At 49.1% G+C, this 115343-nt stretch carries 80 protein-coding genes and 1 pseudogene (2 of these 81 cut by a window edge); 33 read left to right on the top strand and 48 right to left on the bottom strand.

The annotated features are described in order from the left end of the window. The 6 genes from F0L74_RS26430 to F0L74_RS26455 form a co-directional block, all read right to left on the bottom strand. Positions 1–170, bottom strand: the beginning of a protein-coding gene (locus F0L74_RS26430) for a hypothetical protein (protein WP_149840909.1). 382 nt of this gene lie to the left of the window's left edge; only the first 170 of its 552 coding nucleotides appear in the window; its start codon is at positions 168–170; its stop codon lies beyond the left edge, outside the window. A 24-nt stretch (positions 171–194) separates the two neighbouring features. Beyond that, positions 195–1379 carry a DUF4221 family protein gene (locus tag F0L74_RS26435; protein ID WP_149840910.1) on the bottom strand — a complete coding sequence of 395 codons (1185 nt, stop codon included), beginning with the start codon at positions 1377–1379 and terminating at the stop codon, positions 195–197. A gap of 329 nt (positions 1380–1708) precedes the next feature. Then, positions 1709–2080 (bottom strand): hypothetical protein, encoded by a 372-nt coding sequence (locus F0L74_RS26440; protein ID WP_149840911.1) that lies wholly within the window; start codon positions 2078–2080, stop codon positions 1709–1711. A gap of 143 nt (positions 2081–2223) precedes the next feature. Continuing rightward, positions 2224–4785: a metallophosphoesterase gene (locus F0L74_RS26445; RefSeq protein WP_149840912.1), complete on the bottom strand. Its 2562-nt coding sequence runs from the start codon at positions 4783–4785 to the stop codon at positions 2224–2226. 281 nt (positions 4786–5066) lie between these two features. After that, positions 5067–6479, bottom strand: coding sequence for a RagB/SusD family nutrient uptake outer membrane protein (locus F0L74_RS26450; protein WP_149840913.1), 1413 nt, complete (start codon positions 6477–6479; stop codon positions 5067–5069). A 28-nt stretch (positions 6480–6507) separates the two neighbouring features. Next, the gene (locus F0L74_RS26455; RefSeq protein ID WP_149840914.1) at positions 6508–9885 is read right to left on the bottom strand and encodes a SusC/RagA family TonB-linked outer membrane protein; all 3378 of its coding nucleotides are present in this window, start codon (positions 9883–9885) and stop codon (positions 6508–6510) included. Between the two features lie 487 nt (positions 9886–10372). Here F0L74_RS26455 and F0L74_RS26460 point away from each other — a divergent pair, with 487 nt between their 5' ends. The 6 genes from F0L74_RS26460 (at position 10373) to F0L74_RS26485 (ending at position 17966) form a co-directional block, all read left to right on the top strand. Then, positions 10373–10915, top strand: a complete 543-nt coding sequence (locus F0L74_RS26460) for an RNA polymerase sigma factor (protein WP_149840915.1) — start codon at positions 10373–10375, stop codon at positions 10913–10915. Between the two features lie 35 nt (positions 10916–10950). Beyond that, the gene (locus F0L74_RS26465; protein ID WP_149840916.1) at positions 10951–12066 is read left to right on the top strand and encodes a FecR family protein; all 1116 of its coding nucleotides are present in this window, start codon (positions 10951–10953) and stop codon (positions 12064–12066) included. Between the two features lie 253 nt (positions 12067–12319). Beyond that, positions 12320–13315: a helix-turn-helix transcriptional regulator gene (locus tag F0L74_RS26470; protein ID WP_188316173.1), complete on the top strand. Its 996-nt coding sequence runs from the start codon at positions 12320–12322 to the stop codon at positions 13313–13315. Positions 13316–13397: 82 nt separating this feature from the next. Beyond that, complete coding sequence (locus F0L74_RS26475) at positions 13398–16010, top strand: glycoside hydrolase family 2 protein (protein ID WP_149840918.1); 2613 nt, start codon at positions 13398–13400, stop codon at positions 16008–16010. A gap of 152 nt (positions 16011–16162) precedes the next feature. Beyond that, positions 16163–16708: a hypothetical protein gene (locus F0L74_RS26480; RefSeq protein ID WP_149840919.1), complete on the top strand. Its 546-nt coding sequence runs from the start codon at positions 16163–16165 to the stop codon at positions 16706–16708. Between the two features lie 115 nt (positions 16709–16823). Beyond that, complete coding sequence (locus F0L74_RS26485; protein WP_149840920.1) at positions 16824–17966, top strand: FecR family protein; 1143 nt, start codon at positions 16824–16826, stop codon at positions 17964–17966. 7 nt (positions 17967–17973) lie between these two features. Here F0L74_RS26485 and F0L74_RS26490 read toward each other — a convergent pair whose 3' ends face one another. From F0L74_RS26490 to F0L74_RS26500, 3 genes are all read right to left on the bottom strand, one after another. After that, entirely contained in the window at positions 17974–21159 is a 3186-nt protein-coding gene (locus tag F0L74_RS26490) for a TonB-dependent receptor plug domain-containing protein (RefSeq protein WP_149840921.1), read from the bottom strand. A gap of 129 nt (positions 21160–21288) precedes the next feature. Then, positions 21289–23646, bottom strand: coding sequence for an alpha/beta hydrolase family protein (locus tag F0L74_RS26495; protein ID WP_188316174.1), 2358 nt, complete (start codon positions 23644–23646; stop codon positions 21289–21291). A gap of 95 nt (positions 23647–23741) precedes the next feature. Next, on the bottom strand, positions 23742–23978 hold the full coding sequence (locus tag F0L74_RS26500; RefSeq protein ID WP_149840923.1) for a hypothetical protein: 237 nt from the start codon (positions 23976–23978) through the stop codon (positions 23742–23744). A 420-nt stretch (positions 23979–24398) separates the two neighbouring features. On the opposite strand from F0L74_RS26500, the gene F0L74_RS26505 reads away from it, so the two are divergent. The 3 genes from F0L74_RS26505 to F0L74_RS26515 all read left to right on the top strand — a co-directional run bounded on the left by F0L74_RS26505 (position 24399) and on the right by F0L74_RS26515 (position 29475). Next, on the top strand, positions 24399–25532 hold the full coding sequence (locus F0L74_RS26505) for a FecR family protein (protein ID WP_149840924.1): 1134 nt from the start codon (positions 24399–24401) through the stop codon (positions 25530–25532). 447 nt (positions 25533–25979) lie between these two features. Then, entirely contained in the window at positions 25980–29147 is a 3168-nt protein-coding gene (locus tag F0L74_RS26510; RefSeq protein WP_149840925.1) for an NAD(P)/FAD-dependent oxidoreductase, read from the top strand. Positions 29148–29238: 91 nt separating this feature from the next. Then, a complete protein-coding gene (locus tag F0L74_RS26515) occupies positions 29239–29475 on the top strand; it encodes a hypothetical protein (protein WP_149840926.1) in 237 nt (78 codons plus the stop codon). Positions 29476–29519: 44 nt separating this feature from the next. Here the strand turns inward: F0L74_RS26515 and F0L74_RS26520 are convergent, their stop codons facing one another. From F0L74_RS26520 to F0L74_RS26535, 4 genes are read right to left on the bottom strand one after another with little or no spacing between them, the layout of a single operon-like run. Continuing rightward, entirely contained in the window at positions 29520–32195 is a 2676-nt protein-coding gene (locus F0L74_RS26520; RefSeq protein WP_188316175.1) for an alpha/beta hydrolase family protein, read from the bottom strand. A gap of 49 nt (positions 32196–32244) precedes the next feature. Beyond that, positions 32245–35283, bottom strand: coding sequence for a glycoside hydrolase family 2 TIM barrel-domain containing protein (locus tag F0L74_RS33935; protein ID WP_246197820.1), 3039 nt, complete (start codon positions 35281–35283; stop codon positions 32245–32247). Between the two features lie 23 nt (positions 35284–35306). Further along, positions 35307–36764, bottom strand: coding sequence for a RagB/SusD family nutrient uptake outer membrane protein (locus F0L74_RS26530; RefSeq protein WP_188316176.1), 1458 nt, complete (start codon positions 36762–36764; stop codon positions 35307–35309). A 20-nt stretch (positions 36765–36784) separates the two neighbouring features. Continuing rightward, the gene (locus F0L74_RS26535) at positions 36785–40156 is read right to left on the bottom strand and encodes a SusC/RagA family TonB-linked outer membrane protein (protein ID WP_149840929.1); all 3372 of its coding nucleotides are present in this window, start codon (positions 40154–40156) and stop codon (positions 36785–36787) included. 334 nt (positions 40157–40490) lie between these two features. On the opposite strand from F0L74_RS26535, the gene F0L74_RS26540 reads away from it, so the two are divergent. The 6 genes from F0L74_RS26540 to F0L74_RS26565 all read left to right on the top strand — a co-directional run bounded on the left by F0L74_RS26540 (position 40491) and on the right by F0L74_RS26565 (position 48249). Then, entirely contained in the window at positions 40491–41033 is a 543-nt protein-coding gene (locus F0L74_RS26540) for an RNA polymerase sigma factor (protein ID WP_149840930.1), read from the top strand. Between the two features lie 30 nt (positions 41034–41063). After that, positions 41064–42206 carry a FecR family protein gene (locus F0L74_RS26545; protein ID WP_149840931.1) on the top strand — a complete coding sequence of 381 codons (1143 nt, stop codon included), beginning with the start codon at positions 41064–41066 and terminating at the stop codon, positions 42204–42206. A 135-nt stretch (positions 42207–42341) separates the two neighbouring features. Continuing rightward, positions 42342–42809: a MauE/DoxX family redox-associated membrane protein gene (locus F0L74_RS26550; protein WP_149840932.1), complete on the top strand. Its 468-nt coding sequence runs from the start codon at positions 42342–42344 to the stop codon at positions 42807–42809. Between the two features lie 568 nt (positions 42810–43377). Continuing rightward, positions 43378–44349: a FecR family protein gene (locus F0L74_RS26555; RefSeq protein ID WP_149840933.1), complete on the top strand. Its 972-nt coding sequence runs from the start codon at positions 43378–43380 to the stop codon at positions 44347–44349. A gap of 48 nt (positions 44350–44397) precedes the next feature. Then, on the top strand, positions 44398–46371 hold the full coding sequence (locus tag F0L74_RS26560; protein WP_213087085.1) for a glycoside hydrolase family 97 protein: 1974 nt from the start codon (positions 44398–44400) through the stop codon (positions 46369–46371). A gap of 114 nt (positions 46372–46485) precedes the next feature. Next, entirely contained in the window at positions 46486–48249 is a 1764-nt protein-coding gene (locus F0L74_RS26565) for a DUF885 domain-containing protein (protein ID WP_149840934.1), read from the top strand. 248 nt (positions 48250–48497) lie between these two features. Here F0L74_RS26565 and F0L74_RS26570 read toward each other — a convergent pair whose 3' ends face one another. The 3 genes from F0L74_RS26570 to F0L74_RS26580 form a co-directional block, all read right to left on the bottom strand. Continuing rightward, positions 48498–49361, bottom strand: a complete 864-nt coding sequence (locus tag F0L74_RS26570; RefSeq protein WP_149840935.1) for a 3-keto-disaccharide hydrolase — start codon at positions 49359–49361, stop codon at positions 48498–48500. Between the two features lie 188 nt (positions 49362–49549). After that, entirely contained in the window at positions 49550–50383 is an 834-nt protein-coding gene (bla, locus tag F0L74_RS26575; RefSeq protein WP_149840936.1) for a subclass B1 metallo-beta-lactamase, read from the bottom strand. Between the two features lie 32 nt (positions 50384–50415). After that, on the bottom strand, positions 50416–50829 hold the full coding sequence (locus F0L74_RS26580) for a VOC family protein (RefSeq protein ID WP_149840937.1): 414 nt from the start codon (positions 50827–50829) through the stop codon (positions 50416–50418). 174 nt (positions 50830–51003) lie between these two features. Here F0L74_RS26580 and F0L74_RS26585 point away from each other — a divergent pair, with 174 nt between their 5' ends. After that, positions 51004–51729, top strand: a complete 726-nt coding sequence (locus tag F0L74_RS26585; RefSeq protein ID WP_188316177.1) for an SRPBCC family protein — start codon at positions 51004–51006, stop codon at positions 51727–51729. Between the two features lie 55 nt (positions 51730–51784). Then, positions 51785–52408, top strand: a complete 624-nt coding sequence (locus F0L74_RS26590; protein WP_149840939.1) for a hypothetical protein — start codon at positions 51785–51787, stop codon at positions 52406–52408. A gap of 85 nt (positions 52409–52493) precedes the next feature. On the opposite strand, the gene F0L74_RS26595 is transcribed toward F0L74_RS26590, so the two are convergent. The 6 genes from F0L74_RS26595 to F0L74_RS26620 all read right to left on the bottom strand — a co-directional run bounded on the left by F0L74_RS26595 (position 52494) and on the right by F0L74_RS26620 (position 58263). Then, positions 52494–53054, bottom strand: a complete 561-nt coding sequence (locus tag F0L74_RS26595; protein WP_149840940.1) for a hypothetical protein — start codon at positions 53052–53054, stop codon at positions 52494–52496. Between the two features lie 171 nt (positions 53055–53225). Further along, positions 53226–53531, bottom strand: coding sequence for a YtxH domain-containing protein (locus F0L74_RS26600; RefSeq protein WP_149840941.1), 306 nt, complete (start codon positions 53529–53531; stop codon positions 53226–53228). A 184-nt stretch (positions 53532–53715) separates the two neighbouring features. Further along, positions 53716–54966 carry a peroxiredoxin family protein gene (locus F0L74_RS26605; protein WP_149840942.1) on the bottom strand — a complete coding sequence of 417 codons (1251 nt, stop codon included), beginning with the start codon at positions 54964–54966 and terminating at the stop codon, positions 53716–53718. 324 nt (positions 54967–55290) lie between these two features. Then, positions 55291–55965 carry a YggS family pyridoxal phosphate-dependent enzyme gene (locus F0L74_RS26610; RefSeq protein ID WP_149840943.1) on the bottom strand — a complete coding sequence of 225 codons (675 nt, stop codon included), beginning with the start codon at positions 55963–55965 and terminating at the stop codon, positions 55291–55293. Positions 55966–55984: 19 nt separating this feature from the next. After that, on the bottom strand, positions 55985–57031 hold the full coding sequence (locus tag F0L74_RS26615) for a serine hydrolase domain-containing protein (protein WP_149840944.1): 1047 nt from the start codon (positions 57029–57031) through the stop codon (positions 55985–55987). A gap of 92 nt (positions 57032–57123) precedes the next feature. Next, complete coding sequence (locus tag F0L74_RS26620) at positions 57124–58263, bottom strand: acyl-CoA dehydrogenase (protein ID WP_149840945.1); 1140 nt, start codon at positions 58261–58263, stop codon at positions 57124–57126. A 286-nt stretch (positions 58264–58549) separates the two neighbouring features. Between F0L74_RS26620 and F0L74_RS26625 the strand changes: the two genes are divergently transcribed. Further along, positions 58550–59497 (top strand): arginase, encoded by a 948-nt coding sequence (locus F0L74_RS26625; protein WP_149840946.1) that lies wholly within the window; start codon positions 58550–58552, stop codon positions 59495–59497. Positions 59498–59501: 4 nt separating this feature from the next. On the opposite strand, the gene F0L74_RS26630 is transcribed toward F0L74_RS26625, so the two are convergent. Next, positions 59502–60584, bottom strand: coding sequence for a DUF3810 domain-containing protein (locus F0L74_RS26630; RefSeq protein ID WP_149840947.1), 1083 nt, complete (start codon positions 60582–60584; stop codon positions 59502–59504). A gap of 25 nt (positions 60585–60609) precedes the next feature. Here F0L74_RS26630 and F0L74_RS26635 point away from each other — a divergent pair, with 25 nt between their 5' ends. Then, positions 60610–61497, top strand: coding sequence for a fructosamine kinase family protein (locus F0L74_RS26635; protein WP_149840948.1), 888 nt, complete (start codon positions 60610–60612; stop codon positions 61495–61497). Here F0L74_RS26635 and F0L74_RS26640 read toward each other — a convergent pair whose 3' ends face one another. Then, entirely contained in the window at positions 61498–63516 is a 2019-nt protein-coding gene (locus F0L74_RS26640) for a response regulator (protein WP_188316179.1), read from the bottom strand. A gap of 298 nt (positions 63517–63814) precedes the next feature. Between F0L74_RS26640 and F0L74_RS26645 the strand changes: the two genes are divergently transcribed. The 3 genes from F0L74_RS26645 to plsX all read left to right on the top strand — a co-directional run bounded on the left by F0L74_RS26645 (position 63815) and on the right by plsX (position 65782). After that, positions 63815–64351: a YceD family protein gene (locus F0L74_RS26645; protein ID WP_149840950.1), complete on the top strand. Its 537-nt coding sequence runs from the start codon at positions 63815–63817 to the stop codon at positions 64349–64351. A gap of 75 nt (positions 64352–64426) precedes the next feature. Continuing rightward, positions 64427–64621 carry a 50S ribosomal protein L32 gene (gene rpmF, locus F0L74_RS26650; protein ID WP_149840951.1) on the top strand — a complete coding sequence of 65 codons (195 nt, stop codon included), beginning with the start codon at positions 64427–64429 and terminating at the stop codon, positions 64619–64621. Between the two features lie 213 nt (positions 64622–64834). Continuing rightward, on the top strand, positions 64835–65782 hold the full coding sequence (plsX, locus tag F0L74_RS26655) for a phosphate acyltransferase PlsX (protein WP_149840952.1): 948 nt from the start codon (positions 64835–64837) through the stop codon (positions 65780–65782). 120 nt (positions 65783–65902) lie between these two features. Here plsX and F0L74_RS26660 read toward each other — a convergent pair whose 3' ends face one another. Both F0L74_RS26660 and mazG read right to left on the bottom strand, forming a co-directional pair. Next, the gene (locus F0L74_RS26660; protein ID WP_149840953.1) at positions 65903–69682 is read right to left on the bottom strand and encodes a sensor histidine kinase; all 3780 of its coding nucleotides are present in this window, start codon (positions 69680–69682) and stop codon (positions 65903–65905) included. Positions 69683–69810: 128 nt separating this feature from the next. Beyond that, on the bottom strand, positions 69811–70584 hold the full coding sequence (gene mazG, locus F0L74_RS26665; protein WP_246197821.1) for a nucleoside triphosphate pyrophosphohydrolase: 774 nt from the start codon (positions 70582–70584) through the stop codon (positions 69811–69813). Positions 70585–70700: 116 nt separating this feature from the next. On the opposite strand from mazG, the gene F0L74_RS26670 reads away from it, so the two are divergent. Both F0L74_RS26670 and F0L74_RS26675 read left to right on the top strand, forming a co-directional pair. After that, complete coding sequence (locus F0L74_RS26670; RefSeq protein WP_149840954.1) at positions 70701–73070, top strand: ABC transporter permease; 2370 nt, start codon at positions 70701–70703, stop codon at positions 73068–73070. Between the two features lie 324 nt (positions 73071–73394). After that, positions 73395–75683: a Tex family protein gene (locus F0L74_RS26675; protein ID WP_149840955.1), complete on the top strand. Its 2289-nt coding sequence runs from the start codon at positions 73395–73397 to the stop codon at positions 75681–75683. Positions 75684–75747: 64 nt separating this feature from the next. Here F0L74_RS26675 and F0L74_RS26680 read toward each other — a convergent pair whose 3' ends face one another. From F0L74_RS26680 to F0L74_RS26720, 9 genes are all read right to left on the bottom strand, one after another. Then, the gene (locus F0L74_RS26680) at positions 75748–76335 is read right to left on the bottom strand and encodes a chemotaxis protein CheB (protein ID WP_149840956.1); all 588 of its coding nucleotides are present in this window, start codon (positions 76333–76335) and stop codon (positions 75748–75750) included. Next, complete coding sequence (locus tag F0L74_RS26685; protein ID WP_213087086.1) at positions 76317–77150, bottom strand: CheR family methyltransferase; 834 nt, start codon at positions 77148–77150, stop codon at positions 76317–76319. Before F0L74_RS26685 ends, F0L74_RS26680 begins: the two co-directional genes overlap by 19 nt. Further along, positions 77147–77512: a response regulator gene (locus tag F0L74_RS26690; protein WP_149840958.1), complete on the bottom strand. Its 366-nt coding sequence runs from the start codon at positions 77510–77512 to the stop codon at positions 77147–77149. Before F0L74_RS26690 ends, F0L74_RS26685 begins: the two co-directional genes overlap by 4 nt. Before the next feature lie 24 nt (positions 77513–77536). Continuing rightward, on the bottom strand, positions 77537–81145 hold the full coding sequence (locus F0L74_RS26695) for a response regulator (protein WP_149840959.1): 3609 nt from the start codon (positions 81143–81145) through the stop codon (positions 77537–77539). Positions 81146–81157: 12 nt separating this feature from the next. Continuing rightward, positions 81158–82357 carry a sensor histidine kinase gene (locus tag F0L74_RS26700; protein WP_149840960.1) on the bottom strand — a complete coding sequence of 400 codons (1200 nt, stop codon included), beginning with the start codon at positions 82355–82357 and terminating at the stop codon, positions 81158–81160. 17 nt (positions 82358–82374) lie between these two features. Then, entirely contained in the window at positions 82375–82827 is a 453-nt protein-coding gene (locus F0L74_RS26705; RefSeq protein ID WP_149840961.1) for a response regulator, read from the bottom strand. Positions 82828–82984: 157 nt separating this feature from the next. Then, positions 82985–83527 (bottom strand): Ivy family c-type lysozyme inhibitor, encoded by a 543-nt coding sequence (locus F0L74_RS26710; protein ID WP_149840962.1) that lies wholly within the window; start codon positions 83525–83527, stop codon positions 82985–82987. A 136-nt stretch (positions 83528–83663) separates the two neighbouring features. Beyond that, on the bottom strand, positions 83664–84443 hold the full coding sequence (locus tag F0L74_RS26715; RefSeq protein ID WP_149840963.1) for an enoyl-CoA hydratase-related protein: 780 nt from the start codon (positions 84441–84443) through the stop codon (positions 83664–83666). A gap of 8 nt (positions 84444–84451) precedes the next feature. Beyond that, positions 84452–85525, bottom strand: coding sequence for a DUF3667 domain-containing protein (locus F0L74_RS26720; protein WP_213087087.1), 1074 nt, complete (start codon positions 85523–85525; stop codon positions 84452–84454). A 125-nt stretch (positions 85526–85650) separates the two neighbouring features. Here F0L74_RS26720 and F0L74_RS26725 point away from each other — a divergent pair, with 125 nt between their 5' ends. Then, a complete protein-coding gene (locus F0L74_RS26725) occupies positions 85651–86523 on the top strand; it encodes an RHS repeat domain-containing protein (RefSeq protein WP_149840965.1) in 873 nt (290 codons plus the stop codon). A gap of 215 nt (positions 86524–86738) precedes the next feature. On the opposite strand, the gene F0L74_RS26730 is transcribed toward F0L74_RS26725, so the two are convergent. From F0L74_RS26730 to F0L74_RS26745, 4 genes are all read right to left on the bottom strand, one after another. After that, a complete protein-coding gene (locus tag F0L74_RS26730; protein WP_149840966.1) occupies positions 86739–89117 on the bottom strand; it encodes a glycosyl hydrolase family 8 in 2379 nt (792 codons plus the stop codon). 199 nt (positions 89118–89316) lie between these two features. Next, a complete protein-coding gene (locus F0L74_RS26735) occupies positions 89317–89589 on the bottom strand; it encodes a UBP-type zinc finger domain-containing protein (protein ID WP_149840967.1) in 273 nt (90 codons plus the stop codon). 9 nt (positions 89590–89598) lie between these two features. Next, entirely contained in the window at positions 89599–91263 is a 1665-nt protein-coding gene (locus F0L74_RS26740) for an NAD(P)/FAD-dependent oxidoreductase (protein WP_149840968.1), read from the bottom strand. A 77-nt stretch (positions 91264–91340) separates the two neighbouring features. Next, positions 91341–92756 carry a sensor histidine kinase gene (locus F0L74_RS26745; protein ID WP_246197822.1) on the bottom strand — a complete coding sequence of 472 codons (1416 nt, stop codon included), beginning with the start codon at positions 92754–92756 and terminating at the stop codon, positions 91341–91343. 73 nt (positions 92757–92829) lie between these two features. Here F0L74_RS26745 and F0L74_RS26750 point away from each other — a divergent pair, with 73 nt between their 5' ends. Continuing rightward, positions 92830–93759: a helix-turn-helix domain-containing protein gene (locus F0L74_RS26750; RefSeq protein ID WP_149840969.1), complete on the top strand. Its 930-nt coding sequence runs from the start codon at positions 92830–92832 to the stop codon at positions 93757–93759. Positions 93760–93761: 2 nt separating this feature from the next. Here the strand turns inward: F0L74_RS26750 and F0L74_RS26755 are convergent, their stop codons facing one another. After that, positions 93762–94142, bottom strand: a complete 381-nt coding sequence (locus tag F0L74_RS26755) for an iron chaperone (RefSeq protein ID WP_149840970.1) — start codon at positions 94140–94142, stop codon at positions 93762–93764. A gap of 360 nt (positions 94143–94502) precedes the next feature. On the opposite strand from F0L74_RS26755, the gene F0L74_RS26760 reads away from it, so the two are divergent. The 7 genes and pseudogenes from F0L74_RS26760 to F0L74_RS26790 all read left to right on the top strand — a co-directional run bounded on the left by F0L74_RS26760 (position 94503) and on the right by F0L74_RS26790 (position 101241). Beyond that, positions 94503–96263 (top strand): SGNH/GDSL hydrolase family protein, encoded by a 1761-nt coding sequence (locus F0L74_RS26760; protein ID WP_149840971.1) that lies wholly within the window; start codon positions 94503–94505, stop codon positions 96261–96263. Positions 96264–96654: 391 nt separating this feature from the next. Continuing rightward, a complete protein-coding gene (locus F0L74_RS26765; protein WP_149840972.1) occupies positions 96655–97704 on the top strand; it encodes a ligand-binding sensor domain-containing protein in 1050 nt (349 codons plus the stop codon). A 46-nt stretch (positions 97705–97750) separates the two neighbouring features. Continuing rightward, positions 97751–98398, top strand: a complete 648-nt coding sequence (locus F0L74_RS26770; RefSeq protein ID WP_149840973.1) for a YceI family protein — start codon at positions 97751–97753, stop codon at positions 98396–98398. 61 nt (positions 98399–98459) lie between these two features. Next, positions 98460–98585 (top strand): annotated as a pseudogene (locus F0L74_RS26775) (two-component regulator propeller domain-containing protein); the annotation flags it as partial. A gap of 200 nt (positions 98586–98785) precedes the next feature. Further along, positions 98786–99517 (top strand): SDR family oxidoreductase, encoded by a 732-nt coding sequence (locus F0L74_RS26780; protein WP_149840975.1) that lies wholly within the window; start codon positions 98786–98788, stop codon positions 99515–99517. Positions 99518–99527: 10 nt separating this feature from the next. Continuing rightward, complete coding sequence (locus tag F0L74_RS26785; RefSeq protein WP_149840976.1) at positions 99528–100361, top strand: helix-turn-helix domain-containing protein; 834 nt, start codon at positions 99528–99530, stop codon at positions 100359–100361. A 295-nt stretch (positions 100362–100656) separates the two neighbouring features. Then, positions 100657–101241 (top strand): outer membrane beta-barrel protein, encoded by a 585-nt coding sequence (locus F0L74_RS26790; protein WP_149840977.1) that lies wholly within the window; start codon positions 100657–100659, stop codon positions 101239–101241. A 116-nt stretch (positions 101242–101357) separates the two neighbouring features. Here F0L74_RS26790 and F0L74_RS26795 read toward each other — a convergent pair whose 3' ends face one another. The 8 genes in view from F0L74_RS26795 to F0L74_RS26830 are tightly spaced (at most 32 nt apart) and all read right to left on the bottom strand, a layout consistent with a single transcriptional unit that may run on beyond the window. Then, complete coding sequence (locus tag F0L74_RS26795; RefSeq protein WP_149840978.1) at positions 101358–104687, bottom strand: TonB-dependent receptor; 3330 nt, start codon at positions 104685–104687, stop codon at positions 101358–101360. Positions 104688–104719: 32 nt separating this feature from the next. After that, on the bottom strand, positions 104720–105718 hold the full coding sequence (locus tag F0L74_RS26800; RefSeq protein ID WP_188316182.1) for a fasciclin domain-containing protein: 999 nt from the start codon (positions 105716–105718) through the stop codon (positions 104720–104722). A 10-nt stretch (positions 105719–105728) separates the two neighbouring features. Next, a complete protein-coding gene (locus F0L74_RS26805) occupies positions 105729–106763 on the bottom strand; it encodes a fasciclin domain-containing protein (protein ID WP_188316183.1) in 1035 nt (344 codons plus the stop codon). Positions 106764–106773: 10 nt separating this feature from the next. Beyond that, positions 106774–108024: a fasciclin domain-containing protein gene (locus tag F0L74_RS26810; RefSeq protein WP_188316184.1), complete on the bottom strand. Its 1251-nt coding sequence runs from the start codon at positions 108022–108024 to the stop codon at positions 106774–106776. A 13-nt stretch (positions 108025–108037) separates the two neighbouring features. Beyond that, positions 108038–109123: a fasciclin domain-containing protein gene (locus F0L74_RS26815; RefSeq protein ID WP_188316185.1), complete on the bottom strand. Its 1086-nt coding sequence runs from the start codon at positions 109121–109123 to the stop codon at positions 108038–108040. A gap of 7 nt (positions 109124–109130) precedes the next feature. Further along, the gene (locus F0L74_RS26820) at positions 109131–110372 is read right to left on the bottom strand and encodes a hypothetical protein (RefSeq protein WP_149840983.1); all 1242 of its coding nucleotides are present in this window, start codon (positions 110370–110372) and stop codon (positions 109131–109133) included. 6 nt (positions 110373–110378) lie between these two features. After that, a complete protein-coding gene (locus F0L74_RS26825) occupies positions 110379–112181 on the bottom strand; it encodes a hypothetical protein (RefSeq protein ID WP_149840984.1) in 1803 nt (600 codons plus the stop codon). Positions 112182–112185: 4 nt separating this feature from the next. Next, a protein-coding gene (locus tag F0L74_RS26830; protein ID WP_149840985.1) for a TonB-dependent receptor crosses the window boundary here: on the bottom strand, positions 112186–115343 show its 3' portion. The gene runs 289 nt beyond the window's last position; only the last 3158 of its 3447 coding nucleotides appear in the window; its start codon lies beyond the right edge, outside the window — the gene reads right to left on this strand; its stop codon occupies positions 112186–112188.

Here is a 115343-nt window from a genome sequence, read left to right on the forward strand (position 1 = left end):
TCATTTCCATCAGAAGTAAGATTTGTCAGCCGCCGGAATAGTGTATCCTGTAAACTGTTCTCCGCTATTATCTTATTGAAAGATCCACTTTTCTTGCTTTCCTGCTTGCAAGACAAAAACAGGATAGTCATTCCAATAACAAGGAAACCGTTTATGTGTCGAGAAAACATTTTTATATATTTTTTTTAACTACATCAGTAACTCGCTAACTTATTGCTCTCTAATGAGTCACCATAATCTAATCGGATAAAATGCAGCGCCTTATCATCCTCTATCTTATAACGTGCATACATACTACCATCGTTTGTAAAGAACAAAGACGACAGTGCTATATCGCGATCTATCACAGATTCTCCGATAATTCTAAAATTCTCATCAAAAATGATCAAACTTTGTTCCTTTTTCCATCTCTTGTTGATAAAATCTGCCTTGCTCAATTTCCGCTCTGCAACCCTCAAATAGCGCCGACGATGAGAATCAAAATAAATGGCCCCATAAGCGTCATTCGACAACTCCCTTCGAATAACATCTTCTTTCGTATCAACTCTATCTGCTTCTGGAAATTCAATCTCTCCAGTTTGAAACTGACTTTTTCCATTATATGCGTAATTAAAATTCAAAAAGTCAGTTTCATAAATATTTGTGTCAGCAGGAAAGCTAAATACAAAATGCCCTTGGTTATTATAACAATAACTAGGATAATAGTATCCGTAATCGTATCCGTACTTTATGTATCCTTCAGGCAGGTGATAGAGCATTTTCGCCGTTTTATTTTGCAGATCAAATCGGTAAATAACTCTCCATTTCTTTCTATTCTTCCTATCAGCGATACTCATTCTAGGCCGAGCCTCCGCGTACAAGTTATTCTCCGTCAAAACTCCTGGATTCAAATTATCAAATGCTGACACTGCCATATATGGATCGGTTGGACATTCGATTGAATATCTAATCTGTCCCAAACTATCCAAAAAGTAAAGGTACCCATTGTTATTCACCCATATGGAATCCATATTCTTACAAAAAACCGTTGTCTTGTAAAAAGACATTTTGTGAAATGATTCCTTTAAAGAGATTCTCTTAATCAAATTTCTGTTATAGAAATCATATATATTTACTGATCTCGATTGCTTATCAAAAAATGAAATATAAGAGACACCATCCTGTATAAAATAGTTAAATGACTTAAGTACCGAAAATGTAGCAGAATCAAGTCTAAATTGAATATCATCGTCCGTCCTAACTATCTGTACGGCTGCATATGATGGTGTGAGAGATCTATATGTACTTTTAGAGCTTGACAAATCTAAGCAGCTTGACTGCAGCAATACAAAACAAATAAAAATTATTCTTGAGTTTCTCATCGGCAACATAGTAAACATTTTATTCCAAGTTTATCTTGACACAATATTGTGTGAAGCAACATTTTCCGTTTACCTTCACGACTCATAGTAATCTCTTCAATCTATCGCCTATACCCTTAGCAAATCTACATGTCGTTAATGCAAAAAAAATGCGCTAAGATTCCATGTTCTCCCTTATATCTAGTACTTTTCCCTTAGGGCAGGTCTCCAATCTCAAAAATCTACAACAATAAATATATCAGTCCACACTAAGTAGTTCTGGTGATTTGTCTAAACACCTGATCGAACAAACAAATAACAGAAATAACTTTCTGCACTGCAGTACAGAAAGTTATTGCTTTCAAAAATCAAGCAGTACATCCAGTCCCCTCGTGATCTACAGGAACTGTCTTAATTGATACCGTCGTACCATTTGTAGACTGCCCGATCGGGGTTGAATCGTTTCTATTATCAGGCAAGCCAGATGCAGAATTCCTTGCTGTTTTATCCCCAGCAAATGCATCCTGATGACCACCACCAACCTTGATGGAAACATCACAAGTAGGTGAATTGTCTTGATCAAACGTACATGTTACTGCCTGACCAGATCCGTCTGCCCTGCAACTACCTGTTTGAACTACAGCAGACTTCTTGGAGGGTAACATAGCCGCTGTCACTGCTGATGCAGTCATAAGCACAACACCCAATATGGATAGTTTTCTTACTGTCATTTTTTCCATGATTGAAAGGATTTAGTTATTAGAAATAGTAAACTATCAATTATTATGGCCACATAATTTGTTACGAAAATAAGAAGGAGTAATGCAAAAAAAATGCATCACCCCAAATGATATTCGACAAAGAAAACGTCCGTTCTATATCTTCACCTCACTACCATCCCGTCACTGATTAGTAGACGTCTTTCACCATGCCTATTCACTCGAAAAAACTCACCATTTTCAATAAGCAGTGCTTCGGATTTTCTCTTTGCGTGCTCTGTGTCGGTATTAATAACCCTCCCACCATAATAAACACCAATAGTCCCAGATTGATTGATTGTATGACCCGTAACAATTTTTCTAACCCCAAATTTTTTAAGCGTACTGTCTATCTGTTGTAAGGAAGCTTCATTCTCATTGTAATATCCCCTATACCAAAACGGCGAATATTTCTTATTATACAAAACATTCAGAACCCCTTCATTTCCTCCAATCTCATGCTCCCTATCATAATATTCACGGGCAGAGGCATTTATAGACTCCAATGAGATATCCAAGCCATTAACATTACTAGAAATACCACCATGACATACTAATAGATCACCAATTTTTTCAATTATATTTTTTGTCCTTAGCCATCTTCCAAGTTCACTATCCTTACCCCATAACGATTGGTAATCACTACCCAGTATCCGAGCATTGTTGTGATACTTCTGTTGTACATACCTAAGATCGCCATTCAAGTTCATTATCTCATGATTTCCCAGAACAAAGTGTACATATCCCCCCTTCTCCCTGGCTTTTTGCTCTAATAAATATATCAACCACAGTACCTCAGTCACTTGTTTACCTCTATCAAAAAAATCCCCCGCAAGTACCAAATGCCCATTTCCAAAGGTCCAGTTATAATCTTGATCAATAACCCCATTTGATTGCAATAACTCACGAAAAGCTTCAAAGTTCCCCTCAATGTCCGAAAGTACCATTAGGGATGACGGCATTTCAAATACAGTTGGCTCCGGTGTCAATTTTTGCTTTAGTTTCACCTTAAAACCCCTATCCTCCATATCAGTCATAACAGGAAGCAAGAGCTGCTCTTTTTGGCTTATATTGTATATCTCTTCCCTTACAATACTCTTTCCTCTATCGCTCCCCGTTACTGTTTTGCATACAATAGTGGAATCATCATATACTAAATAAGGTCCATCCATTATTTCCGCTACCTTCTGTTTGATCATTCGCCCAAGTATTTCCCCATTTTTTACCAACGGGCTTGGAGCCGGATAAAATGCGATTTTACCCTCAGCGTCTATTAAAAAAAATCGAGGGTAAGAAGAGACGTTATACGATTCCAGCACAGAATGGTTTCCACCTTCCCCCTCTGTATATAAATTTATTCCCTTCCCGGTGGTATATTTCCCGCGGTTAATACTTTCAATCCATCTTTTTTTATCCTCATCGATAGAAATACTTACAAATGCAACATTGGGATTGTCTTCAAACGCCTTTTCAATATTGGTTAGCGCAGGAACGATCTGGGTACATCCAGTGCAACCAGTAAACCAAAAGTCCATAAATACAACTTTCCCTTTTAAATCGGTCAATGAAAATTTCTTCCCATCCACATCGGTTAATGAAAAAAACGGAGCATATGCGCCTTCTTCCACTCGCAGAGATCCCTCAACATATTTCTTCACGTATTTTTTCTGTTTAAAATACCCCGGGATAGACATAAAGTCATCAACACATGATAAGTACTCAGGGTTCGTTCCTCCCTTTCTTAGCATGTATACTGTTAAAATGGTTGTTAGCATCTTAGCTCTTGCTAATCCAGAATAATTATTCCTTATAAAATAATATAATCCCACGTTTTGTTCGACAAGATCCTGATTAAAAAAAGAATCCTTAAATCCCTCAGTATACTGATATAAAATCCGACTAAATGGACTACAGTAAAAGTCGGCTAGCTGATTAAGCATAGTATTGTCATCCACCGGCAGTCGCACGACAGCAGATCTACCTATAGTCGTGTCATAAATCCTAACCAAATCAGCGTCAGACAGGCCAACTTTTTTTCTATTATAAACCAATATGCCAAACTTCTCGGCTCTATTTTGCTCGCCCAGACTAATCATATTTCCATTTAAATAAGTAAATGCAACTGCCGTCATCCCATCTTTATACTTATTCATTATTTTTTGTTTTTTCATGGCAATACTGTCACATTGCTGGGAGAAAAAAAGATAACGCTGCAAAAGAGAAAAGCCAATAGGCGGATCAGGTTTATAATGCACCTTGCTAATTTCACCCCAAACAATAAAGTTAGTAGCCCCCTTTCCCATATATCGAATATTGTCTGCATCATTAACAAGATGTAAAGAATCTCCAGGTTCCATGAAGCCAGATGCAAATCTGTTTATTGGCCCCCTCAATCGATTTATGCTATATGGATTCTGACAAAATATTTTCACTGCAACTGGCCTGTCGGTATAAACAACCTTTTTGAACCTCCCCTTTGTTAAGGGTATAGCCTCACTCTTATACTCTGTCTTCAGATCACTAAAATGATAATCGGCAAGATCATCGGGATTAAAATACTCTAATAGTACAGTATCTACTTTATATCCTGTTGTGAAATTTCCTTCAATAACAATCTTCCCTTTTTGAGCATTCACCAACAATGGACACAATAACATAGCTAGAAAAAATAGCACTTTTCTGATCATACATTAATATTTAACTTTAAAAAAACACTATAACTATAAATCCGCTTCCATTCTTATATCATTCAGTTCCCGCATTTTATCCCACAATTTGTTTAAATGCAATGATTAGAAAAGTCGCATCCTACCAACCACTATAATACATACTCTATACTATTTCTACCCATATTCGATAGCCACCACTGCCTATTAGAAAACATCTCAATCTTCATTCGTCTATCCAGAACTACTGGTGCTTCCCTCTTTGCCATCACAGCGATAATATATACAGTCCTGACGCTAATTTAGTACCCTGGGTTTTGCTGAAGGCCAGATGTTTGAATATCAAGCAGAGGAATTGGCGCTATAGCCTTATTACTTGGATATGGTAGATGACTCGATCCAGGTAAGGCATCTATCCTGTCAACTCCTTTCCCTAAACGCAAAAGATCAAATAGTCTAAAATCTTCAAAGCACAGTTCCTTCCTTCTTTCTTTATATATAGTATCTAATAAAGCTTTCCCTATAGCTAAACAATCTAAAGCTGTGCTATCAGCACGTTGACGTATTGCATCCAAAAAAAGACGAGCGCTGTCCTCTTGTCCTAACTGCGCATATGACTCCGCAGCAGTCAAATACATCTCAGAAGATCTAATAATTGGTAAATAATAGTCCAGCTCAGGTATTGGTGCTCCTGTTGCGGCAGTAGGAAATTTAGTTACTGTCCAGTTAGATCCAAAATGTGCAACCCATGACTTTCTGACATCATTGGGTCGCTCATTTAACAATATTGCAATATCACTCGTCGCGAACAATTGCGAAAGCAACCTAAAATAATACCCAGGATAGAGGGCAAGGAAACTTTTTTGCTCAGGAGGTAGTCGAAAAAGAGACTCTTTATCATTTTGTGTAAAAAGATCAGCCGGATAATTATACGAAGTCATAATTGGGACATCTCGGCTCACCTCCTTCGCCAGTATTTTCGCATTTGCAAAATCCCTTTTATACAAATAAATTCTAGCTAACAATCCCTTAGCTGCATTACGTGTTATTGTCAATTCGTTAACGGATTGCGTTCCATCTTTCAGCAATGGAATTGCTATTCTCAAATCAGCCACCATCTTTTCGTATACGTCAGCAACAGTCTGCCTGGTAACCGGACTCTGCCAATCGGAAGTAGTTATGTAAGGAATACCCATGTGCATTGCATCACCACTGAAAAAGTAAGGCTGAGCAAAAATATTTACCATTTGAAAATGTGCAAAGGCCCTTAAAAATAGCGCACTTCCTTTTATTTGTTTTGCCATTTCCATATCCTCCTTTTCAAATTTCCCTATCACCTCCAACAGAAAACTCGAATTACTTGCAACCGCATACCCATACAACCATAAACTATTCAAGTTAACCTGTGACGATGATGCGCCATCAACTATCATCGCCCATTTATATTTGGTAAGCAGCTCTTTGTCGGTTTCTGTTTCAAGTGGCCTAACATTATCAGCTGCAAGGTCTGCGTAGACACCATTTGAAGTGCTATACAGTTGGGTAAGGTTGCTAATTATTCCATTTAGAAATTCGGAAGCCGTTTTCATATCTGATATATACTGTTGTCTTACGACAACTGTCGATGGAGGTACATCCAAAAAATCCTTTCCACATGAAAAAAAGGTACTTAGGATAACCGCCAGCCCAACTCGCTTAAGGAAATAATGTTTCATATATATATGGAAGATTTATGATCAATAATCAAAAATTAATGTTGATGCCTGCTGAGAAAGAAGTCGCCTGGGGATATGTTAGTGATGCTAAGCCAGTAACGCCAACATTTTGCGGATCATTTCCACTATACATATTCCAAAGAATCAAGTTATTCCCTTGCAAATAAACTCTACAGGAGCTCAAATGAAAACGTCCAACAATCCGCGACGGCAAAGTATAAGCAAGCAAGATATTTTGTAACCGAATGTGATCACCATTAAATAAATACCGAGTCGACGTCTGAGTTCCCCCATCAGTGTTACCCAACACTCTGCGTGGATTACTTGCAACATCTCCTGGTTTACGCCACCTGTTCAAGGCCAATATTGATTGTTTACCATACGGCTCGATTCCATCATTTACGAGAAAACTGGCCATAGATGCGTCGTAGATTTTGTATCCATACTGGTAGTAGAACGCGGCTGACAACTCTATCCCCCTATAGAAAAGCAAAGTATTTATCCCTCCAAAGCCATCAGGCTGCGACTTCCCTACATTCACCTGATCCACTGGGTTATAGACACTAGTTATTTTACCTAGGGAATCTAACCATTGCGGTTTTCCGTCCGATGGGTTAACACCAGCCCATCTAACATAATACATTGAGCTCCAATCCCTACCTATTAGATACTTAGGAAACGACTCATACGCTTTAATTAGCTTATTCCCATTTGTACTCCAATTAAAACTTACATTCCAACGAAAATTTTTATTTTGTATAATGTCAGCGGAAAAAGAAATCTCAATGCCTTTATTTTCAATTTCACCAATATTATCAAAATATGCTCCCCGATATCCACTAAGTAATGGAGGGTAAATCGCGTATATCAGATTGGATGTTCTACGTTTGTATATATCTGCTGTTAGCTTAATTCTATCATTAAAAAGATTACTTTCCAATCCCAAGTCCGTATTAAAAGTCTCTTCCCATTTTATAGACTCATTCCCTGGGCTATTATCTGGCCGCACAGCCGGATTTCCGGCATAATTCGTAATAGCCAATTTATAAAATCGACTGATACTACTAATAGCGGCTGCATTCCCAGAAGTACCAATACTAGCCCTAATTTTCATATAGCTAAGCCAAGGGGAGCTTCCCTTCATAAATTTCTCATCAGTAACAATCCACCCACCGCCAAACGACCAGTAATTACCATATCGTTCTTTTATTCCAAATTTCGAAGAGCCATCTCTACGTAAGCTGCCAGAAATAAAGTATTTGTTTCGATAAGCATAGTTAACTTGGCTAAACCAGGAAAGCAAAGACTCCTTAGAACGGGATCCTTCTCCAGTACGAAAGCTGCCATTATCAACCTCATCCAAATAAGGAACCGAAAATCCTTGGCCTGTTGCAGTCAAAATTTTATTTATTGCCTCTTGTGATTCCTGGCCAACGAGAATGTTTAACAGATGATTCCCATCAAAATCTTCTACGTATCGCAAGGTATTGGTCGTTACAAGATTAGTTCTAGTAGTCTGCTGCTCCGCTACCAGACCCGAAGCGGCGTTATCCAACTCACCGAAGGGCAGACGCATATCAACTTTATTCTTCGCTTGCGACAACATAAAATCTGCCCCAAACAGTGATCTGAAGCTGAATTTCTTCAAAAACCTTATCTCTAAAAAGGCGTTTCCATTCTGCCGATACGAAGTAATACTATTAATATTATACTCTTGAGCAGCTACTGGGTTTGCCGTTTTTGTATCTCCATCTGAACTTAGCACTTTTAGATTGTAAGAACCATCAGATAACCTAACAGGGTCCAACGGAGACAGAGTAGAGGCCATACTAAATCCCCCAGAACCATAGCCCTCTTTATTGTAAGAAAACATAGAATTGACACCGACTGTAATCCAATTAGCTGGCTTATTCTCCATATTGTATCGCACGGAAACCCTATCATATTCTGTATTCTTGACTATCCCATCCTGACTTACATAACTTAAGTTTAGGTAATAGTTCATCCTCTCACTACCACCGGATAAAGAAAGATCATTTGAAAGTGTTAATGCTCTATTATTAGTTAATGTCCGCAGCCAATCAGTAGGTGAATAAAAACTGGTATCTCCAGGAGTCTTAACAAGAGTGGGGTACTTACCAATTAAATCGGACCGTATTGCAGCATCTGTCCATTTTACCGGGTCAACATTTCTATAAGCCTCATATAATAAGTCAATGTACTCGTGCTGGTTTACAAGCTTTATTTTCCCTTCTGCCATTTCAGATATATCAATCTGATGTCTAAAACTAAATTGGGTTTTTCCAGCTTTCCCCTTTTTTGTAGTAACTAATATCACCCCATTTGCTGCCCTAGTACCATACAAGGCGATTGCTGCAGCATCTTTTAACACCGAGATCGTTTCTATATCCGATGGATTGAACTGAGCCATCGGATTTGAATAGGGGGCGAATTTACCATCGGGCAATCGCCTCTCCAGATGATCCTGCGTTACCGGAACACCGTCCACTACTATTAAAGGATTCCGAACCGTAGATCCATCCTTCGCATCGGTACCTGTTCCAATTCCTCTTATTAAAAAATTGCTCAATCCGCCTCCTGGCTGGCCATTCCCACTTGTGACTAACAAACCAGGAACTTGTCCCTGTAAACTTCTGTCAAAGGACCTATTTGGCAGGCTTTCAATTTCTTTACCTTTCACTACTGTTATAGCTCCTACATTGGCTCTCTGCGTTGTCGTTCCATATGCTACTACTACTGTCTCGTTTAAATCATTCATCGCCACCCCCAACTTCATCAATATCGTCCTCCCCTTCACTTCCACCTCCCGCTTCTCAAACCCCACCGAACTTATCACCAACTTCGCTCCCATTCCCACTCCCGTCAAACTGAACCTCCCACTCTCATCCGTCGTCGCACCCTCATGCGTCCCCTTCACCATCACCGTCGCACCCGGTATAGGCGCACCCTTCTCATCCGTAACCGCCCCAGACACATTCACCCGCGTAACACTCGAATCAGCCACAACGGCCACATCATTTCTTCTTTCCGGCAATTTTTTTTTACTAATACTCACCGCATTCTCATTATACACCCACACATAATCCCTTCCCAACACCCTTTGCAATACATTCTCCACCCGCTCCCCATGCACATCCAACGATACCCGGGCCTTATCATCCACATAATCTGCGGCATAAAAAAAACTGTAACCTGTTTGTTTTTTAATAGACTTAAACACAGCGATGAGCGGAACATCATTTCCTTTAATGGTAACTTTTTCATCACCATTCTGAAATGACCAGGCGCCTGTTAAAAGAGCAAGCGGCGCGAACAAGAGCATAGACAGCCGTCGTATATAACGGCCCTTTTTCTTAGGTAAGGTTGGACGAGTAAAGTTCGACATACGTTAGTTTAGTTAGCTGGTTAGGAGTTATCTATTCACATGGATAAAAATGAACTGCATCTAAACTTAAATCGCATGTCTATTTAAAAAGTACTAGCTATATATTTGTGTTAACATATCCTTAATATAGCAGCTCAAACGTTTACAGGTAATTAACGAGAATGCCATTAATATATATACGTCAACGTTATACCATACAATTTGCAGATGTGGATATCTCAAACAACCATCTGCATAAAAAGAAAACCCGTTAAGAAGGGATTAACATTTAAACCAGGGAAATTACTTACCTTAATATAGCATGAAAAACCACTTTTCTCTCTTAACCGCCATCATAGACGCCCAGCCAGAATGTTTACAAAAACTTAAAATAAAATGTCCGGATAATTGTTATAATTTTCGGCATCCATTATTTTAATAAGCCCAATACCATAATAAAATACGCCAGGGTTGTCATCTTATACAGTCAATTTATTGGGACACTTGTATGCAGCAACACAATGATGATTGGTTATTGGCCGGGATAAAGGCCGGCAATGAACAAGCTTTCAGTGAAATATACCGGAGGTATTATGAGCGGCTATATCTGGCTGCTTATTACAAGCTGCGCAATGAATTAGAAGCAGAAGATGTAGTGCATGATGTGTTCACCTCCCTTTGGGCCAGGCGGGAGAAACTGCCGGAGATCACTTTTAAAAGCTACCTCTACGCTGCCGTTATGCACCGCTGCATAGATAAGATCCGTAAAAATGCCAGCCAACAGCATTATACACAAGAGATCAGCAACCAGCCGGAGCCCTTTACCCAGTTCGTTTCCATAGAGCATAAAGAGTTACATAGCCAGCTACATGCCGTCATCGCCGCCATCCCGGCCGCTCAACGGAAAGCTTTTGAGCTTTCCTACCTGGAAGATAAGTCCAATAAGGAGATCAGTGAACAATTGGGTACCTCCCTGCAAACAGTGAAGAACAACCTCACTACCGCACTAAAGACCTTACGTCTTAAGTTAATCAATTTACATAACGCCTAGTACTTTTATAGGGGCATTACGATATATCTATTGGTATGGATTTGGACCTGGAAGCAATACAGCAACTGATCATTGAGCAAATCGCCGGCACTATTACACCGGAAGAGGAAGCATACCTGCAGGAAACCATCGCCACCCACCCGGCGGCAAAGGCATTATGGCAGGATATGCACCAGGTATTGCATCCTGGTAAGGTAGATGAGCTCCGGGCTAACCTGCGCATGGACAAAGCAGACGCCATACTACATACCAGCCGTGAGCGTAAACTTATCTTCTATTATGTACGGGCAGTCTCCATAGCTGCCGTGCTGGTATTGGCCGCCGTTGTTTCCTGGAAGGTGTTCTTTACCACCCGTACCGGCGCAGCAGATGCCCCCCTCACCAACCATCAGCATATAGCCCTGCAGCTGGCCAATGGCAAGACCATTGACCTCTCCACTGCCGGCCAGCAGGTACAGCTGGATAACATGACCCTTAATAACGCCAATAAAAAGCTGAGTTATACCGCCACAACAGCTGCCCCCCAGCTTATTACCCTGCGTATACCTGCCGGCAAGGACTACACCATTATATTATCCGATGGCACAGAGATCATGCTCAACTCTGCCAGTACCCTGCAATTCCCTTCCGCCTTTACCGGCAATACCCGGGAGGTGACCATCCAGGGTGAGGCTTTTCTTAAAGTGGCCCTGCAGGCCGGCAAACCCTTCCTGGTGCATTTACCGGGCAATACCGTACAGGTCTTAGGCACCTCCTTTAATGTAAACACCTATGACAGCGCCCAGGTGAAAATAGCCCTGGTAAGCGGTAAAGTAAAGGTGCGCACCGCTAAGGATAGTACCGTGCTTAAACCGGGCTTTGAGGCCGTTAGTGGCCTGCAGGGCGTACAAACCGCTCCCTTTGACGAGGAAGAGGTGTTAAGCTGGCAGAAAGGGGTCTATGACTTCTATAATGTACCCTTCTCCGAAGCCGCCAAAGTGATCTCCCGCTGGTATGGCATCGATTTCGTGATAGATAACCCCGCCCTGAACAACCGTCTTTTCAGCGGCGCCATTAACCGTAATAAGCCCATACAGGTATTCCTCCAGAACATGAAAGCCACCAATGGGCTTAATTATGAGATAAAGGACGAAACCATCCATATAAAATAACTACCACTTTTGTTTTGTCCTAACTAGCTCCAATTACTGATTTTCAATAACCTGCCGTTTTATTGCAGTGCCATTGGTTAATTTGGTAGTAGTGTTAGCTGTCACTACAGACAGCCAACTGTGGTTAACCAATATGCTGTACCATTTTTCTTTATTCCATCAGACTGGAGCCTATAAAACCTGGTGACCGGATGTTGATATGACGCCTGTTGTACCTCAAAGCGACAGGCAGCCAATTTTAGACACAACGCTTATGCAATTATCGAATCACCCTCAGCATGATACCGGAAGGGTCGTGCCTGTGCCTCGTGAATTGAAGAACCGCCTGGTGCCCTGGGCTACTTCCCATTGTAAAGAGTATGATTTTGGCCATGCGCTATTGCAGGAGCTGATTACCCCGGACTACGGGATCTATATCACGTCATTTGATGTTCAGTTCCCCGCAAAGATGCATGCCACCTGGGACAGGCCCACCGTTACCCTCCAGTACACCCGGGAAGGCGAGATCCTTTGCCGCATTAATAACCAGGAAAAGATCATGCTGGAGGGGTCTAAGTACAATCTCTTTTATCTTACCGCAGGCGCCTATGTGTTGCAACCCCTGCCGGGTATCAGCGAGTCGCTGCATATAGAGATAGGGCCTACCTATCTCAAGGACCTGCTCACGGCCCATGCTCCTCTGCAAAAAATGATGCATAACCTGTATGCGGCCAATACCAGCGGCGGCATCCTGTTCCCCGCGCGGATGACCGGTAAGGTGAAAAGCATTATTCATGAGATGTACCAGAGCCGTAAAGCAGGCCACTCCCTGCAACTGGAGATGAAAACCCTGATATACCGTCTCCTCTGCGCCTACGATGACGAGATCACCCTGAATAACTACCTGGAGACCGTACAAGCTTCCAAAACATCAAAGCTGATCCTGGGCGTGCGGCATCATATTATAGACTATCCGCATATCCATGAATGCAGCCTGGATCAGTTGTCCAAACGGTTTAATATCAGCCCATCCTCCCTGAAGGTGAACTTTAAGAAACAGTGCGATATCTCGCTCGGTGATTTTGTGCAGCAGCAATGTATCATCAAGGCCCAACAGTTATTACTGCTGGGTATAGACTCTATACGGGATATTGCCCTGCAGCTGGGGTATACGGATGTATCTAATTTCTCCAGGGCTTTCCGTAAATATATGGGGTGCCCGCCCAATGAGATGAAACTGCACCCGGAGCGTTACCGCAACGGCGTATAGTACAGCCCCGCTCATTTTGCGTTTTTAGGGTTATTTCGATGACCGTCTCAAACAAAGATCATCATCTACCAAACAACCTGTAATGAAGAACTTCAAAACCTTTTCTGTCATTGCCTGCTGTATGCTGCAGCTGAGCGCTAACGCACAAAATGGCTGGAAGATCCAGCCCGTTGCTATACAAACCCGCTGGGCAAAGGAAGTAAGCCCTGCAAACGCATTAAAGGAATATCCCCGTCCCCAGCTGGTGCGCAAACAATGGCAAAACTTAAATGGTCTCTGGCAATATGCAATTACCCCCAAAGGTGCGTCTACGCCTACGGCGTACGCAGGTGAAATATTAGTTCCCTATCCTATCGAGTCCGCCCTCTCGGGCGTTAAAAAAGCCGTGCTACCGAACCAAAACCTATGGTACAAACGAAACATTACCAAACCCACCCTGCAAAACGGCGAACGTGCGCTGTTGCATTTTGGCGCCGTGGACTGGCAGGCAGTGGTATTGCTCAATGGTAAAACGGTAGGCACACATACCGGCGGCTATCAAAACTTTTCCCTTGACATAACCGATGCCCTGCAGGGCGGTAATAATGAACTGGTGGTTCAGGTATACGATCCTACAGACCAGGGCCCCAACCCCCATGGTAAGCAGGTGCTGAGCCCCAAAGACATCTATTACACGCCCAGCACCGGCATCTGGCAAACCGTATGGATGGAAATAGTGCCCGCTGCGGCGATCAGTAATCTCAGACTAACCCCCGATATCGATAAAGGCGTCCTGCACGTAACCGTAGACGCCCCCGCCGGCAGCGAAGTGGTATTGACCGCCAGCAGCGCAGGTAAAACAGTAAGCACCATTAAAGGCAACGCGGGAACGGAGCTGTTGCTGCCCATGAAAGCAGCAAAGCTATGGTCGCCCGCAGATCCTTTCCTCTACGATCTGCGTGTACAGTTGCTGAAGGATGGTAAACCGGCAGATGAGGTACAGAGCTATTTTGGCATGCGCAAGGTAGAGATCAGAAAGGATGCAGCCGGTTATGACCGCATCTTCCTCAATAACCAGTATACCTATAACCTGGGTACGCTGGACCAGGGCTTCTGGCCAGACGGCTTGCTGACTGCCCCCACCGATGAAGCGCTGGCTTTCGATATCAAAGCCATCAAAGCCATGGGCTTTAATACTATCCGCAAACATATTAAGATAGAGCCGGCACGCTGGTACTATCATTGCGACAAACTGGGTATGATGGTGTGGCAGGATTTTGTAAACCCGCCCCACCATATGCCGGAAGGCGCCAAAGAGGAGTTTGAAAAAGAAGTGGCGGCTACCATTACGCAGTTATACGATCACCCTTGTATTACAAGTTGGGTTTTGTTTAACGAGAAGTGGGGCGTTTTTGACCAACAACGCCTCACGGAATGGGTGAAACATACGGACCCCTCCCGCCTGATCAACGGTCACTCCGGAGAGATCCTGTATGTGAATGAAAAACTGCGCAGCCCTTCGCCAAATGCCTGGGTTAGTGCAGACATGACCGATGTACACTCCTACCCGGATCCAATGAACGCGCCGGCACACCCCGGCAAAGCGCGCATCCTGGGAGAGTTTGGCGGCATAGGCGTATTTATACCGGACCACCAATGGAACCCCATGAGCGCATGGGGTTATATACAGGTCACTCCTTCTGCCTTAAAGGCTAAGTACACGATCATGAACCAACACCTGCAGCTGCTGGAAAAAGAAGGGCTAAGCGGTTCTATTTACACACAGCCCTTTGACGTAGAAACAGAGCAGAACGGTATTATGACCTATGACCGGGAGGTGATCAAGATCCCGTTTGAAGAGATGCGCAGGATCCACCGGCCGCTGGTAGCCAATAACGGCACTATACCGGCTGTAACTGCCCAGGCGGCGGATATTACAGACCCCGGCCAGTTATACAGCCAGTTACTGCAACAGTATATAGATGGTAAAAAAGATCCGGCCTTCCTGCGTAAGCTGGCCATGACAGCCCAGCAGGTGGATGATAAACCTGGCGCCCGTTTGGCCGCAGCGGATTATATAGCGAGCCTGAAAACGTATAGCGTGGATGATCTGGCTTTTATCATGCAAACGACCAACAGTGCTAAGGACCCCGGCTTTGCCATTGTACAGCAACAGGCCGCAGAGATAGACCGCCTCATGGGCGGCCGCCAGGCCGAGGTGAAGATGATGAACATCATCTATAAAGACGAGATACAGGCCGCCGTATCCAAACCGGATGCACAGCCAGACTGGAACCAGCTGGCTGCCAATGTAAGTAAATATGGCGCCGCGGGAGAAGAGATCTTGCTGCGCGCTAAAACCATTCATTACCTGAACAAACAGGAGTGGGATGATTTTGCGAAGGCTGCGGGTGAATATGTAAGCAAATATGGTAATACATTACGGCCGGAAGAGCTGAACCAATACGCGTGGACAGCGTTTGAAAGGGTGAATGACGCAGCGTTGCTGGCAGCCGCCGCAAGCTGGAGTGAGTTATCCCTGAAAGCTTCGGAGAATAACGCGGCCTATATGGATACTTATGCGAACCTGTTGTATAAAATTGGCAAGAAGGAAGACGCCATTCGGATTCAGACAAACGCAGTGCGCATTGCGGATGATGATTCCCTGAAGGAGACCCTGTCGAAAATGCAACGCGGAGAAAAGACGTGGAAATAAAATATTAACATGGCCGCTAACCAATCATTAACGAAATAATATTTTATAATTTTTAAATTTAGATATAAATAATAATTCACACGGTAAACGAAATAACTGCATCTCAACTATCCCTAAAATAATACAAGAACAAGCATTGATTTTGAATTGTCATGGAACTAAAAACCAATCAAAAAAATTTTATGGGACACTACAACCATTCCATTGAGGAATCTACACTTGATTATGCATTATTCGAAACTTTAACCAGCCCCGGCCGTAGTGATAGTGAAACTGCATTACACATAATTTATGGCCGGTATGCCCCCAAGCTACATCGTGCCATCTCCCGGAAAATCAAAAATCGCGAGATGGCAAAGCGGGTCTTGTTCACTATCGCTTTCACGCTTTGGAAAATGAGGGGCCGTTTACCTATGGATATTACTATACGTAAATTCCTTAGAGAGTGTTTAAATACCGTGCCCAGATTCGATCATGATCGCGCGGACAGTTCAGTGGAATATATCTTACAGCATTCTAAGATAGCAGGTGATATTTCGAGCGATGAAGTCAGCGTCTGTTTCAAAGGATACCTGGAGCGTTTACATGTCTATAGCGACGACCGCAAGCCTACTTATCTGCAATATATTGCACAAAACCATACGGAAGCAGATGAGCTTTTCTGGAAGATATTTCGTGTACTGGATCTCCGTCACTAATACTTTTTAATTACAGCGCCATTAAAAAACGATAAGCATCGTTCAATCTTATTAATCGTACACTAAGAGCAAACTGCCCAACATGTAATAAACATCCACCTCATGTAACTATATTATGGAAGATTTTGACCAGGAGTTGCTCTACGAGATGATCATAAATGAAATTGCAGGCTTGCTCTCAGAAGAAGAGCAAGCCTGTCTGGATAGAATCATTGCAGAAAATCCCGAGGCATACAAATTCTGGAAAGATCTTCATGAGGCTGAATCGGCGCATATATTGGCTTCCAGCGAGCTTCACAAGGATGATCCGATGGAAGTAGTCCGCAAGTATGAAAAGGCATTACAGGGGGGGTATCCCCCGCGCAAGCGAAAAGCCGTTTTTATAAAGCCCGTAAGTATAACCGTCTTGTCTGTGCTACTGGTAATGACAGCACTTTATACTATAAACCAGCGGCGTACACGCGCTCCAGACTCACAGCCCGCCCAGGCAATTGCCACTAATGAAGATCCCCGCACAATTATCTTAACGTTACCGGACGGACAACGCCTGGACCTCTCTATAGACACTGCCAATACACAGGTAGATAATGTGGTCTTCATTAACCGGGGCAACCGGCTGCGCTTCCGGGGCAAAGGTTCGCCGGGAATAGCCACACTATATGTGCCGGCGGGTAAGGATTATACGGTGGTCCTTGCCGATAAAACCACTATAAAGCTGTCTCCCAATTCCGTGCTTCGTTTCCCCATAAACTTTACAGGGGAAACCCGTTCAGTTTTCCTAAGGGGAAAAGCATTCCTGCAGGTAGCGCCCAATAATAACCAGCCCTTTGTTGTAGTACTGCCCAAACATCACAAATTACAGGTATTAGGCACGGCATTTAATGTAAACACCCACAAGGGCGCTATTAAGGTATCGTTGATAACCGGCTCTCTGAAGATGGAAACGCTTACTGACAGCCTCCGTTTAAAACCGGGTTATGAGGTGGTATCTGTAAATGGTGAACCGTTGGAAGCGGACAGGATGGACCCCGCAGAACTTGTATACGAATTCCGGGAACAGTCACTGCAAGAGGTGGCTAAAGTGATTGCCCGGTGGTATAATATCGAAGTAGTGCTATCCAACAATAAGGTGAGCAACATGCAGTTAACCGGTAAAATAGACCGTCAGAAACCGCTGCATATTATCCTGAACCAGCTGGGAGCTATTAACTTCCATCATGAGCTGAATGCCGCCTGCGATACCCTCCGGTTCTGGTAAGCAAACATCAAATTGTTAAACTAAGCCCCACTGTAAATACCTTTAAGGGTGGTAAGGTAACGGAGCTCCTGGATTCCGGGTCCATGCCGCTATAGCGGGTAAACGTAAGCAGGTTCTGTCCCTGTGCAAAAACACGCAATTGGTCTTTCCGCGCGCCTATATTTGGCCGCCATGAAATAGACAGGCTTTTTAACCGGATAAAAGAGGCATCCGTAATAGCATCTGTACTAAACGTACTGTTGGAAAATGAGGTCAGCCGCTGCTCCGAAAGTATGGTGCTATAGCTGGCCGCAGGCACCCGCTCCAGTATCCCGGCTTGCTGGTTGCCCATATTGCTGGCGCCGTTAAAAAGGCCAGGCGGCGTACTACGGTACTCAGGGCCCATCTGCTTTACAAACTGGAAAAGTATACTTATATCAAAACGGCCAATTGTAAAATTATTCAGTAGGCCACCGTAATACCTGGGCCCCAAGTTTTCGCTCGCCTGGCGGTCCTGCAGCTGTCCCATGGAATCCACCGGCAACACATTGCCGTTATGTCCCATCACCTGGGGATAACCAGTTGCCATATCCATACCGGCGGATTGATATAACCTTACAATATCTATGGATTGGCCCACGAAGAAATCGCCGGCATAAGACGAATGCTCCAACCCCGCAAAAGAGAGCAGTTTGTTCTCTGGTAATGTAAAATTGGCCTCCGTAGACCACATAAATCGCGGGTTGTTTATATGTTTCCGTTTCAATAGAAATTCCCAGCCGCTATTCCGTATCCCCACGGTAAAATTACCATTCTCTCCATCAGGCAGCTGGCAAACAGCATCATTCCGGTAATAGCTGGCCGTAAAAAACAATTGGCTTCTTTTAATGCCAGTCTGCAGCGTTATTGCAAATTTGTTTACACCTCCCCACTTCAGCGCCGAATCCGGCGGCCAGCCATTTACGCGGCCATCAGATAGCGCCTGTCCGGGGCCATATGGCCTGAAGATATCATCGCTGCCCAGCATACTATAACTTACATTCAGCAGGCCCGAATCAATAACAGGCAACCGCTGGCGAAACCACTCCTCATTTGAGAACATCCATCCAAGCTCCATCGATAACGCGTAATTACCCCGGTGATCCTTTGTAAAGCGCGAGCTACTTTCCCGGTATACTGAAAGATCTGCCCTATAACGCTGCAATAGGTCATACTTCAACAGTATGCCCGTGGCGCTATAGTTATAGGCCGATACATCGTTGGCAGTACGCTTAGTATCTCCGGAGATTGAATTTCGCGCATAGTAGCCATCGTTATGTTGCCAAACCTGTCTTACACGGGCCACTAAACTGCCTCCTGGTAAGCGGCAGCTATAATTCAGCGCTGGTTCCGCCAACCAGCCATGCAGTCTGTCGGAAGCCCCCATCCATTGATCCTGCAGGATAGCCCTGAACTGCGGCGCAAACGAACTAACCGGTATCACCAATGTTTGTTTATTGAGCAGGAGATTATAATTAAAATTACCAGCCAGATAAAACCGTTTGCTTATCCTGTAGCTGAACGTAGAGGCGGCAATGAAGTTGGCTATTTTGTTGCGGTACTGCTGATCCAGTAATGCCAGCGGATTTGTCCAGGAAGCATCGCCATTGGGCAGCGGGGCCCAGTTCAGCGCTCCGCTTTTCAAAAATAAGTCCGGGGCGTTAGGCGCCAGTGAAACGGCAGTTTGTATCAGGTCTTTGTCGATCAGCTGATTGTCTCCCGTCAGACCAAAAACGGTAAATGATTGTTGCCAGCTGTTCCTCCTGGACTGGTGGTTTACATTTACCAGGAAAGTAGCTTCGCGGTTAAAAAGATCTCCGGGAAAAACAGTCGTCTCCCGGTGAAGTCCCGCTCCTATCCTATAATTCGTACGCGGTCCGCCATGCGCCCAGGACAGGCTGGCGTACATATACTGAGATGGCCTGCCTGCCAGCACCTTCTGCCACGATACATTGCGCGAACGCGGATATATCAGAAAATCTGCATTTGTCTGATCTGCCGTACTGCGTCCATCAGGGATAGACAGCCCGTCATTGGAATACGCCAAACTGCGCATGGACAGATATTCCGGGGTATTGAACACATCCAGCCTGCGGGTGACTGTACCCAGGCCATTCGTTACCCGTAAGCTGATCCCGCTGCTATCATAAGCGCCTTTTTTGGTATAGATCAGGATAACACCATTAACGCCTCTACTGCCGTAAATGGCCGCGGCGTCAGCATCCTTCAATACAATAATGCGCTCGATATCGTCCGGGTTTATAAGTTCCAAAGGATTTCCCGCGCCACCTTGTATGCCACTGATGGGGAACGTCCATCCGGATAAAAGCGGAACGCCATCAATTACGTACATCGGTTCATTAAGCCCGGAGATACTATTGCGCCCCTGTAATTGTACCTTTAGCGCAGCGCCCGGGATACCGTTTTGTTGTGTAATGAATAACCCCGGTACTCTTCCCTGCAGTGTTAACAATGGATTACCAACGGGCTGGTTCACAATATCCGCGGCCGGTATTGGAGACACGTTTGTATGATCACCCCGCTGAGGCGTATGTACAAAAACCGGCGGCACATCAAAAGGAGCTAATCGCCTTGATTTTTTCGTCAGTTGCAGCAACATCCGGTCTCCCTGTACTGGCACGGTACTGCTGTCATATTCAGGCGCAAAGACCCAAAGAACATCCCCTGTCCTGACATCAGGCAGCATGAACTCGCCCTTAATATCTGTAACAGTACCGGTAAGCGTGCGTTTAATCCTGACACTGGCGCGTTTAACAGGTTTTTTGTCATGCTCGTCAACAACATTTCCGGTTAGCTTCATACCAGACAGGGACGTTCCCGGTATACGGTCCATTATCTTCACACAATTTCCATTGATCACAAATGTAAATCCATTCTTTTCCAACACCTCCCGGAGCGCTTCCTTATAAGTCAGCTGGAAGAAATCTACATTAATGACCGTCTCATACCCAGTCACCTCTGTTGACATCTCAACATGGCATCCCACATTCCGGCAAATAGTACGGGCAGCTTCGATAATTGTTAACTGTTTGTTATTGATGCTTATGACAGCGGAGGTATCCATCTCCGTCTGAGCAAAGACGGATATAGGTATAAGGGAGGAACTGATGCAGCACGCCACCGCTGCTAAGAGCCGGCGTAAATTTATTTCCATTGAACTTTGTTTTTTTAGTTCGATGGTATAGGGGATATATTAATTCTCGCCACTGCGGCATTGACATTAAAACGCGCCTGCTAACAGAATGAACTACCTGTTTTCAAAATGCGCGTAGTTTTTAACAGTTTATTTACCACTGGCGTCAACTTCGTGCATCCAGTCAGGTGCGGCAGCATCTTTCAGGAAATGGTCAAAGAATTGATTGATCCGGATCGTAAGATCAAGTTGGTTGTCCGGCTGTAAAAGGTTATGCGCCTCTCCTTCATATTGCAGCAGCCATGCAGGCTTGCCAAGCCGGTGTAGCGCGGTAAAAAAAGCAATGCCCTGGTCAACCGGTACTACGGCATCCAGTTTATTATGTACCAGGAGCAGCGGGGTGGTGACCTTATCAGCCATAAAGAGAGGGGAATTTTCCAGGTATAGGTCCGGCTGTTGCCAGGGTGGCGCTCCCATACGGTAATAGCTGCGCTCATAGAGCTCCTGCAGCGGCATACCTGTGTTTAATTCATAAGTACCCCAGCCACCGGCCATGTTAACTATACCGGCGTCTGAACAGGCTGCGGCAAACAGGTTGCTATGGGTAACAATATAATTAGTGAGGAACCCGCCAAAACTACGGCTGGTAATACCCATTTTATCTGCGCGTACATATGGTAAGCGTGAAAGATACCCGGCTGCCGCTATAACGGTAATACAGGCACTACTGCCAGCGGCGCCGGTGGTAAAATGCAGGTCCGGAGTAAACACCAGGTATCCCCTGCTTACAAAATAAGGGATGTTGATGTCGCCGGCGGAAAATGCGGGTGGCTGATAGCGATGCAGGCGGTCAGCCATTATTTCATAATAATGCAGCAGTACCGGGTATTTTTTATGTGGATCAAAATCCTGCGGCGTGTATAGTATACCTTGTTCTTTGCGCCCGTCCGGCAGGGTAAACGCCATGAGTTGCGACTGTAGCCAATTGTATGACCGCTCCGGATACACGGTGCTTAACGGCCTAAACCTTTTAAAATTCTGTGTCATGAAATAATTGGGGGATGCAGTGGCGCTGCAACGGCGTACGATATAAATGCCGGCATTCCGCGCCTTAAGCGGGGCTTCGCCCCCCAGGTAGAAATGTTCTTTTGCGTAATAGAGGTAGGGGCCCATGGTAAGGGGCAGCGGGTCTCGGGCGCTGTCTGGTCTTATGCAGTAAAATCCGTTGTCCTTATTATCATTATTAAAGGCGTCCAGTATGAGTGTATCCTGGAGCCGCACTACTGTTCCCATTGGCGCTATTAACCGGAACGTTATATGATGACGGCGGCCATAGCCATTGGTAAGATTGATGGGGGCTTTTTGCCTGAGCGGGTCTGCCAGCCAGTTATCATACCGGTCATATAACAGTATACCGGTATCGCCGGGCAGCCAATGCCCCCAGCTGCCAAGGCCGCGGTGGGCCGCCAGCGCCGGCTGGTCGTACCCCGCGTCTCCGGCAGGTACGGATATATCTGCCGTAACATCCCTGGTAATGCCGGTGGCCAGTTCATAAGTATGGATATTCCCCAATCCATCATCGCTTACCAGGAACCGGCCGGCCGGGGAAATACCGGCAAAGGGAAAATCAACTTCCTTTCGCCGGCCGGTAACCAGGGAAATGAGGTAATACCGCGAGACAGCCCCACTGCCCTGTTTGCGGATGATCAGCCCCCATTTGTCCGTGGCGCCGCCTGTAATAGGCCACAACTCTTCTCCTGCTTCCTGCAGGCGGGTTAGCTGTAGGTCCTTTAGCGATATTACTGCGAAGCACGGAACCGGCGCCTCCTTTTCTTTACAGGGCGGAAGCACCGCATCCGTATAACGCCATATCTGCACCCGGCCGGGCGCCTGGGGCCAGGGCTTGACAACATTCCCTGCCGGCAGCAGGCAAAGGATCCGCTTCCCGTCCATGGAAAAATTTACCAGGGTAATTCCGGCAAGGGCGCTATCTGCAGCCAGGAGTGGCCGGGCATGTGGCATACCATGATGGTAATACCAGACCTTACCATCTGCCGTAAATGCCAGTTGTGCACCGGCTGTATCCACTACCAGGTTGCCGGCAGTCTTGCCGGTCCAGATTGTCTGCGGCCGCCCTTTATCAATATCGTATATTACCAGTTGGATGGGAGCTGTAGCGGAGTACCAGGCTAACCATGAGCGGCCCCGGTTATCAAACTGCCAGAAGCTGCCAACGCGGTCAATGAATTTTGCCTGGCCGGCCCCTGGTTGCAACAGGCACAGGCTATCCCCACCCTGCAAAAACACCAGATACCCGCCGGAGGGTGTAAATGCCGCCATGGCAGCGCCGGGCAAGGCCTTTTCCCAACTATCCCTCAGGGAACGGATAACCAGGGTTTGGCTGCCGGCCGGCTGCCGGTAGATGGTATAACACATATAGCGGCCATCCGGCGTAATGGCGGGGGACTGCACTTCCGGCCACCGGTCAAAAACGCCGGTATCCAACATGGGTCTTACCGGAGAAGGGCCCGGGCACTGTGAGTGAACAACCGAATACCAGAGCAGGAGCCCGATGGCGGGGAACAGCTTTGTTGACAGATGAATTAAGGCTGTATGAAAGTGACCACCTTTTGCGCACATGGGGCAATACGGTTAAAGGTGCAATAGGTATTGCCGGCAGTGGTGTTTACAAACGAAGTGTTCAGGTAAACCGTTGTACAAACGCCGGGACTGCCTATCCGGCAATAGCTGATGGCCAGGCGGTTAGCCTTAAAGGCAAAAATGCCGCCCAGGACCGCCATTATGCCAATGAGGGCAAGCATAAGTTTAGCTCGTTTCATGAGGTATATTTTTGTTAAATGAAAAGTATTGTCTCCCTGTCGTTGTCGCGGATGGTATCACTGCGCGCTGTTATACACTGGCTTTTTATCGAGGACTTTGGCTGATATGAAGTTACGAAAGGGTTTTTCCGCTACGGTTATCAATTGTGGAATAAATTTCACAGTCATTTCAGACAGGTCAATCGTAGTTTTTATAGATCAGATTAATATCTGATTAACTATTTACTGTTAATTAATGCTTTAAATTGCACGCTATGCTCCCTTTTCAAGAATTAGCCCTCAATTTGAGCCATCTATAAGGGACCCATTCAACCGTTGTAAATGTGATCTGGCTATGCAATTCGATCGTAAAAAGGAAATTCGTGTAACTTTGAACCACCTCTAGGAGGTACATTTCACCCTTCCAAACGTTAATAGGTTATGCAATTCGACCGTGAACTGGTATATGACCTCACCCTGGAAGAAATCACAGGCCGCATAAGTAAAGCAAACAAAGAACACCTTTATCAGATAATAGCTGATTATGGGGAAGCTTTTTCCATCTGGCAGGACCTCCATGACACCGTTACTCCTGAGATCATTACCCGCGCCCGGCCTCAGCACCGCCGGCGGAACAAACTCATATTGGCGGTCCTGGCGTGTATAATCGCCGCTTTAAGCCTGGTGGCCTGGGCGCACGGACAAGGCTTATTGCCCTGGCAGCAACAGGGGGATGTCTACGTCTACTACCCCGATATGGCTGTTACTGATCTCCTGGATAACCAGCGGTTGTTCCTGAAAACCTCAGAAGGCAAGATCATCACATTTGCCGACAGTATTGCCACCATTCACACCAAGGGTCTCACCCTTACCAATCATAACAAAACACTCCGGTTTGTTGCTACGGATAATGCACCTGCCCGCTGCATATTGAACGTGCCCAATGGTATGGATTATAGCATTGTGCTGCCAGACTCCACCCGGGTACATCTGAATGCTGGCTCTACCCTCACCTTTCCTACGGCGTTCAAGGGAGAGCGCCGTGAAGTGATGATAAACGGGGAAGCTTATGTAGCTGCCGCCGCCAATGTTTTACAGCCGCTTTTTGTATATCTGCCCAATCATACCTACGTAAGCGTGATCGGCACCACCTCCAATGGCAACGCCTTTAACGTGAACACCTACAAACCAGGTCTTGTAGAGGTATTTGTAGAAGATGGCGCTGTAAGGGTATACGCAGATAAAGACAAGGAGGAGCTAACGCCGGGGATGGCCATATCGGCTTACCGCGGCAGACTGCAGGAGCTTTTTACCGCGGACGCTGCCAAGATCCTGCGCTGGCGGGATGGCATTTATGAGGTTCCCGAACGTAGCCGCGTAAAGGATGTTTTACCGTTATTACAACGCCTGTATGGCGTGGAGGTAAAAACAGACGATGCCTCGATAGCCCGGATAAACTATGTAGGGGATCTGTCCCGTAGCACACCCCTGCGGAATTATCTTGATTCATTGAGCCTGCAGAAAGGCTTCCAGTATACCTACCAGGACGAACATACCATTTATCTTCATAGATAAGGCCCCTACACAAATCGCTGTTACCCCCCCTATCCCAAATGACCATAAAATAAATTCCGCAAATGATAACACCCATTCCCTGATACCACCCTATCTTCGAACCACAAAACACCACCAATCTAGTAGACTAAGCGTAACTAACCATTACTCAACACAACAGGCGCAATCATCTACAGCAGCGAATGATCCCACCATATGATCCTGCAGTATTGCCTGCCTCTTAAAACCATTGGATATGCCACGCCAGAAAACTGTCGGTTTGACTGTAGCGACTATTTTGTTTCCTCGCAATATGCACTGCACGTATAGCATGTGTCATTGTAATGCTTAATACATCCTCACAAAAACCATTGTGATCGCTGGTTGCTGTCAGCCTGATTTTTGCTTTTGCCGGGCCAGCCTCCCTCCTGGGGAGGGAGCGCAGGTACGGCCCTAAAGAACCTTATCATGAACAAATATGCTATTATAGCCGGCGCAGGTCCGGCAGGGCTTACTGCTGCCTATGAGCTGCTGAAAAGAACGGATATTACGCCTATCATACTTGAAAAATCAGGAGATATAGGCGGTATCTCCAAGACCGTAAATTATAAGGGTAACCGCATAGACATTGGCGGTCACCGTTTCTTCTCAAAATCTGACCGGGTGATGAACTGGTGGCAGCAGCTGCTGCCTATAGAAAAGGACGGGCCTGCTGCCTTTACGATCACTTACCAGCAACAATCCCGGGAAATAGATATTGCATCCGGTGGGGCTACACATAGCGCGGAAAAAGATCCTGATAAGGTGATGCTGGTACGCAAGCGCTTATCCAGGATCTATTTTCTGCGCAAGTTCTTTAGCTACCCTATCCAGCTGTCTTTTGACACCCTTACTAAACTGGGGTTATGGACCACCATCAGCATCCTGTTCTCTTACCTGCAGGCACAGCTCCTTCCACGCCGGCCGGAAAAGAACCTGGAAGATTTTATGATCAACCGGTTTGGGCGCAGTCTCTACCAGCTATTCTTTAAAGACTACACAGAAAAAGTATGGGGTATACCTTGCCATGCCATCTCCGCGGAATGGGGCGCACAGCGTATAAAAGGGGTATCCATCAGCAAGGCGGTCCGGCATGCCGTACAAGCTGCCGTGAGGAATAAGCAGGCGGATCTCGCACAAAAGGATACAGAGACCAGCCTCATTGAGCAGTTCCTGTACCCAAAACTGGGGCCCGGACAATTATGGGAAGAGGCAGCCCGCCAGGTACAAGCCATGGGCGGCAAGGTATTGCTGCATCACGAGGTAAAACGGGTCTATACATCGGATAACGGCAAGCAGGTGACCGCCGTAGCGGTCATTAACAATATAACCGGTGAAACCAGCTACCTGGAAGGCGACTATTTCTTTTCTACTATGCCGGTGCAGGAGCTGATTGGAGGCATGGACGGCTCCATACCCGAAGCAGTGAAGCAGGTAGCGTCCGGCCTCCAGTACCGGGATTTTATTACGGTAGGCATCTTATTGCAACAGCTTTCCTTCCGGGATAAAAATACCGGTGAATGGCAACGGCTGCAACTGGAGGATACCTGGATCTATATACAGGAAAAGGATGTAAAGGTTGGCAGGCTTCAGCTGTTCAATAACTGGAGCCCTTATATGGTGAATGATCCTGACACGGCCTGGGTGGGCATGGAGTTCTTTTGTAATACGGAAGACAGCTTCTGGCAACTGCCGGATGAGGAGATCAAACAGCTGGCTATACGGGAGCTGGAAAAAATAGGGCTGGCCTCAGCGGCCAATGTACTGGATGCTACCGTGATACGGATGGAGAAGACCTACCCGGCCTATTTTGGCGCCTATGAACGGTTTAATGAGATACGGGACTATGTGGACAGATTTGAGAACCTGTTCCTGGTAGGCCGCAACGGCATGCACAAATATAATAACAGCGACCACTCCATGCTTACGGCCATGGTGGCGGTAGATAATATCGTAGCGGGCATAAAGACCAAAGACAATATATGGTCCATTAATACGGAGCAGGCGTACCATGAGGAGAAGCGGGAGGCGGCCGCAGCGCCGGAAGAGAGAACAAGCCCTCAGCCAGCGCCTGCGCTTTCCTTTAAACATTTTGTGTTCCGCACGCCGCGTAACAAGGTTTATCTGTGGCTGGCAGGTATCGCAATCCTGCTGCAATTTGGGGTGTTTAAATATTTTTATCCTTATGCCAGCTTTATTAATGACGATTCGTATGTGTACCTGGAAACAGCCTATCATAACCTCCCAATTAATACCTATCCGGTAGGTTATCCTAATTTCCTTCGGCTGTTCAGCGTATTCAGCCGTTCTGATCTGGCGCTGGTGGCTTTTCAATATCTGTCTTTACAAGCGGCGCTACTGGGTTTCCTATTCACGGTATTTTATTTCTACCAACCCGGGAGGTATGTGGAGCGTTTCCTGCTGGCATTCCTGGTACTGAATCCGGTATTCCTGTACCTGGCCAACTATATATCGAGCGATACCCTGTTTATTACCTTAAGCCTGGTATGGTTCACGCTACTGCTGTGGGTAGTGCAACGCCCTGCCACACAATTGATCCTTTGGCATGGCCTGGTGCTGTTTGTGGCTTTTACGGTAAGGTATAATGCTTTATACTATCCTTTGATCGCAGGTATAGCCTACCTCCTATCCCCCCAGCGGAGATGGATAAAACTGGCCGGACCGGTATTTGGGTTACTGCTTATTGGCGTGTTTGTGCTGTATACGGGCAACATATACAAACGGCTTACCGGTACCCGGCAATTCTCCCCTTTTACCGGGTGGCAGCTGGCCAATAATGCCATGTACGCCTACCGGTATGTGGATAGCGCCGACAGGAAGCCGGCGCCAAAAAGATTGCAGCCGCTGGATAACATGGTACGGCATTATTTTGATACCTCCCGGAACCTGGCCACCCATCCTGCTGAGCAGCAGAAAGCGGGCACGGCGTATATGTGGACGCATAACATGCCGCTGCAGCAATACATGCGGACGCATTACCGGGATACCACCCATGAGCTTAAACGGTGGGCGTCGCTGGGACCTTTGTATGCGGACTATGGCAACTACCTTATCAAACAGTACCCGCTTACGTTCCTGCAATATTATATCTGGCCTAATGCAAAAAGATATTATGCGCCTCCGGTAGAGTTCCTGCAAATGTACAGCACCGGTAAAGACAGCGTGGCGCTTGTTGCGCAGGCCTGGTTTGCTTATGACAGCAGGAAAATAACTACGCGGGCTAACAGCTTCAATGTGTATATACTCAATTTCCTGCCTGTTGTTGCCGGCGGCCTGCAGGTGGTATTCCTATTGAGTTTGATTTATTATGTATTACTCCAGGGATACCGGCAACAGCCCTGGATGCAGCGGGGAATATGGCTAACGGCGGCGCTATGGTCCATCAATTTCGGGTTTAGCATATTTGCCTCCCCCATTGCGCTCCGGTTCCAGCTGTTTCCCATTATCGTGGCCATTACATTCACCGCCTTATTTGTTGAATACATCATTAAAGCTGCCTATGGTCAATTGACCGTACGTTCCGCAGCACAGGTCATCCCTGATCAAATTATCCGGCCGGTACTTCACAGGAGGTAAACCCTGCCGCCTCTTGCTGAAGCTTATGCAAGCGCAGGAAAAACATCAATCATTAAAGTTTAGCTTTTAAATCTCAAAAAGCATCTGTTTTATGAAAAGAGCAAAATTAATGTTAGCGTCTCTGGCTGTTTTTGCCATTGTAGGTAGTGCAGTTGCTGCAACTGTAGCGAATGACAGGATCTATATTGATACCAATGGCGATGGTTTTGCCGATACATTCGTAACCGGCGTTAAGACTACCACATTTAGCGGCACTACTACCCTTGCCACTACCGCAGTTGGTCTGCCCGTTGTGCAGAAGTTCATTGTATTTACAGGTAATGAATAATCTGCCAGGTTTTGTTTAGTCACACGGAGGGGTAGTCTTTATGACTACCCCTCCCTTTTTGATACCTGTTGACCATGTTCCAGTTGCAGGCCTTTGTCTTTCCCCTTCATATAAGCCGGAATACCCCGGATCATCCATTGCGGCGCGGGAGCGGCCTTCAGATAGTGGTTAAAGAATTGCATTTGCCGGATGGAATAGTCCTTTGCCGCCGCGTCCTCCCCCACAATATGTCCTTCTCCATCATACTGCAGCATCCATACCTTTTTGCCCAGGCGCCTGAGTGCGGTAAAGAGCTCCACGCCCTGCGCAAAAGGAACGGCGCCATCCTCTTTATTGCCCAGCATGAGCAAGGGGGTGGTTACCTTATCCGCATGAAAAATAGCGGAATTTTCAATGTACAGGTCCGGGCGTTCCCAAAGCGTGGCCCCTATGCGGGTCTGGTTCATCTCATAAAAATGCTGGCGGCTTACCCCGCCATGACTGATGCTGCCATAGCTGCTCACCAGGTCAGATACGCCCGCGGCAGACATGGCCGCCGCAAAAAGGGATGTATGCGTGATGATATAATTGGTCTCATAAGCGCCCCAGCTATGCCCCTGTATGCCCATCCTGGCCGTATCTACCCATTCAAACCGGGATAAATACCTGGCCCCGGACACTACGGTATTATAAGCGCTTTTCATGGGCGCGCCTATCTTATAATGGATATCGGGCGCCAGTACCAGATAGCCATTGCTTACAAAATAAGGGATATTTAAAGGGCCATCAGCAGGCGCAGGCGTCAGGTAAGCATGCAGCCGGTCTGAGAAGCGTTCGTACATGTAAAAGATCAGCGGATATTTCTTATGTGGGTCAAAATCTTCCGGTTTATACAAAATACCCTCAGCTATATCTCCATCAGGGGTAGGCCATTGTACCAGCTCTGCCGTTAGCCAGTTATATTTTTTTTCCGGTTGCAGGTAACTCAGCTGGCGGAAGGTCTTAAAGTCCGTGGTAGCATAATAGTTGGGGTAATCTGTGGCGCTCATCCGCTGAAAGATATACAGGCCTGTTTTGGCCGCCTTTATAATGGGCATACGGCCAAGATCATAATAAGCAGGTTGCATATCCAGCAATTGCGGGTCCTGTTTTCCACCGGGTTTTATACGATAGAAACCGGCGTTCTTTTTTGTTCGGCCAAACGCCGCCAATGTGATCACCTGTTTGTACCCCACGATACTTTCGTCCCTTTCCTGCAGTAGTTGAAACACAATATTATGCTGGCGGCCATAACCATTGGTAATGTTCAGCGGTGATCGTTTGCCGGACAGGTCTATCTGCCAGATATCATACTGATCATAGATCAGCAGGCCAGGGGCGTCTTTCATCCACCCCGCCACCCCTACGGGCATATACAGGGAGTCCGGCATATCGTTTTGGTTATAGGTCGTCCAGATGACCGGGATGCCTGCTGTTAAATTGCGCGTGAGACCGGATGCCAGCTCATAGGAAAAGTAATTCCTTTCTTCCGGGTTATAGTACACTACGTATTTGTTATCCGGAGATAAGTGGGCAAGGCTTACTTCTTTGTCCGGCTGGCATAAACGCTTTCTGCTGCCATCTTTTGTATCAATTACATATAAGGCCGGTCTGGAAGCCGGGTTCCATTTCCTTTCCCTGAAAAAAAGATCGCCCTCCAGGTTCATGGCCGGAATGAAATCGTCATTATCTCCATCGCGCAGCAATGCCAGCAGGTAATCATTTTCCTGCGCTATCCTGGTGATGCGTCTATTTTTTATATCTGCCACCGCCAGAAAGGAATGGGGAGATTGTGCATTTGCCAGTTGCTGCGGCTGCAGCATGGCGTCATTATAACTCCAGACATTTACTTTTACTTCGTCTGTATCCGGATAAGGCTCCCTGTTTTCTTTTAGTTGGATGAACAACCGTTCGCCGTTCTTTGTGAATCTAAGGAAATCGTTATTGAATGTCATATTGTCTCCGGGGGCAGCATCTGCCAGGAGCAGCGGTTGCGCTGCTCCTGTTTTATAATACCATAACGACAGATCCTGCCGGCTTGAATCCGTTTGCGCCCAAAATGCCAGCTGCCTGCCATCCCGGTCAAAAATAGCCTTGCCAAGTTTGCGCCCTGTCCAGAACTTTGTATGCCGTCCTGTTACAAGATCCACCAGGCTTAACTGCCTGCCTGGCTTTACTGCGGTTTGTAACAGCAACTGCGCGCCATCATCGCTAAAATTACAGTTCAGTACGTCCGTAAACTCTTGGCGGACGCCGGAGGCCAGGTTGTGAAGGACCAGTTTATTGTCCTGCCCTTTTAACCGGTAACTGATAAAGGTCTTTGTTCCCCTTTTGGGCGCTTTCAAGGCAAACGCGCCCGGTATATAGGTTACAGCAAATGTTTGCAGGTGCAGTATACCTATTGTATCTGCCGCCTTCATAAAAACGGCCAGTTGATCTTCCTGCTGAAAAGCGGCAAGCGCCATGCCCTGTACGGGAATATTTATTTTCCTGTTACCTGCCACCGACTGTATGACCAGCGTATCATTCTTTTGCAGGTCTGTGCGCCGGATGCTGTATGCAACGAAGCTGCCATCATCCGTAACGATCAGCGAATGCAGCATGGGCCATGCATCATAAGCGCTGGCGTCTATTGGCGGCTTTTGTCCTAAACAGCAGAAGATCCTGATCGAGAGGAGCAACATGAGGGAAAATGATCGCATAAAACGGGGCGTTTTCTGACTAAGTAATTTACTGAAAAAAGCGCTCATTTTATTCCGCTCTGGATGTTTTACTACCGGCTGCAGTATCCGCCGGAGCGCGTAATATAAGGTTATTGATATCCCTTATCTGCTCAACGGGGATCTTACACACTTTCCTGTCATAAGTGATCAATCCGTTCTCTTCTATTTCCACATCAAAAGGCTGCGTATAGATGGCGGCGCTTAAACCTTCTGTTTCAAAAAGCTTGAGATGTTTTACGAGGAACTTGTATTTATCCGCAAACTGAGCGGCCTCACTTTCCGCATACCCCCAGTTTTTTGCAGTGTTCCACTGATGGCCTGGCGTAGGCACCCGTACGCCGCCCCATTCGCCCAATACCCTGGCTTTACCTGCCAGCGGCGGCGCAATATTGGGGCCCGGGTAATCATGGATATCGGTCATATCGCTATTTATCCATTTTTTGCTCAGGTCTGGCGGGGCGTTCCTGTCATAGTTCTCTCCACTATGGCCATTCACCAGCCGGGAGGGGTCCATTTTTTTCATCCAGGTGGTCAGTCTTTGCTGATCATAACGGAACCAGCCTTCGTTAAACAGCACCCAGCAAACGATAGAAGGGTAGTTATACAGCTGCTGTATATTTTCCTCATTCTCCTTTTCGAAACGCGCTTTTGCCTCATCGCTCAGGTTAGCGGCATAGGGCATATCCTGCCATACAAGCATACCCAGTTTATCGCACCAGTAGTACCAGCGGGCCGGTTCTATTTTGATATGTTTACGGATGGTGTTAAAACCCATATCCTTAATCGTTGCTATATCCCATTTCAGGGCCTTGTCTGTAGGAGCCGTGTATAGTCCGTCCGGCCAGAATCCCTGGTCCAGCACGCCCAGGTTAAAGGTATACTGACCATTGAGGAAGATGCGCTCCTGTCCGGTTCCGTCTTTTTTTATTTCGATCTTGCGCATGCCAAAATAACTCTGCACCTCATCTACCGGTTTGCCATCTTGCAGCAGCTGTACACGCAGATCGTACAGGAAAGGATCCGCGGGCGACCATAACCTGGCCTCTTTTACAGGCAGCAGTATCGCCGTTCCGGCGGCGCCTTTGGCGGTACTTACAATAGTACCGGCGCTGCTGGCAGTAAGGATCACTTCCGTACCGGCAGGCGCATCCACTATTACTTGCAGGGCCTCTTTATCGATATCCGGCGTTAGTTTGAGGTGGTTGACCGCTATGGCGGGCAGCTCTTCCATCCATACGGTCTGCCAGATGCCGCTGGACGGCGTATACATAATGCCCTGCGGATTTAATGTCTGCTTACCTTTAGGGCTGTTTCCCTTATCCGTGGGATCCAGCACCGCTACCACCAATCTGTTATCCCCTTTCTGCAATGCATCGGTTATATCAAAGGAGAATTGCTGGTATCCTCCCCGGTGGCTGCCAATGGTTTTGCCATTCAACATGACCATGGCATCGCAATCAACGGCCCCAAAATGTAAGTGGTATCTTTTGCCGGTCTTTTTCTGGCTTAATGCAATGTTCCTGCTATACCACAGTTTCTGATCCGGCAATAACAGTTTTTTTACGCCGGAGAGCGTGCTCTCCAGGGGAAAGGGCACCAGGATCTTACCATCCGGTTTTTTAAAGCTGCGGGCCGCGGAGTCAGTAATGGCGTAATCCCACATGCCGTTTAAATTGGTCCATTCGCTGCGCACCATCTGTGGCCGGGGATATTCCGCCCATACAGCTGCCGGCGTTACGTCCTTGCTCCAGGGGGTTTGTAATGTGTGCTGGTTTAATGCCGTTATGGCTACCGGCCAGGTAGGCTCCTTCTTTTCCATTTTTTCCAGCGCTTCCCGGATATCCGGTTCATCCGGCATAAGCGCTACGGCCTTCTCTTCTACTGCGACCGCCTCTTTTACATTTCCGGCTTTGTATAACAGGTTGGCGTAAGTATCCAGCCAGGTGGCTTTCTCCGGTTCGCCGGCAAGCAGTTCTTTTATCAGCGCAGCCGCCCGCAGCAGGTCTGCTTTATCCTCTCCCCGTTTGAAAACAATGTCGTACAGCATATTATTCACCAGCGATTTACCCAGCCCGGTGGTATCATATCCATACTTTTCCACTTTATCCAGGGAGTGTTTTATAAAGGCTGGCCATTCATCCCTGGCCTGGAACCAGTTTATCTTTTCGCTAAGCACCACCCGGTCTGCGGTGGCCTTGTCAAACTTGTCCTGTATGCCGGCATGTATACGCTGCCAGTCCGGGTTGGTTGTTATCACCTCCCCTTCCTTATACAATTGCGGATCGATCATTTCCCGGGCGATAATATTATCGGTACGGTCATTGGCATAACTTTTTGTATTCATCAACAGATCTACCTTATCCGCATAACGCCGGAATAATGAGAACCCGTTATCGCTGGCGCTGTTGATATTGTTTCCCATCAACTGGATCCGCTCTTTTGTCAGCTGTTCTTTTTCGGGCAGATGATATACATACCCATTTACGTATTCCCGGGTAATGGCAGCGGCTGTTTGCCTGTCATCCAATGCTCCGGCGATCTGGATCATCCGGGGCATTACATCGTATTGCCTGATACCTTTATTGAATTTACTGAGGAATCTATAATACTGCCGTGATGTATCCATTGCCTCCGTTGCCAGCAATAGAAAAGCCTCTTCGCTCATGGCGCCGGCGCCTGCATGTACCAGCCTGCCAGACGGATCAAAGAACAGGAAGGCGGGGAAGGTATTTATGTGATGATCGTTGCGGATGCTATTGGCTATACTGTACCGCCCTTTAACGGCCGCATCGTCAAACTGTGTAGTATCCACCTGTACCCTGGCTGCAATAAAATGGGCGTTTACCAGATCGCCTGCCTGTTGCCTGCCAAAGATGAGTTTATCCCTTAACCTGCTGGTAGCCGCTTTGTAGCAATCCAGGAAGATGAAGCGGTTTTCCGTACCGGCCTTTTCTTTTATGCCGTTCCAATCCAGCTCCTTTTCAAAATAAACGCCAGGCGTTCCCTGTGCTGCCAGTCTTTTTTGTGTAATGATCAGCGCTAGCAGCAAAATGATAACATATCTCATATTCCGGTTTTTTATAGGTTGTATTAATACCCTGCGTTCTGTATAAAGTTGGGGCCCCGTTGTAATTCACTGGCAGGGATAGGATATTGTTGCGCGGTGGATTTCCAGGCGCCTCCTTTTTGCGGGGTGATGGTATGCATGCGCGTATCCACCATACCGGTCCGTTTCAGATCCAACCAGCGGTGCCCCCATTCTGTAAATAGCTCCACCTGCCGCTCATGCAGGATGGCGGCCAGTAAGGCGTTCTTTTCCGGAGCGCCGTTATAACCGGGCAGGCCGGCACGGTGGCGGATCACATCCAGATCTGTGCCGGCGCCCTGGATATTATTTTGTTGCGCGCGGGCTTCCGCGCGGATCAGGTATTGTTCCGCCAGGCGGAGCACCATTACATATTCGAGTATGGTGGCGGCGGTAGTGGTGCTTAATTTGTATTTGTAAGGATAGTAGTAAGTGGCGGCGCCTATGTTCACGCTATCGATCCAGTTACCGCCAAACCGGCGCTGATCCCCCGCCTCAAAACTGTTTAACAGGTGGCTGCCCAGGTAAACGGGGAAAAGGCCATTGGGCCCTGTATCCGGCAGCATAAATAACCTGGCATCCTGCGTATTTTGTCCGGTGCGAACGGGTTGCAACTGCCAGATAGCCTCCCGGCTCTCCTTCAGGAAGGTATTGTTCAAAGGCATGATATCATAGAGGCCGGTATTACTGATCACCGCGGTAGCTTGCTTTTCCGCATTTACATAGTCTCCGGTGTAGAGGTACACACGCGCCAGCAATGCGGTAGCAGCCCATTTATTAGGCCGTACCCGCTCTTCGGACGAGGGGGGATAGGGCGTTATCGCATCGGCCATCACGTAAGTATCTGCCAATAATGATTGCGCCTCTTTCAGATCGGCAATGATCTGTTGATAGACCTTGTCCTTTGGCGTACGGGATAACAGGGCATTTACTGAATAATCCGTGCTTAATGCCAATGGCACATCTCCATACAGGTTAAGCAGGTAAAAGTAAAAGAAGGCGCGGAGGAACCTGGCCTCTCCTGACAACTGTTGTTTCACTGCCTGTGTAAGACCGGTAGCAGCAGACAATCCTTCTACGGCAGCATTTGTAGTAAAGACCAAAGGATAGATGATCTTCCAGAAATCTGTATTGCCGGTATTGATATTGGTCAATGCATTCCGGTAATAGGCAATATAGACCGGATCCGTAGACGCGCCATACAAGGAGAGCTCGTCTGCAGACAATGCAGGGAACAATGATAACGCAGTAATACCATCTGCCGTTATGCCTTTCTGGCTCATGGCCGTGTAAATACTGTTTAATACGGCTGCGGCGGTCGCATTATCGTTATATACATTCTCCCCGTTTATACTGGTCACCGGCGCATCTGCCTCTACAAGCTTAGTACAGGCGCTATGCAGCACGCACAGGCAAACCAGCAGTAACGCCCCCTTGATATAGCGGATATTTATTGCATTCATGATCTTCATTTTTCCTGTTGTTAAAACCCTATTTGTATACCGGATGTGAGCATCTTTAAAGGCGGCAGGCTGGCATTTCCTGTTTCAGGGTCCAATCCATAAAAGCTGGTGATGGTCAGGAGGTTTTGCGCCTGCAGGTACACCCTGCAGTTTTGCAGGCGCAGCTTTTGTTTCCATGACATAGGCAGCTGCCATGACAAGGAAAAATTCTTGAGCCGGATAAAGGAGGCATCTGCATAGGCCGCATCCGAATCAAGGATGTTAAAGAAAGCGCCTACAATGCTGGCATCTGCATTATAGCGCTGGTTAGGCGTTATATCGCCGGGCTTTTGCCAGCGCTCCAGTAGTGATGTTGGCTGGTTCACCTGCATGATACCCGGCAGGTTCCCATACCGGTAATGCTGCTTTTGCTGTTTTACGAACTGGAACAGGATATCCAGCTCAAATCCTTTATACTGTACCGTATTCTGAAAACCGCCGTACAGGGTAGGATCCGTGTTGATAAAAACGGTACGGTCATTTAAAAAATCAGGATTGGAGGTGGGGTTACCTTTTGCGTCTGCAAACTGGTATACGCCTGTTGCGGGATCTACTCCTGTAAAATGGTATGTTTTGGTAAGCCTGACCGGTTGTCCCGGCACCAATAAGCTGGCATATGTGGAGGTAGCCAGGTTGGGAAAGTCCACCAGTTGATTGCTGGGCACTGTGAGATTAATATTGGTGGTCCAGGTAAACAGCCTGGTCTTTACATTGACGGTATTGAGCGTAAGTTCCCAGTTGCGGTTCTGTACAATAGCGGGGAAATTCCTGTTCACGGTGAAAAACCCTGTCACTATCGGCAATCCGTACGCCAGTAGCTGATTATAAGAGCGGTTATTGATATAGGTGGCCGTTAGTAATAAGCGGTCTTTCAAAAAGCCCAGTTCTATCCCGCTCTGCCATTTACGCGTTTCTTCCCAGCCCAGGTAAGGATTGGGCAGGCCGGCCGGCTGCAGGGCCGTGGCGCCCTGGTAAGGCGTGCCAATACCAAAGGGAATGGTATACCTGTTCAGGAAGCGGTAATCGCCCACCTGGTCACTGCCGGTTGTACCGTAACTGGCTTTTATTTTTCCGAAACTGAGAATGGGCAGCAGTTTTTGAACGGCCGTTTCATTTGAGAAGATCCAGGCAGCGCCGGCCGCCCCAAAATTGTGGAACTGGTTGCTCCTGCCAAAGCGGCTGCTGCCATCCCTGCGGGCTGATAAGTTCATCAGGTATTTATCCTGCCAGTTATAGCTGATACGGCTAAATAGCGCATTGTATTTGTATTTTGTTGCGATGGTGGGGAATGGCGCCGTTATGCTGGTGGCTGCTTTTATATCTTCCAGCACCAGATCGCTGTTAAACCCGGTGGCTGATAAGCGCACGCCATTGCTCCTGGTTTGTTGTATGGTAGTGCCCAATAAGGCATCCAGTATGCCTTTGCCGATCTTATGTTTAAATGTAGCCTGGGGCTCGATAATGAATGTGTTGACAGAGTTATCACTGAACTGTGCTGCCCGTAAGGTATAAGGCCAGTTCTCCGGCGGTGTGGAGATCAGCGGTTGTGTGCCGGTCTCCTTTGCCTGCAGGCTGTTGTATCCCAGGCTGGTCTTTATTTCCACGGATGGCAGCAGCTGGTAGCCTATTGTTAGATTGCCTAATAAATTCTTTGTGTTGACCTTGTACTTGTTATACAGGTTGGCAATGGGATTACCCATCGCTATCCAGGTGGTGTTGCCGACGTTGGGCGCCCAGTTGATGCTGCCGTCCGGGTTATAGGGTTCCGGCGCATTGGGCGCCAGGGTAATAGCGGCTGTGGTAAAATCTGTGCCGGTGAGGTTATTATAATCCCCCAGGTAGTTACCGGAGAACTGCAGTTTTAGCTTTTCATCTGCCGAGGCATGATTGATATTAAAATGCACAGAACCTTTCTGATCTGAAAAGCTGCCGGGGAAAACAGTGGTTTCCCGGTGATAGCCTAAGCCGATCAGGAATTGTGTATGGTCGTTCCCCCCGGAAACTGATGCTTTTACATCTGTATAATGTGCCGTGCCGCCTATCAGCTGCTTTTGCCAATCGGTATTCCGGGTGGTATCCCATACCATGAGGTCAGGCGCGTATACAAATGGAAAGGCAGCTGCGGGGTCTACGGAAGGTTGTAACCCATCATTCTTCAACGCCTCCTTGCGCATGGCCACATATTGCCGGGTATCCATCAGCGGCAATTGATTGGTGACCCTGCCCCAGCCCTGCTGCATATTAAGATCGATCTTTGTTTTACCTGCCTTTCCTTTTTTGGTGGTAATGAGTATAGCACCGTTGGCAGCCCGTGAGCCATAGATGGCCGTAGCGTCTGCATCCTTTAATATATCAATACTTTCGATATCAGAAGGATTGATAAAACTAAGCGGGTTGCCATTGCCGGGGGCTACGCCGTCCACTACCATACCGCCGGATTCTCCTAACACACTGCCCCAGGTAGGCAATAGCTGGGAGGCATAGGGGATCCCATCGATCACATACAAGGGATCATTACCGGAGCTGATGCTATTTGTACCTTGTAAACGCACCGTTACACCACCGCCTGGCAGGCCGGTGCTTTGCGTGATAAATAAACCGGGCACCCTGCCCTGTAATGCCAGCAATGGGTTACTGACCGGCTGTTTTGCGATATCCTCCCCTTTTACGGAGCCCACATTGCCGATGAGCCGCCGTTTGGTAGTGGCGCCGTAAGCGATGATCACCGTCTCGTCCAGGTCATTCACCACTACATTCAATTGTGCCATGATATGGCGGCCTTTTACCGGCAGCTCCCGTGTTTCGTACCCCACGGAACGGATGATCAGCACATCGCTATTAGTAACCCTTGGTAAAATGAATTTGCCATCCACATCTGTAATAGCGCCATGCAGCGTGCCTTTTACCTGTATACTGGCGCCTACCAGCGGCGCGCCTACCGCATCCGTTACTTTGCCTGCAATGGTCAGGGTATTGGCGGCAGTATCGCCCCTGGAGTTGTTATCATTTTCTTTACCTGCGCTGGGGCTTATGGAGATATAGTTGCCATTATAGACCCATAGGAAACCCCGTTTATCCAGCAGGTAATGTAACACATCTTCCAGCTTAGTATTCCTGAAATCAACATCCACTTTCTGTTTATCATCCAGTGCGCGGTTGTTATATACGATCGCCATTTTTGTTTGCTGGTAAATGGCTTTAAATACGGCTGACAATGTAATATTGTTAGCAGTAAGCGTAAAGGCGGCGTCGCCCTGCTCCGCCTTTGCCTGTAATGAGAACAATAAGGTACAGGTCATCATTACAAGTACAGAAAGCGCACGGCAGTGGCTTTGCAGACTTATCCCGTTCATGGTACGGTTGGTTTAATTATACAAAACAGATGTTGGCTGAATTCCTATTTCACCCGTTGGGCAGGATGATACTTCCCTTAGTTTTCTTCAAAGCATTACAGGTATAATAAAGTTCCCCTCACAGCTAGCGGGCCTGCTACGTATACAAGACAGATTTTAAAATACGGCTGGACTATATGTGATAACAATTTCTTAATATTTTTTTAAAATGCGCTACATTTGGGTCGCTGCCCACGCAGCTGTCATGTGCAATAAAGACCAATATTTTGTAAGGGACATACCTGTAAACCTCCATTGCGCCCGCACTTAAGCAAAAGAACTAAAATCATCCGCAATGCCATCCGTTACCGATAGCGTATTGTTGCAACATCTAAAAGCCGGTGACAGCCAGGCATTTGAAACCTGTTTTAAGTTGTACCGGAAAGACCTGATGACGACCGCCCTGGCCATTCTGCAAAATGAGGCCGACGCCAAAGACCTGGTACAGGAATTCTTTATAGACTTCTGGGAAAAACAGCTGTATAAACATATTGACAGCTCGCTGAAAGGTTTCCTGATACTTGCTATTAAAAACCGCTGCATCAATCAACTCAGTAAAAATGATACCCGGCGCAGACGGCTGGAACAGCTTTTCCAGCAAACACAGGGAGCCGTATTGCCCGATAACCGGCTGGAACAGCAGGAACAGCAGCAGGCGCTGAGCAGCGCCCTGCAGCAGCTGCTGCCCGCACAAACCCTGAAGGTGGTGCAGCTGGCTTATCTCGACGGTAAGAACCGGAAAGAGATCGCTATAGCCACCGGCACCAGCCCCAATACCATCCGCAACCAGCTGGTAAGCGCACTGAAGCTGCTCCGTAAAAATTTTAAACGCCAGTAGTCCAGCCTGCCATTAAAAACTGTCTTGTTTATGAATCCACCAGATATGTCATCATATAAAGACCGGGAGATCCTATTTCAACGGATGATCGAAAAGCTCAGCGGTTCCATCAGCGAAGGGGACGAGCAGGCGCTTGATCGTCTCATCCAAACAGATGAGGCGGTGAAGCAGCTATGGCGCCATCTGCAGCAATCATTTCATACGGGGGATCTACAGGATAAAATGGCCAGGTTTGAAGATGATGATTATTGGAAACCAATGCCCGTTACGCACCCAGGCGGCCGTTCTCATAAGCGGGCTTTTATGCTAAAGGCAGCCGCTATACTGGCCGGGGTATCTGTTGGCGGTTACCTGCTGTTCCTCCTACTATCTACCCGGATTGGCAGGGTGTCTGCCCCGCCTGCCGCGGAAATACAGCTGCAGCTGGCAAACGGGCAAACCATCGGTCTTTCCCGGCAGGGGACTGTTAAGGCTAAGGGCGTGACGCTTTTCAGCACATCTGAAAGCCTGTCTTATGCCGGGAGCACGGATGCCGGCGGTATCAATACGCTTAAAGTGCCTTTTGGCCACGATTATAAGATCAGCTTATCAGACGGTACGGAGATATGGCTGAATGCCGCTACGCAGCTGCAGTTCCCTTTCCGTTTTACAGGCAGTACGCGCGAAATTACCCTGGACGGCGAAGCGTATCTGCAGGTGGCCGGCGATGCAACCCACCCTTTTATTGTACATACCCATAGCGGTACCATACGGGTGCTGGGCACGGCGTTTAACATTAATTCCTATGAAAAGGGAATGATAAGGGTGTCGCTGGTCAGCGGTGCGGTAAAAGTGCAGGCAGCCGGCAGGGAGGTGCAATTAAGCCCGGGCCAGGAAGCGGCTTGCCAGCCTGGCGCAGATAGGATCACGGTGCAACCGTTTGAAGCAGATCACCGGCTTAGCTGGCGGGAAGGCATCTATTATTTTGACAATGCGCCCATCCAGGAGCTCTCCGGTTTTTTTCAGCGATGGTATGGGCTGTCTGTTACCATAGACAATGCTGGCGTAGGAGCTGAGCGGTTCTCCGGCATCCTCAACCGCCGGCAGCCCGTTGAGGAGTTTATGAAGGCGTTAAAAGCGACCACTGAATTGGATTATTTTTTTGACAAAGACAGCGTGTTACATATTAAATAGGATTTTCCCCTCCCAGATATTCACAGATGTTAACTCCGGCAGCCGCTTTACAGCGGCTGCTTTTTTACCCCAAATGACAATCAAAATGTTCCTAAATGATAACAACATTTTGCGCATACTATCTTACATTCGGATATGCTCAAAAGAACCATTCCCTCCGTTGTTGCACTCCTGTTGGTAGTGCTGTTCTTGTATACCGGTATCAGTAAGCTGATGGAATACACCGTATTTAAAGAACAGATAAGCGAGTCGCCCATATTGGCGCCCATTGCTCCCTTTGTTGCCTGGGCATTGCCCCTCGCCGAATTCATTGTAGCCATTCTGTTATTCCTTCCGCAGTGGCGATTGTGGGGCCTATATGCCTCTTTTGTAATGATGCTGGCATTTACCGGTTATGTACTCGCCATCCTGAGCTTTAGCGAAGAGCTGCCTTGCAGCTGCGGTGGCGTGCTGCAGGAAATGAGCTGGCAACAACACCTGGTCTTTAACATCGTATTCACTATTTTAGCGTTGGTAGCCGCATTGATGGAAAGAAAGCGGCGCCGTGCGAAACATGATAACGATGATGCGGCCAATGCGGCGTTCCATCCGGGACATGCGTGATGGCATACCAGCACCTTAATGCCAGTTTTTAGACATCCGTTATGTCAATACGTTTATTACGTTGCGTTAACTGCTGGTTAATAGCCATACACGTCCAATAATTAATATTCCCTTCACACAGCCGCTAACCGCCTACAGTTGCGGGCCACAAGGCCCCTATCACGCCTATACGGTTGTCATGCTAAAAAAGTTTAGCCGTTTGGTTTTGGAAGGGATCATCTTTCTGACATATCTTTGCAGTGTCAATACGACAACATAGATTTCGTATTGTTGTAATCTTTATCAACCCCTATCTGGAATTCCACATCCAACCATTCATCCTACCGTGGCATCCAGGTACCGACCGTCTCCATAAAATACTTATGCCAATGCAGCAGCCTGCCCACTGCTGAATAGTTCCGCTGCTACGGTTTGCCTATGCAATGGAGTTACTTCAAATTGACCATCTCTTTAAACCATTACCAGGCAGGTATACCAACCATACTATGGCTGTTCCGCAGTTGCATATGACTGTGTATTCCTGGCATCTCTCAACCTAACCATTTTTAATTTTAAAACAACTAAAGCTATGAACCAGACCAAAGGGCCTGTATTCACGTCGCACTATCCTGCTCTCAAACGCCGCGCGAACAGCTCAAGCGCCGCGTCTATGATCTTATTATTATTTGTAGGATTGTTCTCCTGCAAACCGGCTAAACAACCATCGTCTGCCACAAGCAGAATGCATACCGCCATCGATTCTATCATGCCCCAACGGTTGAAGGTAGAACTGGTGCAGGCAAATGGCCATATACTATCCTTTTGGGGCAACGGCGATGTACAGGATACCACCCACATACCGGTAGGCATTAGCAGTCTGCTCCGGCCATACGGCGCTAATTACGACACCGCTTATAACATACTACGTGTGCCCAAGGGAGAAACTTATGCCGTTGCTTTATCTGACGGCACTTCCATTTATCTGGATGCCGGCACCTGTATAAAGTTCCCGCTTGTTTTTCATGGTTCTAAACGGGAGATCTTCCTTGTAGAAGGTCAGATCTATTGCAAGGTGACCACTGATCATGAGCACCCCTTTGTTGTACGTACCAGCAAAGACGAGGTAGTGGCGCCTGGTAATGCATTTAATGTAAGTCTTACCGGGGGCCAAAGCGTTATTTCTTCAATGGCGGCTATGTGCACCATTATCGACGACAAGGGCCGGCCCACCCGATTGTCACCCGGCCAGCAGGCAGTAAGACCGCCTGGCGGGAAACCCTTTGTGAAAACATCCTTTTCTCCTGTAAAGACCCTATCATGGCTGCGCGGCAGCCGGCTTTTTACAAACGCCACCCTGGCAGAGGTGTGTAGTACCATAGACAGGGTTTACAACCTCCCCGTAATAACAGATAGTCTTGATTTGCATAAAAAGGGCTTTAATGGTATCCTGGATAAATCTGTGCACCTGGACTCCGTATTGACCAATCTCTGTGATATAGGCGGCATGCGCTGGTACATAGACCAGGATCAGCAACTGCATTTCAGTAAAGGGGAAAACTAGCATTTCTCCTTCTGCATCACTATTTTGTGCTATCAATCAAAATTGTGAATGATGCAGAGACTCCTTACGGGCATATGCCTGATCATTGCCCCTATTATTGCCAGGGCTACCGATTACGACCTGCTATCGCCGGACAAGAAGATAGCCGTGAAAGTACAGGTGACCAATACCCTCCAGTGGTCTGTGGCCTATAATAACGAGGCCCTGCTGCTGCCCAGCACTATCCGTATGCAGCTGGGCGATGGCCAGGTACTGGGGCAATCCCCTGTGCTCAAAAAACAGCAGCGCAACACCGTTAACCAGGTGATAGACGCGGTAGTGCCGGTAAAGTATAAACACATAGCAGAGCAGTACAATGAGCTGCGCCTGAGCTTTAAAGGCAATTACAGCGTATGTTTCCGCGCTTATAACGATGGCGTGGCCTACCGTTTTGAAACGGCCCTGGGCAATAAGGAAGTGACCGTTACCAATGAGACCGTGCAGTACCAGCTGGCGGACGATGACCACAGCTGGTGGCCTATGGAAAGCCACCGCCCCTCCCCTACGTTCCAAAGCCATTATGAATATAAATTTGACGATACCAGCGTAGCGCGGATCTCTGATAAGCTGTATGCCGGCCTGCCGGTGTACCTGAGCACGCCCAAAGGCACTAAAATGCTGATCACCGAGGCTGACCTCTACGACTATCCCAACCAATTTGTATTTGGGACAAACGGGAATGCGCTGAACGGCCAGTTCCCGCCGGTGATATTGCGTGACTCGCTGGTGGGCGACCGCGGCGCAAAGATCCTCGAGAATGCGCCCTATATCGCCAAAACCAAAGGTACCCGCAGCTATCCCTGGCGCACGATCGTGATCAGTCCGGATGATAAGGGCCTGCTGGAAACGGAACTGGTGTACAAACTGTCTACCCCCAACGTGCTGCCTAATACCGCCTGGATAAAACCCGGTAAGGTATCCTGGGACTGGTGGAATGCCAACAATGTCTACAATGTGGATTTCCGGGCGGGTATTAACACCACTACCTATAAATACTATATTGACTTTGCTGCACAATACGGCCTGGAGTATATTATCCTGGATGAAGGCTGGACCCGCACTACGCTTGACATCCTGCACAGCACCCCGCAGGTAGATATGCCGGAACTGGCCCGTTATGCCAAAAGTAAAAACGTAGGCATTATCCTGTGGGTACTGTGGAACGCACTGGACGCCCATATGGACGAAGCCCTGGACCTGTACGCCTCCTGGGGCGTAAAAGGCATTAAGGTGGACTTTATGCAGCGCGGCGAGCAATATATGGTGAACTTCTATGAACGTACAGCCGCCGCCTGCGCCAAACGCGAGCTGCTGGTAGATTTTCATGGAGCTTATAAACCGGTAGGCCTTAACCGAAAATATCCCAACGTGATCTCCTACGAAGGCGTTAAAGGGCTGGAAAACAGCAAAGGCGGGCGCGAAGTAACGCCGGGCCATGACGTGACCATCCCCTTTATCCGTATGGCGGCAGGCCCCATGGACTATACGCCGGGTGCTATGCTGAATGCCAATAAACATAATTTCCGGCCCGTATTCTCTGAGCCTATGAGCCAGGGTACGCGTTGTCACCAGGCGGCTATGTATGTGGTATATGAAAGCCCGTTGCAGATGTTGTGCGATAATCCCTCCAATTATCTGAAAGAGCCGGATTATACGAAGTTCATCTCCCGCGTGCCTACCACCTGGGATACGACCGTAGCCCTGCAGGGTAAGGCCGGGGAGTATGTAGCCATCGCCCGTAAAAAAGGCGCTACCTGGTATATAGGCGCCATGACCAATTGGGATGCGCGGCATCTGGACCTGGACCTGCGTTTCCTGGACGGACAACATTATAAAATGGAGATAGTACAGGATGGCATTAATGCAGACGAACATGCGGCAGATTACCGTTTTGAACAGAAAGCCGTTACGCCGGCAGATCATGTAAGTGTGCAGATGAGCCAGGGCGGCGGATGGATGGCGATATTGACGCCGGAGCAATAATAAACCTTACAACAATAAACGCCCGTAGCATAAGTATCCGCTTACGCTGCGGGCGTTGTCATTACGCCCCTTTTACACTAAAAGCTTATATTAGGTACCACAATACCACCAACTATGCAAAAATACCTGTTCTATTCCCTGGCGATGGCGGGCCTGATAAGCGCCTGCAATACCGGGCAAAAGGAGCCCGGCGGTCAGGGCGCGGCCGCAGACACTACACAGAGCGCCGCTTTCCGCGCTTATGAAGATCATTTTATAGACGCATTATGGAAAACTTACCCGGGCTGGGCCACGGAAATGGGCTATCATGCCTATGACAGCGTGCTGCTGATCCCCGATGCAGCCGGGCAACAGGCAGAACTGGCCTTTATCAAACAACAGGAAGACTCTTTGCAGCAGTATGATACCAGCAAACTGGCGCCTGCCCTGCAGATCGATTATCACTTGATCAAAGACCGGCTGGCAGGCTCCAAATGGGATCTTGAACAGCAAAAGGCGGGCGAATGGGACCCCTCCGGATATAATGTGAGTAATACCTTTGCGTTTATCCTTAATGAGTCCTATGCGCCGCTGGATACCCGCCTGCGCAGCTTTTACAGCCGCCTGGCCAATGTGCCGGCCTATTATGCGGCCGCCAGACAACGCATCAAGGACCCCGTGCCGGAACTTACCGGGCTGGCGCAGGACCAGAACCTGGGCGGCCTGTCCATCTTTGAAAAAGACCTGGCAGATTCCGTAAAACAAAGCAGCCTTAGCGCGGAGGAGAAACAGCAATTGCTGGCCCGCGCGCAGACCGCGGCCAAGGCTATTAAGGATTATGCCGCCTGGTTAAAGACACTGAAAGTGGAGCACCCGCGCAGCTTCCGCCTGGGCAGCGGCCTGTATGAGCAGAAGTTCAGGTATAACATACAATCCGCCTATACGGCCGCACAGATCTATGATTCCGCAGTGGCCCGCAAAACATGGGTACATGGGGAGATGGCCCGCATCAGCCGGCAGCTGTGGCCCAAATATTTTGGCAATAAACCTATGCCGGCAGACTCCCTGGCTATGATCAAACAAATGATCGATACCCTGTCTGTACAGCATGTAAAACCAGCGGAGTTCCAGCAGGCTATTGAGGCGCAGCTCCCTACGCTGACGGCTTTTATTAAAGAGAAAGACCTGCTGTACCTGGATCCGTCCAAACCACTGGTAGTGCGTAAAGAGCCGGGTTATATGGCGGGCGTGGCCGGCGCCTCTGTGAGCGCGCCCGGTCCCTATGATAAAGGCGGCAATACCTATTATAATGTGGGCAGCCTGCAGGGATGGGCGCCTGCCCGTGCAGAAAGCTTCCTGCGTGAATACAATCATTATATTCTGCAGATCCTGAATATACATGAAGCGATCCCCGGGCACTACACGCAGCTGGTATACGCCAACCAATCCCCCAGCCTGATCAAATCCCTGTTGTCTAATGGCGCTATGATCGAAGGATGGGCCGTATACACGGAGCAGATGATGCTGGAGAACGGTTATGGCAATAATGAGCCGGAAATGTGGCTGATGTGGTATAAATGGAACCTGCGCACGGTGTGTAATACCATACTGGATTACAGCGTGCATGTGAAGGATATGTCTAAGGAAGATGCGCTGCACCTGTTAACCCAGGAAGCTTTTCAGCAACAGGCAGAGGCAGAAGGCAAATGGAAACGCGTAAGCGTGACCAGCGTACAGCTGACCAGCTACTACACCGGTTATAAAGAGATCATAGACCTGCGGAAGGCTTACCAGGCAAAACTGGGCAACCAGTTTAACCTGAAGGCGTTTAATGAGAAATTCCTGAGTTATGGCAATGCGCCGGTGAAATATATCCGTCAGCTGATGCTGTCTGAGTAACTAACTGATAGCGTTTGCGTAATAAATAAAAAGGTCCCGGAAGCGCTCGCTTCCGGGACCTTTTATTTATGTGCTGGCCTTTTATTTGCAGTAGTAATAAAAAACAAGGCGTATGAACAGGTATTCGTTAAGACCACTATTGCTACTGGCCTTTCTGATCATAGCCAGCTGTGTAACCCCGCGGCATCCACCCAGACCGCCAAAACCGCCCAGGCCGCCACATCCGGCCATGATAACGCCGCCGCCCGCTACTTTTTGGGTGTAGGCGCTGTTTTAGGCCTTGTGGTCTGCTGTAGCCAGTGGATCACCTGGTTTAATTTTACCGGATCGTTCATATACGGTTCCAGGTCGAACACGGCTACTTTTCTGAAATCAGTCGGCGCGCTTTCGCCCTGCAGGGCAATGTAACCTTCTTTCAGAAGCTGGCCATCCTTTTTCACGGCCGGATCGTAGTGGATCACGGAGCCGCCACCTATCTGCGGTTTCGTATAGGTGAGCACGGTATCGCCCATTACGATGTGTTTGATCACGGAGTCCCGCAACACCAGCGCGGATACGGTTACCCATTGGTCGCCGTGATAGGTGTCAGAGGTGGAAGTGATACAATGATCTGTGATCAGCTTTCCATTCATTACCACATTAGTGCCCGGCGTACAAAGGTTACCGGTAGTACGCGGGTCTTTGCCATTGCCGCCCAGCAGCTGTACCTCCAGGGATATGGGGAAGTCCTGGTCTTTTTGCATGCTGGCGGCAGATTGTGAATGGATCATACCACCGTTGTTGCGTATAGCCCATCCCGGACCGCCTGGCACCTGTTTTTCTACAAAACGGTATTCCATTACCAGCAGGTAGGCGCTGAATTTTTTCTTATAGAAGATATGCCCGTATTGTTCGTCAAAATTGGTGTACTGATCATACCGCACCTTTAACAGGCCGTTCTCTACACGGAAAGTGTTGTTATAGTTCTCATCCAGTTCATGTTTGGCGATCTTGATGTTCCAGTCTTTCAGGTCTTTGCCGTTAAAGAGCTGGATCCATTTACCGGGCGCCTTTTGGGCGATAGCAGGCAGGCAACATAGGAACAGTGCGCAGGTGATGATCAGTTTATTCATAAGTTACTAATTATTAATTAAAGCATACGTGAATGCCTGTTAGCGGCGGAACGTATCATGCATGAAGAGGTAAAATACGGATTCCGTTTACTAAAAGCAATGTTTCTGGTGATGAATGGAAGCGCCGGTGTATGCCGGTGCATAGGACATATTTATCAGCAGCGCGGGACAGGAGCTTGCCAGTTACACTAACGGTGGCCGCTGGCCTTTCGTTGCTGCTGCTGCTGTTGCTGTTGTTGTTGCTGTTGCTGTTGTTGCTGCTGCTGTTGTTCTTCTTCCTCTTGTTGGCCTTCCGTTTGTTCCTGCGCGTTGATCAGCTGCAGCGTATGCGCTACCGCGTTAAGATCGTTCCATTGCTGATGACCGGGTATGATATACGCGGGATGCGGGAAACGCCGTACCATCTTTTTGATGGAAGCGGGCCATTGCCGCAGGTCGCCATCGCCTATGAAGCCTATATCTGTAGCTGCTGCGCTTTTGATGAAACAGCCCGCAAACAGTACTTTACCTGCGGGGAACCATACCAGGATATTATCCACCGTATGGCCCGGACCGGGATAATAACAAGTGAGCTTTACACCATCTACGGTAAAACTGGTATCATTGGGCAGTATCCCCTCCGGGGCGGCATGGCCTGCTTTGGCAGCCAAAGAGGCTGTTAAGGGCGTACTGACCGTGCGGATATGCTGCGCCTGGAACAGCGCGGTGCCGCCTACACGGTCCGCATGCCAATGGGATACGATACAGAGCAGTACGGGCTTTTTTAACCGGGTGGCTATTAACTGCAATACCTGCCGGGCGGTAGTGGTATCCCAGCCATTGTCTACCAGGATAACGCCATGCGGCGTTTCGGCAATCAATCCGTGGGCCCCAATGCCTCCCGCCTGGTCAGGCGTGGCGGTTGTATGCAGGTAAAAATGTTCGCACACCGGTGTAATGGTGGCGGTAGGCCCTTTTTCCTGGGCAAATGATGAGCTGATAAATAAATACAGTAGGGCTACAGTAAAAGCGGGATTTTTCATAGCGGTAAAAATAAATTACCACCAGGTCTTTATCAAATGGATTCTACTGCATCCTGCATTATACCGGTATAAGTGGCAATATACCAGTTATTACCCCAGGCATCCCTTACGGCGCTGCTACGCTCTCCGTAGGTCTGATCTACGGGCGCTGCCGTGGCGGTACCGCCGGCTTGTACGGCCTGTTGATGCACCGTATCCACATCCGGCACATAAAGATGAAAAGAAGTAGGCATGGCCGGGTATTCCGGGCGGGCTTCTGAAAACTCCAGGATGGTATCATCAATGTAAATATGCGCATGCATTACCTGCCCCTGATCATCCCGGTAAACGGCTTCCTTATCTGCGCCAAATGCGGCTTTCAGAAAAGCTATGAAATCATCACATCCTTTTATGCTCAGGTAAGTCGTTAAAGCCGGAAAACCGGCAGGTTTAAATGGCGTTGACATAACAAGAACGGGGTTTTAGGTGAGTATTAAAGTTAGCATAATTTTCTACGCCCCGTATTAATTTTTCCACAATCCAGCACGCTGGCAATCATCACTATGTATTAATAATCAACGTATTGTCATCAATTTAAAAATATGCAAGGTTTTAGCGGTAATAACAGAAACTATTCCATCATGAACCATCACAACGCACTACTGAACGGTCATGGCCAGCCCAGCGCAGGCGCTTTGTACGATAGCAGCAATATTCTGAATGTTAGCCGTGAAGGCCGGGTAGCCTCCATAGTAGCCGGATCCCTTATGGCGAGCACGGCCCTTGGCCAAATGGGAAGACACCCTTTTAGCAGCCTGTTTAAACTGGCTGTGGGCAGCTATTTGTTATACAGGGGCCTGTCCGGCAACTGCCCTGTTTCTGCCGCCATTGAAGACCGCGTTGGCCGTCATACACAGGCCATTAATATCCGCACTTCCCTGCATATCGGGAAACCCAAGGAAGAAGTGTATGCATTCTGGCGGCAGTTAGGCAACCTGCCCCTGTTTATGCGGCACCTGGAAAAAGTAGAGGAGCGGGACAGCCTGCACTCCCGTTGGATGGCTAATGGCCCCGGCGGCGTAGGCAGTGTAGAATGGGAAGCAGAGATCGTAAAGGAAGAAGCAGGCCGTTTACTGGGCTGGCGCTCCATTGCAGGCTCGCAGGTAGCTACTGCCGGCCGTGTCACCTTTGAAGATGCCCCTGATGGCGGCACCTATATGAAAGTGATGATCACTTACCGCCCGCCTGCCGGCCATGTAGGCACCGGCCTGGCCTGGTTGCTGAATGCAGCCTTTGAGCGTATTATAGAAGAAGATATTGAGCGTTTCAAGGTGTTTATGGAAACAGGTGAAATAGTACATGAGTAACAGCTGTTAGCGGTTAGCCTTTAGCAGTTAGTGTTGAAGCGAATTTACAATGAGTATGAAAACATCTCCATCTTGCGAAAAGACAGTGCCATTACAGAAAACCGGTGAGCAGCATAATACAGAGCATACCATCTCACTGCCTACCGTGCAGGCTTGCGTACAACGCTATAATATAGCAAAGGACCGGCTGCTGGAAGTAAACCATTGGGGTGAACTGGGCGGCCCGTTCTCCGCCAACTTCACCTTAACGGACGGCAGCGGTCATGTGGTGCACCATAAAGCCCGGGAAGGCGATCATATCAGGATAGACCTTCCCGGGCCGGGCTCTAAAACCGGCAACGGGTATGACTGGGTGGAGATAGAAAAGATAGAGGACCGTTGTACAAGTTCCGGCAACTCCGCCTATGTGGCGATCAGGGTACGGCCCTCTGGGAATCCCCGTGATTTTAACAGCAGGATCGCGCATTTTTTTGCGCCTACGGCTACCAGCTCCTTTGTAGTGGAGCGCGTGGGTAACCGTATTAAAGCCAGCGTTTACGGACGTAATGAAAAACCCAACAAGGAACACCAGGAAGGACTGCTGGATAGACTACGGAATGTGGTAGTAGCGGTCAGCGCCACGCTGGGGTTCTCAAAACCGCAATGGCAGGGATTGGTGAAAGGGCTCTTAAAAAATTAATGTCTTAATAGGTGCTATATAAACGCAAACGGTTCCGGACTGTTCATCAGTGCCGGAACCGTTTTATATTTCAGGTAAACACCGGTTAGCGGTCGTCGTAATCCTGGTAAGGATCTTCCTGCTCATCATCCTGGTCGTCCAGGCTGTAGTCATTGTTCTCTTCGTCCTCTGCGCCTATCTCTTCCATCTCGTCATCATCTTCTGCGCCGGGTACATCCAGTCCATCTTCCTCTTCATCGGATTCTTCGTCCCTTTCACTGACCAGGATATCCCTTGCGCGTACGTTCTCGTCGTCGCCATCGTCCTGGTCTTCATCGCGGGGGCCTAAGGCAGCCAGGTCATCGGCGGTTACATCGGCTTCTGTGCCGGGGATGATCTCCGGGGTGGCGTCATCTTCTGTGAGCTCCTGGTCGTCTTCAGATTCCAGCTCCCCGGGCAATTCCCCTGAAGGCGTAAAATATTCCACACTTTCTTTGGCGGAGAGATCGGCCTGACTGGGGATCAATGCCTCTTCAGACGGCTGGTCCGGATCGTCCTGTGCAGAAGTAGGATCATCCTGTTCCTTTGGATCACCAGGCGTATTTTTAGGCTGGACGGGCTTATTGTTGCCGGGTGTTTTACCGGCGTCCGGACGGTTGCTTTTCATAATACTCGTTTTGGGTAAGATAGTGCAGTATTACGGGTAATGCAATGACTAAAGTGCGGGGAAATATGTCAATATACGAAGCGTTGGCTACAGGCTGCTCCCCTGCCGGTTCCGGGAGATGCGTCTGATCTCCCGGAACAACAAAGGAATCGTTAACAGTGCTGCTTGCCATCAGCTATCTGACAAAGCTTCTTTTTTGAAATTATCGTAGGAGCTTTTGCTTTCCTCTATGATCCGTAGTATACGTTCCCGCACATCATCCTTAAGGCCGGTCACCTCATGTTCTATGATACGTTTCAGCTCGGCTAGATCAGTTGATCCTTTGCCTGCCAGACGGCTTACCTTATGGCGCCAGTTGCCGGCTGTGTAACGGATCTTTTTCCTGGTATTATCGCCGGTGTCCGGCGCCACTAACATTCCCACCAATACTCCTGCGGCCATACCCGCTAATGCGCCTGATAAGAATTTTGTGCTCATAAGAATGCGATTTAAGGTTTAACAATTGTAACCATACCTGGTTCAGATAGGTGCTACTGGGAAATTTTCAAATATCAGGCCAAGTGGATGTGGGGGATGTGCGGATGTGGGAATGGGGTGATGGGGTAAATGAAGGCGGTCAGGCACTGTGTACCTGACCGCTACTTATATTGGTGATGATGGGTTATTTCTCTTTCAGTAACTCATCTATCAGGTGGTTAAAGTCTTTTTGGTACTGCTCATAATGCTCACCGGTACCGGGACCGGAAAAGCCGGTATGCACTTCCTTCACCTGACCCTTTTTATCTACAAAAAGGGTGGTCGGGTAACCCTTTATGCCGGTAAGCTGGGGCAGGGTTTTCTCCGTTTTTTGCGGATCTGTAGGCGTAACGCCGGTGATCAGCACGGGGAATTGTACATTAAAACGTTTCATGAAAGCAATAAGCGCTTTCTGGGATTTTGCAAAATCCGTAGTGCGCTCGTAGGCCAGGCCCAGGATCTCCACTCCGCGTTGTTTATTTTGTTCATACCATTTGCTGAGGTAGGCGGTTTCATCCATACAGTTAGGGCACCAGGATCCCATGAGGGTGATCACCACTACTTTACCCTTAAAACGGGCGTCGCTGATGCTGACCTGTTTGCCGTTTACGTCCGGGAAGCTGAAATCCAGTTTGGATTCCCCTGGTTTGATGGTGGTAAGGGTGGTTTCGTCCGGCAGTTTGGCGGACGCATCCTTTTGGGCGGTCCAGGTTTCTTTAGCCGCGCCTATACCGGCATAAAATACGCCGTTTTCCAGGGTTTTATCCCCGGTGAGACGGGCTGTGAAATAATAGGCATGGGAGCCGTCAAAAGTGGACAATTTAAGGGTGTCGCCATCCATGATCCCTTCCAGGAAGCGGTAGTCGCCGGTGGTGGTCAGGAAAGTGCCGTATACGGTGTTGCCCTGTTGTTTAAATTCCCCTACGGAGAAGGAGCTGTCGGCCTTGCCGGGTGTTTTGAAATAAGTGGCCCAGCGGCCGGTTACATTACCCTTGGCCGGCTGATGCTGTGTAAAACGTTCCTTTACGCCGGGTATGGCGGTAAAGGGGATGCTCATATCATTATTTGCCAGGTGACGGATCCACAGACCTTTGATCTCCCCGCCGGGTTGTACGGCACCGCGGAACTCGGAGTCGAAAAAGGGCATCTTTATAAAGATGGAGTCGCCTTCCATCTGTATATCATCTACCAGCAGGCGGTCGCCGGCATTGAGGACGTACAGCACTTTACGGCCGTTCTCTTCCTTTACTTCCGTGTTAAAAACGATATCTGCTCCATCCTGACGGTGCAGGCGGGTTTGCCAGACGCCATCAACAAAGGGTTGTTGCGCAAAAACGGTAATAACTGATAATAAATTGATTATCAGCAGGGATAGTACTGGTTTTAGTTTGGTCATAGCCCCGGTTGATTGTTATTCTAGGTTGTTGATTGTTTATTCTACTAAATTGATAGACAAAGATAGGTAATAATGAGCGGATACGGTAATTGGTGGGATGGGTGACGGGCTGAGCGGGATAAATGGTATCGGGATGGATAGCATTATTTAGTCGCATTCGGCTCTTATTGCATCGCTACTGCATTGACACTGCATTGACACTGCATTGCAACCCGTATCGGCCCCTTTTTGAAACGTTGCTGCAAATTAAGCTATTATCGCGTCCGGTCGGTTCCTCATTTCATTGATTATCAATATACTGCGCGGAATCTATCAAAAGGCCCCTTACTTCCGTGCGCCAAACAGCAGGCTGCCGATGCGGACCAAAGTGCTGCCCGCTTCAAGGGCCAGTTGGTAATCACCGCTCATGCCGATGGAAAGCTCCCGGAAATGATCATTACCGGCAAAATAGCGGTCTTTCATGGTGGTTTGTAATTCCTTCAGGTGGCGGAACTCTTTTAAGATCTGTGCTTCACTGTCTGTATTGGTGGCCATGCCCATAAGGCCAGCTATACGGATATTGGCCATGGCGGATTCGGACTGCCATTGCTGCAGCAGCGCTTCCAGTTCCTGGGTATCGAGGCCAAATTTGGTCTCTTCTTCGGCAATATGGACCTGCAACAGGCAATCTATTACCCGGTTGTTTTTGACGGCCTGTTTGTTGATCTCCTGGAGCAGTTTATAGCTGTCTACCGCATGGATCATGGTGACAAAAGGCGCAATGTATTTTACCTTATTGGATTGCAGGTGGCCAATAAAATGCCATTGTATATCTGTGGGGAGGTTGGGTTGTTTCTGTACCAGCTCCTGTACATAGTTCTCGCCAAATATGCGGTGGCCGGCATTATACAGCGCCTGGATATCTGTTTCCGGTTTTAATTTGGAGACCGCTACCAGTTTTGCGTCATGATCTGCCACTGTAGCCAGTACCTGTTGGTATACGGGTAAATTGATCGACATGGCGCAAAGGTAATAAAGCTTAGGGGAGGTCTGCGGTGATCTTTAATATTTCCTTGTGCACATGGAATAACCGCTTCACATCATCCGGGTACCAGGCGGTGTTTTCCAGCACCACTACGGACAGGTGACGGGTAGGATCAAAGAAGTCCATGCAAACGAAACCGGGTATAAGACCGGTTTGGCCGGTGTACTCATGGTCATCCTGCTCTACCCAGGTGATGCCGTAGCCGTAATACATTTTGCCAAAAGCGGGGTGTTCCCGCAAGGAGATGTCGATAGGCGTGGTCATGGCGGTATAACTGCGCTGATCGAGCAGCATGCCGTTATGCCGTTTGCCGTGCAGGCATTCGTTCCATCTGGCCAGATCATCCACCGTAGAAATAAAGGTGCCTGAAGCGGCATGACCTGACAGATCGCCCTCCAGCCGTTGCAGGGTATCTCCGTTTAATGCGTAGCCGGTCACAAGGCCCGGGCCCTGGTAGGTATCCGGGAAGGCGCTGTGCGCCATCTTACATTCACGGAACAATCCGTTGGACAGCTGCTCGAAAGACAATCCGGCCGATTTTTCTATACACTGGGCCAGCAGCTCATAGCCCAGGTTAGAGTAGGCAAACTTGCTACCGGGCGTAAAGGCCAGCGGCTGGTCAGGCGATTTGATGCCGCTGGTATGGCTGAGGAGATGGTAGATGGTCACGCTGTCTGCCCAGGGGGCTGTTAGCTGCGGCAGGTACCTGTGAATGGGCGAGTCCAGCACCAGTCCGCCGGTTGACAGCTGCTGCAAGGCCAGTACAGCGGTGATCTGTTTACTGATAGAGCCGATATAGAACTGGCTATCCTTATGCAGGCGTACCTTGCGTTCCCTGTCCGCATAACCGGTTGCTTTGCTGTATACTTTCTTGTTGGCATATTTAACCAGGATCACGCCATTAAAGGGATGGGGCGTTTTGGCTTCTGCGGTGATCAGGGAATCAATCCGGCGGGTTACATCGTTCATCCACAACTGTTTGTTGGAGGGTTGTATTTCGCCGGCAATATTGAGGAGGACAAGGAAAATGAAGTCTAACATAGCATAGGGTTATCTACGGATAGCAAAGATAAAGAAAGGACATCCCTTTTGTGGAATGTCCTTTCTTTTTTTATGTAGAAAATGGCAAACGGCTAACTTAAGATAGAACGGCTGATCACGATGCGCTGTACTTCGGAAGTACCTTCATAGATCTGGGTGATCTTGGCGTCGCGCATGAGGCGTTCTACATGGTATTCCTTTACATAGCCATAACCGCCGTGTACCTGTACGGCTTCTGTGGTTACCCACATGGCGGTTTCTGAGGCAAACACCTTGGCCATGGAGCCGCTGAGCGTATAGTCCAGGTGCTGATCCTTTTCCCAGGCCGCTTTGAGGCATAAGAGACGGGCGGCTTCTATCTGGGTGGCCATATCTGCCAGTTTAAACTGGATGGCCTGGTGCTGGGAGATCTCTTTACCAAAGGCTTTTCTTTCCTTGGAGTATTTAAGGGCCAGCTCAAAAGCGCCGCTGGCAATACCCAATGCCTGGGATGCGATGCCTATACGGCCGCCGGCCAGCGTTTTCATGGCGAATTTAAACCCAAAGCCGTCTTCGCCTATACGATTTTCCTTGGGCACCTTTACATCCTGGAACATGATGCTATGGGTATCGCTGCCGCGGATGCCCAGTTTATTTTCCTTGGCGCCGATGGTAACGCCCGGCCAGCTCTTTTCTACGATAAAGGCGTTGATGCCTTTGCTGCCTTTTTCCGGGTAGGTTTGGGCAATGACCAGGTAAGTGCCGGCGGAGTTGCCGTTGGTGATCCAGTTCTTGGTACCATTGAGCAGGTAATAGTCCCCTTTATCTTCTGCGGTGGTGCGCTGGGAGGTAGCGTCTGAACCGGCTTCCGGCTCACTTAACAGGAAGGCGCCTATCACCTCGCCTTTTGCCAGGGGCACCAGGTATTTTTGTTTCTGTGCTTCGGAGCCAAAGGTTTCCAGGCCCCAGCATACCAGCGAGTTATTTACGCTCATACATACGGAGGTGGAAGCGTCTATTTTGGAGATCTCCTCCATGGCCAGTACATAAGAGATGGTATCCAATCCGGCGCCGCCGTATTCCGGGCTTACCATCATACCCAGGAATCCCAGCTCGCCCAGCTTTTTCATCTGTTCGGCAGGGAACTTTTGTTTTTCATCCCGTTCTATGACGCCCGGCAACAGCTCGTTCACTGCAAAATCACGGGCGGCCTTCTGTATCATCAGATGCTCTTCTGTTAATTGAAAGTTCATAGTGCTTTAAATGTTTTGGTAATGTGCTGAAGTGCTGATATGCTCAACGTCCATTAAGTATCATCACGTGGGTATATCTGTACACCGGCAAATATAACGATGTATACCCTTCATCCGCGTTTTGGCTAAGAATTCAATGTTATCCATTATTAGCATCAAAACGTTGGAAAATTTCCTGAAAGAATGCAGGCTTATTGGAATTGGTTCAGTATTTCAGGGGGCTTGCTATAAAGTATAACAAATAAACGTTACACGTGATCCATTAAAATCCTGTAGCTTGCTGTTTATGAAGAACATCAAGATCATTGAGGTTAAATCAGAAATAGGCGCCGGCACCCGTGGCGCCAGCCTGGGAATAGATGCTATTAAGATTGCGGCGCTGGACTTCATGAGCAACTTCTTTGTACATTTTCCCTCAGAGACCATAGAAACAGAGAATAAGTTATTATTTGAGCCGATAGAGTCTCCTTTTGCCAAACGGATCAAAGGGATCTATAACCTGTATGAGCGTATCAGCAAAAGCGTATACGATACGGTTAAAGCCAACTGGTTCCCGGTAGTGCTGTCCGGCGATCATAGTACCGCCGGCGCCACCATTGCGGGCCTTAAGATGGCGCATCCCAAGGCCAAACTGGGCGTAATATGGATAGACGCCCATGCAGACCTGCATACCCCCTACACTACCCCATCCGGCAATATGCACGGTATGCCCCTGGCGGTGTCTATTGCGGAAGATAACCTGGAATACAAGGCCCATGAGCTGGATGAGAATACGACTAAAACATGGCGCGCCCTTCAACATATAGGCAAGATAGCCCCCAAGGTATTGCCGGAGGATATTGTATTCATTTCCCTGCGTGATTATGAAAAGGAAGAGGATCACCTGATCAAGAAATATGGTATGAAGGTGATCACGACCAGCGAGGTACGGCGTAAAGGGCCGGAGAATATCTCCCGTTCCGTATTCCGGTACCTGAGCGATTGTGATTATATTTATATCTCCTTTGACGTGGATAGCCTGGACGCCTCTATATCCCGCGGCACCGGCACCCCGGTAAGCAATGGTTTACGGGAAAGGGAAGCGGAAGACCTGATCGCCAAGTTTATGCAGCACCGTAAGATCTGCTGTTTTGAGATCACGGAGGTGAACCCTACCCTGGACCGGGAAAACCTGATGGCGGAGATCGCGTTCAATATATTACAACGCAGTGTGAATGTGCTGATGATGAACTGAGTAATTATATCTTGAAATAAGCGATCAGCCAGCCTACGACCTCACTATAGCTGTAAATACCTTTCTCCTGTTTATTGGCTTTCAGGTATTGATCATACAAGATAGCGGAATAATCATCCAGCGGGCCGCGGAATGATCTGTAGAACTCCGTAACGTATTTATAATCCTCCTTAACGCCTGGCACAGCCCTGCTCCATACCTGGCGCGCCAGGGCGGTATCCCGCCGGGCCAGCTGACCGGTACTGTACAGGAACATCTCAAAACTGGCGGCATAACGGAAACGCTTATCCGGCGTATGGTCTGCCACCAGGTAGCCTACAAAATTGGCTGTTTCTTCCGGGGCATACCCTAGTTGGTGGGCAATCTCATGACAGGTGGTAAAGGGCTGTGTAAAAAAGGGCACCGTGGTATTTACCTGCGCCTCATTAGTAAAAGGGTTCAGGTAGCCGGTTACCCCCATATAGTTGATCCAACGGCCAAAAAGGGAGGATTTTACGCTGGGGTTTGTATACTTAAGCGCGGGCCATGTCTGCGCTGCCAGCCCATAGGCGTGTATAGCGCGGTGAAACAGCCGGGCGCTGTCAGGGTCCGGGGATGTTATACTGGCGGTATCTCCCAGGGCGGCCTTACGGAGGTTCACTTCCTGCACCAGGGTATCTGCCAACCGATATAACTGGTCTGTGTTATAGGGTTTTACGTTTAAGGCTGTATCTTTGGCAAGTGAATGGCGGCGGTAATTATATCCCCACAGGAACAGGAAGGCGAAAAACAGGGTAAGCAGGATGCCAGTAGCGCCCAAAAGGGACAGGCCGGCATCTTTCCAGCGGCCCCTGATCATTTTATAACATAACTTTAACAGAAAAATAAGGGCAGTTATAGCCCAGCCAATATATATTAGATCGCCAACACTGAAAGGGACTGCTCCCGTCAGCCATCTGAACAAGGCACTAATCCAAATATACAACCTATGAAAATAGAACGAGGCAAATCCATCATTTACGGCAAATAACAATTTAAACAGTAACAGCAGGGCTACTGCTATTGCTATACGAAGTCCCGATCTTTTAAGTATCGCTTTTTTTTCCATAATGACCTATAACCGGTGAAATGAAATGATGGCAGATGCACTTTTCCTGAATGAGCTATCCTCCCAACTATCTGCAAAATTGGCGGTGAAAATACAGATTAATCAGGCAGAAAGAATACAGGGCGGAGATATTAATGAAACGTACCGGCTGGTAACGAATGAGGGCCCCTGGTTCCTGAAAGTGAACGATGCGCGGCGCTACCCGGATATGTTTGCCAAGGAGTTCAGCGGGCTTTCCACCCTCCGTAATACCCAAACCTTTGCAGTGCCGGAACCAGTATGCCATGGCGCTATTTACGGGCGCGCTTTCCTGGTAACCGACTATAAGGAAAAAGGAGGCGCCTCTACGGATTTCTGGGAGGGTTTTGCGGGTAACCTCATCAAACTGCACCAACATACGCAGGCACATTTTGGCTTTAATGAGTACAATTATATAGGCACGCTTAAACAGTATAATACGCCTTATACTAACTGGGCGGTATTTTATGCGTTTAACCGCATTATGCCGCTGGCCAAACAGGCCTATGACCGTTTTCTGCTGGATAAGCCGTTGGTGACGCAGCTGGAGCAGCTGTGCAAAAAGTTCACCTCTATCTTCCCGGACGAGCGGCCGGCGTTACTGCATGGCGATCTGTGGTCCGGCAATTTTATGGTGGGCCCGGATGGGAAGGCGTGTATCTATGACCCGGCTGTTTATTACGGTCACCGGGAAATGGACCTGGCGATGACCCGGCTTTTTGGCGGATTTGATACCCGTTTCTATTATGCTTACCAGAGCCTGTTCCCCCTGGCCAATGGCTGGCAGGAACGGATAAGCCTTTGTCAGCTATACCCCCTGCTGGCGCATGTGCTGTTGTTTAATGGCGGCAGTTATGTAGATAGTGTAAAGGAAGTGCTGAAGGAATGGCAATAACTAGTAGTTACTTTCCGGTGTTTTGTTTTTCTGTTCCGCGATAAAGGCGGTCATCTTTTCAAATTCGTCTTCAATGATCGGGAAAAAGCGGTCCATATCCGCGGCAATCTCCGCATAGAGCGCTTGTATTTTAGGGCCGGCGCTGGCTGCGGGCTCTTTGAGGGCGTCTTCCATCCCCTGCATCTTTTCGCTTACCCAGGTAAGGCCTACCATGGCAAAATTAGGTTTCAGCTTATGCACCTGGATCTTCAGGCTATCCAGGTCCAGCTGGCGCACAAAGTTCTCCAGTTTGCATACTTCTCCGCGGATGGTCTTGATAAAGATCTCAAAAAGGTCCGCAGCATAGGCAATATTATTTTCATACAGGGCACGGAGGTACCTTGCATTCAGTTCCTGGTGGAACTCATAACCATTGATGTGCAGTTCTTCATCTTCCATCAGTAGTCCCGTTTCTTCTTCGTTGAGGTATTTATTTAAGATCTGTAATAACTGATCCGGCGTATAAGGTTTTGTCAGGATATCTGTGATGCCCGTCATACGTGCCATGGTAGCGGTGCTTTCCATGGCTACGGCCGTAGTGGCCACTATAGGGGTGGCTACATTGGGCAGTTTCTCATCGGCCCGGATCCTTTTGGTCAGTTCAAACCCATCCATACCTGGAATGCGGATATCCATGAGCACCAGGTCATAGAGCCTGGTATCCAGGAAATAGATGGCGTCTGGCGCGTTGGTGGCCAGCTGGCATTGTATATTATACTTTTCCAGCAGGCTGATGATATAGCGGAGGTTCATAGGATTATCCTCTATCACCAGTACCCTGGCCCCGCCAAAGTCTGCCTGTCTACGGCGTTGGCCAAAAAGCATGCCGGACACCGCCGGTTTGTTTGTGTCAATGAACGGAAGATTAAATGAAAAACAGGTGCTGTAGCCGGGCTGTTCCTCTACGAGGATGTTGCCCCCCTGCCTTTCTACCAATTGTTTTACGATGGCCAGTCCCAGTCCTGTGCCGCCGTATATTTCCCGGATCTCCTTCTCCGCCTGTTTATAGTTCTGGAAAACGAGCTCCAGCTTATCCTTACGGATGCCGATGCCGGTATCGCAGACCCGGAACCTTACCCAAAGTTTATTTTCCTGCCAGCTTTCGAGCTGGGCGGTCAGGCATATTTCCCCTTCTTTTGTGAATTTGTCCGCATTTCCCAACAAGTTCATGAGGATCTGGTTCAGCAGCGTGTCGTCCCCTACCAGCAGGTGTTGCAATTGGGGGTCTACCGTAGCGGAGATCTTAACCGGCCGTTGCCCCATTTTCAGTTCAAAGGTATGCTTTAAAGATTGTATTAACTCGTTGAGGTTAAATTCCCTTTGGTTCACCTGGAGCTCTCCGGCCTCTATGCGCGAGATATCCAGTATGTCCGTGATCAGGCCCAGCAGTATGCCAGAAGAGTGTTTGAGCGTTTTTACATATTCCACCTGGCGGGGGTCGAGGGTGGTCTCTTCCAGCAGGTGGGCCATCCCGATGATGGCGTTAAGGGGGGTGCGGATCTCGTGGCTCATATTGGCCAGGAAGTCCTTCTGGGCTTTCTGGGCCTCTTCGGCGTCCTGACGGGCGCGTTCCAGTTCCCGGCGCATGGCATGGTGCCGGGTAACATCCACCACCTGCCAGATGCTGCCTTTAAATTGGCTACCCTCCAGCAGGGGCATATAATTGACCTCATAGACATGCCCGTTTGAAAAGGGCAGGATCCAGGCAAAATAGGGCTTACGCCGGCGGCGGAGCTCCTTCATCTTTTCCTCAAAAGCGGCCGGCTCCTGTACATGGTCACGGAAAAAGCTGATAACAGTGCCATAGGGTTTACCTACGACCTCGGACCCACCCGGCCCTATATCGAATGCATTGATTATGATATTATTAGCCCATATAAAACGGTGTTTCCCGTCTGTTACCAGTATACCCGCGCTGGTATGCTGAAGAAAAGCAGACATGGGCAGGGAAAAAACGCCCTGCGCCTCTAAGTTGGACATATTGGCGCTAACTGCAGGTGTTTTTCGGTGTCGCGTTCTAACTTTGGCCTTCATGGTGCTATTTTCACGGGAATGGGGAATATGCTTGCACAGCTTTCATAAGACTTACCCTTTTTTACCTCCAGGCAGCATTGATAATCAACAAATTTATGAACATTTTTACATTTACAAATAATTAGTTACCTTTGCATCCCTCTAAAAGTGGAGGACTGTTTTGATGAAACGTACCAGGTTTTTTTCTAAAAGTAAATAACTTTGCGCGTTCATCTGACCAAATTGACATCAAATTATAATTCAGATGAAAACACTCCGAGAATTTGATATAGCCTTTGTAGGACTGAAGCCCGGAGTGCATGCCTTTGAGTACCAAATTACGGATAGTTTTTTTGAAAATTACGGTCCGCAGGATTTTAGTAACTGTAAAGCCACGGTGAAGCTGCAATTTGACAAGAAAAGCAACTTCTTCATGCTTAAGTTCGAAGTAGGCGGCACAGCTACCGTGAATTGTGACAGATGCGGCGCACCGTTTGAATTGCAGCTTTGGGATGATTTTGACCAGGTAGTGAAGTTGGTGGAGAACCCGGAGGAACTGCAAGATGATGAGGATCCGGAAGTTACGTATATCTCAAAGACGGACTCACACTTTAACGTGGCAGATCTGATCTATGAGTTCATTAACCTGAGTATCCCTATGCAGCGCATCCATCCGGATGACAGCGAAGGAAAAAGCGGGTGTGATCCTAAGGTGCTGGAGATGCTGGACCGGATGAACCAGCAGTCGGGGGAAAAGCAGAACCCGATCTGGAAGGACCTGGATAAATTCCGGGAGAACTAAGGAGCTAAAAAGGATCTATAACAAAAGGTAATTTTTCCTTTTAATTCAATAAGAGACAATTAAAAATTAAATACAATGCCAAATCCTAAACGCAGACATTCTCAGCAAAGATCAGCAAAGAGAAGGACGCATTACAAGGCAGTTGCGGATACTTTAAGCACAGATAGCGCAACCGGAGAAGTGCACCTGAGACACCGTGCTCATTGGGTAGAAAACAAATTATACTACAAAGGAAAGGTAGTGTTGGAAAAACAAGCCAGCACTAAATAGTTTTACTTTACTTAGTACCAATAGTTAAGTTACGAATTATCAATTACGAACGCCATTACGAAAGCGTGATCGGAATGATTGCAGCATCCGTAATACACGAAGTTTTAATTGGCATTATACCATGACCTGGTGTGATGTTATTATTAACGCTTCGTATTTCGTAATGGGTAATTCGTAGTTTTATATATCTTCCCTAAGACAAACTTATGTTACATGCGAATTGGGCTTGATATGATGGGTGGCGATTTTGCCCCCCAGGAAGCAGTAAATGGAGTAAAATTATTCTTAGCAACGGCTGAAGCCAACGCACATTTGGTACTGATAGGAGATGAACAGGCAGTTGCGCCCTTACTATCCGCAGCGCAAATAGACCCATCTGCCTATACTATTATCCATGCCTCCGAAGTGATAGGCATGCATGAGCACCCTACCAAAGCACTCAAAGAAAAACAGCAATCCTCCATTGCTATCGGATTTCATCTTTTAAAGAATGGTAAGATAGACGCATTCATCAGCGCCGGTAACACAGGCGCCATGATGGTGGGCACTTTCTATTCCATCAAAGCTATTGACGGCGTGCAACGGCCTACCATCAGCACCCCCCTCCCCAAAGAGGACGGGTCTTATGGCGTGCTGCTGGACGTAGGCATCAATGCAGACTGTAAACCGGAAAACCTGGTGCAGTTTGCCATACTGGGCTCCCTCTATGCCAAACACATCCTGCAGCGGGAGGATCCTAAAGTGGCGCTGCTGAACATAGGTGAAGAGCCAGGCAAGGGCAACCTGCTGGCACAGGCTACCTATCCCCTGCTAAAAGAACACCCGCAGCTAAACTTTGTTGGTAACGTAGAAGGCCGCGACCTTTTCCATACCCAGGCCGATGTGGTTGTTTGTGAAGGCTTTACCGGCAACGTAGTGCTGAAACTGGCAGAATCGTTCCATGATATTGCTGTAAAACGCAACATCAAGGATGATTACTTTAAACGTTTTGACTTTGAAAGTTATGGCGGCACCCCCGTGCTGGGCGTATCCCACCCGGTGATCATCGGGCATGGCATATCCAAAGGCGAGGCGTTTAAAAATATGATCATATTGAGCCAGCAGATGATAGAGAGCAAGCTGATGGACCGGATCAAGGAGAGCTTTGCTAACGGGAAATGAAGTTAGCGGTTAGCTATTAGCCGTTAGCTTTAGCACGAGGCGCCGACCTATTAATTCAAATGATATTAAAAAAAGCGAAGCAGGTGACTGTTTCGCTTTTTTGTTTTGGTATAGCTGGCATTATTTATTCGTCACCATCAGCGGCAACTTTACAAAGAACGTAGTCCCCACGTTCAGCCTTGTCTCAAACCATATCTCGCCACGGGCCTGCTCCACAATATTCTTACACATGGCCAGCCCGAGGCCGGTGCCGGAGTTTTTGGTGGTGAAATTGGGCACAAAGATACGGGACTGTATCTCCGGCGAAATACCTTCGCCATTATCCTGTACGCTTACGATCACCCACTGTTTATCCGCGGTAATGCTCATATGCATCACGATATGGCCGGCGCGGCTTTCCGGGATGGCCTGGATGGCATTCTGCAACAGGTTGGTGAACAGGCGGTTCATCTGGGTCTTATCCGCATATACATACCATTGATGCGGCGGTTCCTCGTACAGTATTTCGCAGCCTGGCTGGCCCTGGTACAGGGCGTGCAGGGAATGTACCACTTCGTTGAGCAACAGTACCTCGTTCACCGCCTCGCCTATACGGGAAAAAGCGGAGAAATCTGAGGCGATGTTGGACAGGTGCTCTATCTGCTCTACCAGCGTATGGGCTACATTGTTAGTAAGCTCCTTTACGTTAGGGCTGTCATTGCCAACGGCGCGCTGCAGGTATTGTATACTTAGCTTCATGGGCGTTAGCGGGTTCTTGATCTCGTGGGCTACCTGCCGGGCCATTTCGCGCCAGGCCCCTTCCCTTTCGCTTTTGGCCAGCCGGGCGGCGCTTACTTCCAGCTTACGCACCATTTTGTTGTATTCCTTCACCAGGGCGCCTATCTCATCATCCTTATCCCATTCTATCTCATCATTACGCTGGCCCAGGTTTACATGGCGCAGCTTTTCCGTTACCAGCGAGAAAGAGCGGGTGATGGAATTGGTAATGAGCAATGCCAGCATACCAGCTATAAGGAAGATAAATGCGTTGAAGTTGATAAGCGCTACCAGGAAGTTGGAGATCTGCTGGTTCAGCTCTGTTTGCGTAGCAAAATAGGGCACGTTCAGGTAGGCAAACACCTCCCCCACCGGGTTACGGAGCGGCACATAACCGGAAAGGTAACGCATACCGCCTATCTTCTCTTCCTGTATGAACTGGATCCGGTTAAGGCGGAACATATGGAAATAGGCCGTAGGCTGTATCTTGCGGGACAGCAGCCCTTTCTCCGTCATCAGGGGCTGGGTGCTGACCAGCAGGTTGCCATCCCGGTCATAGATGTTGATATCCAGGGCGCGGTCTTCCGCAATATCGCTGATGGAAGACTGCAGGCCGGACTGGAATACGGGATCATACATATCCTCCAGCTCGTTGAACATACGCTGGGTATAGAACTCCTTTTCCACGTCCTGGGCCACCTCGTTCATGGTTTTGCTAAGGCGCTCCCGGTTCTCGGATTCTGAGCGGTTTATAAAAAAGAGGATGGTCGTCACCCCCAGTATGATAAAAGCAAATACCACCACAAAGATCACCGTGCCATGCACTTTTCTACGGATACTTACATCCATCAGGGCGCGCAGCGGGCCTATGCGCATACGCGCTTTTACCAGCAGGCCCAGTAGCTTATATATAACGATGATGAGCAGGAACAGGCAGAACATCCACGCAAACAGGGTGATGAACTCTATAAAGCTGCGGCTTTCCTTTACCACCATCACCACCTTGTCTTTAGATGCCTTGTATACCAGTACGGAATGGTGGTTTACGGTCTCTTCGGAAACATCTGTTGCCGGGATATCGCTGGCATAGAGTTTAATGGGGAACGGGAAATCATTGTTATTGCTTACCAGGATGCCTTTGTCGTAGATCGCATAGGAATAGGCCGCAGCCGATTCTTTTTCCGGATCGCTGAGCTCACCGTCTATCAATAGCTCCGGATATAACTTCTGCGGATTCACGACTGCCGGCGTTAGCTCATACACCAGGGAGCCGATGATCAAACTATCCTTACGGAATACCTTGTTACCGATATAGCTATAGTCGTTAAAACTGCGCTCATTGTAATAGAGATCACCCTCTGTACCTATCTGGTCAGACTCCTGCAGGATGCGGGGATTAAGCGAATAGATGCTGGAGGTGTCCGAGGTATAGATGGGATACCCGTTCTCATCAAAAAAATAGAAGTCTATTTTAAAACGGCTCAGGTATCCTTTAAAATATTTCTGCTGCAGCTCGTTCTCCAGCAGATCGCGGGGCAGCTGGCTGGCGCTTTTATGATCCTGGAAGAACAGCTGTATAAGATCATCATGCTCCGCGCTGCGGTTCACATCATTTAGCAGCATTTCCAGGTAAGGATCACGTTGTTTGGAGAGGTTGATGGCCAGGCGTTCCCGTACGGTGAGCTCTTTTTTATTATTGTAGTATACCAGTACCGCAGAGGTAGTGATAGTGAGCAGCACCAGCCAGAAAACAAAAGGCACGGTGCCCAGCTTGTTCTCAAAGCGGTGGGTGAACATATCCAGCAGGGCTACATACAACAGCAGCCATACCACCATTACGATAAAATAAGGCAGCTCCGGATTGTGGAGGCGGAAGACCAGCCATAACACGCCTACCGCGGCCAGGAAAATATACTTGGTCCGGTGCCGGAAATGCGTGAGCTCATTCAACAGGAAGTTGATGATCTGCGAAAAGAACAGGAAGCTAAAGGCGATAAAGCCCAATATGATAAAGCCGGTAACGCTGTATTCGTTGAGGCTGAAGGGGTTGGTCACATCAAAAGAGATCCTGGAGTCTATTACCAGGCTTTGTATGAGCTCTGACAGGAACTGCCCAACGATGAACATGAGCAGGCTGGAAAGGCTGATAACGGCCCATAGCTGCCATTTTTCCCGGAGGGGTGGCGCGTTGATGGTCTTTACGTGCTCACGGAAAAAGAGCAGCATCCAGAAAGTGAGCAGTACATTCAGCAGCAGATCACCCAGGGAGTGGAAGATCTCGTCCTTGGCGTAGATGTAGGGCGTGAAGATATTCAGCGCCCGCAGGTTGAACGGGAAAGGATACAGGTAGCTCATGATCCTGAGCGTAAGCACGGTGAACAACAGGAACAGGAACCCGATGAGGGGGTTTTTATTCCTGGCCAGCAGCGTGGCAAAAAGGTTGATGAAGATAAGCACACAGATACAGCCCAGCACCCGCAGTATTACGCTGAGCAGGTTAGGCGGGCTGGTATCGAGGGCCGCATCATAATGGAGGTAAAACAGGATGATATCCTTATTGTTAAGCACCGGTATGCCCGGCGGGCGCATATTAATGGTGTATTCCCTGCCCAGGGCGGGTTTGTCAAAGAAATGATCTACCAGGTAGTCGTTGCTGATAGTATACTCCATCATCACCGGCGCCAGCCCTATCAGATAGCGCTGGTGACCGGCGGGACCGGGCACTTTACGGCAAATTTGCTCATAGTAGCCGTTCTTGAGCTTTACAAAACCGGAGCCTTCGCGGAGGGGCACCTGGTCTTCCGGCTGTACCAGGTTAGTGCTCCAGAACAGCAGCCAGCGGCCGGCGGCGCTGCTATCGTAAGCATATACGGAATAATCCTTGTTATAGATGGACTTCAGCTCTTCCTCGCTGTAGTTACGGCTGAATATATGGTTCATACGCAGGGAGTCCTGCGTAAGCTCTTCGAACGACTGCTCCCGCTGGTGCAGGCTTTTTTCGAGGCTGCGTTTTACGCCCTGCGGGGAGGAGTAATAAGACCAATAGTTACTGAACAGGAAGGCGAAGGTGAAAAGCCATGCGGCAATGATCAGCAGGTAGCCGTGCCGGAGGAAAAAGATCCTTATTTCTTTAATGTCGAGCATTAATTCTTGATGTGCAGATGTGCAAATGTGCGGATTTGCAGATGTGTAAACGTAAAACTGCAGAACCAGGGCTTACGGGCGCCGCCTTTTTGCATCTGCACATCTCCTCATTTGCACATCTGCACATGCTATTTTTCAGTTTGTTTGATATCATTCCAAAGCTCATCCATCTCTGCAAGTGTCATGCCGGAAAGTTCGCGGCCTTTATTGCCGGCAAGGGTCTCCATTTGCTGGAAACGGCGGATGAACTTTTTGTTGGTGCGTTCCAGGGCATTTTCCACGTCCACCTTCAGGAAACGGGCATAATTGACCAGGGAGAACAGCAGGTCGCCGAATTCGTCTTCTATTTCCTGCTGATGGCCGGCCTGGATGGCCTCATCCAGCTCGCCCATCTCCTCTTCTACCTTAAGGCGCACCTGTTCTGTATTATCCCATTCAAAACCTACCTGCTTAGCTTTCTCCTGCAGGCGCATGGCCTTTACCAGGGCAGGCAGGGATACGGGTACGCCGCCTAAAACGGAGGTCTTGCCTTCTTTCAGCTTCAGCTTTTCCCAGTTCTGCTTTACCTGCTCTTCGTTCTCCACTTTTACATCGCCATAGATATGCGGGTGGCGGTGGATGAGCTTATTACAGATGCCGGTGATCACATCCTGAATAGTGAACTGCTGCTGTTCCGCGCCTATTTTGGCGTAAAATACAATATGCAGCAGCAGGTCGCCCAGCTCCTCTTTTATACCTTTAAAGTCGTTGTCTGTGATAGCGTCTGCCAGTTCATACATTTCCTCGATGGTGAGCTGCCGTAAAGATTGCAGGGTCTGTTTCCGGTCCCAGGGGCATTTTTCCCGCAGGTCGTCCATGATCTGCAGTAATTGCTCAAAGGAGGCGTTTTGTAGCATTTCCATGGGTTAAAAATAGGGAAAATTGTGAGAGCCGGGGGATGCAACCGTAGCTGCCCGGCTGCGTCTTTAACAGGGCGGCCCTCAGAGGACAGCCACAACCCTTCATTTTAACCCTTTTTATGCTGACAACACACTTTAAAACGGCCTGGCGCTACCTCCGGAAGGAGGGCCATTTCACGTTACTGAACATCTGCAGCCTCTCTACAGGGCTGGCCTGTGCGCTGCTGATCTGGTTGTGGACAGCCGATGAGCTGGCGGTGGACCATATCTTTGCCCATAATGACCGGCTGTACCAGGTGATGAAGAACGCCCGGGAGCCGGATGGGCATATCCAGACCTATAGCATGACCCCAGGCCCGCTGTCACAGGCGCTGGCTGCAGATATGCCGGAGGTCGAATTTGCCACGGGCGTATACGTGCCCGCTAAACAGACCGGGGTGCTCACGGCCGGGGATACGCATCTGCGGGTAAAGGAGCAGTATGTTGGCCCGGATTTCCTGCAGGTATTTTCATATCCCCTATTGGAGGGCGACCGCCTGACCGCATTACGGGAGCCCACGAAGGTCGTTATTACAGATGCGCTGGCCCTGAAACTGTTCCATACCACCCGGGGGGTGGTTGGCAAAAGCGTAACCTGGAATAATGACCCTTACAGCGGTACTTACCTGGTTGCCGGCGTTGTTAAAAGCCCGCCCGCCAATGCTACCGCCCAATTTGAGATCCTTTTCCCATATGCGCTGTACCTGCGGCATGAGGCTAACGCCTCTGCCTGGACCAATAGCGAGCCCAATACCTATATCCTGCTGAAGGCGGGGGCCAGTCAGGCATTATTCAGCAAAAAACTGGGCAGCTACCTGCAGGCAAAAACCGGCGAGGCCTATCAATCGTTATTCATACGCCCGTACAGCAGCAGCTACCTGTATGGCAGGTATGTGGATGGGGTACAGGCGGGCGGCCGTATAGGGTATATCCGGTTGTTTATGCTGGTGGGCATCTTTATCCTGGTGATCGCGTGCGTAAACTTCATGAACCTGTCAACCGCGCGGGCGGCAGGGCGAAGCAAGGAGGTGGGCATCAAAAAAGCCGTAGGCGCGCGCCGGGGCACGCTGATCCTGCAATACCTGGCGGAATCTGTTTTGCTGGCCTTCCTGTCGCTGATCATTGCCCTGCTGCTAACCTTATTATTGCTATGGCCTTTGCACCAGCTTACCGGCAAGCAGCTTAGTCTGCCGCTGAATGCCGGTATGCTGCTGTTCCTGGTGGGTATTACACTATTCACAGGGCTGCTGGCGGGCAGCTATCCGGCGTTTTACTTGTCCGGCTTTGCCCCGGTACGGGTATTAAAAGGCCCTATAAAAACAAGCGCACGCGAGTTATTAGTGCGGAAAGGCCTGGTCATTTTTCAGTTTGTTATTTCTGTTATACTGATCGTTGCCGTATTGGTGGTATATCAACAAGTATCGTTTATCCATTCCAAGAACCTGGGCCTGCATAAAGACCATGTGATCGTACTCCAGAAAGACGGCGCGCTGGCCAACCATACCACACCGTTCCTGGAAGCTGCCAGCAGCATTAACGGGGTCGTGCATGCATCTGTATTTGGGCGTGCGCTGACCAATAACGGCACCGGCACGCAGGGCATAAGCTGGGAGGGCATGTCGCCGGACCAGGCAGTTACCTTCAAATACCTTTTTGTGGGATACGGTTTTATTGAGACCATGGGCATACGGATGCTGGATGGACAGCCTTTTACCCGGGGCGGGGACAGCATGCAGATCATCTTTAATGAAGCCGCTATTAAGGCCATGGGATTAAAGGACCCTATAGGCAAGACCGTTACCCAGTGGAAGGAAAAGAAACGGATCGTAGGCGTGGTAAACGATTTTCATTTTGAATCGTTGTACGAACCGGTAAAGCCGTGTTTTTTTATACTTGCGCCACAGTCGCCAGATGCGGGAAATATTGCCATCCTGCTCAGGGCCGGCAGTGAAAAGGCCACGCTGGCACAGCTGGAGCAATTATATAAACAATATAACCCCGGTTTCCCTTTCAGCTTTAAATTCCTGGACCAGGATTATCAGTTACTGTATACCTCTGAAAACCAGGTGGCGGTATTGTTCCGGTATTTTGCCGCTATTGCTATTGTTATCTGTTGCCTGGGACTATTGGGCCTGGCTGCATTTACCGCGCAAAGGCGGCAAAAGGAGATCGGCATCCGCAAGGTACTGGGCGCCACGGCCGGCAATATCGTACTGCTGTTATCAAAAGACTTCCTGACGCTGGTGCTGATCTCCTTACCGATCGCATTCCCGGTGGCCGGCTGGATGAGCTATAACTGGTTGCAGCATTTTGCCTATCGCATTTCCCTGGGAGCAAGCGTATTCCTGATCACCGGAGCCGCCATTGTACTGATCACATTGCTAACGGTTAGCCTGCAGTCTATAAAAGCGGCGCTGGCCGATCCGGTAAAAAGTTTGCATACAGCGTAAAGGAACTGGCTTCCTTTGGATACAAAAGCCGGCATTCCAGGCAGGATGCCGGCTTTTTGTTATTCAGACGGGAGAAACGGCGAAATGCCGGCAGCGGGATTGCAATGGACAACGGTAAACAAAACGGCGGATAATTTGCATGGAGTTTTCCGAACTTTGGGACAGGGGGTATTGTTATGTCTAATACCTGTGGAGAATCACCACAAACGGGCATACAGGGCTCCCTGTTAACAACTTTCGGTTGCTGGAACAGCCAATTTAAGTACATTTGCGCCGGTTTTTAAAAGAGGCCTTAGTTTTTAATTATTCATTATTAGTTAATTCATGAATACCAAACACATTGCACTGATTTCTGCGGAATTAGGTATCTCAGCCAGACAGGCAGAAAATACCATGAACTTGTTGGCAGAGGGCTCTACGGTGCCCTTTATCAGCCGCTACCGGAAAGAGGTGACCGGCAGCCTGGATGAGGTGCAGATAGGCCGGATTGAGGACCTTAAAAAGCGTTACCAGGAAGTAGATGACCGTCGTGAGTTCATTATCAAGACCATCACCGAACAGGAGAAAATGACCCCGGAGCTGCTGGGTAAACTGGAAGCCAGCTGGAACCTTACAGAGCTGGAGGACATGTACCTGCCTTACAAGCCCAAACGCAAAACCCGGGCTACCCAGGCTATTGAAAAAGGCCTGGAGCCGCTGGCAAAGATCATCTTTGAACAGCTGGAAGGCTCGCCGGAAACACTGGCCGAACAATATATCAATGATAAAGTAGCTTCTTCTGACGAAGCCCTCAAAGGCGCCCGCGATATCATTGCGGAATGGGTGAATGAGAACGCGGAGGTACGTGATAAACTGCGTAAGCTGTTCACACACACTGCCGTACTTACCTCCAAGGTGGTAGAAGGCAAAGAAGAGGAAGGCAATAAATACAAAGACTATTTCGATTTCCAGGAAGAGCTGCCTAAGATCCCTTCCCACCGTGTAATGGCTATCATGCGCGGCGAATCAGAAGGCTTCCTGTTTGCCAGCATTACGCCGGTAGAGGACGAAGCGCTGGAGATCATCAATAAACAGTTCGTAAAAGGCAGCAGCGCCCACCGCGAACAGATGAACAAAGCGATCGCAGACTCTTATAAACGCCTGCTGCGCCCCTCTCTGGAGAACGAGTTCCGCGGTCTTACCAAAGACAAAGCAGATACCGAAGCCATTGACGTATTTGCAGAGAACCTGCGCCAGTTGCTGCTGGCCGCCCCGCTGGGCCCCAAAGCCGTTATTGCCGTGGATCCCGGCTACCGTACCGGCTGTAAGATCGTAGCGCTGGATGAGCAAGGCAATATGCTGGATAACGACGTGATCTTCCCCCTGGAAAAGAACTATAAACGCGATGACGCGGAAGCCCTGCTGAAAAGATGGGTAAAGCTATACAACACCGCCGCCATCGCCGTAGGTAACGGCACCGCGGGCCGCGAAACAGAAGAGTTCCTGAAGAAGATAGACTTTGGCGCCAAGATCAATGTATTCATGGTGAATGAAAGCGGCGCTTCTGTATACTCCGCTTCTGAAGTAGCCCGTGAAGAGTTCCCGGATTATGATGTGACCGTACGTGGCGCAGTATCCATCGGCCGCAGGCTGATAGATCCGCTGGCAGAGTTGGTGAAGATCGATCCTAAATCCATAGGCGTGGGCCAATACCAGCACGATGTAAACCAGTCTCACCTGAAACAGAGCCTGGACCGCGTAGTGGTAAGCTGCGTGAACATGGTAGGCGTAAACCTGAACACGGCATCCAAACACCTGCTGGCCTATATCTCCGGCCTGGGCCCTTCCCTGGCAGAGAATATTGTAAAATACCGTAAGGAAAACGGCGCATTCCGCAACCGCGCGTCGTTGAAGAAAGTGCCCCGCCTGGGTGAAAAAGCGTTTGAACAGTGCGCCGGCTTTTTACGTATAGAGAACGGTGATAACCCGCTGGACAACTCTGCCGTGCACCCGGAACGTTACCCGCTGATAGAGGCCATGGCCGCACAACAGCACTGCAGCGTAGCCGAACTGATAGGTAAAGATGACCTGCGTAAGAAGATCAACCTGAAAGAATATGTAAACGAAGAAGTGGGTTTGCTCACGCTGGAAGACATCCTCAAAGAACTGGATAAACCCAGCCGTGATCCCCGTGATGAGATCGCGATCTTTGAATATGCAGAAGGCATCCGTACCATGGAGGATGTGAAACCCGGCATGGTGTTGCCCGGCGTGGTGACCAACATCACGAACTTTGGCGCTTTTGTGGATATAGGCGTTAAACAGGATGGCCTGGTGCATATCTCCCATCTTTCCAGCAAGTTCGTTGGCAACCCCAATGAAGTGGTGAAGCTGAACCAGAAAGTAACGGTAACGGTATTGGAGATAGATCCTTCCCGTAAACGTATCTCACTTTCTATGAAGGATAGCGAAACGCCTGGGGCGAGTGGGAATAACAGCGGCGGCGGGCAGCGCAGGGAAAGAAAGGATAATAATAGTGGCGGTGGTAAACCGGCTGGTGGGAATAAGGCAGCGGCAGCGCCGTTGAATGATTTTCAGGCGAAGCTGGCGGAGTTGAAGAAGAAGTTTAATTAATAGCTGTTAGCAATAAAAAAGCCCGCCGGTGTTATACATCGGCGGGCTTGCTGTTTATATAGCATTATGCTTTTTTCAGCAACACCTCCAAAAAACCGCCTATCTCCTCCCCCTCCAATATCGCATCTACCCGCGTCATATTGATCGCCTGGCGGGGCATAAAATCCACTTCTGCGGTAACCGGTTCCTGCACAATGGTATATCCACCAGCAGCAGCAATCGCACTGAGGCCCAGCGCCCCATCCGCATTGGCGCCGGAGAGCACAATACCTACCAGCGCGGGGCCAAAGATATCCGCGGCAGATTCGAAAGTAACGTCTATACTCGGGCGGCTGTAGTTGATCTTTTCGGAGGCATCCAATGAAAAGGTGCGCTCGTTCTCCAATAGCAGGTGATAGTCTGGCGGAGCTATGTATACGATGCCTGGCATAATACTTTCCTTATCCTCTACTTCCTTTACCAGCAACGGGGTTTGGGTGGATAGCAGATCTGCCAGGATAGAGTCTGCTGATTTACTGCGGTGTACGATGATCACGAACGCGACATGCGTGAGCTGCCGCGCTTCGGACACGATGCGCAGGATCACATCCAGGCTGCCTGCAGAGCCGCCGATGACCACCATCCGGTATTTGCTTACATCACTTTCCGCCATATCCTTTCTTTGTTTTCCAGTTGTTTAAATTTACGGGCTATGCCGGAGAAACGTATATTTTCTTTGGAGCCCAGGACCAGGAAACCCAGTTTTTCCAGGCTCTCATCAAACAGATCCAGTACTTTATCCTGCAGGTGTCTATCAAAATAGATGAGCACATTCCGGCAGAAGATGAGCACAAACTCATTGAACGAACGGTCTGATACCAGGTTGTGGGTAGATATGATCATCTTGGATTTCAGACGGTCGTCGAATTTGGCCCAGTTGTATTTGGCGGTATAGTATTTAGAGAATTCGTTCTTTCCACCGGAGAGGATGTAGTTCTCTGAATACTGCTTCATTTCGCTGAGGGGGAACACACCTTTACGGATGTTCTCTATGGCAGAGGGGTTCAGATCAGTAGCGTATAACAGCGATTTATGCAGCAGGTTGGCCTCCTCCAGCAGGATGGCCATGGAGTATACCTCTTCCCCGGTAGCGCAGCCGGCGTGCCAGATGCGGATAAAGGGGTGGGTAGCCAGTACGGGCAGCACCTGCTCACGCAGGGTTTTGAACATAGTGGGGTCGCGGAACATCTCTGTTACGTTCACCGTCAGCTCTTCTACGATGCGGGGCAGATATGCAGGATCCTGCCGCAGGCGGTACAGCAGTTCTGCAAAGCTGGGGAAACGGTCTATGATCATGAGGCGGTTCACCCTTCTTTTGAGGGAGGCCCTGGCATAGTTGGTGAAGTCGTAGCCGTAGGTACGGAACAATTCATCCAGCAGCAGGTCCAGCTCTTCGTCCCTTACGTTATTGGCTTCTACGTGCTTCATACGTACTGTTTCAGGATGCCTTGTAACTGATCGATATCTACCGGTTTTGAGAGATAACCATCCGCCCCGGCGGCCAGGCATTTCTCACGGTCGCCAGCCATGGCCTGCGCCGTTACCGCAATGACGGGCAGGTGTTTCCACTGCTCCGCCGCCTTAAGTTTGGGGATGGCCTCGTAGCCGTCCATATCAGGCATCATCATATCCATGAGGATAAGACCGATGTTATCCTGTGCCGTAAGGGTTGCAAAAGCCTCGTTCATACCTGCGGCTGTTACGCAGGCATAACCTCTTGCGCGCAGCACGGCGCTGAGGGCAAAGATGTTCCGGCTGTCATCATCTATGATGAGAATGGTCTTATTCATGCGTACATCCACTTTTGAGGTCAATTATTCATACAGCCATACCCGCAACAGGGAAATGAGCTGATCCACATCCACCGGTTTGGTGATATAATCCGACGCGCCTGCGTTGATACATTTTTCGCGGTCGCCGGTCATGGCCTTGGCCGTAACAGCGATCACGGGCAGCTTGCTGTACTTATGTATCTCGCGGATGCGGCGGGTCGCTTCGTAACCATCCATTTCCGGCATCATCATATCCATGAGCACCAGGTCTACGCGGGGTACTTCTTCCAGCTGGCGCAGGGCCTCTTTGCCATCTATGGCGGAGATCACCTTCATACCATACGCTTCCAGCGATTTGGTGAGGGAGAAGATATTCCGCACATCATCATCTGCCACCAGTACCACCTTGCCTTTCAGCACTTCGCTGAGGGCGCCCAGGCGGCGGTATTTGACTACGTTCTGTTCCCGTTTGTTTTCCTCTACCAGGTGCAGGAACAGGGATACTTCGTCCAGTATGCGCTGGTAAGAGTGCGCTGTTTTTACAACGATAGAGTCTGCATATTGTTTCAGCTTCATCTCTTCTACATAAGAGAGGTTGCGGCCGGTGAACACAATGATGGGGAGGTTCTCGTAGCCGGGCGTTTTCTTTACATCTTCCAGTATATTGTAAGACTGCTGCGCGGGTACGCCCATGTCCAGGATCACACAATCCACTTCACTACGGTCCAGGGCCTTGATGCCTTCGCCCACGGTATTCCTGATCTCTGCGCTTACGTTAAAGTTGCCGAGGAAATAAGACAACGCCTGTGCATGTTTCTCGTTCTCCTCTACTATCAATACTTTACGGGGAGAGCGGCTGAGGGCCTGTTCTATCTTCTCAAACACTTCGCCCAGCTTTTCTGTATCCACAGGTTTATTGATAAAGTCTACCGCACCGCGGGAGAGGCTTCTGTTCTTTACTTCGTACATGGACATGATGTGTACGGGAATGGGGCGTGTAGCCGGGTCCGATTTCAGCTCTTCCATCACTTCCCAGCCATTCTTTACGGGCAGCTGTATATCCAGCAGGATACCCATGGGCAGGAAGCTTTTAGCCAGTTCCACGCCTTCATCGCCACGTACGGCTACGATGCCTTTATAACCTTTTTGCCGGGTATAGTCCAGCAGGGAGCGGGCAAAAGTGGTATCATCCTCAATGATGAGGATCACTTTTTCGCCGGCGGCAATGGCGTTACGATCGTCTGGTATGGCGGCCGGTATAAAGGGCGCGGTATACCTGCTATGATCATTGTAGGCTTCTTTGGTATTTTCCGGATGGAACTGGAACTCTTCCAGTATAGGTTGTGCAATAGCGGAAGTAACGGCGGCATGTGTTTGTTGTATAGCCGCGCCTTTTTGCAGTGGCAGGTTAAGGGTAAAGACGCTGCCTTTTCCTTCTTCGCTCTGCAGGGTGATCTCGCCGCCCAGCAGTTTGGCCAATTCACGGCTGATGGACAGGCCAAGGCCGGAGCCGCCGTACTTGCGGCGGGTAGAGCCGTCTGCCTGCTGGAAGGCGTCGAATATGGTCTCCTGTTTATCCCTGGGAATGCCGATGCCGGTATCTTTTACTGCAAAAGAGATGGCGGTGGCCTCTTTGGCGATCTGCAACGTAACCTCGCCACGGGCGGTGAATTTGAGCGCATTGGAGATGAGGTTACGCAGGATCTGCTGCAGGCGCAGGCGGTCTGTCTCAATCATATTGGGCAGATCATCCGCCGCCTCTATACGGAAGCTAATGCCCTTATCTTTTGCCAGCGGATCAAACAGGGAGCGCATTTCCCGGATCACTTCATCCAGCGGTACATAGTCATATTCCAGCTCCATTTTGCCGGACTCTATACGGGAAAGGTCCAGGATCTCGTCTATAAGGGTAAGGAGGCCATTGCCGGAGCTCTGGATCACGGTAGCATATTCTACCTGCTCCCCGGAAAGATTGCCGCCATGGTTCTCTGACAGCAGGCGGGAAAGCAGCAGGATGGAGTTCAGCGGCGTGCGCAGCTCATGCGACATATTGGCCAGGAACTCTGATTTATAACGGGTGCTGAGGGCCAGCTCTTCTGCTTTGCCCTGGATCTCGAAATTACGTTCCAGGATCAGCTCATTCTTTTCTTCCAGCAGGCGGCTGCGTTCTTCCAGCTCCTGGTTGGCCTGTTGCAGCTCTTCCTGCTGTACGCGCAGCTCCTCTTCTGAGGCCTGCAATTTCTGCGACTGGGCTTCCAGCTCTGTGTTGATGTTTTCCAGCTCGCTATGCTGGGCCTGTAATTCTTCTGACTGCGCCTGTGTTTCTGCCAGGAGGTCCTGGAGGCGCTGATGGTCGTGCGCGCTATGGATGGCCAGGCCTACATTGTAGGAGACCGCTTTAAAGAACTCCCGGGTTACGGGGCCAAAGCTATCCAGAGACGCCAGTTCCATTACGCCTTTGAGCAGGCGCTCATGGTATACGGGGATGGCAATGACGGTATCCGGCTGTATGCGGCCGCTGGTATTGTTGATGGTCCATTGGGCGTCTGCCACATTCTCCAGCAGCATTTCCTTACCGGAGGCCGCGCTTTGGCCGGCCAGGCCTTCGCCTATGGTAACCTGGGCGGGCGTACGCTCTTTATCCAGCCCATAACCAGCTACCAGGCCCAGGGTATCTTCATTTTTGAGGAGATAGAAAGCGCCTGCCTGTGCACGGGCATATTCCGCAATGAATTGTATAGCCTGTGAGGTGATCACATCCGGGCGTTTTTCGCCGATGAGCATTTCATTCAGGTTGGCCACGCCGGTTTGCAACCATTCTTTATCAGACAGGATATTGAAGGAATGCTGCAGGGATTCCGCCATTTTATTAAGGGAGCCGGCCAGGGAGCCCAGTACGTCCTTACCTGCATCACCCACCCGGATGGCATAGTCGCCACCGGAGATCTTATCTGCAATGCCCTGGATAAGGTGCAGGCGGCGGCTGGTATCCTCGTCCTTTTGCTGGAGGGCCAGCTGCAGCACTTTCCGCTTCTCGTAGTCTGAATTTACGCGCAGGAAGGATACAACCGCTACGAGCAGCGATAAGAAGGAAGCGATGACAATAAGGGTGGGCGTATACGCCGCAAATTGGTTGGCTTTATTGGTACGTTGCAGCAGCAGGGCCTGTTCGCGGTCCTGCATGACCTGTACCAAACGGCGGGAGCTCACCATCTGTTCGCGGCCGCGGTTCAGGTCTTCCACGGATGCGGCTGTGCCGCGCTTCCTGGCGTCAATGAGATCCTGCAGTTGCGCAAAACGTAGTGTGGTGGTACTGCGCAGCTCCTCAAGGGATGCTTGCTGAGAAGGGTTATCCAGCGTTAGTTCCTGCACCTCATCAATAAGATGCAGGGCCTCTTCACGGGCGCCGCTATAAGGCTCCAGGAACTCCTGCCTGCCGGTGAGCAGGAAACCGCGCTGGCCGGTTTCACCGTCCTTCAGTACAGAGATCACCCGCTCCAGTTTGTTGATGACACTGTTGGTATGATCTACCAGGCCCTGACTTTCCAGCAGGTTATGGATGCTCATGTAGGAAGCTATTGAGCTGATGATCACCAGGAAGAACGATAGCCCATAACTGACCAATAAATTCCTTTTGAAAGACTCTTTCATTGTGTGTATGATTTATCCCAGCGGTTCTGTTTGTACGATGACGGATTGTTTTACAGGCAGCAGCATTATAAAGGTGGCGCCCTCCCCTTCCCTGCTGCCGGCGGTTATAAGGCCGTTATGCTGTTGTATGATCTTTTTTACGATGGTAAGGCCAATGCCGGTGCCGTCGTATTCCCCTTTGCCATGCAAGCGCTGGAACATCTGGAAGATCTTTTCCAGGTACATTTCATCAAAGCCGATACCGTTATCCGCTATGTAGATACGGCAATACAGGCCTGTGGGTGCGGTGGTCCCCTCGAAGGAGGGCTCGTCTGTAAGCTCTGCCCAGATCTTTATCATGGGCGCGGTATCCTTACGGGAGAATTTGAGCGCATTGCTGATCAGGTTCTGGAAGAGCTGCCGCATCTGATCCGGGATGGCCTCTATCATGGGCAGCTCGCTGATGTGGAGCACCGCTTCTTTTTCCTTTACCACCACTTCCAGGTCTGCCATGGTTTCCTGCAGCACCAGGTTAAGGTTGCAGCTATTGAAACGCGGCGTATCAGACAGGCGGGAATAACTGAGCAGGTCGTTGATGAGGTTACGCATCCGCTCTGCGGACATGATCACCTTATTCATGTACTGGTAAGCGTCTGGTATGTTTTCGATAAAACGTTCCATGACCAGGCGGCTAAAGGTGATGATCTTACGCAGGGGCTCCTGCAGGTCGTGAGAGGCGATGAAAGCGTACTGTTGCAGCTCGCCGTTGCTGATCTCCAGCTCGCGGTTGGCCTGCACCAGCTCGCGGGTACGCTCCTCCACTTTTTGCTCCAGGGTTTCGCGTATATCGTTGAGCTCTTTTGTTTGCCGGTACAGGCGGGTGAAGGTCTTCACCTTCAGCAGCAGGATATCCGGGTCAAAAGGTTTGGTAACATAATCCACGCCGCCGGAGGTATATCCTTTGGTAATGAAGCGCTTATCGATATTTACGGCGGAGAGGAAGATGATGGGGATATCTTTAGAGCGGCTGTAACCGGTAATGGTCTCCGCCACTTCATACCCATCCATACCGGGCATCTGAACATCGAGGATAATCAACTCATATTCGTTCTTGAGAATCCTTTTAAGGGCCTCTTCTCCGGAAGCGGCGGTATCCACCTCGTATAGGTTAAGGCGGAGCAGGGCTTTTAACGAGTACAGATTTTCCTGTTTATCATCAACGATCAGAATCATAGTGAAAACGAAAAAGATTAGGAAACTATACAGGCAGGGACGCTGGTACTTAAGCGTTTAAGCGCTTCGGTAAGGCCGCTATGCGCATTGCCGGCTATTACTGAGATTATTTCTTCCAGATCACGCAGGTTGGCTGGTTTTGTAATATAACAAAGGGCGCCGTTCTGGAGGGCCTGTGTTATATCCCTGGGCTGCGAGGAGGTGGTATACATGATCACGGGGATCTGTTTGAGCCTGTCATCCTGCTGCAGTTCCGCCAGGCATTGGCGGCCGTCCATGCGGGGCATGTTCAGGTCCAGGAAAATAATATCCGGCAAAGCCTCGCTGTCCGATCTGAGCATCTCCAATGCCTCCTGCCCGTTGGTGGCCACACGGAAGCCGATGGACGGGTCCACCTGCTCCAATACCTCCTCAAAGAGGGCGGTATCGTCCGCATCGTCATCCACAAGCAGAAATGTAGTTTTAACCATAGCTATTCAATTGGCGCAAATTTAATTGTTCCTTCAGTAGCCTGCTACTGCTTTTCCAATTTTCTGATCTTTCGTAACCCGCGTTATTGCAGAGTCTGGAACGTATAGCCCACCCCGTGTTACCGATCACGCATTGAATATAGTGAGAAAAATAATTTCAGCGGAATTTCTGTTTCCATTCCAGGAGGCGTTGCGGGAAGGCGGTATCCTGGTTTTCCGCGTAGAGTTTTACGCGGCCGTTAACTGCTATACCTATGTAGATGATATCCCGGGTCATATTGATGGCGATGGCGGCTTCGTCTGAGGCGCAGTTATGCGGTTTGCAGCCGTCGTTGTAAAGGATCGTGCCATCCAGCTCTATGGGCGGGGCTACCTGCAGACGTTGGAGGAAGAGGGTGGTATCTTTTCCCAGCAGCTGGCGGTAGCGTTGGTTAAGGGGCTGTTTCTGCAGCAGCTCCACTTCGCCCGCGTAGTGGCCGGCATAGTCCTCGAAGCGGCTCCAGGACGTGATCTGGTTGGCAATGATGGTATCATTACCGGGGATCATGGTATCTGCGGATGGAATACTGGCGGAGTCAGGCAGACGCTGTTCCTGTTTACGGGGAACGGGTTCCTTACATGCACATAATTGCATGCATAGCAGTGAAGGCAACAGCTTTCTCATAGTCATGGTTGTGATGGTCGTCATTTTGTCTGTCATTTTCCGGGGGTTTAACAAGCGGGCAGTTTGCAGCGGCGACGGGCAGCCGGGTACAAATTTTTTATAGCTGCGGACATGCTGCAGCAAACTGCCTTTTACGGTGTAGAGGGATCGTTGGACGACCGGCCTTTAACGGTTATCTGCCTTTGAATGCAGGGGCCCTTTTTTCGATAAAAGCCTGCATACCTTCCTGCTGGTCTTCTGAGGCAAAAAGGAGGTAGAAGTTCTTGCGTTCGAAGTGCAGCCCTTCTTCCAGGGAGCTATCGAACGCCTTGAGCACTGCCTCTTTAGCCATTTTGGCGGCCAGCGGGCTCATAGCGGCTATTTCCGAGGCCAGTTTAACGGCTTCTTCCAGGTAGAGCTCTACCGGGGCAATACGGTTAATGAGGCCAGCCTGCAGGGCCTCTGTTGCGGTGATAAAACGGCCGGTGAGCACCATTTCCATGGCCAGGGCTTTTCCTACGGCCCTGGTAAGACGTTGTGTGCCGCCGGCGCCGGGCATTACCCCGATCTTTATTTCCGGTTGTCCGAAACGGGCGGTTTCGCTGGCTACGATCATGTCGCAGATCATGGCCAATTCGCATCCCCCTCCCAGTGCGAAACCGCTAACGGCTGCAATCAGGGGTTTCTTTGTTTTTTTGATGGTATCCCAGGTGCTGAACTGGTCGATATTATACATATCGATGGCGCTCTTGCCCGCCATTTGTGTGATATCAGCCCCAGCTGCAAACGCTTTTTCATTGCCACTTATTATGATAACGCGGACCTGTTCGTCTGCGTCCAGTGTCTGCAGGGCTGTTTTCAGCTCTGTCATCAGTTGCAGGTTCAATGCATTCAGTGCCTGGGGACGGTTCAATTGGATATGCGCAACATGGGTTGCGGCCTGTTGGTGTACGATTATATGTTCTGGTTGCATGGCTAAATTTACAGAATTACCGCCAATACCAATACCGCCATGAGCAGCCATATAATGCCAAAAGTAATACCGTAACCTATCGTTAATGCTACTGCTTTTGCCAGGGAGCGCCGGAATGACTGGCTATAGGTATTCCTTAAAGCAAATAACAGGTAGATCCAGGTCACGATGAGCGCCCAGCCCATAAAAGGATCTGAATCGCTGAACCAGTAGTCCAGCAGCATACCTATAAACATGACCACAAAGGCAAAGCAGTGGAAATGCAGGGAGAAGATAGCATGATCCGTATAGTACCAGCGTTTCCAGTTATAGACCACTTTTAGCCACAGGGCAAAAAGGGGCAACAGCAGGAACATCATTTTGGGATAGTTATGCTTGATATCCTCCATAAAGTCCCCGTTCTGGTAATGCTCATGCAGGTAGAGGGCCCGGCGGATGAACAGGCGTTTGCTCCAGTTATCCCGCTGTTCCTTGGGCAGGGCATTCTGCACGGAATCGTAATGGTGTTTGGTGCCGTATACGCTTACGGGGTCCAGCACGGCCGCGGCGCGGATCTTTTCCTGCCGTTTGGCTGCGGTGGCGGTATCTTTGGCCATTTCCGCGGAGTCCTGCGCGGTGAGCTCCATGCCGTCGTAGGCATGTTTGCGCACGCTGTCGTTCACGGCGCTCAGAATCTCCAATGCCGCGCGGGGATTGGCGACCACGTTGGTACGGGTACCGGTTTCCTTTTTATCCTTACCTTCCGCTGCTTCTTCCGTATGTCTGCTATGTGACAACATAGCCATGGTAAGGAAGAACACAAAAGAGATAAAAATGTATAATTTGACCGGATTTACGTATGATACGCGGCGGCCGGCCATGTATTCCTTTGTTAGCTTTCCGGGCCTGAATAACAGGTACTTAAGCGTAACGAGGAACTGGGAGTCGTAGTGGAGCACGTCTCCCACAAAATGTTTTACAAGGTGGCCAAAAGATTCATGCGGGACAGTATTTTCCTGTCCACAATGCGTACAATACCGTTCAGGAACTTCCGTTCCACAGTTCAGGCAGTGTTTATCCTGCCGTAAGTGTTGCGTTTTCAAAGATTTTAGGTTGCGGCTTAAAAATAACAAAAGATCATCAATACCCAAGGCGAATAAATCTTATATATCTGAAAAATTTTCAAATGATCTGAACGTTAGTATTTTTGTCACTGTTTAATTAAACTATGCATCACACTAGAAAGATCTGTTTACTGGGGCTTTGCCTGTTATGGTTTGCCGGGCGCGGTACGGCCCAATATTATTACCAGGACATCTACAATACCCGCCAGACGGCGGATAATATGTCTCTGCTGAAGGAGCACCAGGTACGGGTGCAACATGTTCAGAGCCTGGACGCGAATATGGACACGGATAATGATTTCAGGTGCCAGCGGGTGTTATCGCCCAATTACCGGCAAATGCGGTCCATTACCCAGTCCAGGGGCACGGGACTGTCTGTTATGACCTCCACCTTCTCCGGCAACGGGCGGCTTACCAAAACCACCGATAGTACGGAGAGCAGTATCAGTACGGTACAATACCGGTATGATACGGCCGGCCGGATCACGGATATCCAGACCGTTTCCCAGTCGCAGGCGCCGGGCGGGGGTAAGATCCGCATTACGGAAACCCGGTATTATATATATGACAGCCTGGGATACCTGGCCAGCATGATCCATAAAAAGAGCCTGGGCGGGGCGGACTCCACTACGGTGTTGTTTAAGACCGATAAACAGGGCCGGGTAACGGAGGAGCAGGAGTACGGGAAGAACCTGTACAGCCCCCGCATCTATTATAACTATGATAGCCAGGGAAGGCTAACGGATGTACTCCGTTTTAACCGTGCCAAGAAACGGATGCTGCCGGATTATATGTTTGAGTATGACGCGCAGCAACGGTTATCCCAAATGACCACGGTAAACGCGGAAACAGGGGATTATACGATCTGGCGGTATTCCTATACCCAGCAGGGACTGCCTGATAAAGAGGAGGCGTATGGAAAAGGAAGGGAGCTGTTGGGGATGGTGAAGTATAAGTATGAGATGAATACGAAGTAAACCATTGAATATAAGCAAAAAAAGGACACCAAACTGATGGTATTTTAGCAATATAGCTAATATATACCTCTACCGAACCTTAAGCGAACCTAAACCGAAGGAAAGGCTTTTGTGAAAAGAGGTAAAATAGTATCAAAATAGTAAGAGGCGGCTCAATGCAACGAGCCGCCTCTCTTTTATGGAAACCGGATAGTAACAGGAGTTTCCTTCCGGTGCTATTGTTTCACCAGCTTATGGGTGATGATCTTACCATTGTAAATCACTTTCAGCACATACATACCGGTAGGCAGGGTAGCTGCCGCAAAGGACTGTGTATGGGTACCTGCGGCTACGTTGCTATTCAGCAGTACCTGTACCTGTTCTCCCCTGCTGTTAAAGAGGGATATGGATACATGACCGGCTTCTTTTGTAGAGAAGCTTACGGTGGCGTTGCTACGTAGCGGGTTGGGATATACGCTTATCTGCAGGGCTTCGGCTTTGGCATCCTGCGCGGGCGCCAGTACCGCTGTTTTGCGGGCAGCAGCGCCTGCAACACCCCAGTTAAAGGCTTCCCAGCCCTGTGCTTCCGGACGGTCGCAGTTCATAGCCTGTTCGCCGTTCTCAGAAGATACGAACATACCATTGTTGCCTCTCAGGGAGATGGTGCCGTCTGCATTTTCGATCCAGTCGAACTGTTCCCATTCCTGTGGCATATCGCGGTTGCAGGTCATAGCCTGTTCGCCGTTCTCAGAAGAAACATACAGGCCGTTGTTGCTCAACGTGATTTTACCGTTACCGGCATCCTGTACCAGGAACTGGTTCCAGCCGCCTACAGCAGTAGCGTTACACCACATGGGGCCTACGCCGTTCTTGGAGCTTACGTACTGGCCGTTGAAGCCCTGCAGCCAGATGGTCTGGCCAATGGGCGCGCCGGTAGTATCCTGACCCGGATCGTCTCCCGGATCATCACCCGGATCAGTAGTGGTGGTAGTGGCAAACTGCATCCAGTTCAGGTTAAAGCCTGCGCTCAGCGCCTGGAAGCGGAGTGTTTGCACCCCTGCAGCCAGGTTCACGGTAGCGGTAACGGTGGTCCAGTTCTGCCATCCGCCTGTAGAAGGCGCGGTGGTAGTGGGCACCAGTACGGTATCTCCTTTTTTGAGCTGGAAAGTACCGCCGCCGCTTTCGCTGGCTACGCGGAACTGCACGGTGTAAGCGCCTGCGGTCTGTACATCCACTTTATATTCCATCCAGCTGCCGGCATCGATATAGCCAACGTCCTGGCCACCACCGGCGTCAGTGGTAGCTTCTGTCTGGATATTGTTCATGGCGGTGAAGTTCTCTGCCTCTACCGTGCCGGGTATGGCAATAGCCGTAGCCGGCGGAGGCGTGGTGCCACCGGCTTCAGGTTTCCACCAGTTACCGGAGATGAACAGCTGGCAAAGCAGGCTGTAAGAGTCACTATAGTAGCCGGATTTCTTTGTTTTCAGGAAGTTCCAGCCACTGTTCACGAATGCCTGGTTAGCGCTGTTAGCTACGGCAGCGGCTATAAAAGGTGCTACGAATACGGCTTCAGGATCAGAACCGGAAACAGTACCATTCAGCTGGTAACCATCGCGGATGCTGGCAGGGTTGCCGCCAGATTTCTGGATGATCCAGGTAGCGATCTTGTTAGAGATAGACTGGGCGCTGGCAGAGCCATAGAGGGCATAATCCATTACCACGCGCAGGGGCACACGGCAGGCATTGTAGTTATACTCATTGGTCTGCGGGCCTTCGTCAATAAAATTCTTGGGAGCCGGCTCCGGGGGATTCTTTACTACAAAGTCAGAGATCAGGCCTGTGGTAGGAGAATACTTGTTGCTGAACTGGGAGTACACGCTGTACAGGTTATTGATCAGGTTTAACCAGGTAGCATCATTTGTTTCCTGGTAAAAGGCGCGCATATGGCTCAGCATCCAGTCAGAAGGACGGGTATTGAGCGCGCTTTTGCTGTCCCAGTCGCCCAGGTTCAGGCGGTTGGTGGAGGTAACGTTAGCGGCTTTGATACCGTTGGTGATCATCTTTTTTGCTTCTGCCAGGTAATTGATAGCGCCGGTGGAGCCCCACTGGTAGTGCGCCAGGATGAGGGAGTAGGCGATATCGATATCACCATCCGTAGCAGAATCAAAATGGCCCTGGGCGCCAGTGTTATCGGCAACTACCCAACCCATCACGTTGTTGTTGATGGAGCTGTGATAAGCGCGGGCAACTTTAAAGAGGCCATCATAGATAGCGTGTGCATTGGGATCATGACCGGCCATTAATACGGTAATGACCATGCCATAACCCTGACCTTCAGAAGAGCCTAAGGGCGTGTAGCCTTCTGCGCTACCGCTGATCTCTCCTTTAATGTAATAACCTCCGGGCAGGGAGGACAGGTTGTTTTTCAGGTACTTGGACTTCCAGTAGTCGTAGAAGCTGGCCACGCTGGTGTTCATGTCTGCCTGGGAAACGTTGTTGGGCTTAATGCAGCCGGGATAGCTAACGGCTTGCGGGAAAGGCTTGTTCTGCGCTCTGGCGAACAAACTGACAATACATAGCAATCCTGCAGCCAGGACGGCATAGGTTTTTCTCATAGACGGTTCTATTTTAAGGGTTTATAGGTTTTTCGGTGCATCGGATATTGGTTCTACTGCTCGTTGGTCTTTACAGTTTTTCCAGATATAAGGCCCTGCTACTCGTACTACTACACTACTGCTCGTTATGGTTTTTCAAATACTCCGCCAGGCGGATATTATATCCACCTAAAGATAGGCATATAGTTTAAATCTTATATTAATATTCTGCAAATACATCATCCTTCATGCACCATACCCAGCGCTCTCCCGGCTCCGCAGAAGATATGACCGGGTGGCCTGACTGATGCTGGTGTTGCGACATATGCTGTGCCGGGGAATCATTGCAGCAGAGGGTAACGCCACAGGTTTGGCAGGTGCGGAGGTGCACCCAGCTGCCGTTGTGTTTTACACATTCTTCGCACTCATATTTTTCTGCGGTGACGATCTCCTTGAGGGCGGTGAGATGTTTACAAAGGTCCTGTTGTGCCATATGGATATATTATTTTACTTCTGCCAGATATTTATGTACAAAACTGATAGCCATAGAGCCCTCGCCCACGGCGGCGGCTACCCTGTTCATGGCACGGGCGCGCACATCACCGGCGGCAAAGATGCCGGGGCAGCTGGTTTCCAGCATATACGGATCGCGCTGCTGCTTCCAGATCTTGTTAAAGTTAGGATAGCTTTTCAGGTCGCGGCCGGTTTCGATAAAGCCTTTATCGTCCTTGATGATGTTCAAGGCTATCCAATCTGTAAAGGGTCTGGCGCCTATGAAAACATACAGGGCGTCTGCCGGGCGGGTGCTGGTCTCCTTCGTGTCTATGGTAATGAGCACCAGCTCTTCCAGTTTTTCGCAGCCTTTGGCTTCCGCGATCTCTGTGCGGGGCAGCAGGCTGATATTGGAGGCGCCGTTGATCTGGTCTATCAGGTAGGCGGACATTGTGCTGGTGAGATCATCCTTACGGATGATGATATACACATTTTTGGCAAAGCGGGAGAGATACATGGCGGCCTGACCGGCGGAATTGCCGCCGCCAACGATGTATACTTCCTTGTCTTTGCAGGCCGTGGCTTCTGTCATAGCGGCGCCGTAGTAGATGCCTGCGCCGGTAAAGTCAGAGATACCTTTGGTTTCCAGCTTGCGGTAATCCACGCCAGTGGTGATGATCACCGCGCGTGTATTGATCACCGTATCATCTTCCAGGATGATCTTATTATATCCATCCTGTTGTTGTATATCTTTTACGGATTGCGGCGTAATGAACTCCGTGCCTAAACGGGTAGCCTGCGCAATGGCGCGGCGGGTAAGCTCTGCCCCGCTTAACCCCGTAGGGAAGCCCAGGTAGTTCTCTATACGGGAGCTGGTACCTGCCTGTCCGCCGGGAGCGCGTCTTTCCACCAGCAATGTCTTTAACCCTTCTGATGCGCCGTATACGCCGGCTGCCAGTCCTGCGGGGCCTGCGCCAATGATCACCACATCATATACATCATGTTTTACCTGGGGGTTCAGGCCCACTTTGCCTGCCAGCTCACGGATGTTTGGTTTTACGGTGTGGGAGCCATCCTCATAAAACACCACCGGCAGGTCCTGTACGGTAAGGCCGTTCAGTTCCAGCAGGCGGGGCGCCTCGTCCATGGCCTGGATATCCAGCCATTGGTACGGGATCAGGTTGCCGGCCAGGAAGTCTTTAATGGCATGCGACTGCTGGGAGAACTGGTAACCTACCACTTTAATGCCCCGGAACTCCGGGTGATAGATGGTTTGCCAATCTTCCAGCAGCTCGTCCAGCACGGGGTACAGCTTTTCTTCCGGCGGCGCCCAAGGCTTTACCAGGTAATAGTCCAGCTGTACGCTGTTGATGGCCCTGATGGCGGCATCGGTATCTGAATAGGCGGTAAGCAGCACGCGGCGGGCTTCCGGGTAGAACTGCATGGCCTTCTCCAGGAAAGCAACGCCTTCCATTTCCGGCATACGCTGATCGGAGATGAACATGGCGATGGTCTCGCCTTTATTCTTGAGCTCCAGCAGGCTATCCAGCGCTTCATGCACCACGGTAGTGCTGATGATCCTATATTGGTTGCGATATTGGGTCCTAAGGTCACGAACGATGGCGCGCAGCACCTGCGCATCATCATCAATACAGAAAATTAAAGGTTGATCCATTGTGTTGACTACGGTTTAAGTTGACATGTTCCCGCGGCGGAAAATTACAATTTCGCGCGCATATATCCCGGCTGCTTTCATCCCCTGATGGGCAGGGATACTGAAAACTGCGTACGGCCGGGCACTGAGCTCAGCTTTACAGTGCCCTTATGCTGAGTGATCACAATGCGTTGTACTATATCCAGGCCCAGGCCGGTGCCTTTGCCTATCTCTTTGGTGGTAAAGAAGGGATTAAATACCTGCGACTGGATATCTGCCGGCACACCGGGGCCGCTATCGATCACGGATACTTTGATACAGTTGTTGCCGTCTTTTTCCGTATGTATTTCCAGTACGCCTTTGTGTTGCGGCTCCATGGCGTCCAGGGCATTGTCAATAAGATTGGTCCATACCTGGTTCAGCTCCCCTACATAGGCCTGGATGGGTGGCAGCGTAGTATCATAATGCTCCACCAGCTCTATATTGCCTTTGCGCAGGCGGTGCTGCAGGAGCACCAGGGTATTCTGGATACCGCTATGCACATCTGTGAGCTGTTTATCATGGCCCTTATCCATATGCGTGAACACCTTCACGGATTTTACAAGGGATTCTATACGGCGGGAGGCGTCTTCAATGTCCGTTACCATCCTTTCTGTGACCAGGTTCTCATTGATCCAGTTAAATACGGCGGAGAGGCTGGCATCCGGGATATTGTCCTTAAACTCATCCAGGTGCTGCACGGTAAAGCCAAAATCCACCATGTTCTCCGCGATCTCCATGGCGTTATCTACTTTGTACCCATCCAGCCAGTCAATCAGCTCATCCTCCCTTTCTGAACGTTGCATAAGCGTAAGGGTGGGCCTTTCTGTTTGCTGCAGGATGGCAAAGAGGTGGTGGTTCACGGAATCCACCTGCTCTACCGTCATACGGATGGCCATAATGGATTTAAAGGTTTCCGGCACCAGTTTAAGGTGCTGTTTTAAGGAGGTTGCGCCCCTTATAATGGCGGTAGCCGGGTTATTGAGCTCATGGGCCAGGCCAGCAGAGAGTTTGCCCAGCGCCATCATCTTTTCATGTTGCTGCTCATACGAGGTAGTAGCCCGTACACGGTCTGACATGATATGTACCAGGGCCTGGGTGAGCTCAAAATGCAGGCGGACGGCCTCGTACAATTTATCCTTGGGCATGCAAAGGACCTCTGTATCTTCCTGGGCTTCCCCATTCACATTTGCCACTACAGCCCGGGAAAAGGGGAGGTAGCCGGTAATGGCCTTTGGCTCAAGCACGGCCACTTCCCGCGCTTCGTTGCCCTGCATCCAGTATAACCGTACCCGGCCTGCTATGATAACGATGGTACGGTTGGCCGGCGTTTCCTCTTCGAAAATGAAGCCGCCGGCAGGCACAATATAGTGCTCACTGTTATCTATAAACCATTGTAATTGTGGGGCGGGTACATCCTTAATTGCATTAATGGATTGCAGCCATTCGACGGTAACCGGGTTCATCTGACTCATTTTGGTGACATTTCGCTGACTTAAAGTTACTTAAATTTGCGAGCAATTTATTGGCTGTAAGGATCAAACGAACATGAACAAGGAAGCAGTAAGACTGGATATTTCCAATACGATCAGGTATTACCTGCCATCGAGAAAACAATGGAAAGGCTTTGGCGAAGATGACACCATGTGTGCCCTGCCTGCGGGCGATTTTGCCATACTGAGCCAGGAGGGCGGCCTTAAACGGGGCGCTCCTATCAAGACCGATCATTTTGCGCTCGTGCTGTGTATGCGGGGCCGTTGCCAGAAAACCGCCGGCCCTTTTACATTTGAAGTAACCCCACATACCATCCATATTATCACCCCCCGCGATTTTCACTCCTTTGAGGATGCTTCCGACGACCTGTTGTTGTATATGATCCTGTTTAAAAAGGATTTTATCGCCAACACATTTATCAAAGATCATATTGTAGACAGCCTGCTGGAGCTGAACCCCGCCTATCCCCCACTCTACCACCTGGATGAGCAGGAGTTTGCCGCAGTGCTGGAACTCTTCACCAAAATAGAACGGGAATACCAGCATGCCCGCCCGCATTACCTGCAGATGGTACGGTTGCTGGTGGTGGAGCTGCTGTATGAAGTAGACCGCGCACAGGGTAAGACCCTGTTACAGCCAGTACGGCATGCGGGACGGCCTTTTCAGCTAACGACAGCATTCCGCAAACTGGTAGAAGAACATTTCCTGACCATACGTACGGTACAGCAGTATGCGGACCTGTTGCATGTAACCGCCAAACATCTGAGCGAGCAGGTAAAGCATGAAACCGGGGAAACAGCGCTGCATGTGATCCATAAGCGGATCTACCTGGAGGCGCAGTATCTGTTGAGCACTGCGGCGTATAGCGTTAAGGAGATAGCAGATCAACTGAATTTTGATACCAGCTCGCATTTTAGCCGGTTCTTTAAACATTTTGCGGGGGTAAGGCCTACGCAGTTCAGAGGGGATGCGGTAGCGGTGTAGTCCTAAATCTTTTTCTTTTGTTCCCATCGCCGGATCTCATATTCCGTGATCCTCACAATCAGCTCCAATGGCATGGGTTTATCCAGTGGGAATTGTACGGAGCCCCTGCCTGTTTTATACCCCGCAAGCGCTGCTTCAAATGATTTATTGCCGGTAGGCGCCGGATAAAAGCCGATATGGCGCTTAAATGCCGCAAAGTGGACAAGGTTGTGGCCCTGGTGGATGAAAGTGGGCATCGCATACCTGATAGCTTCCTGCGCATCCGGCACTGTTTTCCTGATGGTAGCACGTACCTGTTCCAGCGCCTGTTGAACTTCTGGAGGAAAGCCGGCGATATATTCGCCGATGCTGGCTGGCTTTGCGTTTTTTGTACGATTGTCCATCACATCAATTTTTTGCGGTGAATACATACAGCTTTGGATATTACAAAGCTACGTGGTCATTTTATAAGGGATGGTACCTGAAAATGACATTATGGGTGGGAGAATGCGACAATATAGTCAGGCGGCATTAGACATATAAAAGAATATTAGTAATTAAAGTATAAGATATCCGATCGCGTAATGCCACCGTTATGCGTATCCGCTTATCTTTGCTGGCATATTTAGTGTACCTGTACCTGTGGTTGTAACCATTAAAGTAATATCTGTAGTCCCCTATACCGCATACCCTCTGCCCTATACCGCATACCCCTGCTGAATGAGTTGAAACCCCTTTTTATCAACCTTTCAAGCTTAGTTTCCATGAAACGCGTTTTACTGTTATTTTCCCTCTTAGTAGCCAGCTGCTATAGCTATGCCCAATCATGTAATACCCCTATCCGTATTGTAGTGCTGGGCTCTTCTACCGCCTGGGGCAATGGGCTGCCCGACCGGGACAGCGCCTGGGTATTCCGCTATCAACGGTATCTGAAACAAAATCACCACCCGGCAGACACTATTATCAACCTGGCCATTGGCGGGTTTACCACGCATGAGATACAGCCTACGGGCACGGCGGCGTATACCGTGTTTGGCATTACTTTCCGGGTGGATAGCACACATAATATTAACCGGGCCATTGCGCTGCAGCCGGATGCTATCATCATTAATATGCCTACCAATGATGAAGCCAGGGGCTTTCCACTAGCGGTGCAAACGGCTAACTATCTCCGGTTAAAACAGGTGGCGGCGCAAAACAATATCCCTCTATGGGTGAGCACCACACAGCCGCGGGGCAACCTGGGATATGCAGCAGCGGGCCGGCTGCAGCAAATGCGGGATACCATCAACCAATACTTTGGCAGTAAGGCCATTGATTTCTGGACCACGCTGGCGCAGTCTAACGGTTATATCGTGCCAGCTTACAACAGCGGGGATGATGTACATTTTAATGCCGCGGGCCAGCGGATATTGTTTGAACGAGTGGTAAGCGAATATATACCGGATACGCTGTGCGCCAATACTAACCCGCCAACAGATACTACTACCACCCCACCAACAGATACTACTACCACTCCGCCTACAGATACTACTACCACGCCACCTACGGATACTACCGGTACCCCGCCTGTCTGCACCGCGCCCCTGCGTATTGTTGTATTAGGCTCTTCTACCGCCTGGGGTAATGGGCTGTCCAACCGGGACAGCGCCTGGGTGTTCCGTTATCAACGGTATCTGAAGCAGACCCATAATGCGCAGGATACCATCATTAATTTATCGCGCGGGGAGTTTGTAACACAGAGCATACTGCCAACGGGTACGCCTTCCTATACGATCAACGGCGCCACGTTTGCCGTAGATCCCAACAATAATATTACCCGGGCTATTGCGCTGGATCCGGATGTGATCATTATTAATATGCCGCATAGCGATGAAGCCAGGGGCTTTCCGCTGGCCAAACAAACAGCCAATTACCTGGCATTGAAAGCCGCCGCAGCGCAAAGCAATATTCCGCTATGGGTGGGTACTCCGCAACCGCGCAGCAACCTGGGATATGCAGCGGCAGGCCGGCTGCTTCAAATGCGGGATACTATCAACAAATACTTTGGTAATAAAGCCATTGATTTCTGGACCGGGCTGGGAGATGCGAATGGTTATATATTAGCTGATTACAACAGCGGCAATGGCGTAGAGCTGAATGCGGCCGGGCACCGGATCCTGTTTGAGCGGGTACAAGGTAAATTTATCCCCGATAGCGTGTGCGCGCTGAATAGCCTGCAGCAGATCACACCGTTTATGGTGAACAGTCATTTCAAAAACCAAGGCTTAAGCAAGCAAGCCGGTGAGCCGTTATTATCAGGTCCCGATCCGATGTTATATCCTAATCCAGCACGCGGAGCGGTATATATTAAAGGGCTGGCCGGTCAATCATTCCGGATTGAAGTGTATGATATGAATGGCGAGTTGATATACCGTAATCTTAATACTGGCAATAACAGGTTAAGCACGGATCATTGGCGGCCGGGCGTATATATGATCATTATTAACCAGGGGCAGCACCGGTTACGATTGCTGAAATTGTAATACGAGGGGGAGCGTTTCCCTGCTATGAGACCTTTAGTTTAGCTGTATAAAGGATGGTGGACTATCGTGTGATCTTAGACAACGGGTTCTAAGGTCTGCGGCACTGTATTTACAATAATTTACAAAGTTTTACATTTTAATTTACAATCCTAACCCCTGAAGCTGAAAGGATTAGAGTAGGTTCGCTGTATCAAACTTTAACAGGATATGAAAAATAAAGGAACCGTTTTGAAAAGCCTGCTCATTATGCTCACAGGACTAATTCACTCATCTGCACAGGCTCCGTAGCAACCTGGCGTTAAGAATGTCGTTTACCAGCCCGATGTCTAAAAGTAATGCAGCAGATAGGTCTGGCAGTGTTCCTGTTGCCTATAATTAAATAGAAAAAATTATGAAATACGTATTCATCTATACTTTGTTCTTTATGTTTGTTTTTTGCAGTTCCTGTGGACAAAGCCAAACGAAAGTACCACAAGATAATATCAGTAAAGGACTCTACTCCGGGTCTCAACTCAAAGAGGCGGACACCTCCAAGGCGCCTATGAGTATGGTCCGGAATGTAAAGCAAGATAGGAACGGAAACATTTTGATTGCTTCTTACTTAGGCGTGTTTCGATACGATGGAATATCTTTTACTAATCTAACAAATAAAATAAGCCCGCCCCGCGTCTCCAGCTTCTGGGATGTTCTGGAAGACAGAAAAGGAAACCTTTGGTTCGCTTCCAAAGATTCGGGTGTTTATTGTTACAATGGGCAAACGTTTAAGCATTTTACAACAAAGGATGGGCTTGCCAGTAATTTGGCGCTTCATATTTATGAAGATAGAGCCGGTAATATTTGGTTCGGAGCAAGCCGTTACGATGGGAAATCTTTTCGAAATTTTACCACAAAAGATGGGTTTCCCAGTAACAGTATTCGTTTACTCCTTGAAGATAAAACCGGTAAGCTTTGGTTTGGCGCACAAGGAGAAAATATGTTCGTTTATGATGGAAAAATATTTACCGTTTTAAAAAATAAAGATGGCAAAACGTTTAAAAACGTTTGGTCAATAATCGAAGATAAAAAAGGCAATATTTGGTTTGGTGACGTTAGTGGCCTTTGGCGTTATGACGGCAGCACCTTTACTAAGGTATCGCAGCGGGGAGCTTATGCTATAATCGAAGATAAAAAAGGAAACATCTGGACTACTGGCAGCAATGCCTCGTTAGGTCAACATCTGCGGGATAACTCCGGAAGGGACGCCTGGGCACTTTCCCGTTATGATCACCAATCCTTGTACAACGAAAAACCTGCCGTAACCGAAATCATGTCAGGACAACCAGGTCTTTTGGGGCTTCTGGAAGCTAACGATGGAAGTATCTGGTTCGGATCTTTTAAGGGAGTATATCGTTATGATGGAAAGACCATCACAGACTTTAAAAGTAAAGAGGCTCAGCATTAATGTGTCATCATTTCTCAATCATTATTAATCAACGTAATCCTATAGTATGAACAACAAGCTATCAAGCGCTTACTTAATTTTAATTATTGCTCATTTATTCTCCGGTTGTGGTGGACCTGCAACAGGAGAAAATAAAAAGAGCGCATCGGCAAGCTCCTTATCCTTACATGCCGGGGATGAAAGATATTTTATAATAGATACAAAGGAAAGTGTTGTAACATGGAAAGGTTCAAGTGCCAAGGGGGCGCACACAGGGTACGTTTATATATCAAAAGGAGAATTAATGATCGGCAACGGTCAACTTATGGGCGGTACGGTTGAAATAGACATGAGCACAATTGAGGGTGAAGATCACAGGAGTGATAATAACCTTATTAATCACTTAAAAAATCCTGATTTTTTTGATGTTAAAAAATTCCCTTTTTCTACAATCGAAATTACCAGTATTGATTCAATAAATGGTGAGAGTACGCATGTTACAGGGAACCTAACCATTAAAGGTATCACACACCCGGTTAATTTTCCAGCTGAAATGGAAGTTAAGGACAAAATTGTCAAAGCGAAGGGTAAGCTGGTAATTGATCGAACAAAATGGGATGTCCGTTATAATTCAGGAAAGTTCTATGATAATTTAGCTGATAGAACTATTTCGGATTCCATTGAATTCCAGGTTAAGATCGTAGCAAAGCAATAAACAAGCGATTGTAGGTCTTTGAAATCCTAATTACCATTTCACTACCAGGGAGGGACTTGCTAATAACCGGGTTATGGCTATTTATGAAGATAGCGCCGGCATTATTTGGTTTGGCACCGGAGGTGGCGTGCATCGTTATGATGGAAAGACCATCACGGATTTTAGAAGTGCAGCCGGTCAGCAATAATGTGTATTGCAGACAATTTTAAGATGGAATTATCCTTCAGGCAGTACATTTTTCTGTTCAAATATTTGTTTTTGACTTAATATACGCTCCCTTCCTATTTATGCATTATCCGGGCAGCTGACCATTTGAGGCAACCAGATTGACCGTTTGAGTCTAGCGCCGGTAGCCATTACCGGCGAATTTTGCATAAAAAACAGACGATGAACAATCTGAAGGACAAAGTAATTGTAATTACAGGCGCCAGCAGCGGCATGGGAGCGGCAACAGCGAGAAAACTGCAGGGTACCGGCGCCAAAGTAATATTGGCGGCAAGGAGGAAAGACCGGTTAGATGAACTGGTGGCAGAACTGGGCAATAATTTTCTGGCCGTACAGGCGGATGTTAGCAAACGGGATGAAGTAGACCAACTGGTGGCCAGGACCATTGCCAATTTTGGAACGATTGATGTGTTCTGGAATAATGCAGCTATTATGCCGTTATCTTTTTTTGAAGAAGGCAAGGTAGATGAATGGGAACGCATGATCGACATTAATATTAAGGGCGTTCTGTATGGTATTCATTCCGTGTTGCCGCATATGCTGAAAAACGGTAATGGTCATATCGTTGCTACTTCGTCTATCGGAGGATGGAAAACCTTTCCCTCCGGAGGGGTGTATGGCAGCACCAAGTTTGCCGTACGGGCGATAATGGATACCTTGCGGCAGGAGCTGGCCGGAAAGATAAAGGTGACCACCATTTATCCCGGATCGGTTACAACTGAATTAGGGCGTGACATCACCAGTAAAAAGGTATTTGAGATGCTGGAAACTTATGGCAAATGGTCCCAGCTGGATGCAGCCGCCATTGCCGACGCTTTCATCTACGCGATCAGTCAGCCGGGAAATGTGGCCGTTAACGACCTGTTGATCCGGCCGATCGACCAACCGATATAAATTTGCTTTTATGGAACTGCCTAAGCCTGTTGAATCAATCTTTTATTTTTCCGGTACCCTGGTTCACCGTGCGGAGGAGGAGTATATGCGCGACCATGTGCTTTGCCATATTACGGAGGGGACGCTTAGCATGCAGGATGCAGATGGAGAAAATATTTATGGCAAAGGAACTACTTTGCTGATCAGGAAAAATCATCTCGTGAAATGTGAAAAACGGCCGCCTGTAACAGGTGGCCGTTATCAAATGCTCTTTATCCTGCTTGGTGGTGAACTGCTGCAGGAATATATTGTCTCTGAACAGCTTCCGGAGCCAATTCCAGGTACGCTGGCGCCTGATCCTGTATTGGTATTGGCGCCTAAACCAGCCCTGGAAGGGCTGCTACAATCTTTGATCAGCTACCATAAAAACAATTATGCGCCCGGACCGGCGCTGCTTAACAGTAAGCTGAAAGAAACGATACACGCGCTGCTGGAACAGGGTGACCATTTATTTACCTGGTTATTTAAAAAGGAAAAATACGTGAAGCCTGATCTGGCCACGTTTATGGAAAGGAACTTCCGTTTTAATATTCCCATCAGCAAATTTGCGGAGTTAAGCGGCCGGAGTATATCAACGTTTCAAAGGGATTTCCTGGATATATATGGTATGAAAGCCACCACCTGGCTGCGTAAACGGAGGCTACAGGCGGCTTACCAGCTATTGCAGCACAATAGTAAAGCATCAGATATATATTTATCATTAGGTTTCGAAGACCTTGCTCATTTCTCCAGGAGCTTTAAACAGGAGTTTAATATTTTACCCTCGCAGGTTTCAGGCAAACATTTCTTGCGTGACAAACCCTAACGGATGGCGATGCCAGATGCACTTAACCCCTCGCCTACCGTATGTCCCTTCCGGTAATTCCCGTTCCCAGATCGCTGGTATCAAACACGCCCCTTTAAAAACAACAACCTCTTTTCCCTTATATAAGTAATTGAATTACAACCCGATAAGCATAGTTTTTCTACTTGTTCCGAAGAATTGGTCTTTTTCTCCTCCATATTGGCATAGGCCAGTTATAGCCGGTGTTTTAATTTTGTGTTAACAAACGAAAACAATTACGATTAAACGTTTCGTAAGTATTAAAAATCAACAGACGATGAAAAAGACAATTAAGACAGGCATTCTCGCACTGGCACTTTTAGCCGGTTTTACCTTCACTTCTCAGGCACAGGATGCAGCTAAAAAAACAACCCAGGAAAGACCCCGACTGATCTTAAGCGCAGGACCCGAAGCAAACCTTCCCCTGGGCGATTTTAAAGATGCATATGACTGGTCTATTGGTGGTTCTGTACAGGGCGATTACGCTATCCTGAAAAGGGACCTGTATGTAACGCTGAATGCCGGTTACTCCAGCTACATGGGTAAAGATCTGGGTATTGGCGGTATTTCCGTACCGGACCTGCAGATGCTGCCCGTAAAGGCTGGTCTGAAGTACTACCCGGTTGCTAACCTGTACGTACAGGCACAGGCAGGCGCTGCGTTCCTGACTAACAAGAGCGATCTTGGTTTAGACAAATCTGCTGTGTTCGTATATACACCGCAGGTTGGTTACCTGTTCCACCTGGCTGGCGGCAGCTACCTGGATGCAGGCGTTAAGTTTGAAGGTTATGGTAAATTTGCAGATGGTGGATCATCCAACAATGTGATAGGACTGCGTGTTGCGTATGCTTTTGGATTGTAAACCATACATAGGTTAAGGAAATACTAATAACAACTTGCCTCCGGTAGCAGCAGCTACCGGAGGCTTTGTTTTATAAGAGAAAGGCACCGCTTGCGCGATGCCTTTTTTATGATGTGTTAGAAAGTATATCTTCCGCCCAGCTGCATCTGCCAGCGGGATGCAAAGGGATCTACTGAATAAGGCTTACCGGGATCCGTGAACTGGTACAGCGGATAGCCCTGCGAGCTACGGCCAGGGATATAAGGCTGCAGGCCTACGCTGGCCGTAGAGTTATAGGTGTTGGGGGAGAAATACACCCAGCCCCAGTTCTTATTCACCAGGTTGGTGAGGTTCAGGATATCCAGCGACAGCGTAAAGGTGTGCTGTTTTGCAGCGGGCTGGTGGATGTTAAAGCGGATGTCCTGCGCAAAGTGGAAGTCCGCGTTATTATTCCAGGGCGTACGGCCTTCATTACGTTCTGTAAAGGTACCGCGTCTGCTGCTCAGGTATTTGTTGCCATCCACAAAACGGTCAAAAGCGGCTGCCTGGTCTGCGGCGGTAGCAATGAGCTGACCGTTCTCCGCATACAGCGGCGCAAAGAAATTAATGCTTTCGCCTTTTGCAGGAATATAGGCCAGGCCTATCTGCTGGGGCGTATTCTGCGGCGTATAGTTTACAAAGCCATAGGTAAAGGGCGTACCAGATTGCGCTGTTACCAACAGGGAGAAATGGCTAACGAACCGGGGCGACCATTCCTTATTATAAGACAGATTAGCTACGATGCGGTGACGGATATCGAAATTGGAATTAGCCAGTTCCGGGTTATTGGGATTCAGCGCCTGGTTCAGTTGCCAGTTAGACTCCATGGAGTTACGGATACCATTAGCGAGATCTTTTGACCGGCCATAGGTGTAAGCCGCAGAGAAGCCAAACCCGCTTTTAAAATCACCGGCTACCTGGGCGGTAATGCTGTAGCGGTAACCGGCGCTGGTGTTGCTCATTTCATAGGCATTGGCAAAATAGGGATTGTCCTTACTCTGTCCGGGGAAAATAGGCTGACGGCGGTATAGGGCAGCGGAATCAAAGTTCATGTAGTAGGGATTGTCCGTCAGGTTTACCTGGCGGAACATCACATCCTTCAAGGTTTTGGTGACAATCCCTTCCAGTGTGTATTTCAAACCGATGTTATCCTTATAGTCAATAGCCAGGCTGCCACGCAGCACTTTGGGCATGGTGAAGCTATTATCAATTACGTCTACCTGCGTTTTGCCGGCATAGGAGTTGGTCACTTCCTGGCCATTGGCGGCGGCAAATCCTGCAATACCGGGCGCGCTGCCAGGCGTATGGATCAACGGGTTGCCGTTGAACACATAAGGCGGGTTGCCGTCTGATTTCTGGTCATAGGCGCCATAGGTAATGCCCGTGTTATAGAACGCATACCCTATCCAGGCGAAAGGAATACGGGAAGTGAACATACCTCCGCCGCCTCTGAGTATCAGGCGCTGGTCTCCCATCCAATCATAGCGGAAACCGATACGCGGGGAAGCCTGTACAATGCCCAGGTACTCCTGCCTGATCTTATTCAACGGCGTGTAGGTATAGGTGTTACCGAAATAGGGATCGGTATTCGCTTCGCGGGTCTTATCGCCAAGGGCCTGTTTCTGCGGCACATCCTGCAGGTCAAAACGCAGGCCGTAGGTAAGCCGGAAGCGGTCATTCACCTGGTACTCATCCTGCAGATAGGCGCTGTAGAAATTGATATTGAATACGGCGCCCGGGTTATTGAGGATATAATCACGGTTGTTATTGGCGTAATTATAGTTGCCCTGTACCCTTTCCGGGTTATTTGCCAGGAAGGCGTTGATGCTTTGGTAGGTAACGCGGCCATTCCAGGAGTTCACAAAACCATAGGTGATCTTATACAGCTCGTTATGCGTACCTAAGGTAATGGTGTGTTTACCGAGGTTGTAGACCAGGTTATCCGTGATCTCAATAGTGCGTTGCTTCTGGTTAAAGATGGCGGCTTCGCGGTCTGTACCAAAGAAGATGGTAGTGCCGGGCGTGCGGCCTACGATCTGCACCTGGGGGAAAGCGGGATCACTAAGCGGATCGCGGTAATCGTGAATAGCAGTAAAACCCACTACCGCATTGTTGGAAAGCCGGTTATTAAACCGTGTTTTCAACTCTGCTACGGTAGAGGTCTGGTTATTGGTTTGTTTGTAAGCGATGCTGCCAAAACGAAAATCGAACTGGTCCCTTTCCATGTTGATGGCCTGGGACAAGATCGTATTGTTACGTATGGCCAGCTGGTTACGGTCATTGATATTCCAGTCCAGGCGGTTAAAGAATTTGTCTGACCGGGAATAACTGTTGTACTGGTCATAGACGCCGGGATCAAAGCCCAGCTCAGCTACGGAATATTTACGGATGTTCTCCGCATCCTGCCTGCTCAGGATACCCGCTGCTGCCGGACTGCCAGCCACTTGCAGCACGGGATCCTGGCGGCGGGTGATCTCTTCGTTCGTAAAGAAGAAGAGTTTATCCTTGATAATAGGCAAGCCTACGCGGAAACCGGTCTGGTATTCGTGAAAATCGCCGGGCATTTTGTGCTGCGCTTCCGTACCCGTATTATCCGGCCCTACCAGTGTGGCGTTGCGGCCATAGGCATAGATGGAGCCATGTACTTCGTTGGTACCGGAACGGCTAACCGCGTTTACACTACCACCGGTGAAGTTGCCGATCTTAACATCATAGGGCGCCAGGAATACCTGGATATCCTCGATCGCATCCAGGGATACCGGGTTGGTACGGGTGGAGGAGCCCGGCATACCGGAGGTACCTGTTTGGCCGCCAATGGACGGGCTAAAGCCGATGGCGTCGTTATTAATGGCGCCGTCTATGGTCACGTTATTATAACGGAAGTTGGTGCCGCCAAAAGAGTTGTCTTTAGAGCCCTGCGGCACCAGGCGGGTAATATCTGTAATACTGCGGCTAGCGGTAGGTGTGTTGCTGATCTGCGTACGGGAGATATTCTGGCCTGCGCCGTAGGTATCTGCGGCAGGGCCTTTTTTCTGGCCTTTCACCACTACTTCTGACAATGCCTGAGTATTATCTGCTAACACAAAGTTCAGCGTTAAGGTCTCACCCAGTGTTACCTGGGGAATGGCGCGTTTTTCTGTGCTCATGCCCAGGAACTTTACTTCAATGGCGTAAGGGCCGCCAATGCGTAAGCCGGGCAGGTTATAGCGGCCGTCGTTACCGGCAGCGGTACCGTATTTAGTACCGGAGGCGGTATGTACCGCCACTACGATGGCGCCGGGGATGGGCTGTCCTTTTGCATCCCTGACCATACCACGGAGGCCGCCGCTTGTTTCCTGCGCCATTACGGGCATACGGAACAGCAAGCTGCATAAAACCGCCACACATGCTATCCACACATAACGTATAAATGGTAAATGATAACTCATCTCTGACTGGTATAAAAAAGTAAACAAATGATCTAGGGAATAATTACCTGGTCTACTACATGCACTACGCCATTGGTAGCAATGATATCCGGGCGTATAATATGCGGTGGCGTTACGTTGTGCGATGTTCTGAATGTAAAGCCATCCTCCATTATATAGTAGAAATGTTGAGGTATGGTACTAAGATCGAAAACGGGCGTGCCCAGGCGCGCGCCTCCTATGAATGTGGCGGTAAAATTCGTGTCATGCAGTATGCCATAGGTGATGAAATTCTTCAGCACACCAGGATCTGCCTGTTGTACCGCTGCCACATCTGCAAAACCGAACGCTTTGAAGGCGTCATTATCAGGCGCAAGCACCGTAAGACTCCAGTAGTAATTATTATATACCTGGATGGGCGGGGTAAAGTTCAGGTTGCCTGTGTAATTTATCCGCTCAATGGCAGCCGCATACAATGTGAGGTCAGGGCTCTGCTGTATCACCTGCCATAAATTACCGGCAGGCGGGAAGCCTACGCGGGCCAGCTTATGTATGACGCCATCTCCCAGCTCAATATTTCCCTGTACCAGGGGAATACCGTTAAAGAAGATACCGTAATAGTTACGGGCTACCGTGGGGCGGTATACGGGATGTTCTGATAACACATCCTGCGTATAAAAACCTACCAGGGAGCTGCCGCTCAAACGGCCGTATACGATCTGATAACGGAGGATATTTGCCAGCTGTTCCGGATCATAACTATTGATCTTTTCCGCGGTAAGACCGGCTGCGATAAAAGCACTGTCAACCGGTGCAAACACGGTATAAGGCGCGCTGTTTGTAAAGGTGGTATCGTCCCACATGCCGGCATGCTGCAGGGCTGTTTTAAACAGGGATAATTGGGGATCGCCGGTCACATATTCCTTTATCACCTGTTTGGCTTTCACCACCGGCTCCTCCTCCTTTTTACAGCCTGCCAGCAACAGCAGTGCGGCACAGAGCAGCTGTATACAGCTACGGTAATATTGTTGGATCTGTTGATATTTATACATAAACATGCTATTAAGGAATAAGAATGCCATTGATCACATGCAGCACCCCATTGGTACAGGGCCTGTTGGCGAAGTTCTGGCTGGGATCATACCCGGACACCTGGTAGATCGCTGACGTGGAGGGACTACCTGCGCCCTGGAAAAAGATGTTATTAAAGTAGAGCGGGGAACCGCTGATCTTTATTTTACCGCCATTCACCGTGGTGAGGCCATCCGGCGCGGTGGCGCTCATACGAAACAGGTCGCCGGTAAACAATCTGCCGGGCAGGATGTGGTATTTCATCAGCGTTGCCAGCTTACCAGGATCAGCCGCCATGATACCGCCTATGGTGGTAAGGTCCATATCCGGCCATTTCCCAACGGATTGCTGAAATGCGGCGTTAGATGGCGCTATTACCGTGTAAGGCTCCTTAGCTGCCAGCAGTGTATTTTCCAGCCCGCTGCGCTGCATAGCAGCGGCAAATAGGGTGAGCAGGGGCTCATTGTGGATAAAATCCCGTATAGTAGGATACGTTTCCGGGTTCATGAGCTGCGGCATTACCTGCATCAACCCATTTGTGGCGGCAACATCCAGGGTTCCGGGCGTCATTCCGTTTATGGTGGTCACGGTGTCTGTACCGTTCAGGTACCTGAAAACGTGCACCGCGCCCCCTCCCATGGTCACCAGGGCAGTATCTCCCAGGGGCAGCTGCCGGAAGGAGACCTTGCCGCGCAGGATGTGGTACAATAAAATTTCCCGTATGCGCCCTGGTGTGTAGTAGTAGGCGTATGTGCCTGACCCTGCTACTGCCAGCGCATCATTGGTAGGCGCCAGGAAGGTGAATGGGCCCGGATGCCCCAGCGTATCCAGTAAACCGCCGTATCGCAAAAAATTGCTGGCATCACTGAAATTAAAATTATCCTGCAGCACGAATTGTATCCGGCCGTTATAACCGGGCTCTGTGACGGGCTTATTATCGTTATCGTGATCTTTTTTACAGCTGATGGCCGCTATGGTGAGCAGCGCCAGCCATATTATCTGTATTCGTTTTATGATCCCTTGCATGATAGTAGCATTAATTGATTGGATAAAAAAGCTGGTCAATCTTGTACAAGGCTCCGTTAGTGGCGATGAAGCTATTAACGGAATGCGCCATATCACCGTCCAGCGTGACGGGCACCGCGGTACTCCCCCATTGTATGTAAACCTTTCCATTCTGCGTGTAGAACTGCATACCTGGCCATTTTATCTGCGCTCCATTGTAGATCTCACTGGTTGATCTGCCCCAATAGATATTAAAGGGCCCCAGGTCTACGTGTTTATCCAGCAGGTCGCCATACAGCACCAGCGATGTATTGAATGAATTCTGAAAGGAAAGCTGACTATTAAACAGCACATGCCGGGTTATCAGGCTATCTATAGGCGGGTAGCGGAAAACACCGCTACCCGGTTCCACGCCGGTTGGCGTGCTAAGGGCATAACTGCGGATATCCTCCACCGTATAAAAGCCGGCCTTATTGAAGGCTTTATTAGTGGGCGCAAAAATGGTAGGCCAGCTACCGGCGAGGTTGGGCGGTATTGGGTGCGCGTAAAAAAAAGTGTCTCTTGTATTCTGGTCGTAAGCGCCAAAACGTTTCTGAAAGCCGTCCCATACCAGGCTGTCAGAGATCTGCATGGCAGCATTGTACAGGGTCAGGTCCGGCTCTGTGGCAATGATATCATACAGTGATCTTGCCTGCGGCGCATACACGATCCGTTTAACGGGATAGATGTAACCATTGGATGCGCTCATTACCGGCGCGTTCTTTTCTATGGGATGCCCGTTGAGCCAAAGTACACCGGCCGACTCACGTATGAACAGCGGATAGGTATACACTGAAAAACCGGTATGCTGGTCAAAAGTAGTATCCCTCAAAAAGGACGGCCCCTTTGTACTGAGCAGGTTGTTGGTAAGGGCCAGATCATCGAACGGGCCCGCTACCACGTGATAGGCGATCAGCCGGCGCAGGGAATCCAGCGGCAGGCTGTTAATTTTCTGTTCATCCAGACCGGCAGCCTTCATCACGGAGTCAACCGGCGCAAACACGGTATATCCTTTACCGCTGTCTACCAGCGCGGCCAGCTGCAATCTTGTAAATGCCTTATTGAAAAGGGAGATTGACGGCTCTGTTGCCAGGGCCTTTTTAATATCCCCATTTTCAAAGGGAGCGGAATGAGATATGTGGAGCGCTGAATCTGAGGATTTGAGGCAGGCGCTCCATAAAAGCATTAACCCAACCAGCACACCTGCTACGGTAAAATATTTTCGTTTAAATATTGTTTGCATAAAAGATGTTTTTTTATTGAATCCTGGCATTGTCCGGATACACCATCATTCCGCTTATTGCATGCACTACGCCGTTAACGGCCAGATGATCCTTATCCGTGTCTGATATGAGCACCAGATCTCCATATATATAAGGATTGCCGTAGTAAGGAGGACCATAGTCATTGATGATCTCGTTGTAGTTATACGGTACGATGCCCAATGCGAAATTGAACACCAGGGCAAAATCGGGCATGAAGTAGACCGGCGCATTGCCGCCCGTAAGATAGTCACCCAGAGCTGGCATTGGCGCATCATCAAAATCTGTTTTGAAGAAGAATTTGTTGGTCATGATACCGCATGTAAACAGGTTCTTCTTATAGTGTACGGTATCTATCGCAGCCAGCGCCGTTTCATCCAGTCCATATTGCAGGAATACATCATTTGTCATAGCCAGCAATGCAAAAGGCCCTGGCTTGTTCAGGCTATCCAGCAGGCCAAACTGCCTTAATGCCTGGGTATACAGGCTATATTGGGGCAAACTTTCCAATAGGGCGCGCACTGTGGGCTTAGGATACTCCAACACCTTGTCAATTACATACATCACCCCATTTTTGGCTTTGATATCTGCTTTTGTTACGTTGCCTCCATTAATGTGTATGATGGGGAGCCCGGGCATTGGAAATTGATTCTGGTAGCGGCCGGGCAGCGGCACTGAAAAGAACACATTGGCCCCGGATACACTCTTAACGGGATAGTCCACTTTTTGCGGCAGCTGGTCACTGCTCATAACACCCGGCAGTATATGATAGCCCACCAGTGTTTTCAACTGTTCCAGCTCCATATTTGCCAGGCTGTCCGCCGAAATACCCGCGTTGGCAAATGCCTGGTCCGTTGGCGCCAACAGTGTGTACATCGTGTCACCAGCCAGCAGCTTATCATACCCGGTGCGCTCCAATGCGCTGATGAAAAGCGTAAAGGAGTAATTGGCCTGCAGCACGGTTAAGAGCGGGCGTGCATCTGCCACGGGCCCCGGCTCTACCTCATCTTTTTTTATACAGCCCGCTGCTGTGATGATCAGCAGGAGGCATAAGCTGTATATATTCTGATATCTTTTCATGGTTGTTTTAGTTTTCAGGCACTTCATTAAAACCGCGCTGGATCTGCATCATGTATACACGGTCATAGATCATCTCCATGATATTCAAGGTTGAATACACATGATAGGCGTTCCCTGTATTGACGATAAGATTCAGATTAGGCGTATAGAATAAAGCAGAGCTATTGGCCGGATCATACGTATTAAAAGTATTGGGATCTCCAATGCAGCTCAGGGTAAATGGGATACTGACCTTTGTGGGATCTGCCAGGGTAAATTTCACATAAGGCAGGGTGCCAAATTTGCTTGAAGGCAAACCGGCGAGAAATGCCGATTTATCTGCGTAGGTACGCAAGGTATCCTGGCGAAAGAAAGCACTCTGTGGCAGCAGTGGCAGCGCCATATATGGGATAACGGTATCCATCGTGGTACGCAGGGTAGTATAATAGGCGTTATCATATCCCGGTAATGGGTTGAATTTGGGATCGTTCTCAAAGCCAATAGTGGCCTGGTCATCGGGTATATTGTAGGTATAATAGATACCGGTATTATCCGGGTAAAAGTGCACGAAATCGTATTGGGAAGACAAGGGCCGCTTTCCTGAGAGGTTCACGAATCCTACGTAGAGTTTATTGGTCTCAAAGGACTGGTGAATAAATGCCTCTTTCCGTACATAGAGGCCATACTTCTTGTTATCCAGGTCCCGGGATACTACTTCCAGCGTGTATACTTCCCCTTTTTCAAAGTTCACTACCGTATCCAGTAATATACTGCTCCTGTTAGCGGCAGACAACTGTTTGAAAGGCACATTGTCCTGCGGCCTGGTAACGAACAGGATGCGGTGACTGCCTTCCGGCACCTGTGCCCAGGCGGAGAGATCAAATCCGTTAATAGCAGGCGCGGTGAGCACATGCGCGTTGCCAGGATATTCGTAGTTAACCGTGTTGATGATCTGTTGGTCAGGCGATGTACCAATGGAGCTGTTAGCTTCGTTGATGGGATAGGAAAGGCTGTACAGCTGACGGGTACCTAAAAAGTCGCCCACCACGGCGCCGGTATCCGGGATGCCTGCCCCATCCATATGGGGATCCATAATAAATGTGAGGAAAGGAGCGGACTGACCGCTCTGCCATACGTCTACCGTAAATGCCAGGTCATTGAACACCCGCATGTAGGCAGCATTGCTTATTGGCGGCGCTTCCTCATATTTCTTACAACCGGTCATGATAATGAGCAGCAGGCTGGCGCCGTATAAAAAGTATCTCTTCATATTCCCTTACTTGTTATGTTTTATGACGATAAGGCGGGGATTACCACCCGCTGCAAATGTTTTTCCTACTAACGCTATTGTGTATACACCGGTTTCCGCTTTGGGCAGGGGACCGGCCGGGTACAGGGCAGTATTGGCGATACATGTGTGCTGCACATTCAATGGCGCTATATTGGCGAGCAGCTTACCCGGGGCCTGCGGCAGGTTGCCTGGCTGCGACTGGTATACCCGTATGTAGGAAGGGAAACGATCCCTTTCTGTTTGCTGCCCGTCCACAACAGAAAATGGATGATAAGGGGTGCCCCAGATATATATGATATTGGGATTCCTGGCGGGCATGATGCCGGGCGCCAGGTTGATGTATGCGTCCAGGTACCTGAGCGTATCCTGACCGACGCCCGTTGCCGGCAAAAAGTATTGCCCGTCACTGGTGAAACTGGCATAGGGGAGGTCCGGGCTCAGGTTCAGGAGACGAAACTGGAATGCATAGTTGTAACGCCTGATACGGGCGGCGCCATTGGTGCCATCATCTGGCACTAATCCTCCCATATAGCTGGACACATAGGTGGTACCCGTCATATCTGCCGCCTCAAACAACAGCCCTGGTTTGCCATCCGGCTTTTCGTATGCCCATATGGTATAGTTATCATACGGATATAGGGTCATTTGCTCCTTTGCCAGTACGGTACCGTTTTGATCTATTGCCGTTACTTCGTGGGGACCGCGTGTAAAAATGGTGTATTCAGGCGCCAGCGCGGTGGGCCTGGTAGTATTACCTATATAGTCCAGTTGCCCGCCCAGCGGAGCGCCGTCTACATTGATCGTGATCTTCTTGCCGGGCATAGCATTCAGCGCCTGCATGCGGCCATAAGTGGCATTTACGCCGGGGTCCGCTTCTGTGATCACGCGGTACACATTGATATATGGGTATAGTTTGGAAGTTTTATCGCAGGTAAAATGGGTTACTGCCGTGCTGGTGATCACCATACTGTAAACGCCTCCCGGCTTGAAAGTAAGCACCCTGGGGAAGTTCGATTCCTGGGACAATATATCGGCGCCACAAGGATTTACGTTAGGCAGCACCGGTACTTCCGAGAGCAGTTTGGCAGGATCTCCATTAACGGACAATTTAAACTGGTAAGCGCCATAGGGCAACTCTACGTATTGTGAGCTGGCGCCCTGCTGCACATTATCCAATACCTCATTTACATGTGTGCCATCCGCATAGGTGAGCGAAACCGGACCGGCCAGCTGCAACGGATCCACCGGGTCTCCCAGGTTAATGATACGCAGTTTAAACTTTGTAGCATTGGACGGCGGGATATTGTCCCGCAATATTACCTTGATCTCCCGTTTACTGGTAATGTAGTAATCACGCGGATGCACTACATCATTTTCTATCACGGTATCTAATACCGGCGGTAATTGAGATCCAGCGACTGGTATCCTGGGCTGCAACCTGAGGTGGATCTTACCGGCTTTGTCCAGCAGGCTATTGAGCACTGAGAACGGGCTGCCATCGTTCCCACTTGTCCAGGCGCCGCTTGGGAAAATAGAAAGCCCCAGCTGCGTGCCCTGTCCGCTGGTATTGGAGCCATTGCCCACATAGGCGGTAAGCGGAATATTATTGATCGTAACATCCAGATCCTGGCTATAAAAATTGAAGAGGCGTATAGCAGACACTGATCTGTCAGACACATCCAACAGCGGTACGCCATTGTCCACCTTTTCTTTTGCACAGCCACTCCCTATTACAACGAGCAACAGGAGCAGCCAAACTTGTGTATATATTTTTTTGCTAGTAAACATGATATTAGAACAGTTTATAAGTGAGCCCCAGGGAGAATTCGCTGCCTTTGTAGTATTGACGGTAGATGTATGTTTCCCCATGGTATTTTCCATTATTGCCCGGGTTCGTATATACCTGCCGGAATGCCGGATTCAGTACGTTCTTGGCAAAACCCTTTACTACAAAACGCCTGCTCAGCTTTTGGCTAAATACGAGGTCCAGCACGGGCGTGGGACGATCGTACAGGTCCGGCGTACCATCCAGCTGTACCTGGATGAGACGTGCGCCTACCATGTTAAAGGAGGCTGTTATATTGGTACCGGTAGCGCTGTTATCATAATCCAGGTAAGTATTGATGGAATAGGGCGCCTGTTCGAACACCGGGCTGGTAGCGGGTGCGCTGCGGTCGTTGATACGCGCGGCATCCAGGCGTTCCGGGTTCTTGTCAATGGTGCTCACATCCAGCAGCAGGTTAGCGCCAATGAACAGGTGGTGCAGCGGACGCCATAATTTACCCAGGTCGCGGCGGGCTTCCAGCTCCACACCATATACATGCCCTTTATTAGGGTCATTCTGGAAAATGATGAGCGGGAATTCCGGGGAGGTGGATTCGTTACCCTGGGAATGATAGATAAACACGCGCTGCAGCGGATGTTCTATGATCTTGCCAAAAACAGACGCCGCCAGTACTTCTCCGGGGCCAGTGAACCATTCCCAGCGGAAGTCCAGGTTACGGGTCAGCTGGTTCTTAAGGTCCGGGTTGCCGCCTATTACTGCGAACTGGAACGGATCAAACTCATAGATATTGGTGAGCTCCCGCAGCTCCGGCCTGGCCAGTGAAGTGCTATAAGCCATGCGGAAGTTCATATCCGAATGATAGGTATATACCAGGTTAACGGAGTAGTAGGGTTTATAATCCTCTACATAGCTGGTATTGGGCCTGTTGGTGCTGTTGCTGATCTTTTGCGCATAGCCGGTCACTGCATTCAGGTTGGACGGTATAAACACATTGGCCGTATCCACATGCGCATGGATCTCTGTAGACTCAAAGCGTACGCCGCCGATCAAACGCAAGGAAGGCATAATATGCGCATCCATCATTGCGTAGAATGCTTTTGTTTCGTAGGTGCCGGTATAGTTGTTAGGCGCTTTCCTGATCTGGTACAGGAAACCGCCTACGCGGGGCTTACCTTCCTCATCATATCCGGATGCGGATTGCAGGCCAATATAACTGGGCGATACGATCTTATCCAGATCACCATTCACCTGGTTCATTACCTGGATATTGCCGCCGCCCAGGGAAGTACCGGGCAAGCCCAGAATGTTCTCTGTAAAATCGCGCTCACGTCTCAGGTAATTCACGCCTATCTTAAACAGCTGCTCCAGTTTGCCTATGCGGAAAGGCTGTACCAGGTCTGCCTTGCCGTAGTAGTTATTTTCTTCGAGCTTACGGTATTGCCGGCCGTTAGGGTCTGCTATGATCACATTGGTATTATCACCCCCTACCCCATGCACCAGCCCTGTTACGAAGGCATAGGTATCTGTACCAATGCCCACGCCATTGGGATCCTGGAAGCGCGTGGTACGATATAACGCCACGTCGCTGGAGCGGAAGTCCGGATCATTCTGGGAACTGCGGGAAGAACTGAGGTTATAGCTCAGTTTAGGCGACCAGCCGGTATTGAACAGCTGGTGCTCGCCCTGCAGGTTATAGGTATCAAAAGTGCGGTAAGACTGGCGCAGCTGGTTAATTTCGTTATACACCGGGAATGACAGGCCTGTGTTCTGCCAGGAGCCGGTAAGGCTGCTGCCTTCTGCCTCTGCGCCACGGGTACCCATGAACTGTGCCTGGATCTCGTTACGCGCATTAAAGCGGTAGGTAACGCCAACCAGGCCGCCATAGTTCAGCGTTTTCTTACCTACGTTCTCCCGGTAGCTGAGGTATTTACCCAGGCGGGGATAAGCAGGCGTAATAAAATTGGGAATATGTAAAGGGGAAAAGATGCTTTTATTTCCGGTTACTACGCCCTGGAACAGGCTGTACTGGTTACGTTCCGCATCATAGATATCCTCTGTGCGCTGATAGTAGTTGGCGCTGGCCACTATGCCTATAGCCCGGTCATGTTTGAGGCGGTAGGTATTGCCCAGGGATACCGTGTATAACTGGTTAGGATCTGCCTTACGGTGCGAGGTGGTCAACACCGGGTCAAAGCTCTGCATGATGCGGCTTACGCGCATAGCTTCCGCAGCAGCAGCGGGGCTGTTACGGCTCTGGATGAACATATCCTGGATCTGCACCAGGCCGCCGGGATATTGTTTCTCCAGGTTCTTGAAATCCTGGGAAAGGTTATGTGTTTGCACCTTCTGTCCCAGGAAACCCAGGTCGCTGTTATAAAAGCTATTGTATTTACCACCCAGGCCTACATTGGAGTTAAAACCACCCTGCGCGGTAAATTCCACGATCAGGGAATCCGGTATAGATTTGGTCTTGAGCTCTACGAGGCCCGCGGAAGCATCTGCCGGCCGGTCCGGGCTGATGGTCTTGTATACAGTAACGTTATCCAGCAAAGCCGCCGGCACCAGGTCCAATGGCACCGCGCTGCGATCCGGGTTGGCGGAGGACAGGCGGGCGCCGTTCAATTCCGCCACTACGCTACGATCACCCAGGCCGCGCACGGCCACATACTTATCATCTGTGATGGTTACGCCGGTAACGCGTTGCAGGGCCTGTGTAGTGGTGATACTAGCCGTACGCTCTATGTTCTGTGCGGAGATACCATCCGATACCACGGCGGCGTTCTTACGCTCATTCAACAGGGCGATCTCGTTGCCCACGCGGCGGCGCGCTTCCACCTTTACTTCGCGCAGGGCGGTAGCAGAGGATTGCAGGGTGATGTTCAGCTGTACGGTAGCAGATTCTTTTACCACTGCCTTCAGCTTTTTAGTTACGAAGCCAATGTAACGGATCTCTACCTCGTAGGGACCGGCAGGCACTTCTGCCCTATAACGGCCTTTTTCATTGGTGGGAAAACCTTTGCCGTTGATGATCACGATAGCCCCGATAAGCGGTTCTTTGGTTTTAGCATCATATACGATGCCCTCCAGTACGCCCGGGGCGGCCGTTTTTTTTACGGTCAATGTTCCGTCCTCCGTAATGCCGGCAGTCAGTCCTGTACCTCTTA

It is taken from the genome of Chitinophaga agrisoli (assembly GCF_008386695.1).
In the GTDB taxonomy this organism is placed as follows: Bacteria; Bacteroidota; Bacteroidia; order Chitinophagales; family Chitinophagaceae; genus Chitinophaga; species Chitinophaga agrisoli.

Bases quoted from the DNA above. Each gene is read 5' to 3' on its own strand.
- F0L74_RS26435 (WP_149840910.1), bottom strand. From the start codon at position 1,379: ATGTTTACTATGTTGCCGATGAGAAACTCAAGAATAATTTTTATTTGT.
- F0L74_RS26440 (WP_149840911.1), bottom strand. From the start codon at position 2,080: ATGGAAAAAATGACAGTAAGAAAACTATCCATATTGGGTGTTGTGCTT.
- F0L74_RS26445 (WP_149840912.1), bottom strand. From the start codon at position 4,785: ATGATCAGAAAAGTGCTATTTTTTCTAGCTATGTTATTGTGTCCATTG.
- F0L74_RS26450 (WP_149840913.1), bottom strand. From the start codon at position 6,479: ATGAAACATTATTTCCTTAAGCGAGTTGGGCTGGCGGTTATCCTAAGT.
- F0L74_RS26455 (WP_149840914.1), bottom strand. From the start codon at position 9,885: ATGTCGAACTTTACTCGTCCAACCTTACCTAAGAAAAAGGGCCGTTAT.
- F0L74_RS26460 (WP_149840915.1), top strand. From the start codon at position 10,373: ATGCAGCAACACAATGATGATTGGTTATTGGCCGGGATAAAGGCCGGC.
- F0L74_RS26465 (WP_149840916.1), top strand. From the start codon at position 10,951: ATGGATTTGGACCTGGAAGCAATACAGCAACTGATCATTGAGCAAATC.
- F0L74_RS26470 (WP_188316173.1), top strand. From the start codon at position 12,320: ATGCAATTATCGAATCACCCTCAGCATGATACCGGAAGGGTCGTGCCT.
- F0L74_RS26475 (WP_149840918.1), top strand. From the start codon at position 13,398: ATGAAGAACTTCAAAACCTTTTCTGTCATTGCCTGCTGTATGCTGCAG.
- F0L74_RS26480 (WP_149840919.1), top strand. From the start codon at position 16,163: ATGGAACTAAAAACCAATCAAAAAAATTTTATGGGACACTACAACCAT.
- F0L74_RS26485 (WP_149840920.1), top strand. From the start codon at position 16,824: ATGGAAGATTTTGACCAGGAGTTGCTCTACGAGATGATCATAAATGAA.
- F0L74_RS26490 (WP_149840921.1), bottom strand. From the start codon at position 21,159: ATGGAAATAAATTTACGCCGGCTCTTAGCAGCGGTGGCGTGCTGCATC.
- F0L74_RS26495 (WP_188316174.1), bottom strand. From the start codon at position 23,646: ATGTTGGATACCGGCGTTTTTGACCGGTGGCCGGAAGTGCAGTCCCCC.
- F0L74_RS26500 (WP_149840923.1), bottom strand. From the start codon at position 23,978: ATGAAACGAGCTAAACTTATGCTTGCCCTCATTGGCATAATGGCGGTC.
- F0L74_RS26505 (WP_149840924.1), top strand. From the start codon at position 24,399: ATGCAATTCGACCGTGAACTGGTATATGACCTCACCCTGGAAGAAATC.
- F0L74_RS26510 (WP_149840925.1), top strand. From the start codon at position 25,980: ATGAACAAATATGCTATTATAGCCGGCGCAGGTCCGGCAGGGCTTACT.
- F0L74_RS26515 (WP_149840926.1), top strand. From the start codon at position 29,239: ATGAAAAGAGCAAAATTAATGTTAGCGTCTCTGGCTGTTTTTGCCATT.
- F0L74_RS26520 (WP_188316175.1), bottom strand. From the start codon at position 32,195: ATGCGATCATTTTCCCTCATGTTGCTCCTCTCGATCAGGATCTTCTGC.
- F0L74_RS33935 (WP_246197820.1), bottom strand. From the start codon at position 35,283: ATGAGATATGTTATCATTTTGCTGCTAGCGCTGATCATTACACAAAAA.
- F0L74_RS26530 (WP_188316176.1), bottom strand. From the start codon at position 36,764: ATGAATGCAATAAATATCCGCTATATCAAGGGGGCGTTACTGCTGGTT.
- F0L74_RS26535 (WP_149840929.1), bottom strand. From the start codon at position 40,156: ATGAACGGGATAAGTCTGCAAAGCCACTGCCGTGCGCTTTCTGTACTT.
- F0L74_RS26540 (WP_149840930.1), top strand. From the start codon at position 40,491: ATGCCATCCGTTACCGATAGCGTATTGTTGCAACATCTAAAAGCCGGT.
- F0L74_RS26545 (WP_149840931.1), top strand. From the start codon at position 41,064: ATGAATCCACCAGATATGTCATCATATAAAGACCGGGAGATCCTATTT.
- F0L74_RS26550 (WP_149840932.1), top strand. From the start codon at position 42,342: ATGCTCAAAAGAACCATTCCCTCCGTTGTTGCACTCCTGTTGGTAGTG.
- F0L74_RS26555 (WP_149840933.1), top strand. From the start codon at position 43,378: ATGAACCAGACCAAAGGGCCTGTATTCACGTCGCACTATCCTGCTCTC.
- F0L74_RS26560 (WP_213087085.1), top strand. From the start codon at position 44,398: ATGATGCAGAGACTCCTTACGGGCATATGCCTGATCATTGCCCCTATT.
- F0L74_RS26565 (WP_149840934.1), top strand. From the start codon at position 46,486: ATGCAAAAATACCTGTTCTATTCCCTGGCGATGGCGGGCCTGATAAGC.
- F0L74_RS26570 (WP_149840935.1), bottom strand. From the start codon at position 49,361: ATGAATAAACTGATCATCACCTGCGCACTGTTCCTATGTTGCCTGCCT.
- bla (WP_149840936.1), bottom strand. From the start codon at position 50,383: ATGAAAAATCCCGCTTTTACTGTAGCCCTACTGTATTTATTTATCAGC.
- F0L74_RS26580 (WP_149840937.1), bottom strand. From the start codon at position 50,829: ATGTCAACGCCATTTAAACCTGCCGGTTTTCCGGCTTTAACGACTTAC.
- F0L74_RS26585 (WP_188316177.1), top strand. From the start codon at position 51,004: ATGAACCATCACAACGCACTACTGAACGGTCATGGCCAGCCCAGCGCA.
- F0L74_RS26590 (WP_149840939.1), top strand. From the start codon at position 51,785: ATGAAAACATCTCCATCTTGCGAAAAGACAGTGCCATTACAGAAAACC.
- F0L74_RS26595 (WP_149840940.1), bottom strand. From the start codon at position 53,054: ATGAAAAGCAACCGTCCGGACGCCGGTAAAACACCCGGCAACAATAAG.
- F0L74_RS26600 (WP_149840941.1), bottom strand. From the start codon at position 53,531: ATGAGCACAAAATTCTTATCAGGCGCATTAGCGGGTATGGCCGCAGGA.
- F0L74_RS26605 (WP_149840942.1), bottom strand. From the start codon at position 54,966: ATGACCAAACTAAAACCAGTACTATCCCTGCTGATAATCAATTTATTA.
- F0L74_RS26610 (WP_149840943.1), bottom strand. From the start codon at position 55,965: ATGTCGATCAATTTACCCGTATACCAACAGGTACTGGCTACAGTGGCA.
- F0L74_RS26615 (WP_149840944.1), bottom strand. From the start codon at position 57,031: ATGTTAGACTTCATTTTCCTTGTCCTCCTCAATATTGCCGGCGAAATA.
- F0L74_RS26620 (WP_149840945.1), bottom strand. From the start codon at position 58,263: ATGAACTTTCAATTAACAGAAGAGCATCTGATGATACAGAAGGCCGCC.
- F0L74_RS26625 (WP_149840946.1), top strand. From the start codon at position 58,550: ATGAAGAACATCAAGATCATTGAGGTTAAATCAGAAATAGGCGCCGGC.
- F0L74_RS26630 (WP_149840947.1), bottom strand. From the start codon at position 60,584: ATGGAAAAAAAAGCGATACTTAAAAGATCGGGACTTCGTATAGCAATA.
- F0L74_RS26635 (WP_149840948.1), top strand. From the start codon at position 60,610: ATGATGGCAGATGCACTTTTCCTGAATGAGCTATCCTCCCAACTATCT.
- F0L74_RS26640 (WP_188316179.1), bottom strand. From the start codon at position 63,516: ATGTCCAACTTAGAGGCGCAGGGCGTTTTTTCCCTGCCCATGTCTGCT.
- F0L74_RS26645 (WP_149840950.1), top strand. From the start codon at position 63,815: ATGAAAACACTCCGAGAATTTGATATAGCCTTTGTAGGACTGAAGCCC.
- rpmF (WP_149840951.1), top strand. From the start codon at position 64,427: ATGCCAAATCCTAAACGCAGACATTCTCAGCAAAGATCAGCAAAGAGA.
- plsX (WP_149840952.1), top strand. From the start codon at position 64,835: ATGCGAATTGGGCTTGATATGATGGGTGGCGATTTTGCCCCCCAGGAA.
- F0L74_RS26660 (WP_149840953.1), bottom strand. From the start codon at position 69,682: ATGCTCGACATTAAAGAAATAAGGATCTTTTTCCTCCGGCACGGCTAC.
- mazG (WP_246197821.1), bottom strand. From the start codon at position 70,584: ATGGAAATGCTACAAAACGCCTCCTTTGAGCAATTACTGCAGATCATG.
- F0L74_RS26670 (WP_149840954.1), top strand. From the start codon at position 70,701: ATGCTGACAACACACTTTAAAACGGCCTGGCGCTACCTCCGGAAGGAG.
- F0L74_RS26675 (WP_149840955.1), top strand. From the start codon at position 73,395: ATGAATACCAAACACATTGCACTGATTTCTGCGGAATTAGGTATCTCA.
- F0L74_RS26680 (WP_149840956.1), bottom strand. From the start codon at position 76,335: ATGGCGGAAAGTGATGTAAGCAAATACCGGATGGTGGTCATCGGCGGC.
- F0L74_RS26685 (WP_213087086.1), bottom strand. From the start codon at position 77,150: ATGAAGCACGTAGAAGCCAATAACGTAAGGGACGAAGAGCTGGACCTG.
- F0L74_RS26690 (WP_149840958.1), bottom strand. From the start codon at position 77,512: ATGAATAAGACCATTCTCATCATAGATGATGACAGCCGGAACATCTTT.
- F0L74_RS26695 (WP_149840959.1), bottom strand. From the start codon at position 81,145: ATGAAAGAGTCTTTCAAAAGGAATTTATTGGTCAGTTATGGGCTATCG.
- F0L74_RS26700 (WP_149840960.1), bottom strand. From the start codon at position 82,357: ATGATTCTGATCGTTGATGATAAACAGGAAAATCTGTACTCGTTAAAA.
- F0L74_RS26705 (WP_149840961.1), bottom strand. From the start codon at position 82,827: ATGGTTAAAACTACATTTCTGCTTGTGGATGACGATGCGGACGATACC.
- F0L74_RS26710 (WP_149840962.1), bottom strand. From the start codon at position 83,527: ATGACAGACAAAATGACGACCATCACAACCATGACTATGAGAAAGCTG.
- F0L74_RS26715 (WP_149840963.1), bottom strand. From the start codon at position 84,443: ATGCAACCAGAACATATAATCGTACACCAACAGGCCGCAACCCATGTT.
- F0L74_RS26725 (WP_149840965.1), top strand. From the start codon at position 85,651: ATGCATCACACTAGAAAGATCTGTTTACTGGGGCTTTGCCTGTTATGG.
- F0L74_RS26730 (WP_149840966.1), bottom strand. From the start codon at position 89,117: ATGAGAAAAACCTATGCCGTCCTGGCTGCAGGATTGCTATGTATTGTC.
- F0L74_RS26735 (WP_149840967.1), bottom strand. From the start codon at position 89,589: ATGGCACAACAGGACCTTTGTAAACATCTCACCGCCCTCAAGGAGATC.
- F0L74_RS26740 (WP_149840968.1), bottom strand. From the start codon at position 91,263: ATGGATCAACCTTTAATTTTCTGTATTGATGATGATGCGCAGGTGCTG.
- F0L74_RS26745 (WP_246197822.1), bottom strand. From the start codon at position 92,756: ATGAGTCAGATGAACCCGGTTACCGTCGAATGGCTGCAATCCATTAAT.
- F0L74_RS26750 (WP_149840969.1), top strand. From the start codon at position 92,830: ATGAACAAGGAAGCAGTAAGACTGGATATTTCCAATACGATCAGGTAT.
- F0L74_RS26755 (WP_149840970.1), bottom strand. From the start codon at position 94,142: ATGGACAATCGTACAAAAAACGCAAAGCCAGCCAGCATCGGCGAATAT.
- F0L74_RS26760 (WP_149840971.1), top strand. From the start codon at position 94,503: ATGAAACGCGTTTTACTGTTATTTTCCCTCTTAGTAGCCAGCTGCTAT.
- F0L74_RS26765 (WP_149840972.1), top strand. From the start codon at position 96,655: ATGAAATACGTATTCATCTATACTTTGTTCTTTATGTTTGTTTTTTGC.
- F0L74_RS26770 (WP_149840973.1), top strand. From the start codon at position 97,751: ATGAACAACAAGCTATCAAGCGCTTACTTAATTTTAATTATTGCTCAT.
- F0L74_RS26780 (WP_149840975.1), top strand. From the start codon at position 98,786: ATGAACAATCTGAAGGACAAAGTAATTGTAATTACAGGCGCCAGCAGC.
- F0L74_RS26785 (WP_149840976.1), top strand. From the start codon at position 99,528: ATGGAACTGCCTAAGCCTGTTGAATCAATCTTTTATTTTTCCGGTACC.
- F0L74_RS26790 (WP_149840977.1), top strand. From the start codon at position 100,657: ATGAAAAAGACAATTAAGACAGGCATTCTCGCACTGGCACTTTTAGCC.
- F0L74_RS26795 (WP_149840978.1), bottom strand. From the start codon at position 104,687: ATGAGTTATCATTTACCATTTATACGTTATGTGTGGATAGCATGTGTG.
- F0L74_RS26800 (WP_188316182.1), bottom strand. From the start codon at position 105,718: ATGTATAAATATCAACAGATCCAACAATATTACCGTAGCTGTATACAG.
- F0L74_RS26805 (WP_188316183.1), bottom strand. From the start codon at position 106,763: ATGCAAGGGATCATAAAACGAATACAGATAATATGGCTGGCGCTGCTC.
- F0L74_RS26810 (WP_188316184.1), bottom strand. From the start codon at position 108,024: ATGCAAACAATATTTAAACGAAAATATTTTACCGTAGCAGGTGTGCTG.
- F0L74_RS26815 (WP_188316185.1), bottom strand. From the start codon at position 109,123: ATGAAAAGATATCAGAATATATACAGCTTATGCCTCCTGCTGATCATC.
- F0L74_RS26820 (WP_149840983.1), bottom strand. From the start codon at position 110,372: ATGAAGAGATACTTTTTATACGGCGCCAGCCTGCTGCTCATTATCATG.
- F0L74_RS26825 (WP_149840984.1), bottom strand. From the start codon at position 112,181: ATGTTTACTAGCAAAAAAATATATACACAAGTTTGGCTGCTCCTGTTG.